Annotated in this window: 85 protein-coding genes, 1 tRNA gene and 1 pseudogene; 64 read left to right on the top strand and 23 right to left on the bottom strand. The window is 61.0% G+C overall.

The window, feature by feature from the left end; translation table 11 throughout:
- Nucleotides 1–1,709 precede the first annotated feature (1,709 nt).
- Complete coding sequence (locus B5F90_RS06590; RefSeq protein ID WP_087362007.1) at nucleotides 1,710–2,486, top strand: MqnA/MqnD/SBP family protein; 777 nt, start codon at nucleotides 1,710–1,712, stop codon at nucleotides 2,484–2,486.
- A 75-nt stretch (nucleotides 2,487–2,561) separates the two neighbouring features.
- Complete coding sequence (corA, locus tag B5F90_RS06585; protein WP_087362006.1) at nucleotides 2,562–3,515, top strand: magnesium/cobalt transporter CorA; 954 nt, start codon at nucleotides 2,562–2,564, stop codon at nucleotides 3,513–3,515.
- Between the two features lie 633 nt (nucleotides 3,516–4,148).
- Here the strand turns inward: corA and B5F90_RS06580 are convergent.
- Nucleotides 4,149–4,637: a DUF4375 domain-containing protein gene (locus B5F90_RS06580; protein WP_087362005.1), complete on the bottom strand. Its 489-nt coding sequence runs from the start codon at nucleotides 4,635–4,637 to the stop codon at nucleotides 4,149–4,151.
- 1,067 nt (nucleotides 4,638–5,704) lie between these two features.
- Between B5F90_RS06580 and B5F90_RS06565 the strand changes: the two genes are divergently transcribed.
- From B5F90_RS06565 to xylE, 14 genes and pseudogenes are all read left to right on the top strand, one after another.
- Nucleotides 5,705–7,174, top strand: coding sequence for an oligosaccharide flippase family protein (locus tag B5F90_RS06565; protein WP_087362002.1), 1,470 nt, complete (start codon nucleotides 5,705–5,707; stop codon nucleotides 7,172–7,174).
- A gap of 82 nt (nucleotides 7,175–7,256) precedes the next feature.
- Complete coding sequence (locus B5F90_RS06560) at nucleotides 7,257–8,402, top strand: DNA polymerase III subunit (protein ID WP_087362001.1); 1,146 nt, start codon at nucleotides 7,257–7,259, stop codon at nucleotides 8,400–8,402.
- An 18-nt stretch (nucleotides 8,403–8,420) separates the two neighbouring features.
- The gene (gene folK, locus B5F90_RS06555) at nucleotides 8,421–8,930 is read left to right on the top strand and encodes a 2-amino-4-hydroxy-6-hydroxymethyldihydropteridine diphosphokinase (protein ID WP_087362000.1); all 510 of its coding nucleotides are present in this window, start codon (nucleotides 8,421–8,423) and stop codon (nucleotides 8,928–8,930) included.
- The gene (locus tag B5F90_RS06550) at nucleotides 8,924–9,898 is read left to right on the top strand and encodes a hypothetical protein (protein WP_087361999.1); all 975 of its coding nucleotides are present in this window, start codon (nucleotides 8,924–8,926) and stop codon (nucleotides 9,896–9,898) included. The genes folK and B5F90_RS06550 overlap by 7 nt, the downstream gene beginning before the upstream one ends.
- On the top strand, nucleotides 9,895–11,946 hold the full coding sequence (locus B5F90_RS06545) for an Ig-like domain-containing protein (protein WP_087361998.1): 2,052 nt from the start codon (nucleotides 9,895–9,897) through the stop codon (nucleotides 11,944–11,946). The genes B5F90_RS06550 and B5F90_RS06545 overlap by 4 nt, the downstream gene beginning before the upstream one ends.
- A 24-nt stretch (nucleotides 11,947–11,970) precedes the next feature.
- On the top strand, nucleotides 11,971–12,783 hold the full coding sequence (locus B5F90_RS06540) for a porin family protein (protein WP_087361997.1): 813 nt from the start codon (nucleotides 11,971–11,973) through the stop codon (nucleotides 12,781–12,783).
- Between the two features lie 4 nt (nucleotides 12,784–12,787).
- A complete protein-coding gene (gene rbfA / locus B5F90_RS06535) occupies nucleotides 12,788–13,126 on the top strand; it encodes a 30S ribosome-binding factor RbfA (RefSeq protein ID WP_087361996.1) in 339 nt (112 codons plus the stop codon).
- Nucleotides 13,127–13,160: 34 nt separating this feature from the next.
- Nucleotides 13,161–14,372: an FtsX-like permease family protein gene (locus tag B5F90_RS06530; protein WP_087361995.1), complete on the top strand. Its 1,212-nt coding sequence runs from the start codon at nucleotides 13,161–13,163 to the stop codon at nucleotides 14,370–14,372.
- Complete coding sequence (locus tag B5F90_RS06525; protein WP_087361994.1) at nucleotides 14,369–15,196, top strand: DUF4296 domain-containing protein; 828 nt, start codon at nucleotides 14,369–14,371, stop codon at nucleotides 15,194–15,196. Before B5F90_RS06530 ends, B5F90_RS06525 begins: the two co-directional genes overlap by 4 nt.
- Complete coding sequence (locus tag B5F90_RS06520; protein ID WP_087361993.1) at nucleotides 15,156–16,304, top strand: amidohydrolase family protein; 1,149 nt, start codon at nucleotides 15,156–15,158, stop codon at nucleotides 16,302–16,304. Before B5F90_RS06525 ends, B5F90_RS06520 begins: the two co-directional genes overlap by 41 nt.
- 571 nt (nucleotides 16,305–16,875) lie before the next feature.
- A complete protein-coding gene (locus B5F90_RS06510; RefSeq protein WP_087361991.1) occupies nucleotides 16,876–17,439 on the top strand; it encodes a sugar O-acetyltransferase in 564 nt (187 codons plus the stop codon).
- A 790-nt stretch (nucleotides 17,440–18,229) separates the two neighbouring features.
- Nucleotides 18,230–19,717 carry an FGGY family carbohydrate kinase gene (locus tag B5F90_RS06505; RefSeq protein ID WP_087361990.1) on the top strand — a complete coding sequence of 496 codons (1,488 nt, stop codon included), beginning with the start codon at nucleotides 18,230–18,232 and terminating at the stop codon, nucleotides 19,715–19,717.
- Between the two features lie 50 nt (nucleotides 19,718–19,767).
- Nucleotides 19,768–21,079, top strand: a pseudogene (xylA, locus tag B5F90_RS06500) (xylose isomerase).
- Nucleotides 21,080–21,220: 141 nt separating this feature from the next.
- The gene (xylE, locus tag B5F90_RS06495) at nucleotides 21,221–22,669 is read left to right on the top strand and encodes a D-xylose transporter XylE (RefSeq protein WP_087361989.1); all 1,449 of its coding nucleotides are present in this window, start codon (nucleotides 21,221–21,223) and stop codon (nucleotides 22,667–22,669) included.
- Nucleotides 22,670–23,011: 342 nt separating this feature from the next.
- Here xylE and B5F90_RS06490 read toward each other — a convergent pair whose 3' ends face one another.
- Entirely contained in the window at nucleotides 23,012–24,154 is a 1,143-nt protein-coding gene (locus B5F90_RS06490; protein WP_087361988.1) for a TlpA disulfide reductase family protein, read from the bottom strand.
- A gap of 538 nt (nucleotides 24,155–24,692) precedes the next feature.
- Between B5F90_RS06490 and B5F90_RS06485 the strand changes: the two genes are divergently transcribed.
- Nucleotides 24,693–26,051, top strand: coding sequence for a tyrosine-type recombinase/integrase (locus B5F90_RS06485; protein ID WP_087361987.1), 1,359 nt, complete (start codon nucleotides 24,693–24,695; stop codon nucleotides 26,049–26,051).
- A gap of 129 nt (nucleotides 26,052–26,180) precedes the next feature.
- On the opposite strand, the gene B5F90_RS06480 is transcribed toward B5F90_RS06485, so the two are convergent.
- Genes B5F90_RS06480 through B5F90_RS06470 form a run of 3 tightly spaced genes read right to left on the bottom strand, consistent with a single transcriptional unit; the run spans nucleotide 26,181 to nucleotide 27,482 of the window.
- Nucleotides 26,181–26,825, bottom strand: coding sequence for a recombinase family protein (locus B5F90_RS06480; RefSeq protein WP_087361986.1), 645 nt, complete (start codon nucleotides 26,823–26,825; stop codon nucleotides 26,181–26,183).
- A 1-nt stretch (nucleotide 26,826) separates the two neighbouring features.
- Nucleotides 26,827–27,144 carry a hypothetical protein gene (locus B5F90_RS06475; protein WP_087361985.1) on the bottom strand — a complete coding sequence of 106 codons (318 nt, stop codon included), beginning with the start codon at nucleotides 27,142–27,144 and terminating at the stop codon, nucleotides 26,827–26,829.
- Between the two features lie 11 nt (nucleotides 27,145–27,155).
- A complete protein-coding gene (locus tag B5F90_RS06470; RefSeq protein WP_087361984.1) occupies nucleotides 27,156–27,482 on the bottom strand; it encodes an SH3 beta-barrel fold-containing protein in 327 nt (108 codons plus the stop codon).
- 391 nt (nucleotides 27,483–27,873) lie between these two features.
- On the opposite strand from B5F90_RS06470, the gene B5F90_RS06465 reads away from it, so the two are divergent.
- From B5F90_RS06465 to B5F90_RS10820, 7 genes are all read left to right on the top strand, one after another.
- Nucleotides 27,874–28,200, top strand: a complete 327-nt coding sequence (locus tag B5F90_RS06465) for a helix-turn-helix transcriptional regulator (RefSeq protein ID WP_087361983.1) — start codon at nucleotides 27,874–27,876, stop codon at nucleotides 28,198–28,200.
- Nucleotides 28,200–30,890 (top strand): DNA methyltransferase, encoded by a 2,691-nt coding sequence (locus B5F90_RS06460; RefSeq protein WP_087361982.1) that lies wholly within the window; start codon nucleotides 28,200–28,202, stop codon nucleotides 30,888–30,890. The genes B5F90_RS06465 and B5F90_RS06460 overlap by 1 nt, the downstream gene beginning before the upstream one ends.
- A 3-nt stretch (nucleotides 30,891–30,893) precedes the next feature.
- On the top strand, nucleotides 30,894–31,781 hold the full coding sequence (locus B5F90_RS06455; protein ID WP_087361981.1) for a DUF2971 domain-containing protein: 888 nt from the start codon (nucleotides 30,894–30,896) through the stop codon (nucleotides 31,779–31,781).
- Between the two features lie 5 nt (nucleotides 31,782–31,786).
- Nucleotides 31,787–32,437 (top strand): hypothetical protein, encoded by a 651-nt coding sequence (locus tag B5F90_RS06450; RefSeq protein WP_143256119.1) that lies wholly within the window; start codon nucleotides 31,787–31,789, stop codon nucleotides 32,435–32,437.
- 2 nt (nucleotides 32,438–32,439) lie between these two features.
- Nucleotides 32,440–34,401 carry a DEAD/DEAH box helicase gene (locus B5F90_RS06445; protein WP_087361979.1) on the top strand — a complete coding sequence of 654 codons (1,962 nt, stop codon included), beginning with the start codon at nucleotides 32,440–32,442 and terminating at the stop codon, nucleotides 34,399–34,401.
- Nucleotides 34,398–35,543, top strand: a complete 1,146-nt coding sequence (locus tag B5F90_RS06440) for a GIY-YIG nuclease family protein (RefSeq protein WP_087361978.1) — start codon at nucleotides 34,398–34,400, stop codon at nucleotides 35,541–35,543. Before B5F90_RS06445 ends, B5F90_RS06440 begins: the two co-directional genes overlap by 4 nt.
- Before the next feature lie 72 nt (nucleotides 35,544–35,615).
- Nucleotides 35,616–36,488, top strand: coding sequence for a hypothetical protein (locus B5F90_RS10820; RefSeq protein WP_143256118.1), 873 nt, complete (start codon nucleotides 35,616–35,618; stop codon nucleotides 36,486–36,488).
- A 16-nt stretch (nucleotides 36,489–36,504) separates the two neighbouring features.
- Here the strand turns inward: B5F90_RS10820 and B5F90_RS06430 are convergent, their stop codons facing one another.
- From B5F90_RS06430 to B5F90_RS06420, 3 genes are all read right to left on the bottom strand, one after another.
- A complete protein-coding gene (locus tag B5F90_RS06430) occupies nucleotides 36,505–37,500 on the bottom strand; it encodes an NADAR domain-containing protein (protein WP_087361976.1) in 996 nt (331 codons plus the stop codon).
- 156 nt (nucleotides 37,501–37,656) lie between these two features.
- Nucleotides 37,657–38,520, bottom strand: coding sequence for a hypothetical protein (locus B5F90_RS06425; RefSeq protein WP_143256117.1), 864 nt, complete (start codon nucleotides 38,518–38,520; stop codon nucleotides 37,657–37,659).
- Entirely contained in the window at nucleotides 38,507–38,701 is a 195-nt protein-coding gene (locus tag B5F90_RS06420) for a hypothetical protein (protein WP_087361974.1), read from the bottom strand. The genes B5F90_RS06425 and B5F90_RS06420 overlap by 14 nt, the downstream gene beginning before the upstream one ends.
- A gap of 424 nt (nucleotides 38,702–39,125) precedes the next feature.
- Here B5F90_RS06420 and B5F90_RS06415 point away from each other — a divergent pair, with 424 nt between their 5' ends.
- From B5F90_RS06415 to B5F90_RS06365, 12 genes are all read left to right on the top strand, one after another.
- On the top strand, nucleotides 39,126–39,404 hold the full coding sequence (locus B5F90_RS06415) for a DUF3853 family protein (protein ID WP_087361973.1): 279 nt from the start codon (nucleotides 39,126–39,128) through the stop codon (nucleotides 39,402–39,404).
- Between the two features lie 282 nt (nucleotides 39,405–39,686).
- Nucleotides 39,687–40,988, top strand: coding sequence for a site-specific integrase (locus tag B5F90_RS06410; protein WP_087361972.1), 1,302 nt, complete (start codon nucleotides 39,687–39,689; stop codon nucleotides 40,986–40,988).
- Nucleotides 40,989–41,037: 49 nt separating this feature from the next.
- Nucleotides 41,038–42,750: an ATP-binding protein gene (locus B5F90_RS06405; RefSeq protein WP_087361971.1), complete on the top strand. Its 1,713-nt coding sequence runs from the start codon at nucleotides 41,038–41,040 to the stop codon at nucleotides 42,748–42,750.
- A 128-nt stretch (nucleotides 42,751–42,878) separates the two neighbouring features.
- Complete coding sequence (locus tag B5F90_RS06400) at nucleotides 42,879–43,283, top strand: helix-turn-helix domain-containing protein (protein WP_087361970.1); 405 nt, start codon at nucleotides 42,879–42,881, stop codon at nucleotides 43,281–43,283.
- A gap of 245 nt (nucleotides 43,284–43,528) precedes the next feature.
- Nucleotides 43,529–43,819, top strand: coding sequence for a helix-turn-helix domain-containing protein (locus B5F90_RS06395; protein WP_087361969.1), 291 nt, complete (start codon nucleotides 43,529–43,531; stop codon nucleotides 43,817–43,819).
- Nucleotides 43,820–43,821: 2 nt separating this feature from the next.
- The gene (locus B5F90_RS06390) at nucleotides 43,822–44,706 is read left to right on the top strand and encodes a toprim domain-containing protein (protein ID WP_204229532.1); all 885 of its coding nucleotides are present in this window, start codon (nucleotides 43,822–43,824) and stop codon (nucleotides 44,704–44,706) included.
- A 245-nt stretch (nucleotides 44,707–44,951) separates the two neighbouring features.
- Entirely contained in the window at nucleotides 44,952–46,376 is a 1,425-nt protein-coding gene (gene mobV / locus B5F90_RS06385) for a MobV family relaxase (protein ID WP_087361968.1), read from the top strand.
- Between the two features lie 92 nt (nucleotides 46,377–46,468).
- Nucleotides 46,469–48,001, top strand: coding sequence for a class I SAM-dependent DNA methyltransferase (locus B5F90_RS06380; RefSeq protein ID WP_087361967.1), 1,533 nt, complete (start codon nucleotides 46,469–46,471; stop codon nucleotides 47,999–48,001).
- Nucleotides 48,002–48,003: 2 nt separating this feature from the next.
- Entirely contained in the window at nucleotides 48,004–48,486 is a 483-nt protein-coding gene (locus tag B5F90_RS06375; RefSeq protein WP_087361966.1) for a hypothetical protein, read from the top strand.
- Nucleotides 48,483–49,646, top strand: a complete 1,164-nt coding sequence (locus B5F90_RS06370) for a restriction endonuclease subunit S (protein ID WP_087361965.1) — start codon at nucleotides 48,483–48,485, stop codon at nucleotides 49,644–49,646. Before B5F90_RS06375 ends, B5F90_RS06370 begins: the two co-directional genes overlap by 4 nt.
- A gap of 13 nt (nucleotides 49,647–49,659) precedes the next feature.
- The gene (locus B5F90_RS10815; protein WP_143256116.1) at nucleotides 49,660–50,727 is read left to right on the top strand and encodes a DUF3644 domain-containing protein; all 1,068 of its coding nucleotides are present in this window, start codon (nucleotides 49,660–49,662) and stop codon (nucleotides 50,725–50,727) included.
- Nucleotides 50,728–50,729: 2 nt separating this feature from the next.
- Entirely contained in the window at nucleotides 50,730–53,750 is a 3,021-nt protein-coding gene (locus tag B5F90_RS06365) for a type I restriction endonuclease subunit R (RefSeq protein ID WP_087361964.1), read from the top strand.
- 90 nt (nucleotides 53,751–53,840) lie between these two features.
- On the opposite strand, the gene B5F90_RS06360 is transcribed toward B5F90_RS06365, so the two are convergent.
- A tRNA-Cys gene (locus B5F90_RS06360) sits at nucleotides 53,841–53,911 on the bottom strand.
- A 305-nt stretch (nucleotides 53,912–54,216) separates the two neighbouring features.
- On the opposite strand from B5F90_RS06360, the gene dprA reads away from it, so the two are divergent.
- The 8 genes from dprA (at nucleotide 54,217) to B5F90_RS06320 (ending at nucleotide 60,807) form a co-directional block, all read left to right on the top strand.
- A complete protein-coding gene (dprA, locus tag B5F90_RS06355) occupies nucleotides 54,217–55,323 on the top strand; it encodes a DNA-processing protein DprA (protein ID WP_087361963.1) in 1,107 nt (368 codons plus the stop codon).
- Entirely contained in the window at nucleotides 55,320–56,306 is a 987-nt protein-coding gene (locus tag B5F90_RS06350) for a TatD family hydrolase (protein WP_087361962.1), read from the top strand. The genes dprA and B5F90_RS06350 overlap by 4 nt, the downstream gene beginning before the upstream one ends.
- Nucleotides 56,307–56,326: 20 nt before the next feature.
- A complete protein-coding gene (locus B5F90_RS11275) occupies nucleotides 56,327–57,004 on the top strand; it encodes a TIGR04076 family protein (RefSeq protein ID WP_087361961.1) in 678 nt (225 codons plus the stop codon).
- Nucleotides 57,005–57,007: 3 nt separating this feature from the next.
- The gene (locus B5F90_RS06340; protein ID WP_087361960.1) at nucleotides 57,008–58,042 is read left to right on the top strand and encodes an asparaginase; all 1,035 of its coding nucleotides are present in this window, start codon (nucleotides 57,008–57,010) and stop codon (nucleotides 58,040–58,042) included.
- A gap of 425 nt (nucleotides 58,043–58,467) precedes the next feature.
- The gene (locus B5F90_RS06335; protein WP_087361959.1) at nucleotides 58,468–59,271 is read left to right on the top strand and encodes a MotA/TolQ/ExbB proton channel family protein; all 804 of its coding nucleotides are present in this window, start codon (nucleotides 58,468–58,470) and stop codon (nucleotides 59,269–59,271) included.
- Between the two features lie 27 nt (nucleotides 59,272–59,298).
- Nucleotides 59,299–59,718, top strand: coding sequence for a hypothetical protein (locus B5F90_RS06330; RefSeq protein ID WP_087361958.1), 420 nt, complete (start codon nucleotides 59,299–59,301; stop codon nucleotides 59,716–59,718).
- Between the two features lie 9 nt (nucleotides 59,719–59,727).
- Nucleotides 59,728–60,333 (top strand): biopolymer transporter ExbD, encoded by a 606-nt coding sequence (locus B5F90_RS06325; protein ID WP_087361957.1) that lies wholly within the window; start codon nucleotides 59,728–59,730, stop codon nucleotides 60,331–60,333.
- 12 nt (nucleotides 60,334–60,345) lie between these two features.
- The gene (locus B5F90_RS06320) at nucleotides 60,346–60,807 is read left to right on the top strand and encodes a biopolymer transporter ExbD (RefSeq protein WP_087362011.1); all 462 of its coding nucleotides are present in this window, start codon (nucleotides 60,346–60,348) and stop codon (nucleotides 60,805–60,807) included.
- 566 nt (nucleotides 60,808–61,373) lie between these two features.
- On the opposite strand, the gene B5F90_RS06315 is transcribed toward B5F90_RS06320, so the two are convergent.
- Nucleotides 61,374–61,973, bottom strand: a complete 600-nt coding sequence (locus B5F90_RS06315) for a ribonuclease HII (RefSeq protein ID WP_087361956.1) — start codon at nucleotides 61,971–61,973, stop codon at nucleotides 61,374–61,376.
- Between the two features lie 686 nt (nucleotides 61,974–62,659).
- On the opposite strand from B5F90_RS06315, the gene B5F90_RS06310 reads away from it, so the two are divergent.
- The 5 genes from B5F90_RS06310 (at nucleotide 62,660) to recJ (ending at nucleotide 71,219) form a co-directional block, all read left to right on the top strand.
- On the top strand, nucleotides 62,660–63,649 hold the full coding sequence (locus B5F90_RS06310) for a hypothetical protein (protein ID WP_106634439.1): 990 nt from the start codon (nucleotides 62,660–62,662) through the stop codon (nucleotides 63,647–63,649).
- 892 nt (nucleotides 63,650–64,541) lie between these two features.
- Nucleotides 64,542–65,558 (top strand): helix-turn-helix domain-containing protein, encoded by a 1,017-nt coding sequence (locus B5F90_RS06305; RefSeq protein WP_087361954.1) that lies wholly within the window; start codon nucleotides 64,542–64,544, stop codon nucleotides 65,556–65,558.
- Nucleotides 65,559–67,531: 1,973 nt separating this feature from the next.
- Nucleotides 67,532–68,416 carry a lipoyl synthase gene (gene lipA, locus B5F90_RS06300; RefSeq protein WP_087361953.1) on the top strand — a complete coding sequence of 295 codons (885 nt, stop codon included), beginning with the start codon at nucleotides 67,532–67,534 and terminating at the stop codon, nucleotides 68,414–68,416.
- Between the two features lie 2 nt (nucleotides 68,417–68,418).
- On the top strand, nucleotides 68,419–69,444 hold the full coding sequence (lipB, locus tag B5F90_RS11140) for a lipoyl(octanoyl) transferase LipB (RefSeq protein ID WP_239307756.1): 1,026 nt from the start codon (nucleotides 68,419–68,421) through the stop codon (nucleotides 69,442–69,444).
- 65 nt (nucleotides 69,445–69,509) lie between these two features.
- Entirely contained in the window at nucleotides 69,510–71,219 is a 1,710-nt protein-coding gene (gene recJ, locus B5F90_RS06285; RefSeq protein WP_087361952.1) for a single-stranded-DNA-specific exonuclease RecJ, read from the top strand.
- Nucleotides 71,220–71,482: 263 nt separating this feature from the next.
- Here the strand turns inward: recJ and B5F90_RS06280 are convergent, their stop codons facing one another.
- Nucleotides 71,483–72,010, bottom strand: a complete 528-nt coding sequence (locus B5F90_RS06280) for a nitroreductase family protein (RefSeq protein ID WP_087361951.1) — start codon at nucleotides 72,008–72,010, stop codon at nucleotides 71,483–71,485.
- Nucleotides 72,011–72,221: 211 nt separating this feature from the next.
- On the opposite strand from B5F90_RS06280, the gene B5F90_RS06275 reads away from it, so the two are divergent.
- The 7 genes from B5F90_RS06275 to B5F90_RS06245 all read left to right on the top strand — a co-directional run bounded on the left by B5F90_RS06275 (nucleotide 72,222) and on the right by B5F90_RS06245 (nucleotide 78,159).
- Nucleotides 72,222–73,064 carry an HAD family hydrolase gene (locus B5F90_RS06275; RefSeq protein ID WP_087361950.1) on the top strand — a complete coding sequence of 281 codons (843 nt, stop codon included), beginning with the start codon at nucleotides 72,222–72,224 and terminating at the stop codon, nucleotides 73,062–73,064.
- Between the two features lie 417 nt (nucleotides 73,065–73,481).
- Nucleotides 73,482–74,366 (top strand): hypothetical protein, encoded by an 885-nt coding sequence (locus tag B5F90_RS11135; protein ID WP_234025749.1) that lies wholly within the window; start codon nucleotides 73,482–73,484, stop codon nucleotides 74,364–74,366.
- Nucleotides 74,350–75,033 (top strand): ATP-binding cassette domain-containing protein, encoded by a 684-nt coding sequence (locus B5F90_RS06265; RefSeq protein WP_087361949.1) that lies wholly within the window; start codon nucleotides 74,350–74,352, stop codon nucleotides 75,031–75,033. The genes B5F90_RS11135 and B5F90_RS06265 overlap by 17 nt, the downstream gene beginning before the upstream one ends.
- Nucleotides 75,034–75,063: 30 nt before the next feature.
- Nucleotides 75,064–75,645 (top strand): RdgB/HAM1 family non-canonical purine NTP pyrophosphatase, encoded by a 582-nt coding sequence (gene rdgB / locus B5F90_RS06260; protein ID WP_087361948.1) that lies wholly within the window; start codon nucleotides 75,064–75,066, stop codon nucleotides 75,643–75,645.
- A gap of 88 nt (nucleotides 75,646–75,733) precedes the next feature.
- Nucleotides 75,734–76,342: a GTP cyclohydrolase I FolE gene (gene folE / locus B5F90_RS06255; RefSeq protein ID WP_087361947.1), complete on the top strand. Its 609-nt coding sequence runs from the start codon at nucleotides 75,734–75,736 to the stop codon at nucleotides 76,340–76,342.
- 528 nt (nucleotides 76,343–76,870) lie between these two features.
- The gene (locus B5F90_RS06250) at nucleotides 76,871–77,515 is read left to right on the top strand and encodes a DUF4136 domain-containing protein (protein ID WP_087361946.1); all 645 of its coding nucleotides are present in this window, start codon (nucleotides 76,871–76,873) and stop codon (nucleotides 77,513–77,515) included.
- 23 nt (nucleotides 77,516–77,538) lie between these two features.
- Nucleotides 77,539–78,159 carry an outer membrane beta-barrel protein gene (locus B5F90_RS06245; protein ID WP_087361945.1) on the top strand — a complete coding sequence of 207 codons (621 nt, stop codon included), beginning with the start codon at nucleotides 77,539–77,541 and terminating at the stop codon, nucleotides 78,157–78,159.
- A 164-nt stretch (nucleotides 78,160–78,323) separates the two neighbouring features.
- On the opposite strand, the gene polA is transcribed toward B5F90_RS06245, so the two are convergent.
- From polA to sppA, 3 genes are all read right to left on the bottom strand, one after another.
- Complete coding sequence (gene polA, locus B5F90_RS06240; RefSeq protein WP_087361944.1) at nucleotides 78,324–81,380, bottom strand: DNA polymerase I; 3,057 nt, start codon at nucleotides 81,378–81,380, stop codon at nucleotides 78,324–78,326.
- Nucleotides 81,381–81,840: 460 nt separating this feature from the next.
- Complete coding sequence (locus B5F90_RS06235) at nucleotides 81,841–82,293, bottom strand: 6-carboxytetrahydropterin synthase (protein WP_087361943.1); 453 nt, start codon at nucleotides 82,291–82,293, stop codon at nucleotides 81,841–81,843.
- A gap of 422 nt (nucleotides 82,294–82,715) precedes the next feature.
- On the bottom strand, nucleotides 82,716–84,509 hold the full coding sequence (gene sppA / locus B5F90_RS06230; RefSeq protein WP_087361942.1) for a signal peptide peptidase SppA: 1,794 nt from the start codon (nucleotides 84,507–84,509) through the stop codon (nucleotides 82,716–82,718).
- Between the two features lie 605 nt (nucleotides 84,510–85,114).
- Here sppA and B5F90_RS06225 point away from each other — a divergent pair.
- The 6 genes from B5F90_RS06225 (at nucleotide 85,115) to B5F90_RS06190 (ending at nucleotide 94,668) form a co-directional block, all read left to right on the top strand.
- On the top strand, nucleotides 85,115–86,167 hold the full coding sequence (locus tag B5F90_RS06225; protein ID WP_087361941.1) for an Mrp/NBP35 family ATP-binding protein: 1,053 nt from the start codon (nucleotides 85,115–85,117) through the stop codon (nucleotides 86,165–86,167).
- A 383-nt stretch (nucleotides 86,168–86,550) separates the two neighbouring features.
- Nucleotides 86,551–87,492 (top strand): quinolinate synthase NadA, encoded by a 942-nt coding sequence (gene nadA, locus B5F90_RS06220; protein ID WP_087361940.1) that lies wholly within the window; start codon nucleotides 86,551–86,553, stop codon nucleotides 87,490–87,492.
- A 4-nt stretch (nucleotides 87,493–87,496) separates the two neighbouring features.
- A complete protein-coding gene (locus tag B5F90_RS06215; RefSeq protein WP_087361939.1) occupies nucleotides 87,497–87,991 on the top strand; it encodes a pyridoxamine 5'-phosphate oxidase family protein in 495 nt (164 codons plus the stop codon).
- A gap of 145 nt (nucleotides 87,992–88,136) precedes the next feature.
- Nucleotides 88,137–90,275: a S46 family peptidase gene (locus B5F90_RS06210; protein WP_087361938.1), complete on the top strand. Its 2,139-nt coding sequence runs from the start codon at nucleotides 88,137–88,139 to the stop codon at nucleotides 90,273–90,275.
- A gap of 697 nt (nucleotides 90,276–90,972) precedes the next feature.
- Nucleotides 90,973–93,015, top strand: a complete 2,043-nt coding sequence (metG, locus tag B5F90_RS06200; RefSeq protein WP_087361936.1) for a methionine--tRNA ligase — start codon at nucleotides 90,973–90,975, stop codon at nucleotides 93,013–93,015.
- Between the two features lie 639 nt (nucleotides 93,016–93,654).
- Nucleotides 93,655–94,668, top strand: coding sequence for a branched-chain amino acid aminotransferase (locus tag B5F90_RS06190; RefSeq protein WP_087361935.1), 1,014 nt, complete (start codon nucleotides 93,655–93,657; stop codon nucleotides 94,666–94,668).
- Between the two features lie 190 nt (nucleotides 94,669–94,858).
- Here B5F90_RS06190 and B5F90_RS06185 read toward each other — a convergent pair whose 3' ends face one another.
- The 6 genes from B5F90_RS06185 to B5F90_RS06160 all read right to left on the bottom strand — a co-directional run bounded on the left by B5F90_RS06185 (nucleotide 94,859) and on the right by B5F90_RS06160 (nucleotide 102,473).
- On the bottom strand, nucleotides 94,859–95,077 hold the full coding sequence (locus B5F90_RS06185) for a hypothetical protein (RefSeq protein ID WP_087361934.1): 219 nt from the start codon (nucleotides 95,075–95,077) through the stop codon (nucleotides 94,859–94,861).
- 167 nt (nucleotides 95,078–95,244) lie between these two features.
- Nucleotides 95,245–97,266 carry a tRNA uridine-5-carboxymethylaminomethyl(34) synthesis enzyme MnmG gene (gene mnmG / locus B5F90_RS06180; protein ID WP_087361933.1) on the bottom strand — a complete coding sequence of 674 codons (2,022 nt, stop codon included), beginning with the start codon at nucleotides 97,264–97,266 and terminating at the stop codon, nucleotides 95,245–95,247.
- Between the two features lie 542 nt (nucleotides 97,267–97,808).
- On the bottom strand, nucleotides 97,809–98,306 hold the full coding sequence (ybeY, locus tag B5F90_RS06175; RefSeq protein ID WP_087361932.1) for an rRNA maturation RNase YbeY: 498 nt from the start codon (nucleotides 98,304–98,306) through the stop codon (nucleotides 97,809–97,811).
- Between the two features lie 160 nt (nucleotides 98,307–98,466).
- The gene (locus B5F90_RS06170) at nucleotides 98,467–99,591 is read right to left on the bottom strand and encodes a peptidoglycan DD-metalloendopeptidase family protein (RefSeq protein WP_087361931.1); all 1,125 of its coding nucleotides are present in this window, start codon (nucleotides 99,589–99,591) and stop codon (nucleotides 98,467–98,469) included.
- Between the two features lie 54 nt (nucleotides 99,592–99,645).
- Nucleotides 99,646–101,415: a tetratricopeptide repeat protein gene (locus tag B5F90_RS06165; protein WP_087361930.1), complete on the bottom strand. Its 1,770-nt coding sequence runs from the start codon at nucleotides 101,413–101,415 to the stop codon at nucleotides 99,646–99,648.
- 35 nt (nucleotides 101,416–101,450) lie between these two features.
- The gene (locus B5F90_RS06160; RefSeq protein ID WP_087361929.1) at nucleotides 101,451–102,473 is read right to left on the bottom strand and encodes a phenylalanine--tRNA ligase subunit alpha; all 1,023 of its coding nucleotides are present in this window, start codon (nucleotides 102,471–102,473) and stop codon (nucleotides 101,451–101,453) included.
- 89 nt (nucleotides 102,474–102,562) lie between these two features.
- Between B5F90_RS06160 and B5F90_RS06155 the strand changes: the two genes are divergently transcribed.
- Complete coding sequence (locus tag B5F90_RS06155) at nucleotides 102,563–104,866, top strand: patatin-like phospholipase family protein (RefSeq protein ID WP_087361928.1); 2,304 nt, start codon at nucleotides 102,563–102,565, stop codon at nucleotides 104,864–104,866.
- A gap of 998 nt (nucleotides 104,867–105,864) precedes the next feature.
- Here B5F90_RS06155 and B5F90_RS06150 read toward each other — a convergent pair.
- The 3 genes from B5F90_RS06150 to xerD all read right to left on the bottom strand — a co-directional run bounded on the left by B5F90_RS06150 (nucleotide 105,865) and on the right by xerD (nucleotide 111,507).
- Nucleotides 105,865–107,301 carry a sigma-54 dependent transcriptional regulator gene (locus B5F90_RS06150; protein WP_087361927.1) on the bottom strand — a complete coding sequence of 479 codons (1,437 nt, stop codon included), beginning with the start codon at nucleotides 107,299–107,301 and terminating at the stop codon, nucleotides 105,865–105,867.
- Nucleotides 107,298–110,186, bottom strand: coding sequence for an ATP-binding protein (locus B5F90_RS06145; protein WP_087361926.1), 2,889 nt, complete (start codon nucleotides 110,184–110,186; stop codon nucleotides 107,298–107,300). The genes B5F90_RS06150 and B5F90_RS06145 overlap by 4 nt, the downstream gene beginning before the upstream one ends.
- Before the next feature lie 424 nt (nucleotides 110,187–110,610).
- A complete protein-coding gene (xerD, locus tag B5F90_RS06140; RefSeq protein ID WP_087361925.1) occupies nucleotides 110,611–111,507 on the bottom strand; it encodes a site-specific tyrosine recombinase XerD in 897 nt (298 codons plus the stop codon).
- 69 nt (nucleotides 111,508–111,576) lie between these two features.
- On the opposite strand from xerD, the gene prmA reads away from it, so the two are divergent.
- The gene (gene prmA, locus B5F90_RS06135) at nucleotides 111,577–112,410 is read left to right on the top strand and encodes a 50S ribosomal protein L11 methyltransferase (RefSeq protein ID WP_087361924.1); all 834 of its coding nucleotides are present in this window, start codon (nucleotides 111,577–111,579) and stop codon (nucleotides 112,408–112,410) included.
- The last annotated feature ends 218 nt before the right edge of the window (nucleotides 112,411–112,628 follow it).

The following is a 112,628-nucleotide window of genomic DNA, read 5'->3' as shown; positions in this document are numbered from 1 at the left end:
ACAGAGAAGCGGTACAGCGAAAAGCAGGACGGCAATGCTGTGCCCGGGGTTTGGGCCCGGGGCGGGAGAACGGGTGGGGCGGCCGAAGAGGCGGCCTGGGCAGTTAGGCGGGCGGACGGTCGGGTGGGCGGCAGGGCGGCCGAACGGAAGGGTGAAAGAGTGGAAGGGATGGCAGGGCCGGACTGAAAAAGATGGTAATGGTAAAGGTCCCGGCCCGTCCGGGTCTCGATCCGTCAAGGGTTCGTTCGGACAACCCCTCCGGTCAGCCAAAGGGCTATTCCGTCAAGGGTCCGGTCCGTCCGAGCCTCGGCCCGCCGGAGTTCCTTCCCGAGAGAGTCGCACCCCGTCAAGTCCCGACCCGCCCGAGTCTCGGCCTGTCGAGGGTTCGTTCGGTCCCTCCCCCGGTCAGCCAAAGGGCTGTTCCGTCAAGGTCTCGGCCCGTCGAGGGTTCGTTCGGTCACCCTCCCCCGGTCAGCAAAGGGCCGTTCCGTCAAGGTCCCGGCCCGTCCGGGGCTCGGCCCGTCAAAGGTCCGGTCCGCCCGAGCCTCGGCCCGCCGGAGTTCCTTCCCGAGAGAGTCGCACCCCGTCAAGTCCCGACCCGCCCGGGTCTCGGCCTGTCAAGGGTTCGTTCGGTCACCCTCCCCCGGTCAGCCTAAGGGCCGTTCCATCAAGGTCCCGGCTCATCCGGGGCTCGGCCCGTCAAAGGTCCGGTCCGCCCGAGCCTCGGCTCGCCGGAGTTCCTCCCCGGGAGGGTCGCCCCACCCCTCCACGTCAGGGTCCCCACCGCACCTTTTCCCCTTTCCTCCCCCTTCATGTCCTCCTCCTCTCCTCTACCGCTCCGGCGCCTCTTACCCCTCCGACGCCCCGCCCCTCCATCCTGCGTTCCGGTGCGGCTGAGCCGCAGGGGCCGCGATTCGACCGCCGGGGGTGGAATCGCCCGAGCCAAGATGTGGAACGGGATTTCGGGTGCGGAGCGGAGAGCTGCCGCCGCGTCGGGGGCTCCGTTGCCGAGGCCTCCGGGTAGCCGGCCGGAGCCGACGCCGGGCAGACAGACATCCCGGGAAAGGGGGGGGGAGAGGCATCCCGGAAAAGGAAAAACAAAGAGCAGGAAAGGGTTTTCGAGCAGAAGGGGCCGAAACCGGCGAAGCGGCGAAGCGGCTGAGCCGCGAAGGGAAGACCGGTGGAGCAATGCCGCTGTACAGAGATGAAACGGAGCAGCGGTAAAGCGGGAAAAAGACAGAGATGCTTCGGTGCAACAGAGAAGCGGTACAGCGAAAAGCAGGACGGCAATGCTGTGGCACGGCGGGAAAACGGCGGAGCGATGCAAATAAAACGGTGCTGCGGTGAGCGGTGCAGCGGGAAACCGGGTAGCGGTGCGACTGTGAACCGATGGAACAATGCTGTGGCGCGGCTGTAAACCGGAGCGGCGGTGCGCCCGAGGGGGGGGGGCGAAGTGTCGACAACGTGTCGATAAAGTGTCGAAAGCTGTTGAAACGGGTTGATAACTTCGGCCGTAACTCTATGAATCAACCGATTGGCGGTGTTGATAACCTCCCGAACGGAGGCGGCCGACTGTGGATTACACGGCAAATATACAACCCCGACACCCCCCTTGTCAAGAGGTCGGGCAAGATTTTCTCGAAAATGTGGAATAAACTTCCGATTTTTGCTTACCTTTGCGTGTTGAACCAATTGCTCACAACCCATGGATGATGGTCACAGTACCCCATATCGCCGTAGCGTCGTATCCCGACGCGCTCCCCTTCATCTATGGCATCCGGCACGCTCCTGACTTCCGCGTCGGCGAGCTGCTGGCGGCTACACCGGAGCGCTGCGCCGAACTCTTTGCCGAACGGGAGACCGACCTGGCCCTCGTTCCGGCCGCCCTCGTGCCCGACCTTCACGACGCCGACATCGTCACCGAATACTGCGTCGGAGCCACCGGCCCGTCGCGCTCGGCGCTGCTGCTGAGCAACGACCCCCCGCGCGAACTCCGCCGCCTCTTCCTCGACCCCCAGTCGCCCACGGCCGCCCATCTGGCCGCCTACCTGCTGGGCAAGCGCTGGGGACTCACCCCCAAATATGTCCCGCTCGACGACTCCGAGCTGCTCTTCCGCGTCGAAACGGGCGACGGCTTCGTGCTGGGCGGAGGCAAGGCCGCCGACGCCGAGGGGCTCTTCACCCACGTGACCGACCTCACGGGCGAGTGGTGCGCCACCGAGCAGCTGCCCGTGGCGCTGGGCGTCTGGGTCGCCCGCAAGGGGACCGACCTGCTCCAAATCGAGGCGCTGGAGTATGCCCTCACCTTCGGACTGGAGCACACCTTCGAGGCGGTGCGCGAATCGGTTCCCGACGAGGCGCTGCTCGAAATCTACGAACATCTCTCCTCGGAGGTCGACTACCTGTTCGACCTCGAGAAACACAAGGCTCTCAAACGATTGTGGTCCTCCGGCGTGAAGAACGCGCTGCGGACCAATCCCGGCTGAAGGTAGCAACGGGTGCCGCCTGAGCACCGCCCGATTTGCCGATACGGATTACGCAATTTCTAAACGGGAGCCACAATGATTACCATCTACCTCAAGCAATACAACAAAATCATCCGCAACGCCGACACCAAGCTCTTCGACGACCTGGGTTACGACGACATTCTGTGGATTGACATGCTGTTGCCGACCATCAAGGAGCAGAAGGCCGTGGAGAACTTCATGGAAATCAGTCTCCAGACCAAACAGCAGGTCGAGGAGATTGAGTCGACGTCGAAGTACTCCGAGACGGAAAACGCCATCATCTCCAACTCCAACTTCTTCGTTCCGACGGGGGAGTCGTTCCTCGTCGAGCCCGTCTCGTTCATCATCTCCAACGAGGGCGTGCTGGTCTCGGTGCGCAACGCCGAGTTCCGCACCTTCCGCGAGACGGAGAAGCGGCTTCAGATGAACTACCGCAGCTACTCGACGGGCTACCACGTCTTCATCTCGCTGCTCGAGGTGCGCATCGACTTCGACGCCGACCTGGTCGAGCTGGTCTCCAAGCAGGTAGGCACCCTCTCGAAGGACATCAATTCGGAGGATGCCATCGACAAGGCGGTGCTGCACCGCATCAGCGCCCTGCAGGAGAGCACCATGTCGCTGCGCGAGAACATCTTCGACCGCCAGCGCGTCCTCTCGGGCATTCTGCGCTCGGAACGCTTCCCGAGCGATATCTACCCGCGGCTGCAGCTGATGATTAAGGACGTCAACTCGCTCATCAACCACGCCGACTTCAGCTTCCAGCGACTCGACTACATCCAGGATGCGGCGCTGGGTCTGATTAACATCGAGCAGAACGAAATCGTCAAGATATTCTCGGTGGCGGCCGTCATCTTCATGCCCGCGACGCTCATCGCCTCCATCTACGGCATGAACTTCAAGTTCATGCCCGAGATGAGTTGGGACTACGGCTACCTCTTCGCGCTGGCGCTCATGGTGCTCTGCTCGGCGCTGACGATTCTCTTCTTCCGCTTCAAGAAATGGCTGTAGAGAGCCGAACCGAACAGACGAGGGACCCGTCGCACGACGGGTCCCTCGTCTGTTTTTCTCTCTTCGTTTGTCTGTTTGGCCAGTCGTTGGCCGGCTGCTCCGCCGACCGTTTGCCGACATCCCGCCTGTTTTGTCCGGTTTTCAAGCTGTTCAGCAGGTCGTTGGCCGGTCGTTCCACGGGCTGTTCTCCGGCCGCTCGCCGATTTTGTCTGTCGGGCCTGCTCCGTCGGGTCCGTCGGGTCCATTGGTCCGTTGGTCCGTCGGGTCCATTGGTCCGTTGGTCCGTAGGGTCCATTGGCGCCGGAGGGGGTCCGTTGATGCCCGCACCCTGCCGCGGCCTGCGCCCTCTGCCTGCATCGAGGCGGCGGAAAAGCGTGCCGCCGCCCGGCTCGGCGCCGGACGAAGAATGCACGCGGCCCGAACCTCCGGCCCGGATGCCGACAACGGAGCCGCTACGCGCTCAAAACCTGCTCGCACGGACCTGCCCCGCTTGGGACATTTCAGCTCGGAACATCTCCGCACAGAACGTTCCCGTGCGGGCTATTTCCCCCTTGGGCCGCCCTGCTCCGGACACCTTCACTCAAGAAGCTCCGCTCCGGCCGTCCCTTCCAGGCCGCTCCCGGACACCCCCGCTCAGGCGGGAAACTCCTCGGGATGGCTTTTGACGTAGCCGAGCAGCATCGCCTCGTAGTTCTCGTCGAGCGACTGATACTCCGTCTGCAGCGCGTCGATTTTCGCCTCGTCCTCCTCCGTGGCATGCTCGCAGCAGGGGGACTCGATGCCCTCCAGCACGCGGCGCGCCCGCTCGACGATGTCGGCACGGCGCACCGCACCCAGCTCGCGGAAGTAGCGCACGGCCGGCTCCAGCAGATGGGCGTGGCGGTTGTAGCAGAGGCCGAAGAAGCCGCATTCGCGCACCTCGTCCTCGACCACCCGCGTCACGTAGAAGAGCCGCTCGCCGTGGGTCAGCCCCTCGGGACAACCCCGCTCGTTGCAGATGCCCTTCTCCTCGAGCGAGCTCCAGATGCGGTCGTAGAGCGCCTCGCCCTCCTGCGACTCGGTCTCGGCCCCCGGCTCGGAGCGATGTCCCTCATGACAAAGTTTTTCGAAAAAGTTCCACATGGTCAGTTGTTTTTGACGGGTCAGAAACGGCTGCTGCACACGCCCTTGCGGAGGTAGGATAGCTCTCCGGCAGAGACCTACGCCCGGTCGAACATCCCTTCCCGAAGGAGGGGCTCCATCCCGACGTCAGGCCTCGCCCTGCCGGCAGTCCCCGCCCCGACGGATGTTTTTCTCCTTTCTCCCGAGCGAAGCCCTCTTCCCGGCGGCGTTTTTCTCATCGGCCGAAGCCTTTTCTCCGGCGGTGCTCTCCTTCCCCGGCCGGAGCCTTCGCCCGACCCTCGGGCCGGCAAGGTGCGGCACCCGGTACGGCGTCATCGCAGCGCATTTCCAAACAAATTTACGAAATTCCTGCAAAAACCGTACTCCGCACCCCCTCCGAATTGCACCTCCACCCCCATTTTTTGCCGCCGCCGGCTCCCCGCCCGCTCCGCCACACCCCGATTCACTCCGAAGCCCCCTTCTCCGGCAACACCCGACCCGTCCAGCCCGCCTCCCTCGCCTGCACCCCGTCTACGCCCTCCGGAGCACCCGCATCGTCCGCCCGCAACCCGCCCACATCGCTCACCTCTTCCCGATACCCGGCATCCAGCCTCCTCCCCGATGCCGCCGAAACTCCTCTCCGCCCACTCCCCGCCTTCCGCCGCCACATTCGTCTCCTCCTCCTGCCGGAACCACACCCCGACTCGCCCCCGCCCCCGCCGTCTCTCCTGCCGTCTTCCCCATCACCGCCCCCCCCGCAGCAGCCCACCGACCGGGTGGCCGGCCAATGCCCCCTCCGTCGCCTTTCTGCCTCCCGCCCTTCTCTGCGTCGCCATCCTTTCTCCCGCCGCCTTCCGCCGTCACCACCGTCGTCTCCCCCTCCTCCCGCCGTCGCCGGCTCCTCACCTCCCCCGCCACGGCGCCCCCTCCGCACCCCCTTCTTTCAAAGAAAGAAGAGCCGACGCGGCCCTTATTCCCGACAAAATCGCTATCTTTGCAAAATATGGACGGCCCACCGGCAAAAAACGCGCGCAAGCGTGGCCTTTTGCCCGCGCCTTTTCGTATATTTGCACACTTGTATCCGCGTCATGCTCGAAAAACTGGCTAAACAGACCGCCGTCTACGGCATCAGCACCATCGTGGTGCGGTTCCTGAGCTACCTGCTCACGCCCTACTATACACGCATCTTCGGGCAGGAGACCTACGGCATCGTCACCGATGTCTACGCCCTCATCCCGCTGGCCCTCACCCTCCTGACGATGGGCATGGAGTCGAGCTACTTCCGCTTCTCGGCCAAGGCCGAGGAGGCCGGCGGCGACGTACAGGGCGCCAAGCGCCGGCTCTTCGCCACCACGTGGGGCGCCACCTCGCTGGCCGCCGTGCTCTTCTTCGCCCTCATCCTGCTCTTCCGCCAGGGCATCTCCGCCGCCATGGGCCCGGCCTACGCCGCCCATCCCGACTACATCGTCTGGGTGGGGCTCATCATCCTCTTCGACGTCTCGGCCTGCATCCCCTTCTCGCGGCTGCGCGAACAGGGGCGCGCCATGACCTTCGTGGCCATCAAGGCGCTCAACGTGGTGCTCAACGTCGCCCTGGCCTTCGCCTTCGGCATGGCGGGGCTCTTCGCCACGGAGTTCGGCGTGGGGTGGGTCTTCGTGGCCAACCTCGCGGCCAGCGTGGTGACCTGGTGCGTCATCCTCCTCACCACCGACCGCGTCCTTCCGCGCATCGACCGCCGCCTGCTGACGGCCGTCTTCGCCTACTCGCTGCCGCTGCTGGTGGGCGGACTGGCCGGCACGGCCAACGAGTTCATCGACCGCCAGCTCATCAAGTACCTCGTCCCCGAGGGGGCGATGGCCCAGCTGGGCGTCTACGGCGCCATCACCAAGATTGCCGTGGTGATGATGCTCTTCTACCAGATGTACCGCCTGGCGGCCGAGCCCTTCTTCCTCTCGAACTTCCGCAAGTCGGAGTTCGTCGCCATGAACGCCGCGGCGCTCAAGTACTACGTCATGGCCTCGATGCTCATCTTCCTGGGCATCGCCCTCTTCCGCGACCTCTTCGCGCTGATTGTGGGGCGTGACTTCCGCGAGGGCATCTACATCCTGCCCGTCGTGCTGGGGGCCAACGTGCTGACGGGCGTCTGGCTCAACCTCTCGTTCTGGTACAAGCGCGAGGAGCGCACCTCGCTGGCCATCGTCGTCACGGGGACGGGCCTCGTGGCGATGCTCTGCTTCGGGTGGCTGATGATTCCCCGCTGGGGCTACTTCGGGGCGGCTTGGGCGCGGCTGGCCAGCGAAACGGCGATGGTGGCCGTCAGCTGGTGGCTCAACCGCCGCTTCTTCCCCACGCCCTACGACTGGCGGCGCATGGGCGAGTATGTCGTCACGGCCCTCGCGCTCTTCTTCGTCTGCGAGCGGGCCGGGGTCGTCCTGGACAATATTTGGTTGAGCTATGCGTTTAACATAGTGGCATTTGCGGGCTATGCGGCCTACCTCGTACGGCGCGAGCACATCGACCTGAAGGCGATGCTCCGCTCGGCGCTCCACCGCCGGTAGCCGGGGGGGCAGGAAGGGGAGAGCCGGCCCCGCAACGAAACAACGAAACAACGAAACAAGGAACAGAAAGGAGAAGATTCGCATGCGATTTGCCGACATCATCGGACAGGAGGAGCTCAAGCGCCACCTCGTGCAGGGCATCGACTCGGGGCGCGTGAGCCACGCCCAGCTCTTCACGGGAAGCGCCGGACGGGGCGCGCTGGCGCTGGCCGTGGCCTACGTGCAGTACCTCTGCTGCCGCCACCGCCGCAACGGCGACTCGTGCGGCGAGTGTCCCGACTGCCGGCAGATTGCCGAACTGGCCCACCCCGACCTGCATCTGGTCTTCCCGGTCAACCGCCAGGGCAAGAAGTCGGGCGAGGCGGTGCGCAGCGACGAGTTTCTTCCCCTCTTCCGCGAACTCTTCACCCGCACCGGAGGCTACTTCTCGCCCCAGATGTGGTACGACAGCCTCGATTTGGGCAAGACGCTCAAGGGGATGATTTCGGCCCGCGAGGCCGACGACATCATCCGCAAGCTCTCCTTCAAGAGCTACGAGGCGGAGTACAAGACGATGCTCGTCTGGCTGCCCGAGACGATGAACGAGGAGGCGGCCAACAAGCTGCTCAAGATTCTCGAGGAGCCGTGGGAGCGGACCCTCTTCCTGCTGGTGAGCGAGCAGCCCGAGCTGCTGCTGCCGACCATCCTCTCGCGTACGCAGGAGGTCACCGTGCCGCGCCTCGAGCCGCGCGTGCTCGAGGAGGAGGCCTTCCGGCTGGGGGTCGACGACCCGCTGCGCGCCCGCAACATGGCGCGGCTGGCCGGGGGCGACCTGCTCGAGCTGCAGCGCCTGGCGGCGGGCGAGAGCGACACGCTGCGCCACGAAAACTTCACGCTCTTCTGCTCGCTCATGCGGCTGAGCTACAACAACCGCCACCTCGAGCTGCTGGGGTGGGCCGAGCAGGTGGCCGCCCTCACGCGCGAGCAGCAGCGTGCCTTCCTGCGCGACATGGCGCGGCTGCTGCGCGAGAGCTTCGTGCTCCACGCCGGCATCGACTCGGTCTGCTACCTCTGGGGCGAGGAGCTGGACTTCTGCCGCAAGTTCTGCCCCTATGTCGACTCGCACAACATCGAGCCGCTGGTGGCCCAGGTCGAGAGCGCCCAGACGCAAATCTCGCAGAACGGCAACCCCACGATTGTCTTCACGCACTTCGCCCTCGCGGTGAGCAAAATGATAGGATTACGTTAACGTCAACGCTATGGAGTTATGGCACGTGTGGTATTTTTGACAGGAGGAAACGTCGGCGACGTAAAACGGCGCCTGCAACGGGCACAACAGTTGCTCAACGAACGGGTGGGGGCGGTGCTGCGCTGCTCGCACCGCTACGAGAGCGCCCCGTGGGGCTTCGAGGCCGAGGAGCGCTTCTCGAACCAGGCCATCGAGGTGACCACCGACCTCTCGCCGCTCGAGGTGCTCGACACCATCGAGCAGATTGAGAACGAGCTGGGGCGCAACCGCGCGGCCGAGGCCGTCGAGCGTGCCCGCACGGGGAGCCGCTACTGCTCGCGCCCCATCGACATCGACATCCTCTTCTACGACGACCGGGTGATTGACACCCCGCGCCTGGTGGTTCCCCACCCGCTTCTGGCCGAGCGGGAGTTCGCGCTGGTTCCGCTCTGCGAAATCATGCGCACGCGCCGCCATCCGGTCACGGGGCTCACGGTGGGCGAGATGCTCGCGGCGCTCAAACACGACAACGAACCGACGACATGCTGAACGGAAAACGACTCAGAATAACGGCCGCCCTCTGCCTCCTGGCAGCGCTGGGCGGATGCTTCAAGGATGTCTCCTACGACACCTCCTACGTGCTCAAGCCGCTGCTCCAGAGCGCCTCGGGCAGCGACGTGGAGGCGCTCGAGGGGACCCTTGCCTATGCCTTTGCGGCCGACACCTCCGAGTGGGAGGTGACGAGCTACGAGGATGCGCTGGCGGGCATCATCACCTCGCGGCGCGACCCCTCGCTCAAGGACAACGCGCCGATGGCCACGGCCGAGCCCTACGAGGCCGAGGGGACACGCGGCTGGCTGACGATGCGCATCACGCGGTTGAGCGCGCTGGTGGTGGCCGTCAACCCCGAGCTGCGCCTCTACGGCTACCGCCAGCAGGGCTTCGGCGAGAACATGCCGCGCCTCTACTCGACGGTGGTCTTCCGCCCCTGGAAGCAGAGCTACGACGAGTCGAAGTCGTGGTTCATGCGCAACGACTTCTACACCCCGCCGCTCGAGGCGCAGTACATCATCGAGCCCTACGTCGAGACCACCGAAGGGGCGACGCCCGAGCAGCTCACCGCGCTCAAGGCCTACGCCTATGCGGTCGACACCACCGACTGGAAGGTGGCCACCTACGACGACGCCACGCTGGGCATCATCACCTCGAAGTACGACGAGGAGGAGACCAAGCGCAACCCGATGGCCACGGCCTCGCGCGACTCCGGAACGGGCAACTTCACGATGACCGTCTCGGGCACGCCGCTGATGGTCATCGTCGCCGACACGCGCAACCGCCGCTACGCCTACAGCCGCCAGGACATCGACCTCTCGGGAGGCCCCTACTCGGCGCGGCTCACCTTCCGCCCGTGGCGCACCGACTCGGTCTACGTCGAGGACGGCTGGCGCTTCGTCAACAACTACGACCCCGAAGCCGAGCCCGAGAACGGGACGACCCTCAAAACCAGACAACGATGAACGCCATGCCCCGACATACCCTGCGCGCCCTTCGGCTGGGCGTCCTGCTGCTCTTCGGCTCGACGCTGCTGAGCCGCTGCGCCACGATGATGACCCCCACGGGCGGCCCCAAGGATACGCTCCCGCCGGTCATCCTCACCATGACGCCCGACAACTACACGCGCAACGTCCCCACCGTCCCCAAGGGGATGAAAATCTACATCGGCTTCGACGAGTTCGTCCAAATCAAGGACCAGCAGAAGGAGTTCTTCACCTCGCCGCAGATGAAGAAGAAGCCGACGCTGACGCTGCGCGGACGCGGGCTGGTCATCCAGCTGCGCGACACGCTGGAGCCCAACACCACCTATGCGCTCAACTTCGGCAGCGCCATCCAGGACAACAACGAGAACAACCCGCTCTACTCGATGCGCTACGTCTTCTCGACGGGCGACGAAATCGACTCGATGATTCTCTCGGGCTACACGGCCGACAGCTACAAGACCGACTCCGTGTCGAAGAGCTTCATCTGGTTCTACCCGGCCGACTCGCTGGACGAGACCCCCGAGTACGACTCGACCATCTTCAACCGCAAGCCCTCGGTCATCGCCCGGGCCGAGACCAACGGCATCTTCATCGCCCAGAACCTCAAGCCCATCCCCTACCGGCTCTACGCCATCGAGGATACGAACGACAACCAGATGTACGAACCCGGAGTCGACCAGGTGGGCTTCATCGAGGAGCTGCAGAACCCGCTCGAGCTGCCCGACTTCGCCATCTGGTACGACTCGCTGCGCCGCTACGTGACGGCCGAGCCGCAGCTCTACTTCCGCATGTTCACCGACGTGGCCTTCCGCCGCCAGATGCTCTCCGAGACGGCCCGTCCGCTCCAGCACCAGGCGATGCTCTACTTCGCCTCGGCCCACCCGCGCATCGTGCGCATCCACTTCGACAGCATCCCCGACGAGCGGGTCATCATCGACCCCCAGACCGTGGGGCGCGATACGGTGGCGCTGTGGTTCAACATGCCCTCCGAGTCGCTTCCCGACACCATCCGCGGCACCATCACCTACTTCAAGCACGACTCCATCCGCCAGCTGCAGGAGGTGACCGAGGATTTGAAGCTCGCATGGCGCCTCGTCGAGACCAAGGCCGAGGAGCGCGAGCGCGAGAAGCTCGAACGCGAGAAGCGCAAGGCCGAGGAGGCGGGCGAGGAGTGGACCCCGCCGGCCGAGAAGAACCCCTTCGCCTGGAAGTTCGTCACCTCGGGCGAAATCAACCCCGAAGAGGACCTCGTCGTCGACTTCGACTACCCGCTGGCGCGGCTCGACTCGGCCTCGCTGGTGCTCACGCGCGACTACCCCGACAGCACCCACGAGGAGGTGCCGCTGCGCATCGTGCGCGACACGGCGCAGCTGCGCCGCTGGCACATCCGCACCGAGTGGGTTCCCGCCTCGAAATATACGCTCACCATCCCCGCGGGGGCCATCACCGACATCGCCGGCTTCTCGAACGACTCCATCGTGGAGTCGCGCGCGACGATGGACCCCGAGAAGTTCTCGACGGTGAAAATCAACGTCGTGGCGCCCGACGACGGGACGCGCTACATCATCCAGATGCTCGACGGCGGCGGCAAGCTCAAGCAGGAGCGGCGCGACCTGAGCAGCGGCCTCTGCCAGTTCAACTACGTGCCGGCGGGCGACATCCGCTTCCGCGTCATCGAGGACAGGAACGGCAACGGCAAGTGGGATGCGGGCAACCTTGTCGAGCGGCGCCAGCCCGAGCGCACGGAGCTCTACGCCAACGACGACGGGGAGGACACCTTCACCACCAAGGCCAACTGGGAGATGGAGTTCACGATGGACATGTCGCGGATATTCGCCCCCGTGACGATGGAGTCGCTCATCCGCACGCTCGACGAGCGCGAGGAGCAGCGTCTGCGCCGCGAGGCCGAGAAGCTGGCCAAGGAGGGCGACAAGGGGCGCCGCGAGCGCGAGATGCAGGAGCGCCAGGCCAACCAGGAGCGCTTCAACAACACCATGAATACCACGGGCGGCATGTTCATGCGCTGACGCGCCCCCGCAGAGAGAGACCCAATGAAACGATTTGCAATCATCGGACTACTGACCGCGGCCCTGCTGGGCTGCGCAAGCGCGCGGGCGCAGCACACGCTGGGCTTCGTCGTGGGCTACGGCATGGGCAGCGCCCGTTTCCAGCCCACGCAGGAGACGCGCGGCGTGTGGGGCATGTACAGCGCCGGCCTGACGTGGCGCCACTACGGCAAGCAGCGCTTCGTGGGGGGCTTCGGCGCCGACCTGGAGTTCCTCCAGCAGGGCTTTTCGTTCGCCCTCAACGCCTCGCAGGTCGAGGACAAGAAGGACTACAGGTACTACACGCGTCGCGTCAACTCGGTAGTGCTGCCCATCGTCTGGCAGCCCCACGCCTACCTCTTCAAGCACCGCGTAAGGCTCTACCTCGAGGCGGCGGCCACCTTCTCCTACAACATCTCGTCGACCTACGAGGACGAGGTGCTGCGCGACGCCGGGCGCCCCGACTGGCGGGGCGACTACCCCTTCAAGGTCGAGCGCGACAACCGCTGGGGCTACGGCCTGGCCGGCGGCGCCGGCATCGCCATCCTCATCCGCCGCTTCGAGCTCAACCTGCGGGCCCGCTACTACTTCGGCTACTCGGACATCGTGCGCAACCGCAACAAGTATGCGGACAACACCACCGACGGCGCCGAGAACCCCTTCTGGGCCACGCCGCTGCGCTCGCCGATGGACAACCTCAACATCAGCATCGGCCTGAGCTACCGCTTCAACAAGGAGGGCTTCGACTCGTGGAACACGCCGCGCCGCAAACGCGAGAAGGCCGGCGTCGAATTCAGTTACGACAAGAAAAACAGATAACACCATGGAAACGACCCGTCAGCAGAAAATCGCCCGTCAGATTCAGAAGGACATCGCCGATATCTTCCAGAAGGAGGGGGCCGCGCTGGTCCGCGGGCTGCTCGTCACCGTCACGGCGGTGCGCGTCTCGCCCGACTTCAGCTACGCCAAAATCTACGTGAGCGTCTTCCCCTTCGAGAAGAGCCGCGAGCTCATGGAGCGTCTCGAGCACGAGAACTGGTTCGTGCGCCGGGCGCTGGGCCAGCGCATCCGCAACCAGCTGAAGAACGTCCCCGAACTGCAGTTCTTCCTCGACGACTCGCTCGAATACATCGAGCACATCGAGGAGGCGCTCAAACACTGACCCGACCGCTCCGCACCGCACCCCTCGCCGCCGCATGAACCTGCCCCGCCATATCGCCCGCCGCTACCTCTTCGCGCCCAAGTCCCACTCGGTCATCAACCTCATCGCGGGGCTGAGCGTCGTGGCCGTGGCCATGCCCGTGGCGGCGATGCTCATCCTGCTCTCGGTCTTCAACGGCTTCGAGAGCCTCATCCGGCAGATGGGCGGGGCCTTCGACGCCGACCTGACGCTCACGCCCGCCGCGGGGATGACCTTCGAAACGGCGAGGCTCGACACGGCGGCGCTGGCCGCCGCGCCGGGGGTCGAGGCCCTCTCGTTCATCCTCGAGCAGAACCTGCTGCTCGAGCGCCACGGCCGCCAGGCGGTGGCCACGCTGCGGGGGGCCGACGACGCCTACGCGAAGGTGCTGCCGCTCGACAGCATCGTGGCGGGGGGCGACGCACGGCTGCACGTGGGCGAGCTCGAACGGCTCGTCATCGGCCAGACAATGGCCTACACGCTGGGCATCCGCACGCTGGCCGACGCCGAGGTGACGCTCTACGCCCTGCGGCGGAGCTCCTTCTCGACGCTGCTGCCGCTCGACAGCTACACGCGGCAGCGCGAGCCGGTGGGGGGCGTCTACGTCCTCGACCTCGAAACCGAGCGGCGCTACGTGCTCGGCTCGCTGCACATGGCGCAGGAGTTGTTCAACTACCCGGGCCGCGCCTCGGCGCTGCTGCTGCGCACCGCGCCCGGGGCCGATGCCGAACAGGTGGCCGCCCGCGTGGCCCGCATCGCGGGCGACGACTTCCGGCTCCGCACGCGGGCCGAGATGCAGGCCTCGCTCTACCGCATCATGCGCTACGAGAAGTGGGGCATCTTCTTCATCTCGCTGCTGGTGCTCGTCATCGCCTCCTTCTCGATTGTCGGGGCGCTGGCGATGCTCATCGTCGAGAAGCGCGACGACGCCGCGACGCTCCGTGCGCTGGGTGCCGACACCTCCTTCCTGCGGAGGCTCTTCAGCGCCGAGGGGGCCCTCATCAGCGGCGCGGGGGCGCTGCTGGGCGTGGTGTTGGGCGTGGGCGCGACGCTGCTCCAGCAGCACTACGGCCTCATCCGCATCCCTGCCGAGAGCTTCCTGATGCAGAGCTACCCGGTCGAGTTCCGCTGGACGGACCTGGCGGCCGTCGCCGTGGCCTTCACCCTTGTGGCGGGGCTCATCACGCACCTCACCGTGCGCAGCATGATAAAACGTACCGAACCATGAAATACCGCATCCGACTGGCGGCGCTGCTGCTGCTCGGCCTGATGGCCGGAGCCTGCACGCGCCACAAAATCATCCCCGACGATGAGCTGGCGCTGATTTTCCATGACGCCTTCCTGACCAACGCCTACATCACCACGGAGCGGCTCCGCCTCGATTCGCTCGAGATTTACGAGCCGATTTTCGCCCGCTACGGCTACACGACCGAGGACGTGCAGTACACCATCGGCAACTTCTCGAAGCGCAAGAGCGCCCGCCTGGGCGACGTGGTCGAGGAGTCCATCCGCATGCTCGAGGAGGAGGGCAAGCGCTACGAGCACGAGGTCTCCATCCTCGACACCATCGACAACGTGGCGCGGCGCACCTTCACGCGGCGCGTCTACACCGACTCGCTGGTGCGCGTGCGCACGCTGCGCGACACGGCGCGGCTCCACGTCCGCCTCGACACCCTCCTTGCGGGCGAATACAACCTCTCGGTCTGCTATACGGTCGACTCGCTCGACCGCAACCCCGGGCTGCGGGGCTCGGCGTGGCTTGAGCGCTGCGACGGCAGCCGCACGGGGGGCTACACCTTCACGCTGCGCCGCGGCAAGGAGGAGCGCTTCTCGCGCCACTTCACCACCGACAGCACCACGCGCAGGCTGCACCTCAACCTCTTCCTGCCGCGCGAGGCGGCCGGACGCCCCTCCGTCACCATGCGCGACCTGCGCATCGACTACACGCCCCCGACGGCGCAGGCCGTCGAGAGCCTCTACATCCGCCAACTCGACATCCGCATCTTCGCCGATGAATTCTTCCGCGCAGCCCATCCGGCGGATAGCCTCTAACCTGCTCTGGCAGCCCGGGGGCTTTCTGCGCCACCCGCTGGTGAGCATCGACGCCGGGGGGCGCATCCTCGGCGTGGAGCAGTGCGCCGAGCCCGACCGTCTGGCCGGCGTGGAGTTCTACGGCGGAGTGCTCCTCCCGGGGCTGGTCAACGCCCACTGCCACCTCGAACTGGCGCACCTGGCGGGGATGATTCCCGCGGGGTGCGGCTTCCGGGGCTTCATCCGCGCGCTGCGGGCCCACCGCCACGCCGTGAGCGGTGAGGAGCGCCACCGCGCAGCCGACCGCATCGACGCCGCCATGCGCAGCCGCGGCATCCGCGCCGTGGGCGACACCTCCAACGGGATGACCTCGTTCGCCACCAAGCGGCGCAGCGCACTGCGCTACCACACCTTCGCCGAGCTCTTCGGACTGCGGAGCAGCACCACGGAGCACCTCGCGCCGCTGCTCGCCGAGCCCGACACCTCGCCCACGCCCCACTCGCTCTACGCCGTGCAGGAGGCCCCCTTCGCGGCGCTTGCCCGCGAGGGCGACGCGCCCCTCTCGCTCCACTACCTCGAGACGCCCGACGAGAAGGAGCTCTTCCGCGGGAAGGGCGGGCTGTGGGAGTGGTACCGCAGCGAGGGGCTTTCGTGCGACTTCCTCCACTACGGCTCGCCGACGCGCCGGCTGGTCGAGCAGACGCCCCGCGACCGCTCGCTGCTGCTGGTCCACGCCACCTGCACGACGCAGGAGGATATCGACCAGCTGCGCGAACACTTCACCGCACCGCTCTACTGGTGCCTCTGCCCCACCTCGAACCGCCACATCTCGGGGCTTCGCCCGCCCGTCGAGCTGCTGCGGCGCAACGGCGCCCTCATCTGCCTGGGTACCGACTCGCCGGCCTCGAACCCCGCCATGTCGCTCTTCGAGGAGATGCGACAGCTGGAGGAGGTACCGCTCGGGGAGCTCATCGCCTGGGCCACGCTCCACGGCGCCCGCGCGCTGGGGATGGAGCAGGAGCTGGGGAGCGTCGAGCCGGGCAAACGGCCGGGGCTCTGCCTGCTTTCAGGCATCGACTACGCCTCGATGCGTCTGGGCCCCTCCGCCCGCCTCCGCCCGCTGCTCTGAGCGAGGGGAGCGAGGGGAGCGAGGGGAGCGCCCGCACCGCCCCGAAAGGGCCGCCGCAGACCCGAAGCCGGCGCCGCACTGGAAAAGGACCGCCGCAGACCCGAGTACTACCCGCCTTCTCCACCCGCCGCTCCGAACGAGGAGGGCTCCCGCGCCACCCACCTCCGCAACAACAGGTCGACCCCGAAACCGGCTTTCACCTTCGCCATCCGCCGCTCCGAGCGAGGAGGACGCCCGCGCCAACCCGCCGGAAAAGGGCCGCCGCAGCCCGAATCCTACCCGCCTTCTCCGTCCGCTATTCCGAACGCCCAAGGCCGGTGCGGAACAATCCCTTACGCTTCCCCGGGTCCATCCGCCACCCCGGCTCCATCCACTCCCCCTGGCTCCTTATTATAAAAGAGTCACGCACGGCCGCTCCGCCGCCCTCCTCCTTTCCCCGCAGCTCCGTCCCGCTCCCCGCCATCGCCCCTGCCGGAATCGGGGTTGCACAAACCGGAATTCCGGTCATCCCCCGCAGCGCACAAAGCGCTATCTTTGCACCGTCGGACCCATCGCCCGACATCCGAATACCATGGCAGACATCTTCGAACGCATGAAAGCGGGCGAGCTCATCCTCGACAGCGACCCCGAATATCCCCGCCTCTACGAGGCGCTGCTGCGCGGCATGCGCATCACCGGCGAACTCAACTCCTCCTACCGCACCCCCGCCGAGGTGCGCGCCGCCCTGAGCGAGCTGACCGGCCAGCAACTCGACGACTCGGTATGGGTCGTTCCCCCGTTCCACACCGACTTCGGACAGTTCATCCGCTTCGGCCGGGGCGTCTTCGTCAACAACGGCTGCACCTTCATGGACCGCGGCGGCATCACCCTTGAGGAGGGGGTCTTCATCGGCCCCAACGTCAACCTCATCACCGAGAACCATGCCGAGGAGCCCGAGCTGCGCCACAACGTCTACGGGCGGCCGATTCTCATCCGCCGCAACGCCTGGATAGGGGCCTGCTCGGTGGTGCTTCCGGGGGTCACCATCGGTGAGAACGCCATCGTGGGGGCCGGTTCGGTGGTCACGCACGACGTCCCGGCCGACACCATTGTGGCGGGCAATCCGGCGCGCGTCATCCGCCCGATTCGCAAGTAGCAAGGGCCCGGAACGGGAGGCGGTGGGCCCGAGCCCGGGGACAGAACCTGGGAACAAAACCCGGGGCCCGATGGAGCCGGAAATCGGAACCGGCTTCGGAAAGAGGCCCGAATCGGTCCCTACGGAGCCGGGAACAGGCCCGGGAGCCAACCGGAGCCCGTACCCGCCCGATGAATCACCCCGCGCCGATGCCGGCCCTTCGGTCCGCAACCCGCATGCGGCATCCCTCACCCCGGCTTCAGCCGGGGTTTTTCGCAATGAGAGCCGCCCGAACGCACTGCAGACCTCGCAGAAGCCGTCGCACCCGCCCCGCCGCCGGAAAATCGCCCCGCCGTCCGACCCCGGAAAAACCCATCCGACCCCGGGGAAACCCGTCCGAGCCCCGGGAAGCCCCTGCCCGCCCGGCATCGCCGACCCTTTCAGTCGCACCCGGCCCCCTGCGCCCGCCAGAGAAACGGAAGCCCGCACCGCACCCCGCCAACCATTCCGGACCCTCGACACCGCCCTTCGCAATCCACCGGCCTCACCCGCACCGGGGAACCGCCTTACGCCGCACCCCCATGCCACACCGCTCCGGCACCCCTCCAACCGCTCCGTCCCCCTCGCAACAGCGCCTCACCTGCGCCGGAGAACCGCCCCGCTGCGGGGAACCTCTCCGCCCCCACAGCATCCACGCGCCGCAACACCCTCCCGTGCGACCTTTTCCGTTCACGAAAAAGAGCCCTAACGTTTGCAGATAAGCTTTTACTTGCCGAAATTCGAACTTCCGGCAACCCCAATCTTCGCATTCATGAAAAGTTTAGGCATAGACATCGGCTCCTCTTCGGTGAAGGTGTCGCTAATGGACATTGAAACGGGCGCCTGCGTCGCCTCGGCCACCCAGCCCGCGCAGGAGATGCCCATCGAGGCCCGCCACAGCGGCTGGGCCGAACAGGACCCCGACCTGTGGTGGTACTACGTCGGCGTGGGGCTCGACGCCCTGCGCGAGGCGGGACACCCGCTCGACGACGTCAGGGCCGTCGGCATCACCTACCAGATGCACGGCCTGGTCTGCGTCGACTGCACGGGACACCCCCTGCGCAAGGCCATCATCTGGTGCGACTCGCGCGCCGTCGAAATCGGCGCCGAGGCACTCGAAACCCTCGGCCGCGAACGCTGCCTGGAGCACCTGCTCAACTCGCCGGGCAACTTCACCGCCTCGAAGCTGGCCTGGGTCCGCCGCAACGAACCCGAACTCTTCGCCCGCATCGACAAGGTGATGCTCCCGGGCGACTACATCGCCTTCCGCCTCTCGGGCGACATCTCGACCACCGTGGGCGGCCTCTCGGAGCAGATTCTCTGGGACTTCGCCGAGGAGCGGCGCGCCGACTTCGTGGCCGACTACTACGGCATCCCCCACGCGATGCTGCCCCGCGCCGGCGCCTCCATCGGCATCGAGGCCCGCACCGACGCCCGGACCGAGGAGCGCTTCGGCATCCCGGCCGGCACGCCCATCTCCTACCGCGCGGGTGACCAGCCCAACAACGCCTTCTCGCTCAACGTGCTGGAGGCGGGCGAGGTGGCCGCCACGGGCGGCACGAGCGGCGTGGTCTACGGCGTGGTCGACACGCGCCGTGCCGACCCCCTCTCGCGCGTGAACACCTTCGTACACGTCAACCACCGTCCCGAGCAGCCCCGCTACGGCATCCTGCTCTGCATCAACGGCACGGGCATCATGAACTCGTGGATGCGCCGCAACGTCACGCAGCAGACGCTCGACTACGCCGCGATGAACCGCCTGGCCGAGAGCGTCCCCGTCGGGTCGGACGGCCTGCTGGTGGTCCCCTTCGGCAACGGCGCCGAGCGTGTGCTGGGCAACCGCTGCCCGGGTGCCTGCATCCACCGCCTCGACCTCAACCGCCACACCACGGCCCACCTGCTGCGCGCCACGCAGGAGGGCATCGCCTTCTCGTTCCGCTACGGCCTGGACCTGATGCGTCCGCTGGGGCTCAACCCCGCCGTCATCCGCGCCGGAGCGGCCAACCTCTTCCTCTCGCCCCTCTTCCGCCAGACGCTCGCCACGCTGACGGGGGCGCGCATCGAGCTCTTCAACACCGACGGCTCGCTGGGCGCCGCCCGTGGTGCCGCCCTCGGCGCAGGGCTCTACCGCTCGCGCGAGGAGGCCTTCGCATCGCTGCGCCGCGTCGATGCGGTCGACCCTGCCCCGGCCGACCGCGACACGCTCGAGGAGCGCTACGCCGAGTGGTGCGCGCTCGTCGGACGCGAAACCGGTTGCTGAATCCCCTGACCTGAACAGAAAACCCTACAAATCAATTCACAATAAAAATTATGGCAACAAAAGAGTATTTCCCTACCGTGGGGAAAATCCCCTTCGAGGGCAAGGATTCGAAGAATCCCTTTGCATTCCACTACTATGAGCCCGAGCGCGTCGTGCGCGGCCGCAAGATGAAGGACTGGTTCCGCTTCTCGATGGCCTGGTGGCACACCCTCTGCGCCGAGGGCGGCGACCAGTTCGGCGGCGGCACCAAGAAGTTCCCCTGGAACGAGGCCGCAACGGCCATGGAGCGTGCCCGCAACAAGGTCGATGCCGGCTTCGAGTTCATGCAGAAGATGGGCATCGAGTACTACTGCTTCCACGACGTCGACCTGGTGGACGAGGCCGCAACGCCCGAGGAATATGAGAAGAATCTGAAGGAGATTGTCGCCTACGCCAAGCAGAAGCAGGCCGAGACGGGCATCAAGCTCCTCTGGGGTACGGCCAACGTCTTCGGCCACGCCCGCTACATGAACGGTGCCTCGACCAACCCCGACTTCGACGCCGCAGCCCGCGCCATGCTGCAAATCAAGAATGCGCTGGACGCCACCATCGAGCTGGGCGGTCAGTGCTACGTCTTCTGGGGCGGCCGCGAGGGCTACATGTCGCTGCTGAACACCGACATGAAGCGCGAGAAGGAGCACATGGCCACGATGCTGCGCATGGCCCGCGACTACGCCCGCTCGAAGGGCTTCAAGGGTACGTTCCTCGTCGAGCCCAAGCCCATGGAGCCGATGAAGCACCAGTACGACGCCGACACGGAGACGGTCATCGGCTTCCTGCGCGCCCACGGCCTGGACAAGGACTTCATGGTCAACATCGAGGTGAACCACGCCACGCTGGCCGGCCACACCTTCGAGCACGAGCTGCAGTGCGCCGTCGACGCCGGCATGCTGGGTTCGATTGACGCCAACCGCGGCGACTACCAGAACGGCTGGGACACGGACCAGTTCCCGATTGACCTCTACGAGATGGTTCAGGCCATGATGGTCATCCTGCGCGGCGGCGGTCTGAAGGCCGGCGGCACGAACTTCGACGCCAAGACGCGCCGCAACTCGACCGACCTGGAGGATATCTTCATCGCCCACATCTCGGCCATGGATGTCATGGCGCGCGCTGCTCATCGCCGCCGACATCCTCGACAACTCGCCCTACGAGAAGATGCTCCGGGAGCGCTACGCCTCCTACGATTCGGGCGAAGGCAAGCTCTTCGAGGAGGGCCGCCTGACGCTCGAGCAGGTTGCCGAGTACGCCCGCACGCATGAACCCGTGCAGCGCAGCGGCAAGCAGGAGCTCTACGAGGCCATCGTCAACATGTACGTATAACCACACCCGGCGACCCGCCGGTATCCTGCCCGGAGCGCCCGCCGCGTGCGGAGCGCCTTCCGACAAGCTGTTCCGCCCCCGCCGCACCGCCCCCTCACCCGGGGAGCCCCGTGCGGCGGGCGAACGGCGTGTCGGTACCGGATGCGTCGCCCCGCCAAAACCAACCCCTCGACAATGACCTCGGAACCCAAAACGGGGAGCCGCCTCTACCTGCTCTCCATCGTCATGGTCGCCGTCATCGGCGGCCTGCTCTTCGGCTACGATACGGCCGTAGTCTCGGGTGCCGAACAGGCGCTCGACCAATTCTTCCGCACGGCGCGCGACTTTGACTACACGCCGTGGCTGCACGGCTTCACCGCCTCGAGCGCCCTGCTGGGCTGCATCATCGGCGGCGCCATCTCGGGCTTCTGCGCCTCGCGGCTGGGCCGCAAGCGCTCGCTCATCGTGGCCGCCGTGCTCTTCTTCGTCTCGGCCGTCGGGTCGTGGTGGCCCGAAAGCGGCATCCTGCCCTACGGCGAAGCCTCGCGCGCGCTGCTCATATCGTTCAACTTCTACCGCATCATCGGCGGCGTGGGCGTCGGCCTGGCTTCGGCCCTGTGCCCGATGTACATCGCCGAAATCTCACCGGCACGCATCCGCGGCACGCTCGTCTCGTGCAACCAGTTCGCCATCATCTTCGGCATGCTGGTGGTCTACTTCGTCAACTACCTCATCCGCAACAACCTGGGCGACACCGCCGAGACCATCCAGACGGCCATGGTCGCCGTCGGCTGGCGGCGGATGTTCCTCTCGGAGGCCTTCCCCGCGGGCGCCTTCCTGCTGCTCATCCTGCTCGTCCCCGAGACGCCGCGCTACCTCGCCCTCAAGGGGGACGACCGGCGCGCCTTCGCCGTTCTGGAGCGCATCAACGGCACCTCGGAGGCACACTCGATTCTGGCCGACATCAAGTCGACGGTCCACGAGCGGCGCGAGCGGCTCTTCGCCTACGGAGGCATGGTCATCGCCGTGGGCGTGCTGCTCTCGTTCTTCCAGCAGGCCATCGGCATCAACGTGGTGCTCTACTACGCGCCGCGCATCTTCGCCAACATGGGAGCCACGGGCGACGCCTCGATGCTCCAGACGGTCGTCATGGGTGTGGTCAACATCATCTTCACGGTGGTGGCCATCTTCACGGTCGACAAGGTGGGACGCAAGCCGCTGCTGATGATTGGCTCGACGGGCATGATGATAGGCATGCTGGCCCTCGCCGTGCTGTCGTTCACCGACGCCATCGGCCTTGCGGCGCTCGTCTTCATCATCCTCTACACCGCCTCGTTCATGATGTCGTGGGGCCCCATCTGCTGGGTGCTCATCTCGGAGATTTTCCCCAACACGATTCGCTCGCAGGCCGTAGCCATCGCCGTGGCGGCGCAGTGGGTCTCGAACTTCCTGGTTTCGGCCACCTTCCCGTCGCTGAGCGGCTGGAGCGTGGGGGGCACCTACTGCATCTACGCCTTCATGTCGCTCCTGTCGGCCCTCTTCGTCTGGAAGATGGTTCCCGAGACCAAGGGCAAGACGCTCGAGCAGATGTCGGCCCTCTGGCGCAAGTAACGACCCCCAGAGCCCGCCTCCGGGCCCTTTCCCGGACAGACCCGGCTCTGAGAGGACCCGGCCAGCGCCGAACGGGGCCCCAACGATTCCCGGGCCGTTCCCAAAGCCTCCGGGCCGCGGATTCGACCCCGCCCTTCAACGAAAACCCCTGCCCGCAACCATGCGGACAGGGGTTTTTGTCTTATCCGGAGCGCAGGATTTCATCCGGCCGGGCCGTTCCGCTTCCGGACGCCCGCCTTTCACACGCGGGAGACGGGGTGCCTCACCCGGCCGCTCCCGGCCACACACGGCCGCCCGGCCGCACCCGCGACAGCGACAGCGACAGCGACAGCGACGGCGCCGTCAATCGCCCTGCAACAGGCGGTCGAGCAGCCGGTAGAAAGCCTCGCCCGACCCCTTGAAGCACGCCAGCACCCGCCCCTCGGGCGACAGGACAACCTTGAACGGATAGGCCGTCACGCCGTAGCGCACCTCCGTGGTTCCGTCGTGCGAGAAAACCTGCAGCCACGGCATCCGATTCTTCGCCACAGCGGCCCGCCACCGCTCCTGCCTGTCGTTGCAGGCCACGCCGACAATCTCCAGCCGCTCCCCATAGCGGCGACAGTACTCCTCCAGGGTGGGGAATTCCCGAATGCACCACGAGCACCACGACCCCCAGAAGTCGACGACCACATACTTGCCCCGTCCGAAAAGAGCGCTCAGCCGGAACTCCTCGCCGTTGATGTCCTTCAGCGTAAAGTCCGGCGCAGGGCGCCCCACCTCCAGCTCCGGCCTCGCGGCTGCGGCCGCCTGCTGCTCCCGGGCCACGCGGGAGAAGATGGACTCTATCACGTCGATGTAGCTTCTGAAACGCCCGTTCCGCACCTCAGGCGAGAGCCTCCGGATGGCGGGCAGTATCTCCGTATAGTTCTGGTTGAGCAGGAGCACGGCCGAAAGCTCGTCGTCGGTATGGCTGCTCAGGTATCGGCCGGCAACCACCCACAACCGCCTGTTTATGGCGAGATTGGCCGCCTTGCGGATGCTGTCGGCCTCCGTGCGGTCGAGCCCCCCGGCCACATCCCGCTCATACCGGGCCCGCACGGCGTCAAACTCCCGGTAGAAGGGTACCAGCTGCTGCCGGAGGCTGTCGAACCGCTGATAGAAGGCCGAGCCCCCGATGCGCCAGTCGCTGGCGGAGGCAAAGGGGCCCTCCACCTCCGCACGCTCGCCGGGGACGAAAAAGAGAGACTCCTTCCCACCGGTCGAGCGAACGGCCAGAGAGGCCTGGCAGGCCTGCACCAGCGAGCATTCATAGGTGAAGAGACCCTCGCCATCGACGGGAACAGCGGCATTCACCACCCTCTTTTCCGGTTCGCGCACGACGTACTCTATCCGCAGCGTATCGTTCGCAACATCGGTAAAACGCCCCCTGAGCGTAAAATTGCGGGCCGACAGATTCAGGGCCATGGTCGCCAGCAGGGCCACAGCGAGTGCAACTCCTTTCATTCTCTACGATTTTTTGTTCGTTCCACGATTGCCACCCGGCGCCTGCCGGAGAGACTTCCGACAGCGAACGGGAAGCGGAAGCCCTGCCGCGCGATGCCGGCAGCGACTCCCGACGACAAAATTAGGTGTTTCGCGCGAACGAGGAATTGATGCAAATCAATTTCCGCACCGAAGCACGCCCCGCATCCAAGCCCCACACAGATTCCACACGGACCCCACACGGGCCCCGCGCCGACACTCCACGCCGGCAGAGGGAACAGCGCGGCGCTTTATAACGCCCCAAAACGCTGTGGCAGGACAACGCCGCAACAGGACAAAAGAAAACCGCGTTGCAGACATCTACAACGCGGTTTCTGTGAGGTCTGAAGCGGACATATAGATATGGTATTTTAAAGCCTTTTAGAGATTTTACAACATAAAATAATCATTGATTAACAGTGTATTAAGAACATATAAATAAGTTAAGGATTTTTTGATTCTTTAGAAATCTGTGTGTATATTTGTGTGTAAACAATATTGAGAACCAACGCTACACACAATGGCTTGCAATTTCATCTTAGAGAAAAGAAAAGATAAAAACGGGCAATTAATTACAAGTAAGGTCCCAATCTGTGCTGATATCAATCTCAAAGGGATGAGGATTAGATACGTTACCGGCTATAGAATAGATGCAGACAGATGGAGTGATTCTAAGATTGTGGACGAGAATACAGGGGAAGTTATTCGCACTCAAAAAGTGAAAAGAAACTCCTATGGAACCAAGAACGGCAATTCAGTTGCCTATAATTTCATAAACAACGACCTTGCAATCATTAAATCTACTGTTTTGGAGTTTGAGTCTCAATTAGCCACACAGACTATCACAAGAGACATGGTTATCTCCAAATTAGATGAACGTATCAAAAAAGTCAAAAATACTATTCAAGCTGATGATGATACCTCCTTTTGGGGATTGTTCAGGAAATTTATAGCAACCAATAATGTTGGAAAAGGTCGTATTAAAAGCTATGAGAACACCTTTAATAACTTCCAACATTTTGAGCAATTTGGTTGGCGAAGAAAAATAGAGTTCCCTGATTGCAATGGAAAAATGATGGAAGCATTTGACCTCTTCATGGCGACCGATAACAATGATGACGGCAAATACAATTATATTCCAAAGATAAAAGACAGACCTCGCCCTAAGGGGCACAATACACGCATCCGCAATATGCGTGTTTTATCTGCATTTTTCAGATGGGTCAAGAAGAATTATAAAATCAATATAGCAGCATTGGAGGAATATAAAATAGGGACTGAAATTTATGAAGACCCTTGTTTTTTAACGAAAGAAGAACGCGACAAGATTTTTGAAAGCTCTCCCACTTCAACACGCCTTCAGAAAATACGGGACATGTTTGTTTTCGAGTGCTTTGTAGGAGCGCGTATCTCAGACTTACAGGCTTTAACAAAAGATAATATCTCTGAAGATGGTAACTACATTGAATATATAGCGGACAAGACTATAAAAGAGAATCCACGTATCTGCCGTATTCCATTATCTTTAAAAGCTAAAGAGATTCTAAAACGCTACGATATGCCCGACGGGAAGCTTATGCCACATATCAGCCAACAACAATACAATGATGGCATCAAAGAGCTGCTGAAAAGCTTAGGAATATCCCGTAAGGTAATCATTCTTGATAAACACACCATGACCAAAAAATCTGTTCCCATTCATGAAGTAATCAGCAGCCACAATGCCCGAAAAACCTTCATTGCCTCTCTCAAAAAAGCAGGGAATGACGATTCGGTTATCGCATCCATGTCAGGACACATCAAAGGCTCGAAAGCCTTTGGGCGTTATTATGCGGTCGATGACGAACAGAAAGAAGCCGCTATTAAAGATATCGAATAGAAATACTTTTGCATCTTGTCATTAACACCTCTGATAAATAGACATTTTTTTGTACTAAAATCTTAACTGTGCTAAAATAATATCTGCCACCGTTTCTGATGGCAGATATTTTTGTGATAGATTATCTTTTTATTTTAAAATAGCTTTATCTGCAAATTTATAGAGTTTGCGAATAGTCATGATTGACGTCCCTGTAATGGCGTTAATCTGCCTTAACGATAGCCCTTTTCGCAACAGGGAGATTTCTTTTGCATACTGCGCTTTCATCTGTTCATCTGTTTTCTTATAAGATGATGGGCGCCCCATCTTAATGCCCTCCGCTCGACACTTGGCAATATATTGTTCCCTGCCGCTCTCCATCCGTTCCCGAATAGTCAGACGCTCCATCTGTGCTATCTCCAACAGGATTGTGCAAATCAACGAAGCAATGGGGTTGATTTTCCCGTTGACAATAGTTTCAAGGTTGTAATTCTTGACATATAGGCATATCCCATGCTCATTGAGAAGTTGAATAACTTTCAGAGCTTCGAGTGTATTACGCCCCAAACGGGAAATCTCAAGGACACATACTCGGTCAATCGCGTGTGTCTTGACGTATTCCACCATCTCCATGATTTCGGCGCGTTCCTCATTTTTCTTGGCTCCCGAAACCTTGTTGGCAAAAATGTACTCAATTGACCATCCCTGTTGCCGGCAGCATGCCGTCAACTCATTGACCTGCCTGCTATAATCTTGCGCATTTGTAGAAACACGACAAAGTAGTACGACCTTCATGTTATTGGATGTTATAAAGTCTCTTTACTCGTTTTTCATAATCTGAGGTGTGTTCTACAGCATGGTCAATCACATTAACCAATTGGTCAAAGTATACATCCTCAATAACTCGAATTATGGTCATGGCATTGTCGCGCAGCTCTACGTCAAACAGGTCCTTCCCTTCATTGTACTTGACGAACACCCATCCCCGATGCTTGAATCCGTCCACCTTAAATGCCAACCCTCCATCGTCAGGCAGTGCCGTGGGGCGGTGGAAGCCCCACGAGAACACCACCATCAGTTCCAAGCGCAAAATCGAAAGAATATACTCTGCCATAATTGCCCACTTTAGAAGACCTTGACAATGGATTCCCAACGCAGTGAACGCCACGCGCCTTTCTCAATGTCAAAATAAGCTGTCGTCTTGAATGCCTCTCGGCTGCATCCTCTGCCATTGACATACTTCTCAACCAAGCTCTTTGAAGTCGTTCCCCAAGCCTCGCGTACCTCTCCGTTTTTCTTGATAAAAATGAAGTGAGCGATTCCGTTGCGAAGCTTCTCCTTCAAGTTCTCAACCATCATAGCCTTCGCACCTGCTGCCAAGAGATTCTGCGTGCGGTCTGCTATCACATTCATTCGAACTGCCGTCATTTCGGTAATAATCAAAGCATTCATAGTAGTTGTAAGATTTTTTATTACACGTTAATAATTTCTGCGATACTTCGTCGGGTCCCAATTCCACCCCATCAGTTTGTACAGGCACTCCACTGCGTGAAAATGCGAGCAGCATCCCATGACCTTCTTGCCGTCGATGTCCCAAATCCCCCAACCGCTGCCTGAGCGACTGATGTGATATTTTCTTGCCTGTGCCATAATTGACTTTTGATGTATTGTTTAACCCTTTTCTTGTACTACAAAGATACAATATAAATCAATTACATGCAAATATTTCAACCTTAAAATTGACGTAAAGCGCAATTATTTTATCAAAAAAGCACATCTAATGCACATTTTGCGGCTTTTTTATTAACTTTGTATTTGATGTATATGTCAACTAATTGAAGAGATGGAAACCAAGGTCACAATCACGGATGAATTGCGTGTGAAGGAGCTGCTCAAGGAGCGAGGAATGATGATGAAGGACTTTGCCGAGCAAATCGGCATCAGCCGCGAGACGCTGACCCGCGCCTTGCAGGGCAATCCGCAATATTCAACCCTGAAGACGATAGCCGACGGGCTTGGGCTGTCGGTTCGGGACCTGTTCAAACCGCGTGAGGAGGAGCAGACCCTTCAAGGTGTGATAACCTACAAAGGCGAAGCGTATGTCATCCGCAATCGGCAGGATTTCGACGCCTTGGCCGACCTCATCCGCAACCAAACACAACAGGAATAATGGCAAAGAAGGCATCTTTCTCCTACATACAGGCTGCCGAGGCACTCAAGCAGCTCGTCGGACGCCAACTCCGCGATACGCTCGGTTTTGAACTGCTGCGCATCTTCTGCGGCTACGGCGATGCAAGCATCCGACGCATCGTCGACGGCAAAGGCAACGACGCCAAGGACGGCCGCACGCTGCTCGTCAAGAAAAAACTTGCCTACCGCCCTGTCGAGTCGGGCGACCTGACCGAAGCACTCCACGCCCTGACCTCCGACCCCGCTGTCGCCAAGAAGGAGCCGCGGCTCTACGTGGTCTGCGACGGCACGAACGTCTTGGCCTGCGACCCCAAGGAGGACGACATATACAGCAACACCGTCGACCTGCTGTGGCGCGACTTCGAGTTCTTCAAACCGTTGGCAGGCATCGAAAAGGTCCGATATGCCGAGGAGGCGGAGGCCGACGTCAAATCTGCCGAGATGATGGCGCGTATCTACGACGATATCCGCCGCTACAACGACGTGCACGGCGTGCAGCAAATCCACGCGCTCAACCTCTTCATGTCGCGCCTGCTGTTCTGCTATTTTGCCGAGGACACGGGACTGTTCCCCGACGTGAACCTCTTCACCAACGCACTGAAAACCTGTACCAAGAGTGACGGCACCGACCTCGCCCCCTTCATCGGTCAGCTGTTCGAAGCCATGGCCACCCCCGACAATGCGGCACAGCGCAGCAGCATGCCCGAGGCCGTGCGCCGATTCCCCTATGTCAACGGAGGCCTGTTCCGCGAGCAGACCCCCATCCCCGTGCTGAGCTACAGAACCCGCCTTCTGATGCTCAAGTGCGGCGACTACGATTGGAAACGCATCAACCCCGACATCTTTGGCTCGATGATTCAGGCGGTCGTCACCCCCGACATGCGTGCGGGCTTGGGCATTCATTATACGTCGGTCACCAACATTCAGAAGGTCATCCGCCCGCTCTTCCTCGACGCCCTCGTCGACGAGTACACCAACAGCAAGGACAACCCCAAACGGCTGAATCAGCTGCTCGTGCGGCTGTCGAAAATCAAGTTCTTCGACCCTGCCTGCGGTTCGGGCAATTTCCTCATCATCGCCTACAAATCCATCCGAGCACTTGAGATTCGGATATGGGACCGCCTGCGGGAACTCTCGGGCGGTCAGGGCATCATGCCCTTCTCGAACATCAGGCTGACGCAGTTCTTCGGCATCGAAATCGACGAATATGCCTGCGATACGGCACGGCTGTCGCTGTGGTTGGCGGAGCATCAGATGAACAATGCGTTCTACGAGGCGTTCGGCTCACGCCCCAATCCGCTGCCGCTTCATCAGAATGGCAATGTGGTGTGCGGCAATGCCTGCCGCATGGATTGGGCTGAGGTCTGCCTCCACACGGCAGAGGAGGAGGTCTATGTGATGGGCAATCCGCCGTATTTGGGAAGCAAGTTGCAAAGTCCCGAGCAAAAGGAGGATTTGCGGATAGCCATGCCCACCCTCAAGGAGAACAGGAGCATGGATTATATCTCGGCTTGGTTTTGGAAGGGTGCCCACTATATCAAGGGAACACACGCCCGTTATGCCTTCGTAACCACCAACTCCCTGTGTCAGGGCGAACAGGTCGGCATGTTGTGGGGGCATATCTTCGATTTGGGCCTCACCATCTTCTTTGCCCACACCTCGTTCAAATGGTCCAACAACGCCAAGCACAATGCGGGGGTAACCTGTGCAATCGTTGGGGTGGCATCGCAATATACGGGGCTTCGGAAGCTGTACAATGAACGGGAGATTCGCCTTGTGCAGAACATCAACCCCTATCTGAGCGAGGGCGCCAATCTGATTGTCCGCAAGAACTACACTCCCCCGACAGGCCTTCCCAAGATGAACTTCGGTTGCATGCCCTATGATGGAGGGAACTTGCTGATGACGGAGCAGGAAAACGAGGAGTTTTGTGCCCTGTACCCCCAAGACGTCGATTTGGTCAAACGCCTGTGCGGCTCCTACGAGTTCATCAACAAAGTAAATAGATACTGCTTTTGGATTGATGATGCCGACCTTCCCCGCGCGCTTGCAAACCCGTATATCGCGGCACGGATTGAGCGGACCAAACAAGTGCGGTTGAAAAGCAAGGACAAGGCAGGACGGGAGTTGGCAAAACGCCCCTATCAGTTCAGAGAATTTTTCAATATAGAGAGTAATACGATTATTGTTCCTGCGCACTCTTCTGAAAATAGGGATTACATCCCTATCGGTTTTTTTGAGAAAAACGAACAAGTTGTTATTCCTAATTCAGCACTTGCCGTTTACGATGCGGAATTATGGCTTTTTGGGGTGCTGACCTCCAAGATGCACAATATATGGGTGCGGGCTGTCGGGGGCAGATTGAAAACGGATTACCGCTATTCGGCAACCCTGTGTTACAACACCTTCCCGTTCCCGAAGATTTCAGCCGAGCAGAAGAATGAGTTGAACGCCCTTGCACGGGAGGTATTGGGCGCACGCGCCGAACATACGGAGATGACATTGGGCGAGATGTACAATCCCGAGACGATGCCCGTAGACCTGCGTTTGGCGCATCAGGCGTTGGATGTCGCCGTTGAGCGCTGCTACCGCCCCGAGCCCTTCCTTTCGGACGAAGAGCGGCTCGAATACCTCTTCAAACTCTATGAACGGATGACTAAAAAGAAGTAACCGATGGCAGAACTGTATCACTATACGACGGGAGCGGGATTGCTTGGCATGCTCAAAGATTATGATGCAGAGAAAAATCCCAACCTGACCATGTGGGCAACGCATTACGCCTACATGAATGACCCCACGGAATTGGAATTTGGAATAGAAATATGTTTACCCCTTATCAAAGAGATTGAGGAGGAAGATGGCGTTCCTGAAGACGAGAAAATATATCCCTTCTTAAAAGAAGCCAAAGAGCTCCCTAAATATTGGGGTATATTGGAATTTAAGCATTGGGAATTTCAAGGTGTTCTTAATCCGTGTATGATTTCTTTCTCCCAAGCGAAGGATTCTTTGCATATGTGGAATATGTATGGACAAAACGGGAATGGATTAGCGCTATGCTTTGATATGAATAGCATGAGGGGATTTAAAACTGATTATTCATTTGATTCATGCATTTATATTAGCAATAATATTCCAAAAGACCACAAAGAAAAGCTGAAACAAAAGATACGAGTTTTTTACAAAAACAAATGCGACCTTTTTCGTGGAATGAGGAGTTCTCTTGAAATGAATGAGAAATATAAGATAGGATTAACCTTTATGGTTGCTCCTTTTATTTACGCAGGGGTAGCCTCTTATCTGAAACACGAAGCATACAAGGATGAGCAAGAATTTAGAATGCTTGTCAATGAAAGGGCTAACTTTCGATTCAGGGAGCGCAATGGTGAAATTATACCCTACAGAGAAGAAAAAATACCATTTGAATACCTGCGGAATATTTTTGTAGGTCCTACTCGCGACTTTGAGCGAACCCGCAACTCCATTTTATTACTGTTGGGGCAAAAAGGTATATTTTGGTCTCCCGATAAAATCATTAAATCCAACGTTCCGTATAGAGGATAAATATTATGGAAAATAAATCTTTTATTCTGTCAATAGTTGCACTCGCAGTTTCTATTGTAACACTTGCCGTTATATTTTTCCGAGTTACTCCCAATAGTGTCATAGACTTGGGAACCTTCATTGGTGTAATGACTGCGCTTATTGGCATCAGCATTACTTTCTTGGTTGGCTATCAAATTTACAATGCCATAGAAATACGCCAGAAATTGGCGGAGGTAGATAGGCTCAAAAGTGAATTGGAGAGCGCAAATAATAATCTTGCACTCTTGAAATCAGATGTATATGAAGGTGTATATAGCTTGGCAGCATCAACTGCGACAAAATCACTGAAAGATGCCAGCAATGCTTTTCCCAATGAATTAATAGCTACAAGCTATACTTTAGATTTAGTGCATAGTAAGGATGATTGCATCAGAACGATATATGACCTTGAGAAATATTTATTGCTTGTAAATCATAAAACAATAAAACCGGAAGATGTTCCAATTTATATGGAATGTTGTAATCTATTTATTAAAGATATAAAATCACACAAAAACTATTCGTATATCAAGGATGAGTTTCAAAGAATAATTAAAGCCTTTTATGCGAGGATGGAAAAGATAATAGCAGGGAAAGAGGTGTCAACAGATAATGTTTATGCAGATATAGATTAGCCATGGAAAAACTTGTCAATATATCCTACAACCAAACGGGGGCTTCAACCAATGTCGATGCCATGGGTATGCGCGAAATGCAGCGCATGGTCTATGAACAGCGCAACCGAAAGTATCTGCTCGTGAAGGCTCCGCCCGCTTCGGGCAAAAGCCGCGCCTTGATGTTTGTCGCGTTGGACAAGTTGGCCAACCAAGGCATACGGAAGGTGATTGTCGCCGTCCCCGAAAAATCCATCGGGCGGTCGTTCAGAAGCACGGAACTCAAACGGTACGGGTTCTTCGACGATTGGCAGGTGTCGGACTACTTCAACCTGTGCAGCGGCAGCGACGACAGCCGCAAATCCGCCCGCTTCAAGGAGTTTCTCCGCAGCAGCCCCAACCGAATACTTGTCTGCACCCATGCCACGCTGCGCAATGCCCTGAAAGAGGTCAGGGATGAGGAGTTGAACGACTGTTTCTTCGGCATCGACGAGTTCCACCACGGTTCGGCGGATGCCTACAACGATTTGGGCGAACTGATACGTCGGTTAATCACCTCCACCTCGGCGCATATCATGGCGATGACGGGCTCCTACTTCCGCGGGGACCAAATGCCGATTCTGCGTCCCGAGGACGAGCAGCTCTTCATGCCGTCGGTGAACTACGACTACTACCGTCAGCTGAACGGGTACAAGTATCTCAAGAGTTTGGGATTGGGGTATCAGTTCTATACGGGGAAGTTCATCACGGCAATTCCCGAGGCATTGGATACGACCAAAAAGACGTTGATTCACATTCCGCCCGTACAGGGCAGGGAGTCCTACGCCAAGAAGTACGACATCGTTGCCGACATCATAGCCGAGATTGGCGAGGTGGTCGATGAGGATGCGGAGCACTTCATCAAGATAGTGCGCACGCCCGACGGCAGACTCCTCAAGGTGGGCGATTTGGTCGAGGATAACGTGGCTCAGCGGGCTGCGCTGCAAAGTTACCTGCAGCGGATGGACCGCAAGGATGCGCTTGATATTCTGATAGCGTTGGGTACGGCCAAGGAGGGGTTCGATTGGCAGTGGTGCGAGGTCTGCCTGACGATTGGAATGCGCGCCTCCATGACCGAGGTCGTGCAGATTATCGGTCGCTGCACCCGTGACTGCGAGGGTAAAACGCATGCGCAGTTCATCAACCTCGTGCCGTGTCCCGATGCGGCGCAGGAGGAGGTCAGCGTGGCGGTGAACAACATGCTGAAGGCGATAGCCGTTTCGCTGCTGATGGAGCAGGTGATGGCACCCAAGTGGGATTTCCGCACCAAGCGCGATGACGACGAGGAGGTGGTGGACCGCAAGAACCGCGTACTTCACGTAAAGGGGTTGGCTGAGCCCACGGAGCGGGCCAAAGCCATCATCGAGAACGACATTACGGAGTTGAAGGCAACGGTGCTTTCGAGCGATATCCTGAAGCAGGCGATGGCAAACGATGCGATTGCCGAGGTGATTACGCAGAGCCTGATACCCAAGGTCATTCAGGAGAAATATCCCACGCTTACGGAACAGGAGGTGGAATGCGTGCGTCAGCAGTTGGTGCTCTCGATTGCAACGCAGGGAGCCGAAGTTACGGTCGACGAACACGGGCGCGAGTTTATCAACATAGCCAACAAATTCTGTGATAAGGGCGTTGAATTGAGCAAACTGTCCATCAATCTGATTGACAGCATCAACCCCTTCCAACGGGCATACGAAATCATGGCAAAGTCGCTGACTCCCGAGGTCCTGCGCGCCATTCAGTTCAGCATTGAGGAGCAGCGTTCGGACATGAGCATCGAGGAGGCAGTGCTTCTTCTGAAAAATTATCTGCCCAAGTATAAGGAGGAGCATCACGGTGCAATCCCCACGTTGAGCGATACGGAACCTTTGGCCAAGAGGATTGCCTTGGCGATTGATTTTGTGGCGAAAAAGAAGCGCGAATACTTACAGACGGGCAAGCTATGAATTGGAATGAGGAGCTGTTGAAACTCTTCGATACGGAGGAGTTCGCCGATGTAAAGGCCCCTGTGCAGAAGAAGACCTCGAGCGACCGTCTTGTCAACTCGTTCTTGGAGGTGGTCTCTTTTGTCGAGGCAAACAATCGTGAGCCGCAGGAAGACGGCACTATCAATGAAATGACCTTGGCAAGGACTCTGAGCTCCATCCGCAAGGACGAGAAGAAGCGCGCCAAATGTCTGCCTTATGATTCTTTGGGACTGTTGCAGGAGAAGGAGAAGTCCATCGATGAGCAGTTGATGGATTTGTTCAAAGACCCGATGTATGATACTCCGTCGGAGGTGCAAAGTATCTTTGAAGTCCCCGAGTACATGAAGAAGGCGTCCATTGAACGCCCCGATTACATTGCTCAACGGGTCGTATGCAAGGATTTCGAAGAGAAGTATGCTGCGGGGTTCAGGGCGGTTCATGCCAAGCTGAAAGACGGGCGTTACAAGTTGGTCAAGTTCAAGGATGAGCATCTCCGAGCGGGTGCCTATTTCGTTGTGGACAATATTCTTGTCCTCTTGGCCAAGATTGAAGGCGTAACGAGAAAGAAAGACTACAAGTTGGATGGCAGGACGTTGTGCATCTATGAAAACGGCTTGCAGTCCGATGTCCTGCTCCAAAGTTTGGCAAAGGCAATCTACACGGACGGATATTCCGTGCGGGACATGACGCTGTCGGATGATGACCTCCTGAAAAAGCGATTCACCGTTACCGAAAATGACATACCGAGCGGGCATATCTATGTGTTGCGTTCAAAATCGACAGACCCCGAGATAGCGTCCATCAAAGACCTGTACAAGATTGGATTCACAACTCAAACAGTCGAGGAGCGAATAGCCAACGCCAAGAATGATGCGACTTACCTGTTTGCCGATGTGGAGGTCGTCGCGTCGTGGCAAGTGTTCAATGTCAAGGCGGTGGCATTTGAGAATCTGATTCACAAATTGTTCAGCCATGTACAACTGAAACTTTCTGCAGGAGATTCCAATCCGAAGGAGTGGTTCATTGTCCCGCTACCGATTATCGAGCAGGCAGTGAATTATATCATCAATGGTCAGCCGATTGCCTACGATGCGCAGTTGAAGCAGATTGTGTTGTTATAAAAAATAACATAGTACAAAAATATCTGCCACCCGCTGGATGGCAGATATTATTTTTGTAAATTTAGACATTTAATGCATCTTGCCGAGATTGGAATCAACATTATGCCACGTAAAAATACCATCAAATATAACCCATCATTGTCAATTACGGAAAATGCCCGTCGTAATGGAGTATCTGAGGCAGGGATACGCTATTACATTAAAGCCAACAATATAGACAGACGCTATGAATTAAAAATCCAAATTGTAGAAAAGCTACGTCAAACACTTAGCAGCAATCCCAATATGACTATCGTGCAGATTGCGCAAAAAACGCATTTTTCAAAGAATACGGTTTGTAAATATTTACCCTATGCGCGAGAAGAAAAACACATCCCACGAATTGATAGTAAACAACTATCAAAACATGACCTGAGACAACTTCAGGATTATTATGCAACTGCACCTAATGTAACACGGGATATTTTACGGGAAGAGCAATTCACAAGTCCTGTTCTCGAACCGTGCTGCGGAGGTGGTTTTATGGCAGAAGAGATAAAGAAGGCAGGATATGAAGTTGACTCTTTTGATATCATTGACAGGGGATATGGAATAGGCGGTATTGATTTTCTCAAGCACAATTGGGAGATAGGGAAGTATGATATCATAACAAATCCTCCCTATACACTTTTTATTCCGATGTTGGAACAGGCAATGCGCATCTACAAAGACAAGATTGCCATGCTCCTACCCTTACGTTACCTCTCTTCAAAACCCCGATATGCTATCTTCAAGAAATACCCTCCTTCAAAAGTGTATGTGTACATCGAGCGTATCTGCATTGCCAAAAATGGCAGATTCGAAGCGTATGAAAGTGGTATGAATCTTGAAATTTACGCATGGTACGTATGGGAGAAAGGGAGCACGGGAAATACCGTTCTGAAGTGGATTCACAACATGAAATGATGATTTTACAGGAGACTTACCCGATTTTATGTTCAAAAAAATACAGCGGGTAATCCAAATGATAATCAATGTATCCTTGGTCTCGGATAACAGTCAGGATTTTCCCCAAAGCATTCTCTCCTGACAGCGTATAATGACAATGTTCCAATAGCGCCTGCTCATATACATCCTGCACCTTTTCCACTATTGCTTCCCACTTTTTCAGTTTCTGTTCCTGCCGCTTTTGAGCTGATTCTGTCCGAGGCTTTTTTAACGCAGCCTCCTTCTTCTTTCCTTTATTCAGGTTTTCTGTAATAAATTGCTGAACGCTCTTTCTTGTTTGCTTGATTAAATCACGTTTTTGCAGGTCCTGACATCCCCATCTCAAGGCGGAATCTGAAGTGTTCTGCATCGTCGTATCTTCAACAATGATTTTCCCCTTTGTCTTATTGAGTAGGGTCCTGAATCCTTCGTTTTGTTGATACTTAAGATTGATAATATATTTCATTACCTCAATATCAAAATAGTTATCTCGCCATTGGGGGTACCGGTATGGTTCATATTCCTTAGAGTTAATGAATATCTTTTTGCACCACATTGCGTTTTCATATTCTAAAATCTCTTTTTGTAAATCAGGATGCCCCGAAAAACGCAAGGCAATGAACAAATGCTCTGACGTGTAACAATGATGCCCGAACAAATCAACAGGGTAAGCAGTACTCATATTTGAGAAGGCTCCATACTTACCCGACAGCTTCGAGAAGGGTATTATATCCGCAGCCTTGTAATGCTCCGTGCGCCCAAAGACTATGCGATAAGGATTATAATCAGAGACTATCTCATCGGGAGTTGTGTACAACTCCCGAATGGGCATATTCAACACCCTTGACATATTCTCCAACTGCTTTTTACTGACATTCTCTCCCCTTAAAACATGATAACAATGTTCACGGGTAATGCCAAGCATCTCTGCAAATTGTCTTACAGATATATTTCTCTGATTTATAATTTGTTTAACTCTTAATTCATTCATATAATTTTATTTTTCATAAATGTAATAATTTTTATTACAATACATATCTTTTAATTAATAAAATTACATGAATAAAATTGCATGACTATTCTTGTAATTATTTTTCTGATTTATAGAAAAATAAGCCAAAAATAGATGCAGTGGCAGGGGTGGTTGTTATATTGTCCTGTCACTGCATAAAATGTCTCGCCAATCAAGTTTAGTTCTTCCTTTAGTAAATCTCACAACTGAGGCGAGATGATGGTAGAACATATTGGTCAGGAAGTCTTTATCAAAAATCAAATCAACAGATTGGACCATATGCACCGCAGAGCAGTAGGTTCTGATTTCATCTGCATTTAGGTGAACTTCAAGTCTATGTAGAGACTTTGGATTATTGTAAAAGTCCAAAATATATTGTTTGTGGCTTTCTGTCTCCACCTCCGTTTTCTTGTCATAACAACACACACAAATGCCTTTGGTTTTGTCATGCAACGCCTTCTTTTGCTTAGCATAAAAGGTCGGATTCCTAAGACGTTCGAGACTAACCGAATAGTCAATATGAAATTCAGGAATAATTTGTTTTCTGTTCTTGACAGCCTTCCCATTCACAATCGTTGTAATCTGCTCGTTCTTGTATAATCTTCGTATGATATTGACTATATTTTTTCTAAAATCCTTGGTCAAATCAATCGCCGTAATATTGTTGAAATGCAGATTCAATTGGCGGGGAATATCAAGAGTAGTACGGAACTGTTCACCATCGTATAAAACTCTATTTTCAAATTTGAACCATACGTAGCAGGTATTTACATCACCATACTGTCCAAAGTATAAACTCCCCACTTGATGTTTATCATTATCGAACACCCGAAACAAATAGCGGAAGTGCTGTCCGACAATGCGAATCATAGAAAAATTTGTGAAATCAATATGTCCCCCAAAAGTCACAGAACTCAGATTGTCAAGCAATGAAGGCTCCGCAATGTAGCAGAGCCTCAACTCATCAATAATCGTTGTACCTAACTTACATGATGCCATCCGCTTTATCAGATTCTACACTCTTATTTTTGGATGGCACATTCTGCCAATAGGCTTTCAAACCTTGAGAAATGTGTTGTGTGTGGTTGTAACTTTTACTTCTCCCTTTTAGCGATTGGCTTATTTTCTTTTTCGTTTCGTCATCCAACTCTCTGTATTGACGTTTGTAGTTTTTATTCATACTTATTTATTTTTTATAATTATTAAATCTTTCTATATAAATAATAAATAGTATGAATGCTTAAAAAGTCAAGAGTGAAAGGCAAGAAAAGTTGATTTTATTTTTTATAAAAATATGTCTGCGCGATATACAAACAACAGTACCCCCATCTAGCATACCTATCTCTGATAGATTTAGTTAAGGGCGCTTATACACGTTAACACACTATATATCAACATATATGTCAGATTGAGATGGAGCCTGTTTTGCAATCCAATCTATATTGGATACGTGTCTAATTATTAAAAAAATATATAAACAATTTGTTTTTTAATTTTAAAAAACATATAATTACACAACCTCGATGGGTACTCTGACCTGCTGAAAAAGAGGGCAAGCGTTGCTTGAGCGAATAGAAATAAGAAGAAAAATGATTTATCTATAAATGCTAAATTTCAATGTTGATGTAAATGGATTAGAAGATTTAATCAGAAAAGTCGTAGCCGAAGAGGTTGCTAAAATCACAATTAACAAGGAGAATAATAATTTGAAGTTCATTCGAGGAATCAACGGATTGGCAGAATATTTGGGTATCAGCAGAAGTAAAGCCCAAAAGCTGAAGAACGAAAACGCCATTCCCTTTGTCCAAGATGGGCGCATGATTCTATTTGATTCCCGTAAAGTCGATGAGGCATTAATTAAGAAAACACCCCATTACCACTAATAGATAAATTGTGAAATCCGTGTGTATATCTGTGTGTAAAAGAAAAATTGCCATCGTAAACTATTGATTTACAATGGCAATTTCTACAAATCTGAGGTCTGAAGCGGACGCCATAAATTTTAATCAAATTTTACCGATTTTAATTTTATTTTATCTATATATCAATATTTTACAGCTGTTTTTCATCAACTGCGAGGTCTGGAAGTTTTCGAAAATTCGGCCGATGCCGTACAAATGCCGTACAAATTTTCTATCTTTGTCCCGAAGATAAAACCCAACCGTATGGCTACTTTCTCCTACCGCATCCGCACAACCCGCAAAGGAATTCTGACCAAGGTCCTCATCCGATTCAACGTCGACCGGCACACCTCGTTCTATACCGACACCCAGTATCTGGTGCTCTCCGACGCCTGGGATGATAAAAAGCAGACGGTCAAAAGCCGCTTCACCTTTACCGATGACTTCACCGAGCAGCAGGGGCGCGAGCTGACCAAGAATCTCTCTGAACTGCGCAGCCACATCCTCGGAGAGATTGCCAAGGATCCCGAGCACGCAATGACGAAGACGCGGCTGGAGAAGATCATCTACAGCTTCCACCACCCGCGCAGCCTCACCACCGGCCGCCGCGTCCGCAGCCGCGAATCACTCGGCGACTACATCGCCCGCTTCACGCGCGAGATGGAGGAGGGCACCCGGCTGAACATCCACAAACTCCGCTACGGCCCCTCGACCATCAAGAACTACAAGGGGTTCGTCGTGCAGTTCGACGAGTACTGCAAGGCCCGGCGCAAGCAGTTCGACTTTGCCGACATCGACCTGAAGTTTTACGACGACTTCGTCGCCTGGTTCACCGCCAAGAACTACTCCGTCAATACGATCGGCCGCCACGTCAAGGAGCTGAAGATCATCATGCGCGCGGCCCGCGAGGAGGGTCTGCACGACAACGGGGCGATCGAGAGCCGCAAGTTCCGCGTGCTGACGGCCGACGTGGAGAACATCTATCTGACGGAGTCGGAGATCCGGGCCATCGCCGCGCTCGACCTCTCGAAAAACCGGCACAAGGAGGTTGCCCGCGACATCTTCCTGGTGGGGTGCTACACGGCACAGCGCTTCAGCGACTACTCGACCATCAACGAAGGCAACATCCGCACGCTGGAGAACGGGCAGCAGGTCATCGACCTCAAGCAGCAGAAGACCGGCAACCACGTCGTCATTCCGGTCCGGCCCGAGCTGCAGGCCATCCTGGAGAAGTACGACAACCGGCTGCCAAGAACCTACGAGCAGAAGGTGAACCACCTCATCAAGGAGATTGCGCGCGAGGCGGGCATCACGGAAAAGGTCGAGGTCTCCTACATCGAGAATGGCGAGAAGAAGAGCCGGCTGGTCGAGAAGTGCGAGCTGGTGAAGACCCACACGGCACGCCGCAGCGGCGCAACGAACATGTACCTGGCGGGGATCCCGACCATCGCCATCATGAAGATCACGGGCCACAAGACCGAACGGGAGTTTATGAAATACATCAAGATCACTGAGGAGCAGACCGCCCTAGAGCTGATGAGCCACCCCTATTTCAGAAAAAAATAAACCAAGGGAAAAGCTTTATTTTTATTATATTTACAAAAATTATACACATATGACAATTGAAGAATTAAAAATATTACGGGAATCCGAGGATCATGTAGAATTTAAAGAAGCCAAGCACAATTTCCCATACAATGGTGGCAGCCATACGGATCAAGCGGAGCGTCGCAAATGTTTCCTTGGCTATGTTGTGGCATTAAGTAATGAACATGGGGGTCGCCTTATTTTCGGAATGGCAGACCATAAACCTCATGATGTCGTAGGAACAGACTTTGCAAAGGGAGAAATTGGAGCATTAGAAGACGACGTCTATGAAAAATTAAAAATCAGAGTCCATTGCGAAGAACTCTATGACCCTTCTGGCAAACGAGTTTTAGTAACGACAATTCCAGGTCGGCCAATAGGTAGAAGAATGAAATTCGAAGGTGTCGCGTTAATGAGAACCGGCGAAAGTCTACGAAATATGTCAGACGATGAAGAATATGCTATCTTGAGCGAACAAGAGCCTGACTTTTCTGCAACTATTTGCAAAGGCCTAACTTTAGCAGACTTAGATGAAAACGCTATTGATGAGATGAAAAATGCTTATGCCAATAAACAAGAGAACACCAGTCTTATTCATCTTCCAATAGATCGAATTCTTTCCGATTTAAATTTATCAAGAGAAGGGCAACTAACCTACGCAGCATTATTGCTATTAGCCAAATCTGACGTTATAAAGAGATACCTGCCACAAGCTCAAATCATTTGGGAATACCGGAACGAAGATTTTCAAATTCACCACGACTTTAGACAAGTAATTATTGCTCCATTATTTTTAGCAATCAAACAGCTATGGGGACTTATCAATCAGCCCGCATTAAATAAAAAACATCCTTTCTTACAAACAGGAGGATATCTACGAAACGTTTATGATTTTAACGAAGAAGTTGTTCGCGAAGCAATTTTAAACGCAATAGCACATCGAGATTACAAAATCTCCAGTGAAACAGTAATAAAACAATATCCGACCAAGATTATATTTTCTAATTCCGGGGGATTTCCCAAAGGCGTAACACTTGATAATTTAATAACGGTCAATAGTACACCTCGTTCCCGACTAATGACAGAGATCCTCGAAAAAACAGGATTAGTAGAACGAAGTGGCCAAGGAGTCGATAAAATTTATGCATATACTTTAGCTGAAGGAAAGGGTATGCCAGATTATACCCATTCAGATTATTTCCAGGTCGTATTACATCTATCGGCAATTATTGAAGATTCTGCATTTCTTTCACTCCTTAGTCCTTTCTATAAAGACGGACGTTTAACATTAGGTGTAGATGAGGTTTTAACCTTATATTTCATAAAAAACAAAAGCTCTAAATCATACAATACGACAACAATAGATAGTTTAAAAACTAAAGGATTAATCAATACAGATAGCCAAGGAGTTTTCACATTACCGCAACACTATTACGCATACAAGCGAATTGAAAATCAGAAAATAGGTCCATATATTATTTCTGACATAAGAAATTTTGTAACAGCCTTAGGAAATAATGAAGCTAGAAGTATTGGCATTATACTAGATCAATACAAAGACACTCCCAACAGAAGTCAGATCAAATATCTAATTACCAAATTACTAGCAGATAAAATAATCATATCAATAGGACAGAAAAAAGGCACAAAATATCTTTTCCATGAAAGATTTAGAAACATTCAAGATACTAATGCTTTAGCAGAATCTGTCGTACATACACTTAAAGAGATATATCAATAAAATTCTCCATATTTCTAGAAATTTGTCCAGAAAATTGGACAATAAACACACGTTTTAAGTTACAAATCAATAACTTAGTCAACAATAATAAGCCCCTATAAAAAATAATTTTTTCTCCACAAATTAATATGCCGCGCCGTCGAAAAATAACGATCCGTGCCTCCGAGCTGGAGTGCTTCGAGACACTCGTCCGGGAGCTGCACCAGCGGCCGGAGTTTGCCGGATTCGATCCGTCGAGCCTGCACATCTGGGCTTACGAACGGTATGAGCCGAAGCTGAAAGATGCCGACGCAATCCTGCGCCGCTTCGACTACTGGCTGGGCGTACACAAGAGCGAGCGCTATCTGATGGCAAACGGCAGCCGGCTCTTCAACAAAAAGGAGCTTGCCGAGGCGCTGGGCGTCGCACGTCCGACACTCGACCGGTGGATCACAAACGGATGGCTGGAGCCGTGCCGCGTTCAGATCTCGGCAGGCGGCGACACCCTCTTTGCGGCCGATGCCGTTCGGGAGGTATTGGAACGGTTCCGATAGGCTCGAAAACCACATCACCAACGAGGACGGCACCCGCCGTCCTCTTTTTTTTGTCCCGCACAGAATCCGATTACACGGCAGTGCCAACCGAAGCAAACGAATGCCAAAGTCCGGAAACGGCCGACGGCATGTCCTCGATGTGGCAGCGGTTGGCATCGGTTGGCGCTGATTTGTAACGCCATTCGCCGTTTTCGGGAGGGGTTCGGAAAGCCTTTCTTTGCGTCATCAACCAAATTCGAATCGTTATGACCAAGGAAATCTTTCTGAGCGGCATGACCGCCGACCAGCTCTCGGAGATGATTCGCAAATCGCTGCGCGACGAGTTGCGGCAGCTCCACCCCGAACCCTCCACCGAGACACCGAACTATCTGACCCGCCGCGAGACGGCCCGCCGCCTGCGCATCTCGCTCGTGACGCTCAACGACTGGGTGAACCGCGACCGGATCCGCGCCCACAAGATCGGCGGGCGCGTCCTCTTCCGCGACAGCGACGTCGAGGCGGCTCTGCACCGGATTGTCCCCATCAAAAGCCGATAGCCATGAAGACGACAACAGATTGCATCGGCATCCGGGAGTATCTCCTCCGCCGGGGGCTGCAGCCCCACCGCGAAACCGCCACCCACGGCATGTTTCTTTCGCCGCTGCGCGAAGAGCGCACCCCCAGCTTCAGCGTCCGCTACGACAAGGGGCTCTGGTACGACTTCGGACTGGGTGAAGGGGGCACGCTCCTCCAGCTGGTCATGCGCCTCGAAGGGTGCGGCCTGGCAGAAGCCATCCGACGCCTCCACAAAGGAACCGCAGACGAAGTCCCCTTCCAGCCCCTCCCAACCGCCTCGGCGCGCGAAGACTCTCCGCTGCGGATTCTCGGTGTCGGGGAGATTCGCCACCCGGCACTGATCGGCTATCTGCGCGAACGCGGCATCGACCCCGCCGTGGCCGGAGCGCTGTGCCGCGAGGTTCACTACGCCGTTGGCGAGCGGCGCTTCTTCGCCATCGGCTTCCGCAACGACGCCGGAGGGTGGGAGCTGCGCAGCCCGCAGTTCAAGGGGAGCAGTGCCCCGAAATCCATCACGACCTTCGACCGGCACGGCGACACGGCGCTGCTCTTCGAGGGGTTCTTCGACCTGCTCTCCTACCTGACGCTGCAGCACGAGTCGGAGCCGACCGTCGACACCGCCGTGCTCAACTCCGTGGTCAACCTTCCCCGCGCCCTTCCTTTTCTCACACGCCACGCGACGATCCACGCCTTCCTCGACAACGACGAGGCGGGGCGCCTCACCCTCGAACGGCTGCGCAGCGCCCTGCCCGGTGCGACCGTCATCGACCGTGCGGAGAGCTACCGTGCCCACAAGAATCTGAACGAATCACTCCGATCGTCCGCAAAGGTTTCCCGCACGCCGCGTCGTCACGGCCGCAAGTTGTAACGTCGCCCGGAATGACGCCGGAATCGTCGCCCACCCATCGGCCGCTTCGCGACCGCGGCTTTTCCCCCAAGGAAAAAGCCATAGCCTATTAGGGCTTTTTCCGACGCATCGGCCCGCCGACGCTGAAAAAGCCCCAATAGGCCAAAGGGTCAAGCCCCTCTGGACACCCCCTGTCGTGCTGCGCACGCCGACCGCCAAGGCGGTCCCCTCTTCAACCACACAACCCTCCGAAAAACGACCGTACCATGGGATATGCCGTCCTGCATCTTGACAAAGCCCCGGGCAACGAGGCGGCCATGACCGCCCACATCGCCCGCACAAAGATACCCACCAACGCCTCGCCCGAACGCACCTGCCTCAACGAGGAGCTCGTCGAGTTCCCCGAGGAGGTAGCCGACCGTACGGAGGCGATCAACTACCGACTCGAACACGCCGGTCTCACGCGCAAGATCGGCACCAACCAGGTGCGGGTGATCCGCGTCATGCTGACCGGCTCGCACGACGCGATGAAGCGCATCGAGGAGGAGGGGCGGCTTCCGGAGTGGTGTGCCGACAACCTCGCCTGGCTGCGCGAAACCTTCGGGGCGGAGAACGTCGTCTCGGCCGTCGTGCATCGCGACGAATCGACCCCGCATATCCACGCCGCCGTGGTGCCGATCGTCACGGGCGAGCGCCGCAAGGCCCGTACCACCGCATCCGAAACACCCGGCAAACGACACTACCGTCCAAAATCCGCCGCACGGCCCCGCCTCTGCGCCGACGACGTCATGTCGCGCGTCCGCCTCAAACAGTATCAGGACAGCTACGCTGCAGCGATGTCCAAATACGGACTGGAGCGCGGCATCGACGGTTCGGAGGCGCGCCACGTCACCACACAGGAGTTCTACCGGCAGACCATCGCCCAGCAGCAGGATCTGCAGGAGAACATCGACGCGCTGCTCCGTCTCGAAGAGCAGAAGCGGAAGGCCGTCGAGCTGCTCAAACAACAGGAGCGGCAGGTGCGCACCGAGTATGAACAGACCGCCACGCTCCAGGCGCAGAAGAGCGCCGAACTGAACCGCACAGAGGCCGAGTTGAAGAGTGTGAAGGGCGAACTGAAGGGGGCCCGGTTGAAAAACGCCGCGGCGGAGGTCGGGTCGAACATCGTCGAGGGGATCGGGGCGATGATCGGCACCTCCCGCGTCAAGCGGCAGCAGCAGGAGATCGACCGCCTCAACGCGGAGAATGCCGCCCTGCACGAGCAGATCGGGACGCTGAACCGCACCAACCGCGAGGAGAAAGCCCGGCACGAGCAGGCCGAACAGCAACTGCAGGCGAAGCTCGACCGCATCGAACACTGGCTGCCCGACACGCAGACGCTCATCAGCTGGGGCGAATACTGCCGCGACATGGGGATCTCGGAGTCGGGCGCCCGCGAGATCATCGCCATGAAACCCCTCTACGTCTCGGGCGAACTTCGCGCCCCGGAGTATTCGCACCGCTTCGACGTCTCGAATACCGAGATCCGCCTGCAACGCGACCCGAACGGTCCCGGAGGCTTCCAGCTGCTCATCGACCGCCAACCCGCACACGCCTGGTTCCGCCAACGGTATGTGGAGCTCATGACACGCCTGGGCTACCCCGTCCGCCCCGAACGCCCCGTCATCCGGCGACACACCATCAAGCGATAACGCCCGCCGCCGCACCGTTTTTGTATGAAAAATTGCACGGACTTTCCCGAAAAACCGCTATCTTTACTCAAAATATTCTTTTCCAATCACCTATGGCAACCATGAATACGGCCGATATCGGCTTCGAGAAGGAGATTTGGAGGGCGGCAGACAAGATGCGCGGCAATATCGACGCGTCGGAATACAAGTCCGTCGTGCTGGGTCTGATCTTCCTGAAATACATTTCCGACAAGTTCGAGACCAAATACCGCCAGCTCGTCGACGAGGGCGAGGGCTTCGAAGAGGACAAGGACGAATACACCGCCGAGAACATCTTCTACGTCCCCGCCGAGGCGCGCTGGGAGACCATCGCCGCACAGGCCCACACCCCCGAAATCGGCACCGCCATCGACAACGCCATGCGGGCCATCGAACGTGAAAACCGGCGTCTGAAGGACATCCTGCCGAAGAACTTCGCACGGCCCGAGCTCGACAAACGGCGTCTGGGCGAGGTCGTCGACCTCTTCACCAACATCCGCATGCACCAGCACGGCGACTCGAAGGACATCCTCGGCCGCACCTACGAATACTGCCTCTCGCGCTTCGCCGAGGCCGAGGGCAAGCTGGCCGGCGAATTCTACACCCCGGCGTGCGTGGTCAAGACCCTCGTGCAGGTGCTGCAACCCTTCCGGGGGCGAGTCTACGACCCCTGCTGCGGTTCGGGCGGGATGTTCGTGCAGTCGGCGCGCTTCATCGAGAGCCACGCCGGCAACATCAACAACATCTCGGTCTACGGCCAGGATTCAAACCCCACGACGTGGAAGATGGCGCAGATGAACCTCGCCATCCGGGGCATCGAGGCCGACCTGGGGCAGTACAACGCCGACACCTTCTTCCACGACTGCCACCCGACGCTTAAGGCCGACTTCGTGCTGGCCAATCCGCCCTTCAACCTCAGCGACTGGGGCGCCGACAAACTCGCGGACGACGTGCGCTGGAAGTACGGAACCCCGCCCAACGGCAACGCCAACTTCGCGTGGATCGAGCACATCATCCACCATCTGGCCCCGACAGGGCGTGCGGGCGTCGTGCTGGCCAACGGTTCGCTTTCGAGCCAGAGCGGCGGCGAGGGCGACATCCGGCGGCGATTGGTCGAGGCCGACCTGGTGGACTGCATCGTGGCCATGCCTCCGCAGTTGTTCTATACGACGCAGATTCCCGTCTCGATCTGGTTCTTCAACAAGGCCAAGACGCAGCCGGGCCATACGCTCTTCATCGACGCGCGCAACCTCGGGACGATGGTCACGCGCAAGCTGCGCGAGCTGACCGACTGCGAGTCGGAGGATCCGGCCCGCCGGGGCGACATCCAGCGCATCGCCGACACCTATTGGGCCTACGCCGAGGGACGGCTGGAGGCGGAGCAGGGCTTCTGCGCCGTGGCGACGACCGAGGAGATTGCGGCGCAGGATTTTATTCTGACGCCGGGGCGGTATGTAGGTATCGCGGCGCAGGCGGAGGATTCGGAACCCTTCGCGGCGAAGATGGAGCGGCTGACGGGCGAGCTTTCGGGTTTGTTCGCGCAGTCGCATACATTGGAGGCGGAAATCCGCCGGCAGTTGGAGAGTATAGGGTATAAAATGAAGTAGATATGTGTTTTATCGAATTCCTCAATGAATACAATGGAGCCTTTACGGTTCTATTGACACTTATTCTCGTCATCATCAATATCTACATGGGATGGCAGAATCATATTTTGCGGGAAGACGCAACAAAGCCTAAAATATTAGCCAATATTTGTGTAAAAAACAGAAACATTTGCTATAAGCTCACTAATTTTGGAGCATCCCCGGCAATAAATATCCAAATCAAAATCGACCCATATTTAATTGAACGGATGAAAAAAGACCCGTTAACCCATAAATTAAGGAGAATAGAACAAGGTTCTTTTTTCTTGGCTCCCGGGAAAGATTCTGTTTTTTCTACAGAGACAATGTGGGAACAAATAAAAGACCACAAACTTTCATTGTCCTATACCTACAAGGATTTATCCGGCAAATCATATTCCCAAGAATATCTTTTCGATTTGTCCGTGCTCGACCTGGATTTGGCTTTTAAATATCCTGACAAATGAGCGAGTGGAAAACATATAAACTCTGCGAGGTTGCAAATCTATCCACCGGATTCCCTTTTGACGGTCACAAGTATGCCAAAGAAGGGCAACGGGTTGTCCGTGGCGATAATGTTACCATTGGAGAGTTACGATGGGATACAGATAAAGATAAACGATGGAATGAACCATTTGCCCGCGCTGAAGAATTTTCATTGCGGGAAGGAGATATTGTTATCGGAATGGATGGTTCTCGGGTTGGACGTAATCGAGCCCAGATTAAGGCAGACGATTTACCTCTATTATTGGCCCAACGGGTAGCTTGTGTCCGTCATAATGAAAAATCCTTGCAAAAATTTCTGTACTATCAGATTTTCAGCAAGAATTTCGAAAATTATATAAAATCCGTCCACACTGGAACATCCATTCCTCATGTGAGCCTAAAACAAATCGGCGATTTTAGTTTTCAAGTTCCCGATTTATCCACACAGCGGCGGATTGCGGGGATTTTGGGGTCGTTGGATGATAAAATCGAATTGAATCGGCGGATCAATGCGAATTTGGAGGCGCAGGCGCAGGCCCTCTTCCGGTCGTGGTTTGTGGGTAACGATAAACAATTGGGTAACTACCAAACCAAAAGTTTAACAGATATTGCACAATATCTGAATGGTTTGGCCATGCAAAAGTTTCCACCCGAATCCATTCAAAACAGCCTGCCTGTTTTGAAAATAAAGGAATTGGGCCAAGGGCTGTGCGATGCGTCAAGCGACAGGTGCTCAACATCCATAAAACCAGAGTATGTAATCAACGATGGTGATGTTATTTTTTCTTGGTCGGGAACTTTACTTGTGGATGTATGGTGTGGCGGTAAGTGCGGACTCAACCAACACCTATTCAAAGTTACATCGGACAACTACCCCAAATGGTTTATATTCTATTGGACAAAACATCATTTGGATAAATTTATTCGCATAGCAAAAGACAAGGCCGTTACAATGGGGCATATCAAACGATGCGATTTGGAATCTTCCGAGGTAAAAGTACCCGAAAAACCGATACTGGAATATTTAGATAAAATTTTCACCCCTCTTTTTGATTCTATGATTGCCCATAGAATTGAAAATAGAAAACTTTCCGCCCTGCGCGACACCCTGCTGCCCAAATTGATGGCCGGAGAAATTTAAATAAATAAAAGCTATGAAAAAAGAGGTTAAAATGCTACTTGAAAAAGCAACGGACTCTTTAATATTAAGTATTGAATTATTTAATAGACCACAAGAGCAATGTCGACATACCGGAGCTTTAATCCTATTAGATCATAGCTTTGAGATGATTCTAAAAGCTGCAATAATACATCGCAACGGGAAAATCCGCGACAAGAGAAACAATAAAAATACTATTGGCTTTGATGCGTGTTTACGAATCGCTGTTTCTAATGGGAATATAAAATTCTTAACAGAGGAGCAAGCCTTGGTTGCTCAAGCGATCAATGGGTTACGAGATGCTGCACAACATTATATTTTACAAATATCAGAGCAACAATTATATGTTCATATGCAATCGGGAGTAACATTATTCTCTGATATACTCAATAATGTATTTGGTATAAAATTATCTGATCGATTACCTCAAAGAGTTCTCCCTATAGCGACATTAGCACCATTAGACATAGATGCGTTATTTCGATTTGAAACTAAAGAAATAAAAAAACTATTGAACCCCGGATCAAGGCGAGGGCCAGAAGCCTATTCAAAAATTCGGCCCTTATGTATTTTGGACGCTGTCATTTCTGGCGAGAAAAACACGCAACCATCCGATGCGGAAATTAGAAATATCGCCAATAAATTACGAAGCGGTATTAGCTGGGATGAAATTTTTAAGGGCGTCGCAGGCATTCAACTCAGCAGAGAAGGTGAAGGTCCATCTATATCATTAAAAATAACAAAAAAGGCTGATGTAGAAGTCACATTAGTCAAAAATAGTCCTAATGCAGCAGTCGTTGCGGTTAAAAGAGTCAACGAATTAGATTTTTATTCTTTAGGTCTTAAAGCAATGACAACTAATATACAACAACATTTTGCGTATATTACTACAACAAAATTGCTAAAGGTTATAAATCATTTACACCTCCAAGATAATCCAGAATTTTATAAAGAAATAAAACTAAATAGTCAAACACATAAAAGATACTCTCAAAATGCGCAAACCTTTTTACTTGAGCAAATTCCACTACTCGATGTAGAACACAATTGGAGAAATTTATAATTATGCCCTTCACCGAAGCCAATTTCGAAAACGCCATCCTCGAAATCTTCCGAGACCTGCTCGGTTACGAATATCTCTACGGCCCCGATGTCGTGAGGGACTTCGCGGAGCCCCTCTGTGTGGAGATTCTCGAAGATGCACTCGTCCGCATAAACCCCTCGCTCCCCCGCGCCGCCATCGACGAGGCAATCGCCCGCATCCGAAACATCGAAAGCGGTTCGCTCGCCCGCAAAAACGCCCGGTTCACCGACATGCTCCAGAACGGCGTGGCGGTCAACTACTTCGACGGCAAAGAGCAGCGCTCGGCTCTGGTGCGGCTGGTGGATTACGACCTCCCGATGCGCAACCGATTCACGGTCGCGAACCAGTGGACGGTCGAGGAGCGTTCGGTGCGAAGGGCTGACATCGTCGTCTTCGTCAACGGGTTGCCGCTGGTGGTCGTCGAGCTGAAATCCCCCTCGCGCGAGGCAACCGACGTCTCGGAGGCCTACGCCCAGCTGCGCAACTACATGCAGGAGATTCCCTCGCTGTTCGTCTACAACGCCTTCTGCGTGATGAGCGACCTGGCCACGACCAAGGCCGGGACCATCACCGCCGGCGAGGACCGATTCATGGAGTGGAAGACCGTGGACGGCAAGCTGGAGGACGCGCGCTACGCCAATTTCGACGTCCTCTTCCGCGGGATGTTCGAGAAGAGCCGCTTCATCGAGCTGCTCGGCGGCTTCATCTGCTGCTCGGAGAAGGACGGGAAGGAGGTCAAGATATTGAGCGCCTACCACCAGTTCTACGCCGTGCGCAAGGCCGTCGATTCGACGCTCCGCGCCGCCGAAACGGACGGCCGCGGCGGGGTCTTCTGGCACACGCAGGGAAGCGGCAAGTCGCTGTCGATGGTCTTCTTCGCCAAGCGGTTGCAGCGGGCGATGGCCTCGCCGACGATTGTCGTGCTGACCGACCGCAACGACCTCGACGGGCAGCTGTACGGTCAGTTTGCGCAATGCAGCGACTTTCTGCGGCAGGTGCCCGTGCAGGCGTCGAGCCGCGCCCATCTGCGCGAGCTGCTGGCCGGGCGCGAGGCCAACGGCATCTTCTTCTCGACGATGCAGAAGTTCGAGGAGGGCGACGGGCCGCTGTCGGAGCGCCGCAACATCGTGGTGATGGTCGACGAGGCGCACCGCAGCCAGTACGGGCTGGAGGAGCACATCGACCCGCGCACGGGGCGTGTGCGCACGGGAGCGGCGCGGCTGGTGCGCAACGCCCTGCCGAATGCCACCTACATCGGCTTCACGGGGACCCCGATTGCGCAGAAGGACCGCTCGACGCGCGAGGTCTTCGGCGACTACATCGACGTCTACGACATGACGCAGGCCGTCGAGGACGGCGCCACGCGCCCGGTCTTCTACGAGAGCCGCGTCGTCAACCTCCATCTCGACGAAGCGACGCTGCGCCGCATCGATGCCGAGTACGATGCGATGGCCGAGGAGGCCGAGGAGTACGCCATCGAGAAGAGCAAGCGCGAGTTGGGGCGTATCGACTCGATTCTGGGGGCCGATGCGACGGTGGCGTCGCTGTGCGAGGACATCGTGAAGCACTACGAGGAGTTCCGCCAGTATGAACAGACCGGCAAGGCGATGATTGTGGCCTACTCACGGCCGATTGCGATGAAGATTTACCATCGGATATTGGAGATGCGCCCGGCGTGGAGCGAGAAGCTGGCCGTGGTGATGACTTCGAGCAACAAGGACCCCGAGGAGTGGCGGGCCGTGATTGGCAACGACGCCCACAAGAAGGAGCTGGAGCGACGGTTCAAGGACAATGCCGGGCCGCTGAAGATTGTCATCGTGGTGGACATGTGGCTGACGGGATTCGACGTCCCCTCGCTGGCGACGATGTATGTCTACAAGCCGATGGCAGGTCACAACCTCATGCAGGCCATTGCGCGCGTGAACCGCGTCTTCGGCGACAAGCAGGGCGGTCTGGTGGTCGATTACGTCGGCATCGCCTCGGCCCTGAAGCAGGCGATGAACGACTACACGCTGCGTGACCGCCGCAACTACGGCGACCCCGACATTGCCAAGACGGCCTATCCGGAGTTTCGGAAGAAGCTGGAGGTGTGCCGCGACCTGCTGCACGGTTACGACTACGCGGGATTCCGGGGCGATTCGGACCTCGAGCGTGCCCGGGCCATCAGCGGCGGCGCCGACTTCCTGCAGGCTCCGGAGCGGGCGAAGGTCAAGGAGGATTACATCCGCGAGGCGCTGCTGCTGCGGCAGGCGCTGTCGCTGTGTCAGAGCATGCCCGACCGCGAAGAGCGGCTCGAAGCGGCCTATTTCGAGGCCGTGCGCACCTTGTTGACGCGCGTCGAGGGTAAGGGCAAGATCTCGTTCCGCGAAATCAACGAACGCATCAACGAGCTGCTCCGGCAGAGCATTCAGAGCGAAGGGGTCATCAACCTCTTCTCGGACGTGCAGGAGGAGTTTTCGCTGTTCGACCCGAAGTTCCTCGAGGAGATCGGCCGCATGAAGGAGAAGAATCTGGCCGTGGAGCTGCTGCGCAAGTTGATTACCGAACAGGTGCAGCTCTACCGCCGGACCAACACGGTGCGGGCCGCAAAGTTCTCGGAGATCCTTGCCCAGGCAATGAGCAACTACCTGAAAGGGATGCTGACCAACGAGGAGGTAATCGAGGAGCTGTTGAAGACGGCCCGCGAGATCATCGACGGCGAGAAGGCGGGGCAGGCGCTGCACCTCACGACCGAGGAGCTGGCCTTCTACGATGCGCTGACCAAGCCCGAGGCCGTGCGGGACTTCTACACGAACGACCAGCTGCTGGCCATCACGCACGAACTGACCGATGCCCTGCGCAAAAACAAGACGATCGACTGGAATCTGAAGGAGAGCGCCCGGGCCGGCATGCGCCGGCTGGTCAAACGACTGCTCAAGAAGTACAAATACCCGCCCGAGGGACAGGAGGACGCACTGAACACCATCATGGAGCAGTGCGAAATGTGGTCGGAAAACAGTTGAGCCAAACGGCGAACGGGCCCGTTGCCGTACAAATGCCGTACAAATTCAAACGAAAACCGCGTTGTAGATATCTACAACGCGGTTTCTGTGAGGTCTGAAGCGGATTCGAACCGCTGTACAAGGTTTTGCAGACCTTTGCCTAGCCACTCGGCCATCAGACCATTTCTTTCTCGAAACGCCCCCTTCAGCTTTTCCCTCCAGCACCTCCAGGACCCTCTCAAGCCCCCAGGCACCTTCTCCAGCACCTCCGGGACTTTCTCAGCCCCCTTGGCTCCTTCTCAGGCCCCCTCCGGATATCGCTCGGGCTCCCCTCGGGGCGGCTCCGGGTCGTTTCGGTTCGCAAATATACACACTTTTCCGATATCTGCAAAACTTATTCGCAACTTTACGCATTTTCCGCCTCCAACCCATCCGTCTTCGCCCGGAAATCACTACCTTTATCTCCCGCAAAAGAGTCCCCGCGACCATGACACTCGAAGACATCGCCCTGCAGATGACCCCCGGCATCGGTGTGAAGGGCGCCGCACACCTGCTCGAGGTGTTCGGCGACGCCCGCCGCATCTTCGCCGCCTCGCACGACGAGCTGGCCGGCGCTGCACGGCTGCGTCCCGAGCCGCTGCGGGCCATCCTCCAGCGCAAGGGCTTCCCCGCCGCCGAGCGCGAGCTGCTCTACTGCCGCCGCAACGGCATACGGCCCATCGCCTCGACCGACCCCGAATATCCGCCCCTGCTGCGCGATATTCCGGACCCGCCCCACGTCATCTACCTGCGGGGCGAACTTCGGGCGCTCCACATGCGCTGCCTCTCGGTGGTCGGCACGCGCACGGCTACGCCCTACGGCGAGACGATGTGCCACGCCCTCATCGAACGGCTCGCCGAGCGGGTCGATGAGCTCTCCATCGTCAGCGGCCTGGCCTTCGGCATCGACGCCGCGGCACACCGCGCAGCCCTCGCCTGCCGGGTGCCGACCGTCGCCGTGGTGGCCAACCCGCTGCCCGGGGTCACCCCGACGCAGCACGCCGGACTGGCACGCGACATCCTCGAGCAGGGCGGCGCGCTGCTCACCGAGCTCCACTCGCAGACCCGGCAGAACGGCAGCCTCTTCCTGGCGCGCAACCGCATCATCGCGGCGCTGAGCGCCGGAACGCTCGTCGTCGAATCGCCCGCCTCGGGCGGCTCGCTCTTCACGGCCCACTGCGCCGACGGCTACAACCGCACGGTGATGGCCCTCCCGGGACGGGTCACCGACCGCATGTCGGCCGGCACCAACTTCCTCATCCGCAACCAGAAGGCACAGATGGTTCTCACGGCCGACGACATCATCACGGAGCTGCAGTGGGAGAGCGCCGCACCTCAGCGCGACACCCGCACCGAGACGCCGGGCGACCGCCGTCTGACCCCCGACGAACGGGGGCTGCTGGGCTGCTTCCGCACGGACGACCCCCTCTCGCTCGAGACGCTCGGCGAGCTGAGCGGACTCGACCCGGGCGAGCTGGCCACGCTGCTGGTGGGGCTCGAGCTGAGCGGCGCCGTCCGCCAGCTCCCCGGCAACCGATACATGAAACTGCCATGAGACTCATCGACACCCATTCGCACCTCTACGAACCGGAGTTCGACGCCGACCGCGACGAGGCGCTCGCCCGTGCCGCCGCGGCCGGAGTGGAGCGGCTGCTGCTCCCGGCCATCGACTCCGAAAGCCACAAACGCCTCTTCGCCCTCAGCCGCCGCAACCCGGCGCGCTACATCCCGATGATGGGGCTCCACCCCACCTCGGTGAACGACAACCCCCGCTGGCGCGAGGAGCTGGCGCTGGTCGAGCGGCTGCTCGACGCGCCTCCCGAGGGCATCGGAGCATTCTGCGCCGTGGGCGAAATCGGCCTCGACTTCTACTGGAGCCGCGACTTCATGTCCGAGCAGTGCGAGGCCTTCGCCGCCCAGCTGCGCATGGCCTGGCGACGGGGGCTCCCCGTGGCCATCCACACCCGCGCGGCGTGGGACGAGATGGAGCGCATCATCGCGGAGGAGAGCGCCCGGGCCCGCAGCGAGGGTGCCGCGCTGCGCGGCGTCTTCCACGCCTTCTCGGAGGATGAGGGGCGCTATGCCCGCCTCCGCGCCTGCGGCGACTGGCTCTTCGGCATCGGCGGGGTGGTCACCTTCAAGCGGAGCCAGGTGGCCGCCTCCGTCCCCGCAATGGAGCTCGACGACCTGGTGCTCGAGACCGACTGCCCCTACCTCACCCCGGTGCCCCACCGCGGCGAGCGCAACGAATCCGCCTACGTGCGCTTCGTCTGCGAGCGGGTGGCCGCCCTCAAGGGGCTCCCGCCCGAGGAGGTGGCCCGCCGCACGACGGCCTCGGCCGAGCGGATGTTCGGCCTCGGGGCGCTGCCGGCCGCCGAGGAGCCCGAAAGGGCAGCAGCGGAAGTGCCCGGAAAGGCCGCAGCCGAGGAGCTCGGGAAGGCCGCAGCCGAGGAGCCCGGGAAGACCGCAGCCGAAGCGCCCGACGCACTGAAAACGCCCGCTTCCGAAGGAGCCGGCCGAACGACTGCAAACAACTGAATGACAACGCTCCGGATATCATGAAACGCATCCGCATCACCGTCATCCGCAAGGCCTGCTACCGCGACCTGATGGAGCGCTACGAGAACCCGCTCGACCACCCCTGCGACCTCAGCGTGGGGCAGTGTTTCGAGTGCGACGGCCTAAGCCGCCCCGAGGGGCTGTGCGAGAGTGCCTGGCAGAGCCTCTCGCCCTTCGTCATGGCGCTGGCCCACGGGGCGACGGGCCTCTACGACGGGTGGATGAAGAACCCCGCCTCGGCGATGCTCTCGTGCAACGACGGCTTCCGCCCGGTGAGCTTTCTGGTGGAGGCGCTCGACGAACCGACGCCCGACGGACAGGCCCCTGGCAAACAGACCCCCGACGGCGGAGAGCCCGCCGCCCGCAAAGAACCGGCCGACCCGACACCCGGCAGCGGAGAGCCCGCCGCCCGCAAAGAACCGGCCGACCCGACGCCCGGAAATGAGATGCCCGCCGGCAAAGAGCCCGACCGGCCCGAAACCCGGTCCGGCAACCGCTCCGAAACCCTCCGCAGCAACGCCTCCCCAACGGACGCCGCCCCTTCGGCTTCCGACGCCGCCCGACACCGCGGCAGACCCGCCGCAGCAACCCCAGCAACCTCCGCGACCCCGGCGGCCGTACCTGCCGCGGCCCCTGCCAACCCCGAAACCCGACCACACGAAAAAACCGAATCATAAGCTATGCGCGCATCCATCCTGATTATCTACACGGGCGGCACCATCGGCATGAAGACCGACGCCGCCACCGGCGCCCTCGTCCCGTTCGACTTCAGCGGCATCTACGAGGAGTTCCCCTCGCTCAAGCGGCTCAACGTCGACATCGACGTCGAGACGATGAACCCCGTCATCGACTCCTCGAACGTCTCGCCCGACAACTGGGTGACGCTCGCCCGCCTGATTCGCGACAACTACGCCCGCTACGACGGCTTCGTCGTCCTGCACGGCACCGACACGATGTCCTACACCGCCTCGGCGCTGAGCTTCATGCTCGAGAACCTCTCCAAGCCGGTGGTCTTCACCGGCAGCCAGATTCCCATCGGCGTGCTGCGCACCGACGGCCGCGAGAACCTCATCACGGCCATCGAAATCGCCGGCGCCAGCCAGGGGGGCCGCCCCGTGGTGCCCGAGGTCTCGCTCTACTTCCAGAACCGACTCTTCCGCGCCAACCGCACCTCGAAGCGGAGCGCCGAGGCGCTCAACGCCTTCCGCTCCTACAACTACCCGCCGCTGGCCGAGGTGGGGGTCAACATCACCTACAACTACGCCGCCATCCTCCACCCCGACCCCGCCGACTCATCGCCCGAGCTGCGCATCGCCACGTCGCTCAACGACGGGGTGGTCATCGTCAAGCTCTTCCCGGGCATCGACGCCCGCATCCTGCAGGGCATCCTCTCGGTCGAGGGCATCCGCGCCGTGGTGCTCGAGACCTACGGCGCGGGCAACGCCCCCACGAGCGAGTGGTTCATCCGCCTCATCGAGCAGGCCATCGCCCGCGGCATCCTGGTGCTCAACGTCACGCAGTGCGGCGGCGGACGGGTCGCCATGGAGCTCTACGAGACAGGACTGCGCCTGCAGAAGGCGGGCGTGCTGTGCGGCTACGACATGACCACCGAGGCGGCCGTCACCAAGCTGATGTACGTGCTGGGCAAGGGGCTTCCGGACGAGGAGAGCCGCGCACTGCTGCAACGCCCTCTCCACGGCGAATTTACCCGATAGGACGTTGCACAGATTAAATATTTTTCCTATATTTCGCACTGCAAAGCGGCCTTTTCGGAGCCCTGAAACGGGGTCGGAGCAGACCGCGATGCAAGGTACCGAGTTGATTGATACGAAGTTGCAAATTTTCCGGCGACGTTTTTCCCGCTCGGGAGCGCATCTCCCGCGGAGCCTTCGGAAACCCTCCGAAGGAGAAAACGGCGGCGAAAAAGCGTGCCGGGAGGAGAGAAAAACGATATTTTTTTCGATTTTTTTGGACTTCGGGAAAAATTTAACGGAACCGTAATCCGCCGACACCGCACCCGGCTCCGCATGGAGGGAGGCGGCGGCAGGCAACGGAACAGAAAAGGAAGAAACGAACTTTAAAACAAAACCACAAACGATTACAAATTCAACTAATCAAATTAATTTTATCTAACACAACTATGAAAAAACTTTTTTTGATTCTGTCAGTTGCCTTGTTCTCGCTGGGTACTGTTAACGCGTTTGCGCAGGAGGCCGAGGCCGCTGCTGCTCCGGCAACCGAAGAGGCCACGGTAGCCGAGGAAACCCCGGTAGCCGAGGACGTAGTAGCCGCCGAGACCGAAATCGCCGGCGAGAGCATGCACCACATTCTGATGCAGAAGTTCCTCGAGGGCGGTTGGATGTGGATGCTCCCGATTCTGCTCTGCCTTGTATTCGGTCTTGCAGTAGCCATCGAGCGCATTCTCTTCCTGTCGCTGTCGACCATCAACTCGAAGAAGCTCATCGCAGCCGTTGAGGAGGCTCTGAAGAAGGGCGGCATCGAGGCAGCCAAGGATGTTTGCCGCAACATGCGCGGTCCCATCGCATCGATTTACTACCAGGGTCTGGACCGCTACAACCAGGGTCTCGACGCCGTTGAGAAGTCGGTTGTATCGTACGGTTCGGTACAGACGGGCCAGATGGAGTCGGGTCTGTCGTGGATTGGCCTGTTCATCGCCCTTTCGCCTATGTTGGGATTCATGGGTACGGTTGTCGGCATGATTGACGCATTCGACCAGATTCAGGCAGCAGGTGATATCAGCCCGACGCTGGTAGCCGGTGGTATCAAGGTCGCCCTTCTGACCACCCTGTTGGGTCTTATCGCAGCCGTTATTCTCCAGCTGTTCTACAACTACATCGTATCGAAGATTGACTCTCTGGTAAACGCAATGGAAGACTCGTCCATCACGCTGATGGATATCCTGACTGCTTACAGCAAGAAATAATCGAACGCAGAAAAACCAAAAGCAAATATGAAAAAGGCATTTAGCATATTGCTGAGCGTTCTGATGGTCATCACGGTTGCTCTTCTGGTCTACGCGATTGCGACCGGAGGATCGGAAGATGCAATCAGCGTCAACCTGATATGGGGCTACGCCCTGTTCGTGTTCGCGCTTGCATCGGCACTTTTCTGCGCCATCTTCGGGATGATCAAGAACCCGGCAGGCATCAAGGGGTCCATCCTGGCCCTGGCTCTGGTAATCATAGTCGTTGGCGTGGCCTACTTCTATTCGGCTGGCCATACGGTCAACATCGTGGATCTTCAGAACAACGGCTTCTTCGGGCACAGCGAAACCGTCATTACCGAAACGAGCATCATCGTAACCTATGTCGCTTTCGCAGCTGCATTCCTGACGACCGTTGTTACTGAAATTTGGAGAGCTTTCAAGTAACAGAGAACAATGGCAATAGATAAGAGAAAAACACCGGATATCAATGCGGGTTCGCAGGCGGACATCGCCTTCCTGCTGCTGATATTCTTCCTGGTGGCCACTACCATGAACACCGACACGGGTCTGGTGCGCATGCTTCCGCCGATGCCTCCCGAGGATGTACAACAGGAGAACATCAAGGTCAAGGAGCGCAACCTCTTCCTGGTGCTCATCTCGGGCAGCGGCAACATCATGGCAGGAACGTCGGGCAACCAGGAGATTATTGATATCCATCAGCTCAAAGACAAGACGAAGGAGTTCATCCTCAACCCGATGGAGGACGCAAATCTTCCGGAGAAGGTGGATGAGACCTTCGACCTGCCCGACGGCAGCAAGTGGACCTATCCCGTAAGTCAGGGAGTCGTATCGCTGCAGACGACCCGTGATACCGGCTATCAGTCGTACATCATGGTTCAGAACGAGCTCACGCGCGCCTTCAACGAGGTCCGCGACGAGGTCTCGATGCGCAAGTTCGGCAGCAAATTTGCCGACCTGACGCAGGGGCAGCGCGACGTCATCTCGAAAGCAATACCTCTGAAGATTTCGGAGGCCGAACCGCGTAACATAAAGAAGTAAGCTATGGCAGTAATGAAAAAGAAGGGCAACAAGACCTTGCCCCCTATCTCGACCGCATCGCTTCCTGACGTAATCTTCATGATTCTCTTCTTCTTTATGGTTTCGACGACCATGCGCGAACAGGAACTTCTTGTAAGATACAAGCTTCCGGAAGCAACCGAGGTGCAGAAGCTGGAGAAGAAATCGCTCGTCAGCTACATCCACATCGGACAGCCGACGCTGGCCATGCAGGCGAAGTTCGGAACCGCGCCCCGCATCCAGCTGAACGACTCCTATAAGACGACCAAGGACATTCTGGACTTCGTCGCCGCCGAGCGAGACAAGCTCAACGAGGCCGACCGTGCTTCGATGACGATTTGCCTCAAGGCCGACGAGAAGACCAAGATGGGTATCGTGACCGACGTAAAGCAGGAGCTTCGCCGTGCCAACGCCCTGAAAATTTCCTATGCGGCTTCCAAGTCGCTGGGTTACTAATCCCGGGTCGACCCTCAAAGCGAAGAGCGGACCTCACAGCGAGGTCCGCTCTTTTTTTGTGCCCGCCGACATGGGAAGGGGATGCATTGGCCACCCGCCGGCGCAGGGAACAGGTCCGCCCGCCTCGGGGGAGGGAGATAACGACAGGCCTCCGCCCGTTTGCAGGCGGAAGAGAATGCTTCCTTCCTCTCGTACCCGCACACGCTGAGGGCGCCCCGGAGTCGGGCCGCAGACAACAAGACACCCCGCCCGGAAGAGAAGAGGAATTCACGAAAGGGGAAAAGCCCCCAAAAAAGGAGGGGAGAGGTGCAGGAGAGACAATGCGGAGAGGCGGTGTAGGGGAGACAGTGCAGGGGAGACGGTGCAGGAGAGAGACGATGCAGGGGAGAGACGATGCAGGGGAGACGATGCAGCACACCGGGAAAAAGCAGAACCGCCCATCCAAGGAACAAGAACCACGGACTCCCCGAAAACCACGACTTACCCGGAAAACCCGGCTCCCCTTAAAAAACCCGGCTCACCCGGAAAACCCCGGCTCCTCCCCGAAAAACCCCGGCCGGCCAGAATCAGAAAGAAAACTCCAGCTGGTCGTTGTCGTGAATGAACGAGAGACGGTGATAGGGCGTCAGCCCGTAACGGCGGATAGCCAGCCGGTGCTCGCGCGTGGGGTAGCCCTTGTTGCGCTCCCACCCGTACTGCGGATACTCCTCCGCCAGACGGCGCATGTACTCGTCGCGGTGGGTCTTGGCCAGCACCGAGGCCGCCGCAATGTCGGCATACTTGCCGTCACCCTTGACGATGCAGCGGTAGGGGATGTCGAGCGAGGTGTAGAAGCGGTTGCCGTCGATGGCCAGAAAGCCGGGCCGCACACCGAGCCGCCCGACGGCGAGCGACATCCCCTCGAACGAGGCCTTGAGAATGTTGATTTCGTCGATACGCTCCGGCGAGACCGCCTCGACGGCCCACGCCACGGCCTCCTGCTCGATGATGGGACGCAGCCGGTCGCGATTGCGCTCGCTCATCTGCTTCGAGTCGTTGAGCAGCGGATGGTGGAAGTCGGGCGGGAGGATGACCGCCGCGGCAAAGACTGCCCCGGCCAGACATCCGCGCCCCGCCTCGTCGCACCCCGCCTCAGGAAGTTCGTATTGGAAAGAGGTCTCCAGCATGACGGGAACAAAGTTACGAATAATTTAGGCCCGTTCAGGCTTTTTCGCTACTTTTGTCGAGGCGAAACCGCAGAGCGGAGAGCCGGAAGCGAGTCAGCCCCGGGAATTGCGAACCGGGAGGCAGACAGACCTCCGGAATCGCGGACCGGGAGACAAACAGGACCCGGAACAGTTAGCCGGGTGCCAGGCGGACTGAACCCCGACAGGCAACCGGAACCACCCGAACAAGCGGGACCTCCGGCGCAGCCGAAGCCGCCAGAACCAACGGAAAAGGTTCCACCCCGGGCCCGAACCGAAGGAGCCGAGACGTCCGTCAAAAGATTTCCGGGGCCAGAGCGGAGAAGAGGGAGCCGCCCGAACCGAATGGGGACGCCCCGTCGGACCTGCACCGGCCCGACGGGCCCGCAGAGCGCAACCTAAGCCACCCGAACCCCAGGCCGCCCGAACAACCGAAGCCACGTCGCATCCGAGCCCGTCCGGACCGACGGATAAGGTTCCACCCCGGGCCCGAATCGAAGGAGGCAAGACGCCCGGAGCAAGCTGGACCCGCCCGGAGCGACCCACTCCCCGGCCCCCGGAAACGAGCCAAACCGCTCCCCCGGAAACCGGCCAAACTGAACTCCGGAAACCGGCCAAACCGAACCCCGGAAGCCGCCGGCCACCGGTGGCCCCACAAAGCACAGGCAATGAACTTCGACATAGCAAGACAGCCGATTATTCCGGCATTCGTGACGCTGCTGCTCGTCGCCGGCGTCGCCAGCGTCGCCCCCACGGCTGCGCCGGAGGCCGTTGCGCCCCTCTCGCAGCTCGACGGCTGGCTGCTCGACTTCGAGCAGAGCGCCCCCGTATGGAGCCGCGTCATGAGCTTCGTGCTGCTGCTCTGGGCCGGACTGCTCACGGGGCGCATCACCGTCCGCTACGGACTCTACGCAACCAACAGCTGCGTGGCCATTCCCCTCTTCGGCATCGCCGCCGCCTGCGCCTGGCCCGCCGCCGGGCTCGTCGGCGCCGTCACGCTGCTGCTGCTCGCCCTCTCGACCCACAACTTCTGCCGTTCGTTCCGCAACGGCTACGCCTTCGACAACATCTTCCGCGCAGGGCTCTATCTGGGGCTCGTTCCGCTCGTCTACCTGCCCGCCGCACCGCTGATGCTGCTGCTGCCGGCCGCCGTCGTGCTGCTCAAACGGACGCTGCGCGAGCTGACCGTCACCCTCGCGGGCATGCTGCTGCCGCTGCTGACGGCCTGCTACCTCAACTGGGCCACGGGCGCGCCGTTCGACGCTCCGCTGCAGCAGGCCGTCGAGCTCTTCACCCACAACGACGGCATGCACCTCTGGAACCTTCCCTGGCCCGCGCTGCTGCTGCCCGGAGCGCTGCTGCTGCTCGACATCGCCTCGCTGGCCGCCTACCTCAACAGCGTCTACTCGGTCGGCTTCAAGGCGCGCGGCATCCTCGCGCTGGCGGGCTGCATGCTGCTGCTCACCGTCGCCGTCGCGCTGCTCCCCTGCGCCACCTCCGTGGCGCTGCTGCTCTGCGCACTCCCCACGGCGCTGCTGGCCCCCTTCCTGCTCGTACGGATGCACTACGCCCTCTCGCTGGCCCTCTACACGCTGCTGCTCGTCTGGGCGCTTGCAGCCCCCTACCTCTGGGCGCAGCTCACCGCCGCACTCCGGTAACGAGGCCCTCGCCACAGCACATCCCCTCCGGTCCGGGAAAAACCTGCACCGCACCGCGGCAAAGGATTGTTCAGCCCCAAAAAGGCTTGCCAACATCGCTGCAAAGGTCCACACCCGATAAAAGGGCACACCGCCGCAAAGGGTCTTCCTCCCAACAAAAAGAACCGGTCATAACGCGCGGCAAAGGGCCCCACTACCCCACCCACTGTCGCCCTGCCCCGGGACACTCCTCAAACCATCCACACTGCTATCCCCGCTGTCGGCTCCCGACAGCCTCCACGTCCACTCCCGCGCCCCTTCATTACGACCGCCCTTTCCGCCGCTGTGCCCCGTCTGCTTTCCATCCCGATAGCCCGCCCCGGGGACAGAAACCCCGCCTTCCGGTCAACTCCTCCACATCCATCCGCCGCCCCATACCGCAACAAAACCGGCAATCCCCACGCATTCCTCCCCCCGAAGCATTCCTTCCCCGAAGCAACCACTCCCGCAGCAAGTCCCCGCAACCGCCGCCCCGGCCTGCACCCAACTGCCTCCACAACCGGCCAGCCTACCGCAGCAGTCCCGCAGCTACCCCGCAAGAGGCCATCCGCAACTCGCCACAACCACCACCCCCGCAGTCGTCCCGCAACCCGCCCTGTTCCAACACACTCGACGCCTCCGCATACCCCTGCATACCCCCGCACAAAGCCCCACGCAGAGCCCTGCACAAGCGCCTGCGCCGCTGCGCCGATACCCGATTCGGACCCCCTCGCACCTCGTTCGGTCCTATTCGCCCCATTATGACACAAATAGGGTATTTATTATTTTATTTATTAAATATTATATTGTATATTTGGAGGTGAACACCTAGACGCAACTTCCTGTTCACCGAAACCAAAAACACAATTACTGCATGAAGAATTCTACAACTCCCTCGGCCCAACAGCCGATGATTGTGAAGTATGTCGAAACGCTTCACAACGGCATCCAGTCGCTGGCCCTCTCACGCTACGCCATAGGCTATATCCTGCGCGGCACGAAGTATGTCTACGACGGCGACAAACGCCAGGCCTTCAACCGCGGCGACGTCTTCTACCTGGGGCTCGGCCACCACTACGTGGAGAACGTCCCCGAAAACGGCCAGCCCTTCGAGCAGGTGCTCTTCTACTACACGCCCGCCGACCTGCAGCGCATCCTGCTCCACCTGAACATCACCTACGGACTCAACATCTCGAACGACCATTCGTGCGAAAACTGCCACAACCGCACCCACGTCGCCATGCCCGCATGGAGCTCGCTGCGCAACTTTTTCGTCAACACGAACAACTACCTGCGCGACGAGAGCTTCCTGCAGGACGAGACCGCCGAGAGCATCAAGATGACGGAGCTGATTTACCTCATCGCCTCGCACGAGGACTGCTGCATCAAGAGCAAGCTGCTGAGCAACATCGACACGGCCAAGGAGAACTTCGAACAGACGGTCTACGACCACATCTTCAAGGATATCTCCATCGAGGAGCTGGCGCGGCTGACCAACCGCTCGCTCACCTCGTTCAAGAAGGAGTTCCGGCGCCACTTCGAGATGCCGCCCCACAAGTGGTACATCCGCCAGAGGCTGATGCACTCGCGGCTGCTGCTCATCTCGACCTCGAAGTCCATCTCGGAGATAGGCGTGGAGTGCACCTTCCCCAACACGTCGCACTTCATCAAGCTCTTCAAGAAGGAGTACCGCATGACGCCGGCAGCCTACCGCAGCCGCCACCTCCGCGCCGCCGAGGGGGACAGCCTGCCCCGCACGCAGCCGGAGGAGGCGCTCTCCGCACGGCCGGGCGCTGCCGGAACGCCGCCCCGTGAGGCGCCGCACGAGACTCCAGCCCGCGAACAGCCTCAGCCCGCCGCTCTGGAGCCGGCCGAAGCTGCCATGGCCTGAGGTCCGCCCGCCGCTAAGGCTCACGCCGGAACGATGCTACGAGAAGTGTTGCACGAGACTCCGGCCCGCGAACAGCCTCAGCCCGCCGCTATGGAGCCGGGCGAAGCTGCCACGACCTGAGGTCCGCCCGCCGCCAAGGCTCACGCCGGAACGACACGCACCGGGGAAGCGGAGCGAAGAAAACGGTCGGACGGCACGACGGGACGGCAGCACGGCGGGACGACAGGACGGCGTGCCGGCGGAGAGCCCGGTACCTTGTCCACACCGGCCCTGCTCCTGCCGGGACGAACGGCCGAAACCCACATCCCGCTCCAGACCGGGAAATGCCTCCGAAGACGGAGCCCCGAAGCCTCACCGGCCCCGGAGCTCCGTTTCGTTTGTCCTCCATCCCGCCGGTCTCAGCCTGACACCAGACTGTCGCGCCCGTCCGCGCCCATACCACCGACCGCCAGCCCCGGCCGCCGCTTCCCTCACCCCTCCAGCTCCCTATCGGCCATCCCGCTGCCGAAGCGAAGCGGAACGGAAACCCGAACCGCACGCAACAAATCGGCCTCACCCGCCCTCGGATTCGTCCCTTCCAAACGGCCGAAAAACCCCGCCCCAGACCGCACAGCGGCGATTCGCCCCGTTGCAAAGAGCTGAGAACGGAGTTCGGAATTAGTTGAAAAAATTACAAATTTTGCACTAATTAAAAAATTTCAATTATAAATCATCGCATCCAAGGGGAGGAAATTGTAAATTTTGTAAGAAAAATATTTGGATTTCGCTAAAAATCGATTTACCTTTGTGTATCACAACGTGGGAATCTCCCGCTTCTCATTAACCTAACTAACCTAACCAGAGGGGCCCCGATACCGGCAGGTATACGCGGTCCCCTTTTTTTGTGCCCTGACCGCAGGAACGGAATCGGTCCGATGCACCAAACGAAAAGAGTCGCCGTTTCGTCGGCACAAACCTTTTTGCAACCCTCCGCACCCATCAAATCCGTCCGACACCCCGCAATAGCGGCACGACCCCATCAGCCCCAACACGCCCCCGACGACCCCGACACAACACACCTCCTCGACCCCAACTCCGGCCCGACCGCTGCCCCGGCAGACAACACACGTCATCGGTTCCGAAGCCGCCCGGTTCCCGCAGCCCCGGCACGTACCGGTTCCGAGCATCCGCCCAGAGCCCGGCGGAGGAGGAGGGCACAACCGCGCCGCTGGCCCGCTCTGCGTTCCGCAGCGGACATCCGCACAGAAGACCCGGCGCCCCGCTTCGCTGCCACCCGGAAACATCCTCACTCAGCTGCCGCCCGGAAACACCCCGCCCTGGGCCCGCAAAGGAGCAACCGCGCCGATTGTTCCGGCTGTTCCGGCCGAACCGACCGCTCCTGCCGGCCCCTTCATTCCGCGCCGCCTTTTCCCTCAAGCCACCCCAACCGCGCAATCCCGGAGACCCGCCGTCCGGAAACATCCCCGGGCCCGCGGCTGCCTGCCGCTGAAAGCTGCTTCACACCCCGGTTCCCATTTTTCACCCGCCCGGACCCCGCAAACGCAACACGCGTCCCGTTAACACCGCGCCGCCGCCGCTCGGAAGCCCCCGCGGCAACCCGGCACAAGTTCCCACAGCCGCCAGAAACACCGCTCGCTCCACCGCTCCACCGCCCGCCCGGACCCCGCAAACGCAGCACGACGCCTGTTGACACCGCGGCGTCACCGCTCGGAAGTCCCCGCGGCAACCCGGCACAAGTTCCCGCAACAGTCCGTCCCAAGTCCCCGCGGCAATCCGCCCGAATGACCCTCCGCCGCCCGCCCGGACCCCGGGCCTCCATCTTTTTTTTCGCCGCCGCAATCCCGTCTGCACAAGGCCCCAAGCCCCTTTCCGAACACTTTCCGCACCCCGAACGCAGCGCTTTCACCGCCGTTCTGTTGCTTTTCATGGATTATTTTTTTATTTTTGCATCAATTGGAAAATAATGAACTTAAATGCCGAAGTTGTATGACAACAAGGTCGATGTGCTGAAAAAACCCGATTGGCTGAAGATTCGCCTTCACCGCACGGCCCAATACGCCGAAGTGCAGCGCATCGTCCGGGAACATGGACTGCATACGATTTGCAGCAGCGGACTCTGCCCCAACAAGGCCGAGTGCTGGAGCCGTCGTACGGCTACCTTCATGATTCTGGGCGACATCTGCACGCGGGGCTGCCGTTTCTGCGCCACCCGGACCGGACATCCGGCACCGCCCGACCCCTCCGAACCGCAGCAGGTTGCGGAGAGCGTGCGGCTCATGCAGCTGAGGTATGTCGTCGTTACCTCCGTCACACGGGACGACCTGCCTGACGGCGGAGCCCAACACTGGGCCCGCACCGTCGAGGCCATCCGCAAGGAGGTGCCCGGCGCCGCAATTGAGCTCCTTATTCCCGATTTGGATGCGCAGGCCGAACATCTGGCCACCATCGTCGCATCCGGGCCCGACATCATCGGGCACAACATCGAAACCGTCGAACGACTTACTCCCGTCGTACGCTCGCGGGCCCGTTACCGTACGAGCCTCGAAACGTTGCGCATCCTTGCCCGGCAGGGGGCCACGACCAAGAGCGGACTGATGGTAGGACTTGGCGAGAGCGATGGTGAAGTATTGCAGACCCTGCGCGATTTGCGCGATGTGGGTGTGAAGATTGTAACGCTTGGTCAGTACCTTCGACCGACGCTGGAGCATTACCCCGTAGCGGCGTACGTAACTCCCCAAAAATTCGAATGGTACAGACTTCAAGCGCTGGAGATGGGATTCAGCTACTGCGCGAGCGCGCCGTTGGTGCGGTCGTCGTATCTGGCTGAGGAGGCACTCCGCAGTGTGAAAAGTTTGTAGCGATGAGACTCCGTTTGCGCGACCTCGGGTCGATGGACTACGGCCGCTGCTGGGACCTCCAGCGGCAGTTCTTCGACGCCCTGCTCGCAGCAAAGGGTGCAGCCCGCAGCGCCGCGGCAGCCGAAGAGGCCAAAGCCGCCGGAGGGCAGCACGCCACAGCAGCAGAACAGGCCAAAGCCGCAGAAGGGCAGCATGCCGGGGCCGCAGAAGAGGCCGGAGCGGAATCGCTGGCCGGAACTGCCGCAACAATGCCGCAGGCCGGGGCCGCCAAAGCAGTCGAGGCTGACGCAGAGGATGTCGGCACGCTGCTGCTGGTCGAGCATCCGCCGGTCTATACGCTGGGCAAGAGCGGCCATGCCGAGAACCTGCTCGTCGGGCGCGAAATGCTCGAGCGGCTCGGGGCGCAGTTCTACCACATCGACCGCGGAGGCGACATCACCTTCCACGGTCCGGGGCAGCTGGTCGTCTATCCGATTCTCGACCTCGAGCGGCTGGGCATCGGGCTGCGCGCCTACATCGAGGCGCTCGAGGAGTGCGTCATCCGCGTGGCGGCGCACTACGGCCTCCGCACGGGTCGCATCGCCGGCGCTTCGGGCGTCTGGCTCGGAGCCGGCACCGACTACGGAGCCGCCCCGGCAGCCGCAACCGCAACGGAGGACGCAGCAACAACAACCGAAGGCGCAGCGACCGCAACGGAGGACGCAGCAACCGCAACGGAGGACGCAGCAACCGCAAAAGAGGACGCAGCGGAGGGAGCCGCCCGGTGCATCGGCACGGCGGCCGACGGCCCGACGCGCAAGCTCTGCGCAATAGGAGTGCGCTCGTCCCGTTATATAACCATGCACGGCTTCGCGCTCAACGTATCGACCGACCTGAGGTGGTTCGAGCGCATCAATCCGTGCGGATTCCGCGACCGGGGCGCCACGTCGCTCGAGCGCGAAACCGGCCGCACGATTGCGATGGAGGAGGTCAAAGCCCTCGTCGCGAAGAGCTTAAGTGAGATATTGAATGTTGAAATATATAAATAACAGAACGTATGCCCATGGAAAAACGATGGGTAGTGAAACCGCAGGGAGACCCCGCGACGGTAGCGATGCTCGCATCGGCGCTGAAGCTCTCTCCCGTGCTGGCGAATCTACTCGTACAGAGAGGCATAGACACACTTGAGAAGGCTGAGAAGTTCTTCAAACCGAGCCTGGCCGACCTCCATGACCCCTTCCTGATGAAGGACATGGACAAGGCGGTCGCGCGCGTCGAGCAGGCCGTCCGCAACCATGAGAAAATCATGGTCTACGGCGACTACGACGTCGACGGCTGCACGGCCGTGGCGCTGGTCTACAAGTTCCTCCGCCACATCGGACACAAGAACCTGACGTTCTACATTCCCGACCGGTATACCGAAGGCTACGGCATATCCATCAAGGGAATCGACCATGCGGCCCGCAAGGGCGTAGGACTCATCATCGCGTTGGACTGTGGCATCAAAGCCACGGAAAAAGTAGTCTATGCGAAGCAGAAAGGCGTGGATTTCATCATCTGCGACCACCATCTCCCGGCCGACGAAATACCGCAGGCCGTGGCTGTACTGGACCCCAAGCGGGTCGACTGCACCTACCCCTTCGACGAGCTGTCGGGCTGCGGGGTGGGCTTCAAGCTGGTTCAGGCCTATGCCCAGAAGAACCACATGCCCTTCGAGCAGATTCGTCCGCTGATGGACCTGCTGGTGGTGAGCATCGCCTCGGACATCGTGCCGCTGGTGGGGGAGAACCGCATTCTGGCCCACTACGGGCTCATCAACCTCAACCGCGAACCGTCGAAGGGGCTGCTCTCGATTATCAAAATCTGCGGCCTGGACAAGCACAACATCACCATCGACGACATCGTCTTCAAAATCGGGCCGCGCATCAACGCCGCCGGGCGCATGCGCATGGACGAGAACGACGAGAACGCCTCGCCCTCGGGGGGCCATGCCGCCGTCGAGCTGCTCATCGAGGGCAACGAGCGGGTGGCCCAGGAGTTCGGCAACGTCATCGACGCCTACAACCAGGACCGCAAGTCGATTGACCGCTCGGTGACGCAGGAGGCGCACGACTACATCGAGCGCAACCCCGAGCTCAAGGCGCGCAAGAGCACCGTCATCTACAACCCCAAGTGGATGAAGGGCATCGTGGGCATCGTCGCCTCGCGGCTGATTGAGACCTACTACCGCCCGACGGTGGTGCTGACGATGAGCAACGGCTTCGTGACGGGTTCGGCCCGTTCGGTGCCGGGCTTCGACCTCTACCAGGCGGTCGAGTCGTGCTCGGACCTGTTGGAGAACTTCGGCGGCCACACCTACGCCGCGGGGCTCACGATGAAGCCCGAGAATGTCGAGGAGTTCACGCGGCGGTTCAACGCCTTCGTCGAGGAGAACATCGACCCGCAGATGCTCGTCCCCCAGGTGGACATCGACAGCGAGCTGCTCTTCTCGGACATCACGCCGGCGTTCCGTGCGGCGCTCAACCGCTTCCAGCCTTTCGGACCGGGCAACACGGCGCCGGTCTTCGTCACCTACGGGGTCATCAACCACGGCGAGGTGAAGCTGGTGGGGATGGACTGCGAGCACCTGCGCATGGACCTCATGCAGCGGCAGAAGCCCAACACGACGATGCAAACCATCGCCTTCCAGCAGCCGACGCACTACGAGTGGTGCCGTTCGGGACGTCCCATCGACGTCTGCTACCAGATTGTCGAGAACCACTACCGGGGCAACGTCACCACGCAGCTGCGCATCAAGGACATCAAGCCGGTGCTCAACCGATAGGGGAGAGCGCCGCCGGAGCCTCCGACAGAAGCGGACAAAACGGGAGCCGACCTCATGTTGAGGTCGGCTCCCGTTTTCGATAGATGCCGCCCGGGCGTACCGGCAGGGGAGTATCCCGCAGCCGCCCGGACACGCCGCCGGGTTGCGGCTGCAAAGCAGGGGCAACCATTTCAGCTACCGCGCAACGCAGCGCCGCCCCGGTCTTCCGGCAGCTCCTCAACGCAGCGTCCCCGGGCCGCCCCGGCCACCCCGGCCGCTCCGGCTCAGAGGCGGATGATGCGCTTGCTGTCGTCGGCCTCGGGCAGCGGCGCCGGCACGAAGTCCGAATAGCCGATGGCCAGCGCGCAGAGCGGTTCGCACCCCTCGGGAATGGGGAGGAACGTCCGCAGATAGTCGGCCGCCGACTCCCCCTGAGGCTCCGCCTTGAGGCGGGGACGTCCGTCGATGTGGACCCAGCACGAGGCGAGCCCCTCGTCGACGCAGGCCAGGTGGAGCACCGTCGCCGAGATGGCGGCATTGATGCGCCACAGGTCGCTGCAGGCCGTGTCGCCCAGCACGACGATGGCCAGCGGCGCCCCCTTCATGAAGGCCGAGCCGTAGTCGCGCATCGAGGCCATGCGGGCCACCACCTCGGGGTCGTCGACCACGAGCAGCCGCGTCGAGCGCGAATTGCGCGACGAGGGGGCTCCGAGGGTCTCGGCAAGCAGCCGGTCGACCACCTCGGAGGGCACGGCCGTGGGCGCGAACTTGCGCACGCTGCGGCGTTTTTCGAGCAAAGTCTTGAATTCCATGGTATCTGTTCTCTTTTACAGGTTCGTTCACACAAAAGTAGCGATTTTTTCCGTATATTTGGACATTGTACGTGCGCCCTGCGTCCCTCCGGGGTCCCGACGCCCGGGCCGGCACTGGAAAAGCCCGGGCCGGCACTGGAAAAGCCCGTAAAGAGAACCGGAGGAGCCCGGAAGGAGCCACCCGGCGCCCGCACCCAAAACACATGCAGCCATGGAACAGACAAGCATCACCATTGCCCTGATTTACGATTTCGACGGCACGCTCTCGCCCGGCAACATGCAAGAGTATGACTTCATTCCGGCCGTGGGCAAGAGCAACAAGGAGTTCTGGTCGGAGGCCAACTCGCTGGCCGAGGAGCAGGATGCCGACATGGTGCTCACCTACATGGCCCGCATGATTCAGGAGGCGAAGTCCAAGGGGCTCTCGCTGCGCCGCGAGGCCTTCCAGGAGTCGGGGCGGCGCGTCTCGCTCTATCCGGGCGTGCGCGACTGGTTCGGCCGCATCAACCGCTACGGCGAGCGGCACGGCGTGCGCATCCTCCACTACATCAACTCCTCGGGGCTCAAGGAGATTATCGAGGGGACGGAAATCGCCCACGAGTTCCGCAAAATCTACGCCTGCTCGTTCCTCTACGACGTCGACGGCATCGCCTACTGGCCCGCCGTGGCGGTCAACTATACCAACAAGACGCAGTTCATCTTCAAAATCAACAAGGGGGTCGAGTCGGTCTTCGACTCGAAGCTGGTCAACCGCTACATCCCCGAGAACGAGCGTCCGGTCCCCTTCAAGCGGATGATATACGTGGGCGACGGCACCACCGACATCCCCTGCATGCGGCTGGTCAAGAGCTCGGGGGGCCACTCCATCGCGGTCTACAACCCCGAGCAGAAGGGAGCTCGGCGCGAGCTGGGCTCGCTCATCCACGACAACCGCGTGAGCCACGTCTGCCCGGCCGACTATACGGAGGGGTCGGAGATGGACATTCTGGTGAAGACCATCATCGACAAGATTGTGGTGGACCACCGCCTCGAGCAGCTCGAAGTGGTCAAGTAAGCTATGAAGAGCCCCACACCCGACATATCCACCGCCGCCCAGGAAACGGAACCGACACCGGCCCCGGCCGCCAAATCCGCCGCCCAGGAACCGACCCCGACCATCCGACCGTCCGCCCCGGCCCTGTCCGCCCGGGAAACAGCCCCGGCCGCAAACACCTCGGCACCGAGCGTTAAATCCGCCGCCCCGGCTACCCGGGAGACAGCCCCGGCTGCAAATGCCCAGGCCAGCGCTTCCGCTCCGGCCAACTCCCCGGTCCCGGCGGCGCCTTCGGACCCGGCAGCGCCCTCCAACCCCGCAGCTCCCGCAGCGCCCCCAGCTCCGGCAACCCCCGCAACGCCCGACACACCCCTCTTCCGCTCCGACCTCTCGCTCGGCAGGCTCCGGCTGCGGCTGGCCGCACGCTGGCTCCGCAGCGTGGGGTGGTTCCTCCCGGTGGTGCTCCTCTTCGCGGCGGGCATCGCCGCCCTCTTCTTCGCCGTGGCCGCCGCACACCCCCTCTGGGCCGCCCTCATCGCCGCCGCCCTTGTGGTGCGCTTCCAGCTCACGCGCCGCGACACGCTGCTGATGAACCTCCTGCTGCGCCGCCCGCGCCTCGGGGCGTGGTACGACTGCCACCTGCTGCTGCTGCCCGCCTCGCTGCTGCTCCTCGCCGCCGGCCACCCCTGGCACGCCCTGGTTCTCCAGGCCGCCGCACCGACGGCCGCCCTGCTTCCCCGCCGCGGCGCCGCCCTGCGCCACCGCAGCCTGCTGCGCATCGGCTGGCTCGGCTGGTCGCCCGAGTGGTGCGCCACGCTGCGCCGCCACCGCATCGCCACGCTCCTGCTGGCCCTCGGGGCGCTCCTTCTGGCCGCCGTCCCCTACTGGAGCTTCATCTACCTGGGCTTCACGGCACTGGCCGCCGTCGAGTGCTACACCCGCAACGAACCCCTCGCCCTGCTGCTCCTCCCCGAGCTGGAGAGCGGCCGCCTGCTGGCCCGCAAGGTTTTCGAGGCGCTGCGCAACTACCTCCTCGCCACGGCCCCCTTCGCCCTCGCCGCCGCACTCCTGCACCCCCGCGCAGCCTGGGTCGCAGCCCTCTGGCTCGCCTTCTCGACGCTCGTGCTGCTCTACGCCGTGCTGGCCAAATACGCCCTCTACGACCCCGACGAGCCGCGCCCCGTCGCCTCGACGGTCATGCTCTTCGGCCTCATCGGCTTCCTGCTGCCGCCGCTGCTGCCCGTCTCGCTCGTGCTGCTTGTCCGCTACGGCCTGCGCGCCGAGCGCAACCTCAACCGTTACCTCCATGATTACAGTCGATAACCTCACCGTACGCCTCGGCGGACGCGACATCCTCCGCGGCCTCAACATGCACCTCACCCAGGGTGCCATCCACGGCATCGCCGGCATCAACGGCGCCGGCAAGACCACGCTGCTGCGCACCCTCTACGGGCTGCTGCGCCCCGCGTCGGGCTCCGTGAGCCGCAACGGCCGCCCGCTCAACCGCCGCGAAATGGTGCTGCTCGAGACCGAGGTGCCCCTCTACGAGGGGATGACCGGCCGCGACCTGCTGGAGCTGACGGCCCACTACCACCCCTCGTCGGACCCCGAGCCCTACATCCGCCTCTTCGCCCTGCCGGCCGACGAGCCCGTCGAACGGTTGTCGACCGGCATGAAGCGCAAGCTGGCCCTCGCCTCGGTGCTCATGCAGCGCAAGGAGGTGGTGCTGCTCGACGAACCCTTCAACGGGCTCGACATGGAGAGCCTCTACGCCGCCCGGCAGCTGCTCGCGCGGCGCCGCGCCGAGGGGGCCACGCTTCTGGTCACCTCCCACCTGATGGAGCCGCTCGCGGAGCTCTGCGACGACCTCTACGTCCTCGACGGGGCGACGGTCGCCGCCCGCTACGACCGTGCGGAGTTCCCGCGCGCCATGCGCGAGCTGGAGTACATCTTCCGCCGCCGCTACGAGGCCGAATTTGCCGAAAAATAGTTACCTTTGTACCCCGAACCACTGACAGCGATGAAAATACTCTTTGCAACCAACAATGCCCACAAGCTCAAGGAGGTGCAGGCCGTCCTGGGCCCCACGTTCGAGCTTGTGACGCCGCACGGCTGCGGCGTTGACGAGGAGATTCCCGAGGAGCAGCCGACGCTCGAGGGCAATGCCTCGCAGAAGGCCCACTACCTCCACGCACGCACGGGCCTCGACTGCTTTGCCGACGACACGGGGCTCGAGGTCGAGGCGCTGGGGGGCGCCCCGGGGGTCCACTCGGCGCGCTACGCCACCGACGGCCACGACTTCGCGGCCAACAACCGCCTGCTGCTCCGCAACCTCGAGGGGCAGACGAACCGCCGGGCGCGCTTCCGCACGGTCATCTCGCTGCTCCTCGGCGGCGAGGAGCACCTCTTCGAGGGGGTGGTCCAGGGGCGCATCATCGACCACGAGCAGGGGAGCGAGGGGTTCGGCTACGACCCGCTCTTCATCCCCGACGGCTACGACCGCACCTTCGCCCAGATGACCACCGAGCAGAAGAACGCCGTCTCGCACCGCGCCCGCGCGGTCCGCAAACTGGCCGACTACTTGCATTCCATCGAAAAATAGGGTATCTTAGCGCCCCCTTCGCGCCCCTGAGGCGCGGCGGCGGGGGCACACGCACGTACGTAAGTAAGTACGTAAGAGAGAAGAAGACATGGAAGAGAAACGGTATCTGAAGCAGGAGCGCTACGACGCCGAACGGCTCGAGCAGCTCAAACACCACTATGCCGAGATTCTGCGCCTGCTGGGCGAGGACCCGGCGCGCGAAGGACTCGTCAAGACCCCCGAACGGGTGGCCAAGGCGATGTCGTTCCTCACGCAGGGCTACGAGGCCGACCCGCTGGAGATTATCCGTTCGGCCACCTTCCGCGAGGAGTACAAGCAGATGGTGCTGGTCAAGGATATCGAGCTCTATTCGCTCTGCGAGCACCACATGCTCCCCTTCTACGGCCGCGCGCACGTGGCCTACATCCCCAACGGCTACATCACGGGGCTCTCGAAGATTGCCCGCGTGGTGGAGTGCTTTGCGCGGCGGCTGCAGGTCCAGGAGCGGCTGACGGTGCAGATACGCGACTGCATCCAGGAGGCGCTCCACCCGATGGGGGTTGCGGTGGTCATCGAGGCGAGCCACATGTGCATGCAGATGCGGGGGGTCGAGAAGCAGGGCTCGGCGACGACGACCTCGGCCTTCACGGGCATCTTCCTTTCGGACCACCGCACGCGCGAGGAGTTCATGACCCTTATCTCGCACCGCTACAGATAGCGGGGGGGCAGAAAGGCAGCGGAGGCGGAGGCGGCAGGACGACCAAGAGCCGAGGCGGCGAGGACCGCAGTTCGGCGGCCCGGACGGCGGCAGAACGGCGGCAGAACGACCGGGGCGGCCCGGTTTATCCGCAGATTCCTTATCATAAAAAAATCCGGAGAGCGACATGCGCCCTCCGGATTTTTTTGCTTCCAGCCGCCGCTTCCATCGCCCATCTTCCATCCTTTTCCCGCCCGTCTGCTGCTTTCCCCGCCGCACACCGGCACACCGGCACGTCCCTCCGCTTTCCCGCCTTTGTTCCCGCCGCAGCGCCCCGCTCCGCCCCTCTTTTTCCGCCCGCAGCCGGCACCTTCCGCTCCGCCCTTTCCCCGCCGAAAAGTTCCCGCAACGCACCGCAGCACCCCGCACCGCCGGCACGAAAAAACCTTTTTGCGGCAGATTCGGTCCGCCGACGCGCTCCCCGCTCGAGTGGAACAGTATTTGAACCCCCGGCATCGACAGCCAACAAACCATAAAAATCAAAATGTCATGAGCGTTCGAATTTTCCGAATCCTTGCGGTTGCTCTCCTGGGCATTGCAGCCGCTTCGTGTCAGAAGGAGCCCTCCGCATCGGGGCTCAACAACGACAACCTGGTCTACACGGCCTACGACGAGGGGACCGACTTCGCCTCCTTCGACACCTACTTCATCCCCGACAGCATCCTGCTCATCGGCAACACCGACAAGGCCGAATACTGGAAGGATGCCGACGCACAGCAGCTCATCGCCACGGTGGTCGACAACCTCGACGCACGCAACTACACGCGCGTGGAGGACAAGGCCGCGGCACAGCTGGGCCTCCAGCTGAGCTACGTGAGCCGCGTGACCTACTACGTGGGCTACAACTACCCCTACTGGTGGGGCTATTACCCCTACTACTGGGGCCCGGGCTACTGGGGCGACTGGCTGGGGTGGTACTACCCCTATCCGGTGCTCTACGGCTACCGGACCGGCTCGCTGCTGGTCGAGATGGTCAACCTCGAGGGCGACGCCGACGCGGGCAGCAAGCAGCTCCCCGTCGTCTGGGACTGCTTCCTGGGCGGGCTGCTCACCGCGGACGACGAGCTCAACCTGCAGCGCACCGTCGACGGCCTGAACCAGGCCTTCGTACAATCCCCCTATCTGGCACAATAACCATCTAAAAAACGCATGAGACCATGAAAACCATAAAACTCCTGCTGCTCGCAACCGGGCTCTTCGTACTGACGCTGCCGGGCAAGGCGCAGCTCTTCCCCAACACCTACATGAACATCGACTGGCAAAGCAACTTCCCCGTGGGCAGCGGCCTCTTCGCCGACAAGGCCTCGGGGTGGGGCATGAACTTCGAGGGCGGCTACTACTTCTGCCCGCGCATGGCCGTGGGTCTGTTCATCAACTACCAGACCAACCTGCAGTCCATCCCGCGCCAGACCATCTACCCGACGGGCAACTCGGCGCTGACGGCCGCCCAGAAGCACGCGCTCTTCCAGCTGCCCTTCGGCGTTGCGAGCCGCTACGTCTTCCTGCCCGAGAGCGTCCTCCAGCCCTACGTGGGCACGAAAATCGGCGCCTGCTACGCCGAGATGTCCTCCTACTACTACACGGTCAAGCAGTACTCCGATTCGTGGGGCTTCTACTTCTCGCCCGAGGTGGGCGTGAGCATCTTCCCGCGCCCGGACTACCGGCTGGGCTTCCACGTGGCGGCCTTCTACAGCATCGCGACCAACTCGAGCGAGGTGCTGGGCTACACGCTTGACAACATCGGCGGCTTCGGCCTGCGCGTCGGCATCTCGTTCTGAGGCGCTCCCTGCGCGGCGACCCCGATACACTCGGAAGGAGGGCAAACACGGAAGACTGCCCCCGCCGGAGCCTCGGCCGGCCAGACAAAAACCCCGTCTGCTAGAGAAGCAGACGGGGTTTTTCAGGATATACAGGTGCAGCCTCTTTCGCTTCACCCTCGTCGTCAGTGCGCCTCGAGCCAGTTCTTACCCACGCCGCACTCGACCACCAGCCGCACGCGCAGCCGCGCGGCCGACTCCATCGCCTCGGTGACGATGCGCGTGACGCGCTCCTGCTCCTCGCGCAGCAGGTCGACCACCAGTTCGTCGTGCACCTGCAGAATCACCTTCGAGCGGATGCCCTCGGCCGCAAAGCGGCGGCTCACCTCAATCATCGCAATCTTCATGATGTCGGCCGCCGAACCCTGAATCGGGGCGTTGACGGCGTTGCGCTCGGCCAGACCGCGCGCCACGGCGTTGCGCGAATTGATGTCGTTCAGATAGCGCCGCCGGCCGAAAATCGTCGATACGAAGCCGTCGCGGCGCGCCTGCCCGACCACCCGCTCCATGTAGGCCTTCACCCCGGGATAGGTGGCGAAATAGCCCTCGATAAGCTCCCGTGCCTCCTTGCGCGGAATCTCGAGCCGCTGGCTCAGCCCGAAGGCCGAAATGCCGTAGATGATGCCGAAATTGGCCGTCTTGGCCCGCCGCCGCTCCTCGGGGGTCACCTCGTCGAGCTCCTTGTGGAAGAGGCGCGCGGCCGTGGCGGCGTGGATGTCCTCGCCGTGCTCGAAGGCGGCGATGAGCGACTCGTCGCCCGAGAGGTGGGCCATCAGCCGCAGCTCGACCTGGCTGTAGTCGGCCGAGAGCAGCAGGTGGTCGTCGTCCGAGGGGATGAAGGCGCGGCGGATGCGGCGCCCCAGCTCGTCGCGCACGGGAATGTTCTGCAGGTTGGGATTCGTCGACGAGAGGCGCCCGGTGGCCGTCACCGCCTGGTTGAACGACGTATGGATGCGCCCCGTGCGGGGGTTGACCAGCTGCGGGAGCGCCTCGACGTAGGTCGACAGCAGCTTCTTCACGCCGCGGTACTCGAGCACGGCGGCGACAATGCGGTACTTGCCGGCAAAGCCCTGCAGATACTCCTCGTCGGTGCAGAACTGCTTCGTGCGGGTCATCTTGGGCTTCTCGGCGATGCGCAGCTTGCCGAAGAGCACCTCGCCCAGCTGGCGCGTCGAGTTGATGTTGAGCGCCGGCTCTTCGGCCAGCGTGCGAATCTCCTGCTCGAGGGTTGCGAGCCGTTCGCGCAGCTCGACGGCGTAGTCGGCCAGCGCCGCGGTGTCGATGCGCACGCCGGCCGTCTCGATGTCGGCCAGCACGGCAATCATCGGCTCCTCGATTTCGGCATAGAGGTGCTGCAGCCCCTCGCGCACCACCTCGGGCCAGAGGCGCTGCTTGAGCTGCAGCGTGATGTCGGCATCCTCGGCGGCATACTCCGCCACGCGCGTGACGGCCACCTGGTCCATCGTCAGCTGACGGGCCCCGCGGCCGATGAGCGTCTCGATTTCGATGGGGCGGTAGTTGAGGTAGCGCTCCGCCAGGGCGTTCATGTTGTGGCGCGATTCGGGGTCGAGCAGGTAGTGGAGAATCATCGTATCGTAGAGGCGGCCGCGGAGGGCGACGCCCAGCCGCCGCAGCACCATGAGGTCGAACTTGATGTTCTGGCCGATTTTGGCAATCTGCTCCGACTCGAAGAGGGGGCGGATGATGGCGGCATACTCCGCCTCCACCCCGGGCGTGAAGGGGACGTACCAGGCGCGGTGGGGCTCGACGGCGAGCGAGAGGCCGACGATGCGGTCGTTGAAGAGGTCGAGGCCCGTGGTCTCGGTGTCGAAGCAGAACTCCGTCGCGCCGAGCAGCTTCTCGACCACCCCGCGCAGCGCCTCCGCACTCTCGACGAGCTGATATTCGTGGGGCGTCGTCAGCGCCGTGGCCATGGGTTCGGCCTCCGCCGCGCCATCTGCCTCCGCACTCCCGGCGGCCGCTCCGGCATCGGCATCCGTTCCCTCGGCAGCGGGGGAGAGCGCTCCGGCCGCAGAGTCAGTTCCGGCAGGGGAGGAGGCTCCGGCCATTCCGGCACCCGCTCCTGCTGCAACACCGGCGGCTGTTCCGGCGGCACCGACCGTTTGGGCGCTCCCTGCACCTGCGGCTCCTGCCGCAGTACCTGCACCCGTATCCGCACCCGCGGCCGGAGCGGCGAAGAGGTCGCCCTGACCCGCCAGCGCGGCCTTGCGGGCGGCGGCCGACTTGGCGCGCGCCACCTCGGCCAGCTGCGTCTGCGCCTCCTGACGGGGGGCGTCCGACAGAGGCTCGGCGGGCGAGAGGTTCCGCAAATCGTTCATGAAGGCCCTGAAGTCGAGCTCGGCGAAGAGCGCCCGCAGCTGGTCGACATGGGGCTCGCAGAGGGTCAGCTCCTCGGGGCGGAAGTCGATGGGAACATCCAGCCGGATGGTGGTCAGCCGCTTGGCCAGCAGCAGGTTGTCGCGCCACGAGGCGATGCGTTCGCCCTGTTTTCCGGCGATGTGGTCGACGTTGCGCAGGATGTTCTCCACGTCGCCCCACGCCTGCACCAGTTTGCAGGCCCCCTTCTCGCCGATGCCCGGCACGCCGGGGATGTTGTCCGAGGCGTCGCCCCACAGCGCCAGGATGTCGCGCACGAGCACGGGGTCGTCGATGCCGTACTTGAGGCGAATCGCCTCGCGGTCGACAATCTCGATGCCGTCGGAGCCCTTCTGCTTGTAGATGACGCAGTGGTCGCGCACGAGCTGTCCGTAGTCCTTGTCGGGGGTCACCATGTAGACCTCGTAGCCCGCGTCGACCCCCTTGTGGGCCAGCGTGCCGATGACGTCGTCGGCCTCGAACCCCTCGACCTCGAGCACGGGGATGCACATGGCGTCGAGCACCCGCTTGACGTAGGGGACCGAGAGGAGGATATCCTCGGGCGTCTCTGCGCGGTTGGCCTTGTAGGCGGGGTAGAGCTCGCGGCGGAAACTGCCCCCCTTGGGGTCGAAGGCAACCCCCAGCAGGTCGGGCTGCTCGCGCTTGAGGATGTCGCGCAGGAACTTCACGAATCCGAAGACGACGGAGGTGTTCATTCCGGCGCGGTTGCGCATCGGACGCCCCAGGAAGGCGTAGTAGTATTTGAATATCAATGCGTATGCATCGACCAGAAAGAGCTTTTTCATCGCATTTTCCGATTTAGTTTCATTCGTCGTATCGCGGCGGGCGGCAGGGCGACCGGGCGTCAACTGTCGGCAGCGCAGCGGGCGGGGAGTGGCGGGCGACAGGGCGGCGGACCGACCCTCGACCTTCAACCGTCGGCGCAGCGGGCGGAGAGTGGCGGCGCTTTGGGCGCTTTGGGCGGGGCGGGCGGCTCGGGCGGTTCGCGGAGGTTTGGGCGGGGCAGCGTTTGCGGCGGTTCGGAATGGGGGAGCGGCATACGCGGCACAACGTCCGACACACGCCACCCGGCACCCGATTTCCGGCACGCGGCCCGGTCCGATTTGTCCGAACCCTCAACGGCCCGACACCTCAACGACCCGGCATCCCGTTTTCTCGACCCCGGCGCCCGGCACACGGCACCTCAACCCCTCAACATCCCGGACCTCACCACCTTACCGGCCCCGGCACACGGCACCCGGCGCCTCAGCGGTTGTCCTCGGCGTACCACTCGGCAAAGGAGGTGGCCGTCTCGTGGAGCCGGAGGGCATGGAGCTCCACACCGGCGGGGAGCCGCCGCGCAATGCGGGCGGCAAAGTCGGCGAGCATGTTCTCGCACGTGGGCTGGTAGTCGACCTCGACCAGACGGTGGAACCGCTCGCCGAGCAGCCGGGCGAGCTCCTCGTTGGCCGGCGAGCGGCGCAGCACGAAGGCGTGGTCGAGGCGCGAAACGACCTCCTCGCCCACGATGCGCTTCAAATCGCCGAAATCCATCACCATGCCGCACTTGGGGTGCGACTCATCCGCACAGGGGCGCCCCTTGACCGTCACGAAAAGACGGTACGAATGGCCGTGAATCTCGCGGCAGGCGCCGTCGTATCCCTCGAGGGCGTGCGCCGCCTCGAAGGAGAACTCCTTGGTAAGTCTGATTGTTGCCATAGCGAACAAAGTTACGCATAAAAAACGGAAGGAGAAAAGCCTTCGCCGACTTTTCTCCCTCCCTTATCTGTGGGGCAGTCACACCCCCGGCACCCGCTGCGGAACCCGTTCCGGCTCCTGCTGCCTGCTTCCGCGCTGCGGGGCCTTTCCTGCGCAGCCGCAGCCGCTGTCATCGCGCAGCACCCGGGCCGCCGCCACGCAGCCGCCGCTGTCACCGTGCAGCACCCGGGCCGCCTGCACGGCCGTCGCTTCGGGGCCACTGCCGCGGGGACCCTTCCCGGGCCACCTCTGCGCCGCCGGGACCCTCTTCGGGCCACCGCCATGCCGCCGCCGCTGTCATCGCGCAGCACCCGGGCCGCCGCCATGCAGCCGCCGCTGTCACCGCGCTTCCGGGGCCGCCGGAACAACCGCTTCCGGAGCCGCTACCGCCACTCGGGCTGCCACGGGCAGTACATCAACACGCCCTGCTGCGAGGTGAGCTCCTGCACCTGACGGTACTCCTTCATCATGCCGCCGAGCTCCGAGCGGAGCATCTGCTGCCGCACGCTCACACCCAGCTCCGAGAGGAGCGCCCAGAGACCCTCGGGCTGCTCGACAACCTCCTTGACGCGGAAGTCGCCCCCCAGCTCCGCCTTGTCGGCCGCCAGGGCAATCGCCTCACGCAGACCGCCGATGCCGTCCACCAGACCGATGTCGAGGGCATCCTCGCCCGACCATACGCGGCCGCCGGCAATCTCCAGCACGCGCTCCAGCGGCAGGTTGCGCCCCTGGGCGACGTTGCCCGTGAAGGTGGCGTAGACCTTGTCGACCCCGCGCATGATGGAGGCGCGTTCCGCCGGCGTGAGCGGCGAGATGGAGCCCATGCCGGCCGAGCGGTTGCTCTTCACGCCGTCGAGCGTGATGCCGAGCTTGTTCTTCAGCGCGTCGGGCGTGTAGAGGTACATGCCGAAGACGCCGATGGAGCCCGTGAGCGTCAGCCGGTCGGAGACGATGGCGTCGGCCGGGCAGGAGATGTAGTATCCGCCGCTGGCGGCATAGGAGCCCATCGAGACGATGACGGGCTTCTCGGCGCGCAGCAGCTCCAGCTCACGCCAGATGATGTCGGAGGCCAGGGCGCTGCCGCCGGGCGAGTTGACCCGCAGCACCACCGCCTTGACGCTCTCGTCGGCGCGCACCCCGGCCAGCGTGCGTGCCAGCATGTTGCCGTAAATCTTGTCCAGCTCGTAGCCCTCGCCGTCGACAATCGAGCCGTCGGCGTAGACCACCGCCACGGCGGGCTGCGAGAGGCTCGACGCTGCGCCGAAGCCCGTCTGCGCGGCGTAGTCGCCCAGCGTGACGAAGCTGTAGTGGCCCTCGGCGTCGGGCTCCAGGCCGTACGAGGCGAAGACGTCGTTCATCTGGTCCTCGTAGAGCAGGCCGTCGACCAGCCCCTTCTCGAGGGCATCCTCGGGCAGCACTACCTCCAGATTGTCGGCCATGCGGTTGAGCTCCTCGGGCGAGATGCCGCGCGCATCGGAGACGGCCCGCACGAGCGTTCCCCAGATGGAGTTGACCAGCTCCTGCATCTGCAGCCGGTTGGCGTCCGACATGCGGTCGAGGATGTAGGGCTCGACGGCGCTCTTGTACTTGCAGACCGTCGGACGGAAGACCTCGGCGTGGAGGTCCAGCTTGTCGAGCAGCCCCTTGTAGAAGGTGAGGTTGAAGGCCAGACCCGACCAGTCCATCCCCCCTTCGGGGTGGAGGTATACGCTGTCGGCCACCGAGGCGAGGTAGTAGGCCCCCTGGTTGTAGACCTCGTTGTAGGAGACGACGAACTTGCCGCTCTGCCGGAAGTCGGCAATCGCGCCGCGCAGCTCCTCCATGAGGGCCGAACCGGCGATGCCGCCCGCGCCGTTGAGGCGCAGGTAGATGCCGCGGATGCGGCTGTCGGCGGCCGCGGCCTCGATGGCGCCCATCGCCTTGAGGACGGGCAGCGAGTGACGCGAGGTCATCGTCGCGAAGTCAAACTCGGCCAGAGGATTCGTTGCGGGCGAGTCGGTGATGGTCTCGTCGAGGTTGATTTCGAGAATCGAGCCGTCGGGAACCGAGACCGCCTTCTCGAAGGAGCCCGCCAGACCGGCCATGCTCACCAGCAGCATCATGCCGATGTAGCAGACGAGGAAGCATCCGACCACGAAGGCCAGCACCCCCGCCAGAAAAGTCTTGAGAAAATTCATTGTGCGTATGGTTTTTATTGTTTGTTGTTTTCCAGCATGTTTTTGAAGGTCCGGAAACGCGCCTGAACGGACAGCCCGCCGATTTCTCTCCAGACGTCCCGGGAACTCGCCCCCAAAAGGACTGCCGCCAGCTTTTCTCCGGCCGCCCGCGGGACAGCTCACCGGAAACTCGCCTTGAACGGACAGCCCGCCGGCTTCTTTTCCACAGACCCGGCCCCGGTTTTCAACAGCTGCTCCGGATGCTCCGAACCCTCCGGCCTTATCGGAACCGCCCGCATCCGTCGAAAAAACTCCGGCGACCCTGCCCGAACCGACCAGCTGCCGGACTGTTGCGACCGCTCTGGAGGACCGGACGAACCCCCGAAACCGCCTCCGCGCATGCGCGCGAACTCCTATTCTACGGCAAAGATAAACACTTCATTCTGAAAAACAAATAAATTTTATCGTTTTTCGATAAATATTCCGCCCCAAAAAGCACTTTTCTTCAAAATAAGCATTATATTTGCGAAAACTACACCCCGCCCGCTCCGCCGCATGCCGCACACCGACATCAGCGGCAGTGCGGAGCACCGGGTCGGAAAAACGCAAAACACCCTTTTCAACCTATGGATACAAAGGAGAAAATCATCGAGCTGCTCGGCTCGCTCATCCACCCCGAAACGGGCGAGGACCTGGTCAAGAGCGGCTTCGTCGAGCAGGTCAACGCCTCGGACGAACACATCTCCGTGGCGCTGCACTTCGCCAAGGCGCGCGACCCCTTCGCCTTCAAGCTCAAGGCGCAGGCCGAGGCGCTGCTGCGCGAAGCCTTCCCCGCCGCCACCGTCACGGTGATGCTGCGCGAGGGTACGCCGCGCAAACCCCAGCAGCAGGAGCACCGCACCACGACGGGGGCCATCCGCCACGTGGTGGCCGTCGCCTCGGGCAAGGGGGGCGTCGGCAAGTCGACCGTCACGGCCAACCTCGCCGTGGCGCTGCGCAACATGGGCTACCGCGTCGGCGTGCTCGATGCCGACATCTACGGACCCTCGCAGCCCCGGATGTTCGGCGTCGAGGGCTACCTGCCCGACGCCGTGCAGGAGGACGGCATCGACCAGATAGTCCCCGCCCGGGCGCAGGACATCGAGCTGATGTCGATTGGCTTCTTCATCAAACCGACCGACGCGCTGCTCTGGCGCGGCGCCATGGCGGTCAACGCCCTGCGGCAGATGATTCACCAGACGCGCTGGGGCGAGCTGGACTTCCTGCTCACGGACCTGCCTCCCGGCACGGGCGACATCCACCTCTCGATTATCGGCGAGCTGAAGATTGACGCCGCCGTGATTGTCTCCACCCCGCAGCAGGTGGCCGTGGCCGACGTGGTGCGCGGCGTGGAGTTGTTCCGCAACCCGCAGGTCAACATCCCCGTGGCGGGCATCATCGAGAACATGGCGTGGTTCACCCCCGAGGAGCTGCCCGACAACCGCTACTACCTCTTCGGCAAGGGGGGCGCACGCCGCTATGCCGAGCAGAACGGCGTCGACTTCCTGGGCGAAATTCCTATCGTACAGTCGATTATGGAGTGCTCCGAGGAGGGGCGTCCGGCCGCCGGCATCGACCCGCGGGTCGAAAAGTGGTACCGCGACATCGCCGGACGGATTGTGGAAAAGGTGCGCAAATAGTGTTGGCAACCTGTCGATAACCGTTCGAAAAAAAAAGAACAACTTGGGGCCCGAAAATTTGCAGACCACGAAAAAAGGGTGTGTGTACGGATTTTCCACAACTCCAAAAAAAGTTTTCGAAAGTTGTTGCAGCCGCAATCATCCGCCGCGAGAGGGTCGATGTGGAAAACCGAGGGGTGTTGAAATGTGGAAAAGTGTTTTCAACAGTTGTCCATAACCCGTCGGGCAGTCCCGAATCAGAGCCACTTGCGGCGGCGGGTTACCGACAGCGGCAACGACGGATGTCGAAGAAAATTCCGCGCTCCGACTTGTCAACATTGTCAACACCCATTATTATTCTTATTTTTAGATTTTAATAATTTAAATAAAAGATAAAAGAGAAGATGACTGTGGACAACCGCCCGGCGCTCCGCCGGAAAATCGAAGAGCTCAAGCGGCAGAAGCGGGCCGTGATTCTGGCTCATTACTACACGACGCCCGACGTGCAGCAGGTGGCCGACTTCCTGGGCGACTCGCTGGCCCTCTCGGTCCAGGCGCAGCAGGTCGACGCCGACATCATCCTCTTTGCCGGGGTGCACTTCATGGCCGAGACGGCCAAGGTGCTCTGCCCCGACAAGAAGGTGCTCATCCCCTGCCCCGAGGCGGGGTGCTCGCTGGCCGAGTCGTGCGATGCGGCCGAATTCGCCGCCTTCAAGGCGCGCTACCCGGGCTACAAGGTGGTCTCCTACGTCAATACGACTGTGGGCGTCAAGGCGCTCACGGACATCTGCTGCACCTCGTCCAACGCGCTGAAGGTGGTCGAGTCGCTGCCGGCCGACCAGCCGCTGATTTTCGCCCCCGACCGCAACCTGGGCTCCTACATCCAGAAGCTCACCGGACGCAGGAACATGGTGCTCTGGAACGGCGCCTGCCACGTCCACGAGGAGTTCTCGCTCGAGAAGCTGCTGGCCCTCAAGCGTGAACACCCCGCCGCACGGGTGGTGGCCCACCCCGAGTGCCGCGCCTACATCCTCGAGGCGGCCGACTACGTCGGCTCGACGGCCGGAATACTCGACTACTGCGGCCGCAGCGATGCGCAGGAGTTCATCGTCGTCACCGAGGCGGGCATCCTCGCCGAGATGCAGCGCCGCTACCCCGACAAGCACTTCATCCCCGCGCCGCCCGACGACGAGGCGTGCGCCTGCAACAACTGCAGGTACATGAAGATGGTGACGCTCGAGAACATCGCCGAGTGCCTCGAGCACGAGTCGCCCGAAATCGAGCTCGACGAGGAGGTGCGCCGCGCCGCCGAGCGCTCGATTCGCAACATGATTGCCATCCGCTGAGGCGATGCTACCCTACGACAACGCGACGGTGCGGCGGCGTGACCGCCTGCTCGACCCCGTGCGGGCCGAGGAGCTGCTGCGCGGAGGCGAGTACGGCTTTCTGGCCATGGTCTCGGACGGGGAGGAGGGGGGCGCCTACGGCGTGCCGCTGAGCTACGTCTGGGACGGCGCCGGTGCGCTCTACATCCACTGTGCCCCCGAGGGGCGCAAACTGCGCTGCATGGAGCGCTCGCCGCGGGTCACCTTCTGCGTGGTGGGACGCACGCGGGTCTGCCCCGAGCGCTTCACGACCGCCTACGAGAGCATCGTCGTGGAGTGCCGGGCCGTGCGCGGCCTCGACGAAGGGGAGCGGATGCACGCCCTCGGGCTGCTTCTGGAGAAGTATTCGCCCGACGATGTGGAGGTGGGGATGCGCTACGCCGAAAAGTCGTTCCACCGCACCGAGGTGGTGCGGCTCGACATCCTCCGCGTGAGCGGCAAGTGCAAGGTCATCCGCTGAGAGGGGCTGCCCCCTCCGATGGGCCCTTCCGTTGCTGCCGGGAGCCCGAACAACCGGAAGGCCCGGAGAAACCGAACGGCCCGGCAAACCTGGAAATAATCTGGAAAAAAACTGACAAATCCAATAAACCACAACACCGATTTTTATGAAGAAAATGCTTTTGCTGCTCGGAGCGGCCTTCCTGTCGCTCACGGCGCTGGCGGACGAGGGCATGTGGCTGCTGCCCTACCTCCAGAAGATGAACATCAAGGCGATGAAGGAGCGCGGCTGCAAACTCTCGGCCGAGGAGATTTACAGCGTCAACAACTCCTCGCTCAAGGATGCCGTCGTCATCTTCGGCGGCGGCTGCACGGGTGAAATCGTCTCGCCCCGCGGCCTGCTCTTCACCAACCACCACTGCGGCTACGAGTCCATCCAGCAGCTCTCGGCCGTCGACCACGACTACCTGAAGAACGGCTTCTGGGCAATGTCCGAGGCCGAGGAGCTCCCCGCACCGGGGCTCGAGGTGCGCTTCATCCGCAAAATCGGCGACGTGACGGCCGACATCGTGGGCAACGTCCCCTCCATCGCCTCACAGGAGGAGTACGAGCGCATCACGACCGAAAACATCAAGGCCGTCCGCGACCGCCTCGCAGAGGAGAACCCCGGCATGGAGGTAATCGTACGCTCGTTCTTCGGCGGCAACCAGTACTTCTCGTTCGTCATGGAGGTCTACCGCGACGTGCGTCTGGTGGGCGCTCCCCCCTCGTCGATTGGCAAGTTCGGCGGTGATACGGACAACTGGATGTGGCCGCGCCATACGGGCGACTTCTCGGTTTTCCGCGTCTACGCCGGCAAGGACAACCGTCCGGCCGACTACTCGCCCGAGAATGTCCCCTACCGCGCCGAGAAGTACCTCAAGGTGTCGCTCAATGGCGTGAGTGAGAACGACTTCGCCATGATTATGGGCTTCCCCGGCTCGACGGAGCGCTACATGACCTCGTTCGAGATGAAGAACCTGCTCGAGACGCAGAACCCGCAGCGCATCTTCATCCGCGGCGAGCGTCAGGAGATTCTCTGGGAGGACATGATGGCCGACGACGCCGTGCGGATTCAGTACGCCTCGAAGTATGCCCGCTCGTCGAACTACTGGAAGAACTCGATTGGCATGTCGCAGGCGCTGCTCAAGCTCCGCGTCATGGAGCGCAAGCAGGCGCAGGAGGCCTCGTTCCAGGCCTGGGCCGAGAAGCAGACGCTGCCCGAGGAGGGCTACATCGACGCGCTGGACAAAATCCGCCGCGCCGAGGAGCAGGCCGCACCCTACGAGGCCGGCATGCAGTACATCTCGGAGGCGCTGCTCGGAGCCGTCGAGCTGCTGACGCCCGCCCGTGCGTTCGTCAATCTCTCGAAGATGGAGCTTGTCGACAGCGTCCCCGACCCGGCAGCGGCCAGGGAGGTCCTGGCCGAGTGGTACAAGGACTACAACCCGGCGACGGACCGCAAGGTGGCCAAGCGGATGCTTGCCATCACGCGCGAGCACATGCAGGATTTGCCCTCGTTCTACGAGGAGGTCATCGACCGGCGCTTCGGCGGCGACATCGACGCCTATGTCGACTACCTCTACGACCATTCGCTCTTCACCTCCGGGGAGCGTGTTGCCGGGCTGATTGATGACTATGCGCCCGCGAAAATCGCCGAGGACCCGGCCGTGGAGCTGGCGGTGTCGGTGATGAAGAAGTACTTCGAGCTGGCGGCGGCCTACCGCGAGAAGCACGCCTCCTATGCCGAGGGCAAGCGCAAGTACATCGCCGGCCTGATGCTGCAGCAGCCCCGCAAGGCGTGGGCGCCCGATGCCAACTTCACCATCCGTCTGACCTACGGACAGGTGCTTCCCTACTCGCCGGCCGACGGCATCGAGTATAACTACTACACGACGCTCAAGGGTGTCATGGAGAAGGAGGACCCCGAGAATCCCGCCGAGTTCACCGTTCCCGAGCGGCTCAAGGAGCTCTATGCGGCGCGTGATTTCGGACGCTACGCCAACGAGCGGGGCGAGATGCCCGTGGCGTTCCTGGCCAACTGCGACATTACGGGCGGCAACTCGGGTTCGCCGGTGATGAATGGCCGTGGCGAGCTCATCGGCCTGGCGTTCGACGGCAACTGGGAGGCGATGTCGGGTGACGTCACCTTCGAGCCGGAGTTGCAGCGCACCATCGCCGTTGACATCCGCTACGTGCTCTTCATCGTCGACAAGTTCGCCGGTGCGGGCTGGTTGCTCGACGAGCTCGATATCGTGCAGAAATAGCCCCACAGGGCGCGTTTCAACCACGGGGAGGAGTCCTTTACGGACCCCTCCCCTTTTTGTCTCTACGGGCCGGAAAAGGAGTATTTCCGAAGGGCTCCCGACAGCGGCCGCTGCCCGTCCGTCCAGCCTCTGTTTTCTGCCCGCTCCGGGCCCCTTTCCTGCCTTTCAGTTTTTCCTTTTTCGCCACGCAGCACCCTCTTTTTGCTGCCGCTTTGCCTTCTCTTTTCCTTTGCTCTCGCCCGCCCTGCGACTCTCTCTTTCCGCACCTCTTCCGATTTTCGCTTTCGCAGCTTCCTGTCCGTTTCGTCCCTTTTTTCCTGCCCATCCCGCCTCTCTTTTTTGCCCTGTTTCCTGCCCGCCCCGCCGTTCTCCCTTCCACCATTCCCGCCCTTCCCGTCTCTGTTTCCCGCCTGCTCGGCCTCTGTTTCCTGTTCTCCCGCCTCTGTTTCCCGTCCGCCCGGCCCTTGTTTTCCATCCGCTTCGCCCCATTCCTCTGCCTCCCCTTTTTCGCCCCCTTTCCGCCCCGTTTTGTCCCCTTTTTCCCTTTTTCCGGACCGCTTCGCCCCATTTCCTCCCCCGGCCGGCGGAGGACTCCGCGCGCGGCTGACGATTGGTAACAAATTCCCCGCGATTGCTTTCCTTTTCTGTTAAAAATTACTACTTTTGACACAAATTAGTAATATTCCACTCGTTATCTATGGCTAAAGAATTCAAGCGCTATCTGGTCACTTCGGCGCTCCCCTATGCCAATGGCCCCGTTCACATCGGCCATCTGGCGGGCGTTTACATACCTTCGGACATCTATACCCGCTACCTGCGTCTGCGCCACCGCGACGTCATCTCGGTCTGCGGCTCCGACGAGCACGGCGTGCCCATCACCATCAAGGCCCGCAAGGAGGGCGTCACCCCGCAGCAGATTGTTGACCGCTACCACGAACTCATCAAGCGTTCGTTCGAGCGCCTCGGCATGTCGTTCGACATCTACTCGCGCACCTCGTCGCCCACCCACGCCAAGACCGCTTCGGAGTTCTTCCGCAAGCTCTACGACGAGGGCAAGTTCATCGAGAAGAGCTCGATGCAGTACTACGACGAGGAGGCCCGCACCTTCCTTGCCGACCGCTACATCGTCGGCACCTGCCCCAAGTGCGGCTACGACCGCGCCTACGGCGACCAGTGCGAGAAGTGCGGCTCGACGCTCTCGCCCGACGAGCTCATCGAACCCCACAGCGCCGTCTCGGGCTCCATCCCCGTCAAGCGGGAGACGCGTCACTGGTATCTGCCTCTGAACGAGTACGAAGGGTTCCTCCGCCAGTGGATTCTCGAGGGCCACAAGGAGTGGAAGACCAACGTCTATGGACAGTGCAAGAGCTGGCTCGACGGCGGTCTCCAGCCGCGTGCCGTGAGCCGCGACCTCGACTGGGGCATCCCCGTGCCGGTCGAGGGTGCCGAGGGCAAGGTGCTCTACGTCTGGTTTGACGCGCCAATTGGCTACATCTCGGCCACCAAGGAGCTCACGCCCGACTGGGAGAAGTACTGGAAGTCGGAGGATACGAAGATGGTCCACTTCATCGGCAAGGACAACATCGTCTTCCACTGCATCGTCTTCCCCTCGATGCTGCGCGCCCACGGCGGCTACATCCTGCCGGACAATGTCCCGGCCAACGAGTTCCTCAACCTCGAGGGCGACAAGATTTCGACCTCGCGCAACTGGGCCGTCTGGCTGCACGAGTATCTGGACGAATTCCCCGGCAAGGAGGACGTGCTGCGCTACGTGCTCTGCGCCAACGCCCCCGAGACGAAGGACAACGACTTCACGTGGAAGGACTTCCAGACGCGCAACAACAACGAGCTGGTGGCCGTGCTGGGCAACTTCGTCAACCGCGCGCTGGTGCTGACGCAGAAGTACTTCGATGGCGTCGTGCCGGCCTGCGGCGAGCTTACGGAGTACGACCGCGAGGCGCTGCGCGAGGTGGCTGCCGTCAAGCAGGCGCTCGAAAACAACATCGAGAACTATCGCTTCCGCGCCGCGTTGCAGGAGGCGATGAACATCGCCCGCATCGGCAACAAATACCTGGCCGACACCGAGCCCTGGAAGGTCATCAAAAGCGACCCCGAGCGCGTGAAGACGATTCTCTACGTGGCGCTGCAGATTACGGCCAACACGGCCATCGCCATCGAGCCCTTCATGCCCTTCTCGGCAGCCAAGCTGCGCCGGATGCTTTCGGTCGAGGGCTTCGACTGGGAGCGCATGGGTGCCACGGACCTCATCGAGGCGGGCCACCACATCGGCACGCCCGAGCTGCTCTTCGAGAAGATTGAGGACGACGTCATCCAGCGCCAGTTGGACAAGCTGGCTGCCACGAAGGCTGCCAATGCCGCTGCCGAAGCTGCGCAACACGTTGAGGCTCAGAAAGATGAAATAACGTTCGACGATTTCCAGAAGATGGACATCCGCGTTTCGACCATCCTCTCGGCCGAGAAGGTGGCCAAGACCAAGAAGCTGCTCCACCTGACCGTCGACACGGGCATCGACCAGCGCGACATCGTCTCGGGCATCGCCGAGTACTTCACTCCGGAGGAGCTTGTGGGCCGTCAGGTGCTGGTTCTGGTCAACCTGGCGCCGCGTACGCTCAAGGGGATTGTTTCGCGGGGCATGATACTCATGGGCGAGGATGCCACGGGCAAGCTGCGCCTGCTGGGACCCGACGAGAAGACCTCCAACGGCGCCATCGTCGGCTAACGGTGCTGCTTTTGCCGCTGGACAGGCTTTCGGCGGATTTCTGCTTGCAGTTCGCGCTTTTTTAGGGTTCTTTATTTACGGATTGCGTTTGGTCGGGTCCTCCTTTGTTAAAAAGGAGGCTTCGATTTGTGAACTTCGCATTTGCGGCTGCGCATGTTCGACAGCGTTCCCGGGCGTATTTGGGTAGGCCCTGCTGCCTGCTTAGGCCCGCCGCCAGCGAAGCCCGGCCCCGCTGCCTGCACCGGCCCCGCTGCCTGCACCGGCCCCGCTGCCTGCACCGGCTCGCTGCCTGGCCCCGCAGCTCGCACCGGCCCCGCAGTTTGTACCGGCCCCGCAGTTTGTACCGGCCCCGCAGCCTGTACCGCCCCCGCTGTACTGCCCGGCCCGCAGCCTGCACCGGCCCCGCTGCATTGCCCGGCCCCGCTGCATTGCCCGGCCCCGCTGCTTGCTCGGCCCCGCTGCCCGGTCCGCAGCCGGCACTGGCTCGCCCCGGCTCCGCTGTCCGGCCTCGCTGCTCGCGAAGCCCGGCCCTGCCGCCCGCGAAGCGCAAAAATGAACAATGAAAATTGAAAAGGTTCCGGAATGGTTCCGCGTTGTGATGAATGGGAAAAATACTGGAAAACCTTAAAATAATTGAGTATGGAAACAATTGATTGGAGCAAGTTGGGTTTTGACTACCACAAAACCGACTGGAATGTTCGCTATTCCTACACGGATGGCAAATGGAGCGAGATGGAGGTCACGCAGGACGAGTACATCAAGATGCACATGTCGGCCTCGTGTCTGCACTACGGCATCGAGCTGTTCGAGGGTCTGAAGGCCTTCCGCGGCGTCGACGGCAAGATTCGTCTCTTCCGTGTCGAGGAGAATGCACACCGTCTCCAGTCTTCGGCCAAGCGCCTCTGCCTGCCTGTTCCCACCACCGAGATGATTGTCAACGCCTGCATCGAGGTCGTTAAGCGCAACGAGGCCTACATTCCTCCCTATGGAACGGGTGCTTCGCTCTACCTGCGTCCCGTGATGTTCGGCACGACGGTCGGACTGGGTGTCAAGCCGGCCAAGGATGCGCTGCTGATTGTCTACGCATCGCCCGTAGGCGCCTACTTCAAGACGGGTATCAAGCCCATCATGGTTGCTTTGGACCGCGAACAGGACCGTGCTGCTCCACGTGGAACGGGCGACGTGAAGGTGGGCGGCAACTATGCGGCCAGCATCTTCTCGGGTGAGAACGCCCACCGTCTGGGCTACTCGAACGTCCTCTACCTCGACGCTGCACAGCACAAGTACATCGAGGAGTGCGGTGCCGCCAACTTCTTCGGCATCAAGGAGGGCAAGTACATCACGCCGAAGTCGCCCTCGATTCTGCCGTCGATTACCAACAAGAGCCTGCGTCAGCTTGCTGCCGACATGGGTCTGGTGGTTGAGGAGCGCCCCATTCCGCTCGAGGAGCTGGGCACCTTCGAGGAGTGCGGCGCCTGCGGTACGGCAGCCGTCATCTCGCCGATTGGCAAGATTTTCGACATGCAGACCAACAAGGTCTACGAGTACGGCACCGAGGTGGGTAAGGTTTCGATGGAGCTCTACACGCGCCTGCAGGATATCCAGTACGGCCGTGCCGAGGATACCCACGGCTGGAACACGATTATTGAGTAATCCGACCCTTTGCTTCGAACGACCTTCAGGGCGGCCGGCACTTTTTAAGCAAAATTTTCAACGATTTTTTTTGCTGCGTCCGCTCCCCTTCCGTCGTTCCAAAACAATTTTCAGGGGTGAACCGGAAAGCGGTTCACCCCTTTTTTATTGATTTCTCTTTGGCAATCATTACCTCCGTTCAACCTCCTGTCTATTCTACCTTCCTTCTCTTTTCTATTTTTTTCTCCTTCTCCCGCTCTCCTCTTTCGGGCCTCTCCGCTTCTGCCTCTTTACCTCTACCTCTCCACCTCCCTTCCTCTGTTCCCCCTTCACTCTCTGTCTTCCCAGCCTCCGCCTCTTTTTTCTTTTTCTGCTTATTCCTTTCTTCTCCCTCGTCTTCTGTTCCACGTGGAACATTAAGCTTTCTCATTGTTCTGTTGTTCCACGTGGAACCATTGTTGCGAATAAAAAAAGAGTGTGTTCCACGTGGAACGCACTCTTGCTGTCCTGCTCTGTTTTGAATTCCCTTTGCCCTCGGCCGCTCCTGTCGCAATAAGTTTCCTTTCGGCACTGCGCCGCTGTGTGCGGTATGCTCCCCTATCGGCCGAACTTTACCAGCAGCACGTTGATGTCCGCCGGCGACACGCCCGGGATGCGCGAGGCCCGACCGATGGTCTCCGGTCGGATTTTCGAGAGCTTCTGCCGCGCCTCAATCGTAAGCGAATTCATCGAGAAAAAGTCGAAATCGGCCGGAATTCGTATGTTTTCCAACCGGTGGAGCTTCTCGGCAATGAATTTTTCGCGCTCTATGTAGCCTTTGTACTTAATCTGGATTTCTGCCTCCTCCATCGCCTCGTCGGTCATCGCCACCTCCTCCATGAAGCGGCGGAGCCGCGGCAGCACCTCCTTCAGCCCGCGGAAGGTGACATCGTTACGCATCAGTACCTCGTAGAGCTTGCGTCCCTGTGTCAGAGGCTCCGAATTGAGCGATTTCAAATAGCTCTCAATTTCGGATGCTTTGACACTCTGCCGGCGGGCGAAGGCTACAAGCGATTCTACGAGCGATTTTTTTTGCAGGAAATGAGCATACCTTTCTTCCGAAATCAGCCCGATTTCATACCCTTTCGGCGTCAGCCGCATGTCGGCATTGTCCTGCCGGAGCAGAATCCGGTACTCGGCCCGCGAGGTGAACATGCGGTAGGGCTCGTCGACCCCCTTGGTCACCAGGTCGTCAATCAGCACGCCGATGTAGGCCTCGTCGCGCTGCAGCACCAGCGGCTCGCGCCCTGCCAGCTTGAGGTGGGCATTGATACCCGCCATGAGCCCCTGGGCGGCCGCCTCCTCATATCCCGTCGTGCCGTTGACCTGCCCGGCGAAGTAGAGCCCTGCGACGCGCTTCGTCTCGAGCGTGTGGAGGAGCTGCGTGGGCGGGAAGTAGTCGTATTCGATGGCGTAACCCGGGCGGTAGATGTGGAGCTGCTCGAAGCCCTCGATGCGGTGCAGCGCCTCCCACTGCACCTCCCACGGCAGCGACGACGAGAAGCCGTTGAGGTAGTATTCGTTCGTCGTCCGCCCCTCGGGTTCGAGGAAGAGCTGGTGCTGCTCCTTGTCGGCAAAGGTGCGCAACTTGTCCTCAATCGAGGGGCAGTAGCGCGGTCCGATGCCGTGAATCGTGCCGTTGAAGAGTGGCGAGCGGTCGAATCCGCTGCGCAGAATGGCGTGCACTTCGGGCGACGTGTAGACCAGATAACAGGGCATCTGCTCGCTGACGGGGTGCGTTTCGGGCGAAAACGAGAACTTTTCGGGCTTTTCATCTCCCGGCTGCGGCTCCAGACGGCTGAAATCGATGGTCCGCGCATCGAGGCGTGCGGGGGTGCCGGTCTTCATGCGGCCGGTCTCAAAGCCCACGGCCACGAGCGATTCGGTGATGCCGTGCGAGGCGGCGTCGCCGGCGCGTCCCCCCTCGGCATGGGCCGCACCGCAGTGCATCAACCCTCCGAGGAAGGTGCCGCTCGTGAGCACCACGGCCCGGCACGAGAATTCGACCCCCATGCGGCTCCTCACGCCGCGGATGCGCAGCCTGCCCGGCTGTCCGGCCCCCTCCCCTGCCGCGGCGGATGGTGCCGCAGCTGCGGATGCCGCCGTGTCCGGGTTCGGGGTCTCCGGAGTACCGTCGGCGGACGGCCGCTCCGGGGCCGTTGCGGCGGCTTCGGCCCCCGGCTCCGGCTCGCGGTCGAAGAGCAGCTCGACGGCCGCATCCTGCCAGATGTAGAGGTTGTCGGTGTTCTCCAGCGTGCGGCGCCACTCGGCCGAGAAGGCCCGCTTGTCGCACTGCGCGCGGGGACTCCACATGGCCGCCCCCTTCGAGCGGTTGAGCATGCGGAACTGCAGCGTCGTGAGGTCGGTGATGCGGCCCATCTGACCTCCGAGTGCGTCTATCTCTCTGACAATCTGTCCTTTAGCTACTCCGCCGACTGCCGGGTTGCACGACATTTCGGCGAATTTGACCATATCCATCGTCAGCAGCAGCGTGCGCGAGCCGAGTCGTGCGGCGGCCGATGCGGCCTCGCAACCGGCGTGACCTCCGCCGATGACGATTATATCGTAGTCCAGAACCATCTTTCCTATTTCTCTTCTCTTGTCTCTTGTCGTTGCTTCTTTTCTCTTCGCTTCTTCCCGCTGCCCGCTGCCTTGCCTCTTTTGCGGCGGTTCGCGGCCTTGCCCCTTTTGGAATTTTTTGTTACCCGCGCCTTGCCTCTTTTTGCGGCCTTTTAGCGGTGCTTTCCACGTTGGCTGTCCTTCTTTGTTTTTCCCTCCTTCGCGAGCTTTCCGGGGCGGAAAAAGGGGGGGGTGCGGCAGGATTAGCGGAAGCGTTGCAGCTGCTCCCCTTCGCCGCCTCCCCTCCTTCTTCTCCCTCCCGGCGAACCTCCCTGGGCGGAAAAGGGGCGTTGCGGCAGGGTAGCTATGCGGTTGCGGGCCCTGTCTGTTCTCAGTTGCGGCACACTGTCTGTTGCCTGAGGTCCTGTATGGGCTGAAAGGAGGCTGTTTTGCCGCGTTTGCCGGGTGGGTGCAGGAAGTCTTCGCTGCTGTTGCAGGAGGCTCTTATCGGGGCGGAAAATGGCTTTTGCAGGCGTTAGGAGTGCTGCTCCGGCTGCCCTCCCTTACTTTTTTGAATGCGCCGGACGTTTGGCCCGTTTCGGGGCGGGTGCGGCGCTCTGCTCCGACGCCTCCTCTTCGTGCCAGAAGGCGAGGTAGCGGTCCTCCTTGCGGTGCATCTGGGCGTTGGTGCGCGGCGTCTTGTCGCGCTGCCCGCAGAGGTGCAGCACGCCGTGGACCACCACGCGGCGCATCTCCTCGAGCTTCGTGGCGCCGTACTGCCGCGCATTGTCGGCCACGGTCTCCACATCGATGAAGATGTCGCCCGAGACGACGTGTGTCCCCCGTCGGTCGCTGTAGTCGAAGGTGATGACGTCGGTATAGTAGTCGTGCCCGAGGTACTGGCGGTTCATCTCGAGCAGCCGTGCGGCCGAGCAGAAGATGTAGCTCACGTCGCCGAGCGTATAACCCTCGGCGCGGGCCACCTCGCCGAGCCACCGGGCCGTGCGCCGCTTCTCGGGCAGGCGGTAGGTGCAGTCGTCGTTGTAGTATCTGACAGCCATAATATGACGTGTGTTGTGTGTTTCAATCCTTGCCGGCCTTGCCGGCCTTGTCCGGCCCTTGCCCGGCCCCGCTCCTTCCGGGTCCTTTTTCAGCTCCGGTGCGGCCTCTCCGGCCTTCTGTGCTCCTCCTGTGTGCCCCCCTCGCTCCGGCCCCCGCGCCTTAGCGGCGGAAGCAGTCCTGGGCGCGCATCTTCATGTTGGGCGAGGGCGGATAGATGCCGAAGACGAGCTTGTATTCGGGCTCCATCGTCACCACGTTCATCGCCGAGCCGATGCTCCCCAGCCGCTGGTTGCGCGACACCTTCTGCCCCTTGGTGACGCTCACCGCCCCCAGATTGGCATAGGAGGTGATGTACTCGCCGTGAGCCACGAAGACATCGTACTTGTTGGTGATGCGGTTGCGCTTGATTTCCACCACCTTGCCGTCGTAAATCGAGATGACGGCCGCCCCCTTCGGACCGGTGATTTCGGCCATGTTCTCCATGTAGCGCTTCACGCGTCCGCCGACCACCGGAAGGCGCAGCCCCGTGGTCTTGTTCGAGAAGGAGGCACCCTCGGTGTTGCCGCGCGTGAGCTTGCGCAGCTCGCTGATGGCGACGTCGAGCTCCTGCTCGCTTGCCATCTTCTGCTGCAGGGCCGTCTTTTCGCGCTTGGAGAGGCGCGATGCCTCGCTGCGTGCCGAGCGGGCGTCGCGCTGCAGCTTCTCGCGCTGCGAGGTGAGGCGCTGCAGCACCGAGTCGAGGGCGCGGTGGCGCGTGTCGAGCAGCGCCTTCTGGTCGGCCACCTCGCGGGCGAGGCTGTCGATTTCGAGGAGCTTGCGCTCGCGCATGGCGGCTACCTCGCGCAGCATGGTGATTTTGCGCGCCACGTCGACGAAGCTGCGCGACGCGAAGAGGTAGGTGAGGTAGTTGTTGTGGCGGTAGTTGCGGTAGGCCTCGCGCACCATGGCGCCGTACTGCTGGCGGTTGCGCTCGAGCGCCGCCGAGAGGTCGCCCGCCACGCTGTCCGTGCGCTCAATCTCGAGCCGCAGCAGCGCCGCCTGCTGCTCCGTGGCGTCGAGCAGCTGGCTGCGCGAGTCAATCTGCCGCGCCAGCCGGCGCAGCCGCTCCTCGGTGGCCGCACGCCCCTTCTTGATGGAGGCGATTTCGCGTTCGCCCCGGGCGATGCGCTGCTCGAGGTCGGCGATGATGCGCTTCTGCCGCTCGATGCGGTCGTTCTGCGCCGCCACGGGATGGAGCGCGCAGAGTGCCGCAAGCAGCATGAGGTATGGGAGCAACTTCTTCATAGCAGGTTCTTTACGGGTCCCGGGGTCTGGCCTTCGCAACGCTCCGCAGACCGCCTATTTCGAGCGCCCTTCGCGTCCGGGCCTCTTCTCCGCGGAGTTTCCGTCGGCCTCGGAGCGGGCGCGGATGCGGCGGTCGACCTCCTGGGGGTCGGCCCCGTTCTCGAGCGCCTTGCGCCAGTAGAATTCGGCCATGAAGCGCTCGTCGAGCGCCTCGAGGATGTCGCCGTAGTGGAGCAGCAGCACCGGACTGTTCGTGCGGTCGAGAGCGATGGCCTGCTGCATGATTTTCTTGGCCTCGGCGGCGCGTCCCAGCCGGAAGAGAATCCACGCCTCGGTGTCGAGGTAGGTGGGTTCGTTGTCCGTGAGCGCCGTCACGCGGCTCGCCATGACGAGGGCCTTCTCCAAATCGCCCCCCTTCTCGGCCAGGAAGTAGGCGTAGTTGTTGAGCACCAGGACGTTGTCCGACCGGTAGCGGAGGCTCTTTTTGTAGGCGGCGAAGCACTTGCGCGTCATGCCGGCCTCGTGGTAGGCGTCGCCGATGAAGCCCCAGACGGCACTGCGCAGCGAGTCGCCCGCGACGTAGCGCAGCGCCTCGCGGTAGGCCTTCACGGCCCGCTCGTGGTGTTTGGCGTAGCTCAGGGCGTGGCCCCGGAAGATGCGGAAGTCGGGGTCGTCGGGGAAGAGCGCGATGGCCTGCGTGACGTACTTCTGCACCGAGTCGGGGCGCTGGAGGTAGTTCTCGATTTCGGCCACGGCGCGGAAGTAGCTCTTCACCGGGGGCCGGTCGGCCGTGCGGAGCTTGTAGAGGGCGAGGGCCTCCTCCAGCTCGCCCGAGGCAATCAGGTGGTCGGCATAGAGGCGCACGATGCGCGGGTCGTCTGGATGGCGGATGATGAGCGTCGAGGCCAGGCTGTTGATTTGAGCGTAGTATTCGCGGTAGAAGCGCAGGTCGGAGGTGAGCTGCCCGAAGCGGCGGACCATCTCGTCGATGGTGAGGGCGTCGGTCTCGAAGATGCGGCGCGTGGCGGAGAGCAGCCCCGCATAGTCGTGCCGCGTGTTGTAGAAGTCGGCCAGCGACATGAGCGTCTGCACGTCGGTCGAGTCAATCTCCAGCGCACGGTCGAACTCCGCGCGGGCGAGCGAATCGTTGCCCTGCAGCCCGTAGAGGTTGGCCAGCACCGTGTGGTGTTCCGCCTCGTAGGGAATCTCCTCGGCCACGGCGCGCGCCTCGTCGACCGCCTTGTCGAGCTGGCGCGTGGCGATGAGCAGCTGCCGCTTCATGGTCGAGAGCACGGGCGTGCGTCCGAAGCGCACCTCGGCGCTGTCGAGCGTCGCCAGGGCCGAGTAGGGGCGCTCGACCTGTTCGTAGAGCGCCGCCACAAGGCGGTAGTTGTCCGGCTCGCGCGGGTCGTCGCGCAGCAGGCGGCGGAAGATGTCGAGCGCATCGCCGTAGCGCTCGGCATAGATGAGCGTCTGGCCGTAGAGGCGTCCGTACCACTTGTTGGTCGTATCCGAACGGTAGGCCCGTCCGGCCAGCGCGACCGCCTCGTCGTTCGAGTCGTACATCCCGTTGGCCGCCAGCGTGTAGCTGGCCGGGGCGCAGGCCGAGTCGCAGCGCAGCGCCTCGTGGCAGAGCGTGCGGGCGCCGGCCGTGTCGCGGTCGATGAGCAGCCGCTTCAGCGCATCGGTGTAGAGATAAAGGCTGCGCAGCGAGTCGGGCGGCACGATGCCGCCTGCCGCGGGCGTCCCGCCGCCGCCTGCGGCGGAGAGCAGCCCCGGAAGCATGCACATGCACAGAAGCAGGGTTGCCGCCAGTCGTCTCATGGTCTGCTTGCGCTTTTGGGGTGTGTCGCGACGCCTCAGAGCGCCGTGTCGAACTGATGGAGGAACCGCACGTCGTTCTCGAAGTAGAGGCGCAGGTCCTTGACTCCGTACTTGAGCATGGCGATGCGCTCGATGCCCATGCCGAAGGCGAATCCCGAGTACTTCTTCGGGTCTATTCCGTTGGCCTCCAGCACGTTGGGGTCAACCATGCCGCAGCCCATGATTTCGAGCCAGCCGGTCCCCTTGCAAACCGGGCACCCCTTTCCTCCGCAGAGGTTGCACGAGACGTCGACCTCGGCCGAGGGCTCGGTGAAGGGGAAGTAGGAGGGGCGCATGCGGATGGCGGTCTGCTCGCCGAAGACCTCCTTGGCGAAGTAGAGCAGCGACTGCTTCAGGTCGGCGAACGAAACCCCCTCGTCGATGTAGAGCCCCTCAATCTGGTGGAAGATGCAGTGGGCGCGGTAGGAGATGGCCTCGTTGCGGAAGACGCGGCCCGGGCAGATGACGCGGATGGGGGGCTTCTGACGCTCCATCGTGCGGACCTGAATCGACGAGGTGTGGGTGCGCAGCAGGATGTCGGGGTTCTTCTCGATGAAGAAGGTGTCCTGCATGTCGCGCGCCGGGTGCTCGGGCGGGAAGTTGAGCGCCGAGAAGACGTGCCAGTCATCCTCGATTTCGGGCCCCTCGGCCACGGTGTATCCCAGACGCGAGAAGACCTCGACAATCTGGTTCTTCACCAGCGCGATGGGGTGGCGCGACCCGAGCCGTTCGGCCGAGCCGGGACGGCTCATGTCCTCGCAGGCGGGGGCGTCGGCGGCCTGCTGCTGCATCTGGCTGCGCAGGGCGTTGATGCGCTCCGTGGCGACGCTCTTCAGGTGGTTGATTTTCTGGCCCAACTCGCGCTTGAGCTCCGGCGCAACCCCCTTGAACTCTTCGAGCAGGGCGTTCAGTTCGCCCTTCTTGCCCAGGATTTTGATGCGGAACTCCTCGACATCGGCCGCGGCCTTGGGTTTGAACTCTTCGACTCGTCGGAGAAGCTCATTGATTTTGTCGGTCATATTTTGATAGTTTGTTCTTTTTCCCTACTTTTATCGCCTCTTGCGACGTTACGGCAATATAACGTGCAAAGTTACAAAAAAATTGGGATATGTTCCGAAAAACCCTCTCTTTTCTCCTCGTGGCGCTCCTTGCGGCGGGCGTCGTGCGGGCGCAGCGCGTGGGCGTGGTGATGAGCGGCGGCGGAGCCAAGGGGCTCTACCACATCGGCGTGTTGGAGGCCTTCGAGGAGTGCGGCGTGCCGATTGACTACGTGGCCGGCACCTCGATGGGCTCCATCATCGCGGCGATGTACGCCGCGGGCTACTCCCCGGCCGAGATGCGCGAAATCGTCTCCTCGGGGGTGGTCAAGGAGTGGGTCTCGGGACGCATCGACCCCCGCTATACGGCCTACTACCGCCAGGTGAGCCGCCTGCCGTCGTTCGTCACCTTCCGCTTCAACCTGGGCGACGACTCGGTCAAGCTCTTCCGCACGCCGACCAACCTCATCTCGTCGACCCAAATCGACATGGCCCTCACCGAGCTCTTTGCCCCGGCCACGGCGGCCTGCGGCGGCGACTTCGACGAGCTGATGGTCCCCTTCCTCTGCGTGGCCAGCGACATGAACGCCCGCGAACCGGTGGTGCTGCGCTCGGGCGACCTGAGCGAGGCGGTCCGCTCGTCGATGTCCATCCCGCTGGTATTCAAGCCGATGAAAATCGACTCGATGCTGCTCTACGACGGCGGCATCTACGACAACTTCCCCTGGCGGTCGCTCGACGTGGGCTTCCGCCCCGACCTGCTCATCGGCAGCATCTGCACCGACGGCGGGCGCGCCCCGAGCGAGGAGAACGGCCTCTTCGACCAGGCCTTCATGCTGGCCATGTACGGCACCGACTACGAGATGCCACGCGGGCGGAGCATCACCGTGCGGCGTGCCGTCGACGTCAACATGCTCGACTTCGACCGCGCCGTCGAAATCATGGATGCGGGCTACGCCGACGCCATGGAGAAGATGCCCGAAATCCTCGAGCGCATCCGCGACCGCCGCACCCCCGAGCAGTATGCCGCGCGCCGCGAGGCCTTCCGCGCCCGCTGCCCCGAGTTGCGCTTCGGCAGCTACGACATCGAGGGGCTCACCCGCGCGCAGCGCGAATACGTGCGCGACTTCGTCAAGCTCGACGAGAAGCACCACGGCGGTGAACGCGAGCTGAACTTCGCCCAGCTGCGCGACAACCTCTACTCGGTGCTGGCCGACGGCGACTTCTCGATGGAGTTCCCGCGGGCGCTCTACGACAGCGTGAGCGGCCGCTACACCTTCCGCGCCCGCTTCGTCACCAAGCCCAACTTCCGGCTGCTGGTCGGAGGCAACGTCTCCTCGACGGCCTTCAACCAGGCCTACATCGGGGCTACCTACCGCCGCATCGGGCGCGTGGCGCAGTCGCTGGGGGTCGACCTCTACCTGGGGCCGCTCTACACGTGGGGCTCGGTGGGGGGCCGCACCGACTTCTACGCCTGGAAGCCCCTCTTCCTGGACTACTCCTACAACTTCTCGGTGCAGAACTACCGCCACGGCTCGTTCGGCAACGTGACGAAAATCAACAACACGCAGCCCATCAAGCAGAGCGCCAGCTTCCTGTCGCTGGCCGTGGGGATGCCCCTCACGCAGCGGAGCCTCTTCACGCTGCGGGCCAACGGCGGCCACGTCAACTACCGCTACGACTCGGAGGACTTCCTCGCCGAAGAGACCGACCTTTCGCGCTTCTCCTTCTTCGGGCTCAAGGGCGAAATCGGGCGCAACACCTTCGACAAGTGGCTCTACCCGCGCCGGGGCTCCAACCTCACCTTCTCGGCCATCTACGTCGTCGGACGCGACAAGTACGAGCCCTACGACATGCGTCACTACCTCTCGAAGGAGTTCCGGCAGTGGGGCGGCGTGCGCTTCACCTACGAGAAGTACTTCGACCTGCCGACGGTACCGTGGTTCTCCTTCGGGGTGAGCCTCGACGGGGTCTACACGAACCACCCGGACTTCACGACCGACAACTCGACGCTCCTCTCGATGCCGGCCTACGAGCCCATCGCCCACACGCGGATGATTTACATGCCCGACTTCCGGGCGCGTCGCTTCGTGGGTGCGGGCGTGATGCCGACCTTCGACCTGATGCCCAACTTCTTCTTCCGTGCGGGCTTCTACGCGATGTACCGCGACCGGAGGGCCTACCGACCGGAGGGGAACACGTCGGTGGCGGACCGCCACTGGCACAGCATTGCCGAGGCGTCGCTGGTCTACCACACGCCCATCGGGCCGGTGAGCCTGTCGCTGACCAAGTACGAGGTCGACACGTGGAAGAACATGTACCTGACCTTCAACTTCGGCTACGCCATTTTCGCCCCCAAGGGGACCTTCTATTGACCTGTTGAGGGCCGCCGCCGGGACCCCGCCGCCCCTGCCCTCTTTCCGACTTCCTCTTTCCGACTCTCTCCGGCCGGCCGCACTCCCTCCGGCCGCCGCGTTCTTGTGCCCCGCTCACGCCTGCCGTTCCCTTCCGCAGTCCGCGCCACGCCTCCGCCGCCTCTTTCTTCGCCCCCCTCTGGTCGGCCGCACTCCCTCCGGCCACCCACGCTCCCGCCGCTGCCCGTATCCCCGCCTTCCGGCACCACCCCCGCCCGCACAAAATGAGTATACCCCGCATCCGTTGAGGATGCGGGGTAACCCGGCAAGCAATTGTTTAACTAACTGACTGTGCGATGGCAAATCGCCGTCATTTTTTGGCGCGGACCTTTCGGTGCGGTTCCCGCCTCCGTTCGTTCGTCTCCTTCACTCTTCAACCTGGAGGCGGGATTGGTTCCCGGTTCTGCTTCCTCCTGTTTCACCTCCTTTCCCGGTACCGCCTTTGTCCGAATTTCCGGCCTCACCGCCCGCTCCCGGACCGGTGGATTTGCCGTCTCTGTATGGTGTGGCCCTGCACTGCGGACGGCGCTGCGGCCGCCCCGGCGGGCTTCATTCCTTCGCTACGGTAACCTTCTTTTTTGTGGGTTCGTTATTCCGTTTGCGGCTTTTCGCCTCTGTTTCTGTCTAAACGAGGCGCAAGAAGGGTACCGCATTGCACGTAAAACGACAATGCATTGTCAGTCAATGTGTTGCTTCGGATTGTGCCGTCCGGATGGGTGTGGAGCGACTGTCGCAGGTGTGGAATTTTTCCACGAATTTTGTGTGCAGGGGGTGTGGAGCGGCCCCATGCCGGCCTCAATTCCGTGCCGGTCTCAATGCCGGGGCGGCCGGAATCCCGGGCCAGGGCGTTGTGCCGCCCGAAATGCTTTTCGATGGGTCGCCGCCGGCCTTGCCTCCTCGCCGGCCCTCTTGAATGGCTGTGGTCTGTTCCGGCCCCCTCTTTGCCGGCCTGCCGGACGTTATTCGATGTGGTAGAGGTGGAGCTTGTTGTAGAGCGTCTTGCGGTCGATGCCCAGCAGCCGGGCCGCCTGCGACTTGTTGCCCCCCGTGGCGGCGAGCGCCTGACGAATCTGCTCCTCCTCGCCGGCGCGGTCGCGCAGCGGCGCAGGGACCGGAGCTCCGGCCAGCTCGGCGGGCAGGTCCCGGGCCGTGATGTACCGCCCGGTGGCCAGCAGCGTGGCCGACATCACGGCGTTGCGCAGCTGGCGCAGGTTGCCCGGCCAGTCGTAGCGCAGCAGCAGGGCGCTGGCCGCAGCGTCGAACCCCACAATTTGCCGCCCCAGCTCGCGGTTGGCCTCGTCGAGGAAGAAGTCGGCATAGAGCGGAATATCCTCGCGCATCTGCTGCAGCTCGGGCATGCGGAGCGCAAACTGGTTGATGCGGTGGTAGAGGTCGGCGCGGAAGGTGCCGCGGGCGATGGCCGCCTCGAGCTCCTCGTTGGTGGCGGCGACCAGCCGGATGTCGATGTCGATTTCACGGTTGCTCCCCACGGGGCGGATGCGGCGCTCCTGCAGTGCGCGGAGCAGCTGCACCTGGGTCTCGTAGCTCAGGTTGCCGATTTCGTCGAGGAAGAGCGTGCCTCCGTTGGCCGCCATGAAGGCTCCGGTCTTGTCGCCGACGGCCCCCGTGAAGGAGCCCTTGACGTGGCCGAAGAACTCCGAGGCGGCCAGCTCGCGCGGCACCGAGCCGCAGTCGACCGCCACGAAGGGGCGCCCCGAGCGCTTGCTCTCGCTGTGAATCAGCTGGGCGATGTGCTCCTTGCCCGTGCCGCTGGCGCCGGTGATGAGCACCGACATGTTGGTCGGGGCGACGAGCCGCACGTGTTCGTAGAGCTTGCGGGCGGCGTCGCTGCGCCCCTCGATGTAGTTGCGGCGCTGCATCTGCGGCTGTGACCGCCGCGCCGGGGTGCGGGCCGCCGGGGCGGCGGTCGCCGTGCCGGCCCCGGAGCCTGTCGCGGAGATGGTTGCCGAGCCCCTTCCGGAGCCCTGTGCGGCGTCGCGGACGGTCTCCCCGTCTGCGGCCTCCCCTGCGGCGAGCGCCTCGCGGATTTTCTGGAGCAGCAGCTCGGGGTTGACCGGTTTGGCCACGTAGTCGCGCGCCCCGAGCTTCATGCACTGCACGGCGTTCTGGATGTCGGCATAGCCCGTCATGATGATGACGGGCGTTGCGATGCCCTCCGCGGCCATCCACTCCAGCAGCTCGGTGCCGTCGGCGTCGGGCAGGCGCATGTCGCAGAGCACCAGACGGAACGCCCCCTCGGAGAGCCTCCGCCGGGCCGCCTCGGCCGTCGATACGCTCTCGGCCCCGAAGCCCTGCTTCGAGAGCCACGTGCGGAGCATCAGCGCGAGGGTGATGTCGTCGTCGACAATCAGTATGTCACAGCGTGTTTCGTTCATCGGTCCATCTTGAAGGGGGCGCCGTCGCCCTCCTCTCCGGAGGAGCGCTCCCGGGACAAAGATACCTCTTTTTGGGCGAAAACGAGGATTTGGCGGGCATTTTCGCAGGCGCGCTCCATCTCCGCCCGGAATTGGGGGGTGAGGGGCCCCTCGAGGCGTTCGGCACGGCGCAGGGGGGTCGTTACGCTCCGGGCGTCGAGCATCGTGAAGAGGGGGAGCATGCGGTGGGCCGTGGCGCGCAGCGTCGCCGTGTCCCCGCAGGCGAGGGCGCGGCGCAGCGTCTCGACCGAGGCGGTGTGCTGCTCGACAAACGAGCGCAGAATGGCATGCGCCGCCTCGGGGTCGTCGCCCGCAAAGGCGGTCAGCCGCCCGAAATCGGGCCGCTCCACCGGCCCGTCCGACCCTGTTGGTTCTGTTGAATCTCCCGCCCCGTCCGTTTCTATCGGTTTTCCTGGTTCTCCCGATTCTATAGAATCGCCCGATTCGCCCGGCTCTGTTGAATCACTTGGCTCTCCGGGTTCTATTGAATCTCCCGGTTCTTCCGGCCCCGGCTTTGCGGTTCGCTTCCGCTCCGCCCCGGCGCCTGCTTCTCCCGGCTCCCCGGCTCCCGCCTCTTCCGGCTGCTTGGCCCCGGTCCGCTCCGCCTCTGTCTGCTGCCTGTCGGACTGCTTGGGTGAAGTTCCCGTCCCGGACTGTCCCGCTTCGGACCGCTTCGGCGAATCCCCCGCCGGCAGCTCCTCCGCATCGGGCCGCTCTTCCGCCCCGTCCGGCTCCGTCTCCCGGTCCGGCCCCGTGCGGTGCAGCACGGCGGCCAGCGTCGCGCAGAGCTCCGCCCGCGTGAAGGGCTTGCGCAGCGCGGCGGCAAAGCCCGCTTCGAGGAGCTCGTCGGTCTCGCTGCGGGCCGTCACGGCGATGACCGGCAGCCCGGGCACCGCCCGCTCCACCTCGGCCCGCACGCCGAATCCGTCGGTGCCGGGCATCTGGATGTCGGTCAGCACCACGTCGAAGCGCCCCTCGGCGGCCATCTGCGCCGCCCGCTCGGGGTGGCTGCAGCTGACGGCTCGGATGCCCGCCTGGCGGCACTGCGCCTCGGTCAGCTCGAGCTGCAGCGGGTCGTCGTCCACCACCAGCAGCGTCGCCCCGTCCGCCCGGGCGCACTCCTCCTTCCGCTCCGGGAGGGTGCCCCGCGGCCCTGCCGTGCGCTCCCCGACGGGAAGCGTCACCGTGAAGCAGCTCCCCTTTCCGGGGCTGCTCTCGAGGGTGATTTCGCCCCCGAGCAGCCGCACGAGCCGCTCCACAATCGAGAGCCCCAGCCCGAACCCCTCGACCCCGCGGGCCGAGCTGCTCCGTTCGAACTCGCGGAAGATGCGCTCCCGCTCCCCGGCCCCGATGCCCCGCCCCGTGTCGCGCACCGAGAAGCGGAGCCGCCCCCCGCCGCAGGCCACCTCGAGCTCCACGCCCCCCGTGTCGGTGAACTTCACGGCGTTCGAGAGCAGGTTGTCGGCCACCTGGCGGATGCGCGAGGCGTCGCCCGTCACCTCGCAGCGGCAGCCCTCCCCCGTGCGGAGCGTCAGCGTAAGCCCCTTGGCGGCGGCCTGCGCGGCAAAGCCCGCGCGGATGGCCTCGAAGAGGCGCTCGGGGATGAAGGGCACCGTGTTGAGCTCCATCTTGTGGATGTCGAGCCGGTAGAAGTCGAGCAGGCTGCGCGTCAGGGCGAGCAGATGCTCCGACGAGCGGGTGATGTTCTCCAGATAGTGGCGTTCGCGCTCGCCGCGGGTGAGCCGTTCGAGCAGTTCGGTGTAGCCCATGATGGCCCCCAGCGGCGCCTTGATGTCGTGCGTGACGGCCAGCATCAGCTTCTGGCGGGCGTCGAGCAGCGCCGCCTTGTCACGGTTGGCCTGCTCGAGGGCCCGCTTGTAGCGGTTGCTGCGGTTGATGTCGCGCCAGAGAATCGCCACGAAGAGCAGCATGAGGGCGACGGCCGCCGAGGCGATGGCCCCCAGCTGGCGGGTGGTGCGTTTGCGCAGCGCCTCGTCGCGTTCGATGCGGCCGAGCAGGTAGGCGGTCTCCTCCTGCTCGAAGTCGCGGATGAGGCGGTAGACCTTCTCGTCGACCAGCTCGTTGCTGGCCCTCAGCCGCAGCCCCTCGTTCCAGGCCCGGTCGTTGTAGGCGAGGCGCTGGCTGGTCACCGTGCTCTGGAGCGTGCGGAGCACCGACCCGATGGTGTCGCGCATCGACTCGGCCGAGGGGAGCGAGTCGATGACCTCGCGGCGCGAGATGACGAGCGTCGAATCCTCCTTCGGGGGGCTGAAGATGTCGGCGATGCGGCGGAAGAAGCGCCTCTTGCGGCGCGGCGTGGCGACGGTGTCCTGCGAGATGACGCTGCGCACGGGGGGCTGCGTGAGGCTTGCCTCGGCCGAGAGCGAGTCGAGCCGTGCGAGGAGCCGTTCGACGTTGGCGTCGAGCAGCGCGGCGCTCCCCGCCGAGCGGATGGAGCGGCGGAGGTTGGTGGAGCGGAGCACCTTTTCGGCGATGAGGTGTTCGATGCTGTCGAGCCTCAGCCGCTGGAGCGAGTCGGCGTCGGGCGAGAGGCGGCGCAGCGAGTCGAGGCAGCGGCGCACGGAGTCGATTTCGCTGCCGTAGCGGGCGTCGTAGGAGGAGTAGCCGGCAATGGCGAGCTGGGCGCAGCTCTCGGCGCGGTAGAGGTGGTAGAGCGTCTCGCCCACCATGTTGCGCTTGAGGTGGAGCAGCGCGTAGGAGCCGTCGGGCGCAGCGACGCGCACCGTTTCGCGGTAGACGTAGCCCACCGCGAGCAGCGCCGCAGCGACCAGCAGAAGGTATCCTGCGACGATTTTGGTCTTGACGAATTTCGACTCTTCCGGCATCGGTACAAAGATAGGGTTCGCGGCCCGTTTTGCCAAATTTCCCGCCGCGGGCCGCTTCGGCAGCGGTTTCCGGCAGCGGTTTCCGGCGACGGTTTTCGGTGGGCGGTTTTCGGTGGGCGGGCGGCTCGGACGGGCCTCCCGAAACGGTCTCCGGCGGCCGCCTTTTTCAGAAGAGGGCCCGCCGCCCGTCTTCTCCGCCGCGGCTCCTCCTCGGACGGGTCGGCTCCTGCCTCCTTTGCTGCCTCGGACGGGTTGGCGCCCGCCTCCCGGCGCCTGCCTCCTTTGCTGCCTCGGACGGGTTGGCGCCCGCCTCCCTCCCGGCACCTGCCTCCTTTGTTGCCTCGGACGGGCGGCGCCCCGCTTCCCGCCGCCCGCCTCCTTTGCCGCCTCGGACGTGCGGACCCCCGCCGCCTCTCCCCCCCCCTCAGACGGGCAGGTGCTTTTCGACCGTCTCGCGCAGGCGGTCGCTGTCCAGGTGGGTGTAGATTTCGGTGGTCAGGATGCTCTCGTGGCCCAGCATCTCCTGCACCTGGCGGATGCTGGCGCCCCCCTCGAGCAGATGGGTGGCGAACGAGTGGCGGAAGGTGTGGGGGCTGATGTGCTTCGTGATGCCGGCCCGCGCGGCCGCCTGCCTGATGATGGTGAAGAGCATCACGCGCGTGAGCCTTCCGCCGCGGTTGTTGAGGAAGACGGCGTCGTCGCTGGTGGTCACCTCGCGCCGCTTCTCGAGGTAGCGCTGCACCTTGTCGCGCGCCACGCTGCTGATGGGGACCAGCCGCTGCTTGTCCCCCTTGCCGATGACGCGGATGTAGCCCTCGCCGAAGAAGAGGTCGCTCATCCGCAGCGACACGAGCTCCGAAGCGCGCAGCCCGCACGAGTAGAGCACCTCGAGCATGGCGCCGTCGCGCAGCCCCTTGGTCGTCGGCCCCTGTGCGGCGGCGATGATGCGGTCAATCTCCTCGGTCGAGAGGATGTCGGGCAGCGGCCGCCCGAACTTGGGGGCGTTGACGAACTCGGCGGGCGACGACTCGATGCGGTCGCTCAGGAGCAGGTAGTTGAAGAAGCTCTTCACGCCGCTGAGCGCCCGCGCCTGCGAGGCCTTCTCGCGGCCGCGGTCGAAGAGCCACCCCATGTAGCGCTCGACCATCTGTTGCTCGACCTTGCGCGGGGCGACGTCGTACTGCCGCAGGATGAAGTGGGCGAACTGCCTTAGGTCGCGCATGTACGAGGCGACGGTGTTCTGCGAGAGACGCTTCTCAAGGCGGATGTAGAGGCGGTAGCGGCGGGCCTCCTCCTCCCACTTTTTCGTATTTTCTGCCATTCGACGGGTCGGGTTTCCGAAGATTATCCGTAACTTTGTCCTCAAAGGTACGAAAAATTTTACATAATTATGGACTATGTCGTCTTGAATATCCCCTGCCGCGACGGCGAGCAGTGCGAGATTGTGACGGCCGAACTGGCCGACTACCCCTTCGAGAGCTTCGAGACCGAGGGGACGCTGCTCAAGGCCTACATCCCGGGCGAGCGGCTGGCCGACTGCAAGGCCGAGGTCGATGCGATGCTCGGGCGGATGGGGCTCGAGGGGCGCTACGTCGCCATCGAGACGCAGAACTGGAACGCCCTCTGGGAGCGCAACTTCCCGCCCGTCGAGGTGGAGGGGCGGCTGCTCATCCGTGCGCCGTTCCATGCGCCGGCGCCCGAGGGGGTGGCCGAGGTGGTCATCATGCCGCGCATGTCGTTCGGCACGGGGCACCACGCCACCACGTGGCTCATGGCCTCCGCGACGCTCGATTTGGGGGTTGCCGGCCGCTGCGGACTTGACATGGGGTGCGGCACCGGCGTGCTGGCCATCCTGGCGGCCCGCTGCGGGGCCCGGCGGATGACGGCCATCGACATCGACGACTGGGCTGTGGAGAACTGCCGCGAGAATGCCGAGGCCAATGGCGTCGGTGCGCAGGTCGAGCCGCTGCTGGGCGATGCGCGGCTGCTTGCGGGGCGCCGCTTCGACTTCATCCTGGCCAACATCAACCGCAACATCCTCATGGCCGACATGCCCGCCTATGCGGCGACGCTCGCCGCGGGGGGCGACCTGCTGCTGAGCGGCTTCCTGGCCGGCGATGTCGAGTGCCTGCTGGCGCGTGGCCGCGAGCTGGGATTTGAGCCTGTGGCCCGCCGCGAACGCGACGGCTGGCAGCTGCTCCACCTGCGCCGCACGGAGGCCTGACCCGGTCCCCGGGGGTGGCGGTTGATACGGCGGTCTGCCCCGGCGGTTTCCCCCGGTCACCTGCCCCGGCCGGCAGACCCGGTTGCCGGGCCCGGCTGTTTTACCCGGCCGGCCGTCGGCCAGCCCGTCGGTCGGCTTCGGCCGTCAACCCCGCCGGTTGGCTTCGCCCGCCAGCCCGCTGGTCTGCTCCGCCTGCCAACCCGCCGGTTGACCTCGCC

The sequence above is a fragment of the Alistipes sp. An31A genome (assembly GCF_002159425.1).
GTDB lineage: Bacteria > Bacteroidota > Bacteroidia > Bacteroidales > Rikenellaceae > Alistipes > Alistipes excrementigallinarum.
This window is presented reverse-complemented; position numbering and strand designations above follow the sequence as displayed.

Bases quoted from the DNA above. Each gene is read 5' to 3' on its own strand.
- B5F90_RS06590 (WP_087362007.1), top strand. From the start codon at position 1,710: ATGATGGTCACAGTACCCCATATCGCCGTAGCGTCGTATCCCGACGCG.
- corA (WP_087362006.1), top strand. From the start codon at position 2,562: ATGATTACCATCTACCTCAAGCAATACAACAAAATCATCCGCAACGCC.
- B5F90_RS06580 (WP_087362005.1), bottom strand. From the start codon at position 4,637: ATGTGGAACTTTTTCGAAAAACTTTGTCATGAGGGACATCGCTCCGAG.
- B5F90_RS06565 (WP_087362002.1), top strand. From the start codon at position 5,705: ATGCTCGAAAAACTGGCTAAACAGACCGCCGTCTACGGCATCAGCACC.
- B5F90_RS06560 (WP_087362001.1), top strand. From the start codon at position 7,257: ATGCGATTTGCCGACATCATCGGACAGGAGGAGCTCAAGCGCCACCTC.
- folK (WP_087362000.1), top strand. From the start codon at position 8,421: ATGGCACGTGTGGTATTTTTGACAGGAGGAAACGTCGGCGACGTAAAA.
- B5F90_RS06550 (WP_087361999.1), top strand. From the start codon at position 8,924: ATGCTGAACGGAAAACGACTCAGAATAACGGCCGCCCTCTGCCTCCTG.
- B5F90_RS06545 (WP_087361998.1), top strand. From the start codon at position 9,895: ATGAACGCCATGCCCCGACATACCCTGCGCGCCCTTCGGCTGGGCGTC.
- B5F90_RS06540 (WP_087361997.1), top strand. From the start codon at position 11,971: ATGAAACGATTTGCAATCATCGGACTACTGACCGCGGCCCTGCTGGGC.
- rbfA (WP_087361996.1), top strand. From the start codon at position 12,788: ATGGAAACGACCCGTCAGCAGAAAATCGCCCGTCAGATTCAGAAGGAC.
- B5F90_RS06530 (WP_087361995.1), top strand. From the start codon at position 13,161: ATGAACCTGCCCCGCCATATCGCCCGCCGCTACCTCTTCGCGCCCAAG.
- B5F90_RS06525 (WP_087361994.1), top strand. From the start codon at position 14,369: ATGAAATACCGCATCCGACTGGCGGCGCTGCTGCTGCTCGGCCTGATG.
- B5F90_RS06520 (WP_087361993.1), top strand. From the start codon at position 15,156: ATGAATTCTTCCGCGCAGCCCATCCGGCGGATAGCCTCTAACCTGCTC.
- B5F90_RS06510 (WP_087361991.1), top strand. From the start codon at position 16,876: ATGGCAGACATCTTCGAACGCATGAAAGCGGGCGAGCTCATCCTCGAC.
- B5F90_RS06505 (WP_087361990.1), top strand. From the start codon at position 18,230: ATGAAAAGTTTAGGCATAGACATCGGCTCCTCTTCGGTGAAGGTGTCG.
- xylE (WP_087361989.1), top strand. From the start codon at position 21,221: ATGCGTCGCCCCGCCAAAACCAACCCCTCGACAATGACCTCGGAACCC.
- B5F90_RS06490 (WP_087361988.1), bottom strand. From the start codon at position 24,154: ATGAAAGGAGTTGCACTCGCTGTGGCCCTGCTGGCGACCATGGCCCTG.
- B5F90_RS06485 (WP_087361987.1), top strand. From the start codon at position 24,693: ATGGCTTGCAATTTCATCTTAGAGAAAAGAAAAGATAAAAACGGGCAA.
- B5F90_RS06480 (WP_087361986.1), bottom strand. From the start codon at position 26,825: ATGAAGGTCGTACTACTTTGTCGTGTTTCTACAAATGCGCAAGATTAT.
- B5F90_RS06475 (WP_087361985.1), bottom strand. From the start codon at position 27,144: ATGGCAGAGTATATTCTTTCGATTTTGCGCTTGGAACTGATGGTGGTG.
- B5F90_RS06470 (WP_087361984.1), bottom strand. From the start codon at position 27,482: ATGAATGCTTTGATTATTACCGAAATGACGGCAGTTCGAATGAATGTG.
- B5F90_RS06465 (WP_087361983.1), top strand. From the start codon at position 27,874: ATGGAAACCAAGGTCACAATCACGGATGAATTGCGTGTGAAGGAGCTG.
- B5F90_RS06460 (WP_087361982.1), top strand. From the start codon at position 28,200: ATGGCAAAGAAGGCATCTTTCTCCTACATACAGGCTGCCGAGGCACTC.
- B5F90_RS06455 (WP_087361981.1), top strand. From the start codon at position 30,894: ATGGCAGAACTGTATCACTATACGACGGGAGCGGGATTGCTTGGCATG.
- B5F90_RS06450 (WP_143256119.1), top strand. From the start codon at position 31,787: ATGGAAAATAAATCTTTTATTCTGTCAATAGTTGCACTCGCAGTTTCT.
- B5F90_RS06445 (WP_087361979.1), top strand. From the start codon at position 32,440: ATGGAAAAACTTGTCAATATATCCTACAACCAAACGGGGGCTTCAACC.
- B5F90_RS06440 (WP_087361978.1), top strand. From the start codon at position 34,398: ATGAATTGGAATGAGGAGCTGTTGAAACTCTTCGATACGGAGGAGTTC.
- B5F90_RS10820 (WP_143256118.1), top strand. From the start codon at position 35,616: ATGCATCTTGCCGAGATTGGAATCAACATTATGCCACGTAAAAATACC.
- B5F90_RS06430 (WP_087361976.1), bottom strand. From the start codon at position 37,500: ATGAATGAATTAAGAGTTAAACAAATTATAAATCAGAGAAATATATCT.
- B5F90_RS06425 (WP_143256117.1), bottom strand. From the start codon at position 38,520: ATGGCATCATGTAAGTTAGGTACAACGATTATTGATGAGTTGAGGCTC.
- B5F90_RS06420 (WP_087361974.1), bottom strand. From the start codon at position 38,701: ATGAATAAAAACTACAAACGTCAATACAGAGAGTTGGATGACGAAACG.
- B5F90_RS06415 (WP_087361973.1), top strand. From the start codon at position 39,126: ATGCTAAATTTCAATGTTGATGTAAATGGATTAGAAGATTTAATCAGA.
- B5F90_RS06410 (WP_087361972.1), top strand. From the start codon at position 39,687: ATGGCTACTTTCTCCTACCGCATCCGCACAACCCGCAAAGGAATTCTG.
- B5F90_RS06405 (WP_087361971.1), top strand. From the start codon at position 41,038: ATGACAATTGAAGAATTAAAAATATTACGGGAATCCGAGGATCATGTA.
- B5F90_RS06400 (WP_087361970.1), top strand. From the start codon at position 42,879: ATGCCGCGCCGTCGAAAAATAACGATCCGTGCCTCCGAGCTGGAGTGC.
- B5F90_RS06395 (WP_087361969.1), top strand. From the start codon at position 43,529: ATGACCAAGGAAATCTTTCTGAGCGGCATGACCGCCGACCAGCTCTCG.
- B5F90_RS06390 (WP_204229532.1), top strand. From the start codon at position 43,822: ATGAAGACGACAACAGATTGCATCGGCATCCGGGAGTATCTCCTCCGC.
- mobV (WP_087361968.1), top strand. From the start codon at position 44,952: ATGGGATATGCCGTCCTGCATCTTGACAAAGCCCCGGGCAACGAGGCG.
- B5F90_RS06380 (WP_087361967.1), top strand. From the start codon at position 46,469: ATGGCAACCATGAATACGGCCGATATCGGCTTCGAGAAGGAGATTTGG.
- B5F90_RS06375 (WP_087361966.1), top strand. From the start codon at position 48,004: ATGTGTTTTATCGAATTCCTCAATGAATACAATGGAGCCTTTACGGTT.
- B5F90_RS06370 (WP_087361965.1), top strand. From the start codon at position 48,483: ATGAGCGAGTGGAAAACATATAAACTCTGCGAGGTTGCAAATCTATCC.
- B5F90_RS10815 (WP_143256116.1), top strand. From the start codon at position 49,660: ATGAAAAAAGAGGTTAAAATGCTACTTGAAAAAGCAACGGACTCTTTA.
- B5F90_RS06365 (WP_087361964.1), top strand. From the start codon at position 50,730: ATGCCCTTCACCGAAGCCAATTTCGAAAACGCCATCCTCGAAATCTTC.
- dprA (WP_087361963.1), top strand. From the start codon at position 54,217: ATGACACTCGAAGACATCGCCCTGCAGATGACCCCCGGCATCGGTGTG.
- B5F90_RS06350 (WP_087361962.1), top strand. From the start codon at position 55,320: ATGAGACTCATCGACACCCATTCGCACCTCTACGAACCGGAGTTCGAC.
- B5F90_RS11275 (WP_087361961.1), top strand. From the start codon at position 56,327: ATGAAACGCATCCGCATCACCGTCATCCGCAAGGCCTGCTACCGCGAC.
- B5F90_RS06340 (WP_087361960.1), top strand. From the start codon at position 57,008: ATGCGCGCATCCATCCTGATTATCTACACGGGCGGCACCATCGGCATG.
- B5F90_RS06335 (WP_087361959.1), top strand. From the start codon at position 58,468: ATGAAAAAACTTTTTTTGATTCTGTCAGTTGCCTTGTTCTCGCTGGGT.
- B5F90_RS06330 (WP_087361958.1), top strand. From the start codon at position 59,299: ATGAAAAAGGCATTTAGCATATTGCTGAGCGTTCTGATGGTCATCACG.
- B5F90_RS06325 (WP_087361957.1), top strand. From the start codon at position 59,728: ATGGCAATAGATAAGAGAAAAACACCGGATATCAATGCGGGTTCGCAG.
- B5F90_RS06320 (WP_087362011.1), top strand. From the start codon at position 60,346: ATGAAAAAGAAGGGCAACAAGACCTTGCCCCCTATCTCGACCGCATCG.
- B5F90_RS06315 (WP_087361956.1), bottom strand. From the start codon at position 61,973: ATGCTGGAGACCTCTTTCCAATACGAACTTCCTGAGGCGGGGTGCGAC.
- B5F90_RS06310 (WP_106634439.1), top strand. From the start codon at position 62,660: ATGAACTTCGACATAGCAAGACAGCCGATTATTCCGGCATTCGTGACG.
- B5F90_RS06305 (WP_087361954.1), top strand. From the start codon at position 64,542: ATGAAGAATTCTACAACTCCCTCGGCCCAACAGCCGATGATTGTGAAG.
- lipA (WP_087361953.1), top strand. From the start codon at position 67,532: ATGCCGAAGTTGTATGACAACAAGGTCGATGTGCTGAAAAAACCCGAT.
- lipB (WP_239307756.1), top strand. From the start codon at position 68,419: ATGAGACTCCGTTTGCGCGACCTCGGGTCGATGGACTACGGCCGCTGC.
- recJ (WP_087361952.1), top strand. From the start codon at position 69,510: ATGCTCGCATCGGCGCTGAAGCTCTCTCCCGTGCTGGCGAATCTACTC.
- B5F90_RS06280 (WP_087361951.1), bottom strand. From the start codon at position 72,010: ATGGAATTCAAGACTTTGCTCGAAAAACGCCGCAGCGTGCGCAAGTTC.
- B5F90_RS06275 (WP_087361950.1), top strand. From the start codon at position 72,222: ATGGAACAGACAAGCATCACCATTGCCCTGATTTACGATTTCGACGGC.
- B5F90_RS06265 (WP_087361949.1), top strand. From the start codon at position 74,350: ATGATTACAGTCGATAACCTCACCGTACGCCTCGGCGGACGCGACATC.
- rdgB (WP_087361948.1), top strand. From the start codon at position 75,064: ATGAAAATACTCTTTGCAACCAACAATGCCCACAAGCTCAAGGAGGTG.
- folE (WP_087361947.1), top strand. From the start codon at position 75,734: ATGGAAGAGAAACGGTATCTGAAGCAGGAGCGCTACGACGCCGAACGG.
- B5F90_RS06250 (WP_087361946.1), top strand. From the start codon at position 76,871: ATGAGCGTTCGAATTTTCCGAATCCTTGCGGTTGCTCTCCTGGGCATT.
- B5F90_RS06245 (WP_087361945.1), top strand. From the start codon at position 77,539: ATGAAAACCATAAAACTCCTGCTGCTCGCAACCGGGCTCTTCGTACTG.
- polA (WP_087361944.1), bottom strand. From the start codon at position 81,380: ATGAAAAAGCTCTTTCTGGTCGATGCATACGCATTGATATTCAAATAC.
- B5F90_RS06235 (WP_087361943.1), bottom strand. From the start codon at position 82,293: ATGGCAACAATCAGACTTACCAAGGAGTTCTCCTTCGAGGCGGCGCAC.
- sppA (WP_087361942.1), bottom strand. From the start codon at position 84,509: ATGAATTTTCTCAAGACTTTTCTGGCGGGGGTGCTGGCCTTCGTGGTC.
- B5F90_RS06225 (WP_087361941.1), top strand. From the start codon at position 85,115: ATGGATACAAAGGAGAAAATCATCGAGCTGCTCGGCTCGCTCATCCAC.
- nadA (WP_087361940.1), top strand. From the start codon at position 86,551: ATGACTGTGGACAACCGCCCGGCGCTCCGCCGGAAAATCGAAGAGCTC.
- B5F90_RS06215 (WP_087361939.1), top strand. From the start codon at position 87,497: ATGCTACCCTACGACAACGCGACGGTGCGGCGGCGTGACCGCCTGCTC.
- B5F90_RS06210 (WP_087361938.1), top strand. From the start codon at position 88,137: ATGAAGAAAATGCTTTTGCTGCTCGGAGCGGCCTTCCTGTCGCTCACG.
- metG (WP_087361936.1), top strand. From the start codon at position 90,973: ATGGCTAAAGAATTCAAGCGCTATCTGGTCACTTCGGCGCTCCCCTAT.
- B5F90_RS06190 (WP_087361935.1), top strand. From the start codon at position 93,655: ATGGAAACAATTGATTGGAGCAAGTTGGGTTTTGACTACCACAAAACC.
- B5F90_RS06185 (WP_087361934.1), bottom strand. From the start codon at position 95,077: ATGAGAAAGCTTAATGTTCCACGTGGAACAGAAGACGAGGGAGAAGAA.
- mnmG (WP_087361933.1), bottom strand. From the start codon at position 97,266: ATGGTTCTGGACTACGATATAATCGTCATCGGCGGAGGTCACGCCGGT.
- ybeY (WP_087361932.1), bottom strand. From the start codon at position 98,306: ATGGCTGTCAGATACTACAACGACGACTGCACCTACCGCCTGCCCGAG.
- B5F90_RS06170 (WP_087361931.1), bottom strand. From the start codon at position 99,591: ATGAAGAAGTTGCTCCCATACCTCATGCTGCTTGCGGCACTCTGCGCG.
- B5F90_RS06165 (WP_087361930.1), bottom strand. From the start codon at position 101,415: ATGAGACGACTGGCGGCAACCCTGCTTCTGTGCATGTGCATGCTTCCG.
- B5F90_RS06160 (WP_087361929.1), bottom strand. From the start codon at position 102,473: ATGACCGACAAAATCAATGAGCTTCTCCGACGAGTCGAAGAGTTCAAA.
- B5F90_RS06155 (WP_087361928.1), top strand. From the start codon at position 102,563: ATGTTCCGAAAAACCCTCTCTTTTCTCCTCGTGGCGCTCCTTGCGGCG.
- B5F90_RS06150 (WP_087361927.1), bottom strand. From the start codon at position 107,301: ATGAACGAAACACGCTGTGACATACTGATTGTCGACGACGACATCACC.
- B5F90_RS06145 (WP_087361926.1), bottom strand. From the start codon at position 110,186: ATGCCGGAAGAGTCGAAATTCGTCAAGACCAAAATCGTCGCAGGATAC.
- xerD (WP_087361925.1), bottom strand. From the start codon at position 111,507: ATGGCAGAAAATACGAAAAAGTGGGAGGAGGAGGCCCGCCGCTACCGC.
- prmA (WP_087361924.1), top strand. From the start codon at position 111,577: ATGGACTATGTCGTCTTGAATATCCCCTGCCGCGACGGCGAGCAGTGC.